We start from the raw sequence: 115,343 nt of genomic DNA, 5'->3' as shown, positions 1-115,343 counted from the left end.
GGTGGCAGGAAAATAGTCAAGCCTGGACTGAGCAGTTAATAGCTTTGATGATTGAACATCGTAATATTGGTCATAACTGGCATTTCAGTGATAGACAAGCTAAACTACTACAGCAGTATTATAATAGTAACAAGCTCTTGGTAAACTGCTTAAACAGTGATTGTAATATTAGCGATAAAGTTAGACAAGGAATTGAGCATAACTTGCTGTTACCAATCAGTAAATTAGAAACGGAAAATAACACAGAGATTTTCTAATTTTGCATTTTAAACTTTTTTCCACATTTTCTGATGAAAGGGAGTATGCAAGTAAGTAAATAAGAAACCATCCGTTATTTTATGATAACGGATATCTGGCAACCAGTCACTATGCTCATTCCGCAGAGACGATACTATCCAAAACTTGCTGAAATTCTGCTGTGGAAGGAATTGCGATCGCACTTTTGAAAAGCATTTTTAGTACAGATCGTTCTTCTATCCTATTGATAACTTCGACAATAGGGCTTGGCACTTCTCCAAACCGCGTTTCTAGAACTGTAATGATGCTTTCTCTCGCATTTTCAACAATTCCTTCTTCTTTTGCTAGCCTTTCAATACTAGTTACGTACCGCATTCTATCTGCCTCCTCGTAACTTCTAACTTCTGTTTTAAAACTAAGTGCCAACTCTTTTGGCAAAACCATTATCCAGTCGATAAACCGAAATAATTCTCGAATATCTTCCCGGCTATATCCCCGTTCATACAGCCGTCTGACTAGGCTTAGTTTCCACTGTAGCCGATTTTCTGGGTTTCGTTGGGTTGCCTTGGTCTTGAGATGCGCCATCACAATTACACCAAAGGGATTGATGGTTTGCTCTAGGGTTTCCCACCCTTGCTCATAGTCCAACAGTTTCGCCACAGGAAACTCTAAGCTGACGCGACATCCCCCCAGTTGATAGCTGTAGCTGGAAGGTCGCCAATTCGCTTGTTCATCTGCTAAAACTGCTAAACTAATGACTCGCTTCTTATGGCGGTCAAACAATCGGTAATTATATGTGTACATCCGTTCCGCAAATTGGCTGTCATATTGCTCTTGGACTTCTACATGAACCAATACCCAAGCTTCTTCTCCATCCAGTAGCCAAACTTTTGCGACTTTATCGACCAAACGCCGCCCAATTTCTGCATTCGGTTCTAGCTGTTGGAGTTCTGTGTCCAGAAATTCATAAGGTCGCGTCCAGTCGATTTCGGCATAAGCTTGGGTGAAAAAGAATTCCAGAAAGCGGGGAAAATATAGCTCAATGACTTCTTTCCAAGGACTATCGTAATCAGTAAGTTGCTCGGTCATGAATTAAAACAAAAAGTACCTCTGTGCCATTGGTAAAACTGTCGCAGGTTCACAAATCAGCAACTCTCCATCAGCCCTAACTTGATATGTTTCTGGATCTACTTCAATGTGGGGTAGTGCATCATTCAGCTTCATATCCCGCTTACTCAATTGGCGTGTCCCAGAAACTGCAACTACTGACTTTTGTAAACCTAGCTGGCTGGGAATTTCTTTCTCTAAAGCTGCTTGGGAAACAAAAGTTAATGATGTGGCATGACGCGCACCTGCAAAACTACCAAACATCGATCGCATATACACTGGTTGAGGTGTAGGAATACTGGCGTTAGCATCGCCCATTTGCGCCCATGCAATCATTCCGCCTTTAATCACTATCTCTGGTTTCACGCCAAAAAATGCGGGACGCCACAAACATAAATCTGCTAATTTTCCCTCTTCCACTGAACCCACATATTGAGCAATTCCGTGAGCGATCGCAGGGTTAATTGTATACTTAGCAACATATCTTTTTGCACGAAAATTGTCTGCTTTTTGCTCAGTTCCTTGTGGGTTAAGAGTTCCCCGTTGCACCTTCATTTTGTGAGATGTCTGCCAGGTGCGAATTATCACTTCGCCCACTCTTCCCATCGCCTGGGAGTCGGAAGAAATCATGCTAAATGCGCCTAAGTCGTGCAAAATGTCTTCGGCGGCAATGGTTTCTCGACGAATGCGAGATTCGGCAAAAGCGACATCTTCAGCGATCGCAGGATCAAGGTGATGGCATACCATCAACATATCCAGGTGTTCATCTAAGGTGTTGAGGGTATAAGGACGTGTGGGATTGGTGGAAGATGGTAGAACGTTGGCTTGTCCGCAAACTTTGATGATATCTGGCGCGTGTCCGCCACCTGCGCCTTCGGTGTGGTAGGTGTGGATGACACGATTCTTGAAAGCTGCGATCGTATCTTCGACAAATCCGGCTTCATTTAGAGTATCAGTATGAATTGCTACTTGCACATCATATTCATCGGCAACACTGAGGCAAGTATCAATTGCTGCGGGTGTGGTTCCCCAATCTTCATGAAGTTTTAACCCCATTGCACCAGCATTTACTTGTTCTACAAGTCCTTGGGGTTTGCTGGCGTTACCTTTGCCCATAAATCCTAAGTTGACGGGAAAAGCATCAGCAGCTTGCAGCATCCGGTAAATATTCCAAGGGCCTGGGGTGCAGGTAGTGGCATTTGTACCTGTAGCTGGGCCAGTACCGCCGCCGAGCATGGTGGTAATCCCGGAAGCGATCGCAACTTCAATCTGTTGGGGGCAAATAAAATGAATATGGGCATCAATACCGCCAGCAGTGAGAATCATTCCTTCACCGGCTAAGGCTTCAGTTCCGGGGCCAATAATAATATCTACATTGTCTTGAATATAAGGATTTCCGGCTTTACCAATTTTGAAAATCTTGCCATCTTTAATGCCGATATCTGCTTTGACAATACCCCACCAATCGAGAATTAAGGCATTAGTAATGACTAAATCTACAGCACCATCGGCGTTAGAAATGGGGGATTGTCCCATTCCATCTCTAATAACTTTTCCGCCGCCAAATTTTACTTCATCGCCGTAGGTGGTAAAGTCTTGTTCAACTTCAATAAATAATTCTGTATCTGCAAGTCGGATGCGATCGCCTACTGTTGGCCCGTAAGTTTCGGCATAAGCGCGGCGATCCATTCTGTAACTCATAACTGTTCCTCACAAACTGCGAATTTGGAATTTTTCAAACCTCATCTGGAAACCATTCCCTTCAGGCGAGGCACACATCACACCGACACTTAATGTTTCCACTGGAGTCAAATAAGCAAGCCGCAGCATTGTATATTCAGTTCCATTCAAAGAGTATTCCACCTCTATTGCTGTGCCGCGTCGAGTTACACGCACCCAAATTGCAGATGGATTTTGCGGCATTGGAATAACAGACCAATCCGAGAAATTGCGTGTCACTACTGCGCTAATTTGTTGTACGCCGTTGACAAATTCAATACCACATTTCAACCAATCCAATTCATCTGAACGTACCATCAAGCCAGCTTGATCGTATAAATCTTGATACTGTCCACTGACTTTAACCTCGGCAATAAAGTCACCTTGAATCTTTTGATAAAAAAAGTGGCCATTATCTCTAATAAAACCGTAGTGAGTTTCCCGCCAGAAATCTGTTTTTGTGCCAGAAGTGATAGCGATCGCTTCATCTTTCACTTCCCAAACAGGCGGTTCATTGTACCATTCCATTTTCATAGCTACAGAGAACCGTTAATTTTGGCGTTGAAACCGTAGACTTGGCGAGTACCAACTAAAGAAACTAATATAATTTCTTTTTCATCGCCTGGTTCAAAGCGAACTGCGGTTCCGGCGGGGATATCGAGGCGCATTCCTCGCGCTTGTTCTCTGTCAAAATTTAAGGCGGCGTTGACTTCATAAAAGTGATAATGGGAACCGACTTGTATGGGGCGATCGCCTGTATTTGACACTTGTAATTTTATAGTTGGACGACCAACATTTAGTTCAATTTCACCTGCTGGTGTGATAATTTCCCCAGGAATCATAATAAATTAAAAATTAAAAATTTAACGAATTGGATTATGTACTGTTACTAACTTTGTGCCATCAGGAAAAGTTGCTTCTACCTGTACATCATGCACCATTTCAGGTATTCCTTCCATGACATCATTCCGCGTCAATAGAGTTGTACCATAACTCATTAATTCAGCTACAGTTTGCCCATCCCTTGCACCTTCTAAAATAGCAGCAGAAAGATAAGCGATCGCTTCAGGATAATTCAGTTTTAAACCCCTTCCTTTACGTCTTTCTGCTAATAAAGCAGCAGTAAAAATTAATAGCTTATCTTTTTCCTGCGGCGTAAGTTGCATTCGTATTTCCTCCTCGCTGATTAGCTCAAACCTGCCATACTCTTGGTATACAATTACCACGATTCAAAAAAGAAACTCGCAGCAATTGCCAAACATCAATAAACCAGTTTCTCACCTCAGATGTAGAAGCACCGCGATATCGACACAATAATCCATGTTGTAATCGGCTAACACCCGCTTCTCCTACCCCATTCCATAAATTTCGCGCTTTTTCAACAATTTCTGCTGAAACGGCACTACCAACCCAAACTAGACTACCTACGATTGGTTTTCCAGCCAAAGCGTGGGGACTGTAGAAAATGTCTTCGCTACCGGGTAAGTATTGGCGATCAATCCATAAAGGAACACCTTGCTGCCAAATTTCCGTGTGCGATCGCCATTCTCCTTGCAAGAATTTCTCTCCTCTAGCACTGCGACCAAATCGGGTAATTTCCCAGCCTAACCAACTGCCCCCGGTTGCTAATTCTACCCGTAAATCTTGCCGATAAATCGCGTTGTTAAATAAAATTGTCTCTTGCGGCAACCATTCTAAACAAGCATCAGCGTCAACCTGCATCTGTATGGTTTGTCTAGCTTGTAAGCCATTACTGCGGTATATTTTGCTTGCAGCCGCCGTGGTGATTAAGGTTTGCGCTTGGGGTTGGAGGTGAATATTAGAGGATAAGCGATCGCCTCCCACCATTCCCCCAGCCGTGTGTAAAATTACGCTATGACAAACTTTTTCCCCTTCTGGGTAAAATGGGCGCTGTACTTTCAGGGGCGCTTGGTGGTGACTGTAAATTAATTTGGTTGTGTTGTGGCGATCGGCATAAACTAAATTAAGTTTGCCATGCCAACCTTCTGCTATTTGCGGATTGCAGGTCATTTATCAATTCAAGATTGGTTATAAACAATTGCCTTGAGCTTAACTTTGCTCATTCTTTTTAGGTGAAGAGAATATAACTAGCAAGAAGCTAAGAACGCGAATCAGAGGAACAATTAAGAATGTGAAGATTAAAAGTGTGTGATCGCGTGGTTTCTCAGGATGTATAATTTCTTGTTTAATAACTCCATTGATGTATCGGCGCTCTATTTTAGTCATGACACATTTATATTGATACTCAACTTCAAATCTTTCATTTATCTCGTGGTCATTTAACCAATTTTCCTCACATATATATCTATAAAAACCTTCCAATTTGTAGCTAGATATCATACGACGTAAAATTTTGCTTTGAAAGTAACTGGTTGATTCTTTTATATTTCCTTTCGAGTCTATAATTCGAGTTTCTAAAATTATATTATCTGGATGATACTTAGTCATAAGCTGAGAGCCATCAGGATTATTAATTACTTCAAATCTAGATTCTCCAATATAATTTAATTCCGGTTCATACTTTTGTAAGATTATTTTTGCTAGTTTCTTGTCTTGTTCCAAACGACCGCTTTCATCTATGTAATAAGCATTTGTTTCATAGCACTCTGCTATACACTGTATCATATTAGTTAAATTGGTATACCGGATATCATCACTAAGATAAGTATTAAGTACAGGCGAACTTTCTGTATTTTTTTCAGCACCTATAACAGCAAAACCTTCCTTTTCAAAATCAAAGATAGGAAACCACCCAAATGGCAATGATAAACCAAAATTTTCTGATACTACTTTCTCTACCTGTAATGCTTCTTCTAATGGAAGAAATCGGTAATAAGAGAAAAACTCACTATCGTCATCAATCATGCCATTCCGCCATTGGTAAAGTTCATAAACTTCTGTTGGCAACCGAAAGGGCAAGTTTTTAACTTTTTCTTCAATTTCTTCATAAGCTAATCCTGGTTGCAGAGAAGAAGCATAAGAGGGTTTATTTTGCTGCAACCAATTTAGAATTATGTCTAAAGCATCTGTTAACAGTGACATAGATGTGGAGATTTTTACTTCTATAAATAGTTGCTTCTAGATTAACTTGTCTTTCTACTTAGGGTGCAATTAAAATAAAAACAACCGTTCCATAAAACAGCAGCTTTCACAATTTGATTAAGCTTATTAATGCTGCTCTAACCAAGCGACCAAATCAGCAATTTCGGAAAAATCAAGCAGTTCCTCTCCCAAATTTTCTAACTGTTCAGCAGATAAATTCCTAACCTGCTCAATTAATGATCCATCAATATCACCAAAACGCCGCTTAAGTAGACGACTAATCAATTTAAACGCTTCCTTTTGAACGATATCTTGATAAATTACAGATTCTTTCATAATATCCTCCCGCAAAAATTGCCGAACTAAATCTTTGTCAAACCGCAAACCCGCCAGAATTTCTACACAACCCGCGATATTTTGTCGCTCCTCCCTATCTGGAATTGTAGCGACTTGTTCAGGCACTTGTGCCAGTAAAGTTTGCGGCGAGTCAGTTCGCGTCAAACTTGCTAAAGGTAACAGCGCCGGATTAACTAAAAATAGTGTTGAATCTTGCTCCCAAAGACGAACAACCTGATATTGGTGAATCGTCGTATTGTCCCGATATTCTTTAGTAAAAGCCATTTCGTTAGTAGTTTCTTGCAAAAAGATTAGTACTTGCACTACAGGACAACGGTATTGACGCTTCAACCTTACAGAATAATCGAGCATTCGGAAATTAAGCGCCGGATTAGATTTTGCCAAAGTTTGAAATTCAATGTGCAAAATTTGGTTAGCTGCTTGCAAAAATGTCACAGAATCCGCGCGAATTGGTTCAAGTGTGAGTTCCGTTTTTAAGACTTCAATTTGTTGCACCTCTACCCCAAGTAACCAACGCACAAACTCGGCTGGGTACTGTTCAGCTAAATATTTACAAGCGTTGTCGTAACTCACCCTCTTCCTCTTCTTTTGACACAAAAAAACAGCCGCCTCCACAAGGGAAGCAGCCGTTTTAACAAATTATCTAACTACGTATTAGTAATCGAAGTCGCCGCCACCAGCACCAGCGCCAGCAGGAGCGCCATCTTTAGGTTCAGGCTTGTCAACTATAATACATTCGGTTGTCAACACCATGCCAGCGATCGAAGCAGCGTTTTGCAGAGCAGAACGAGTCACTTTCGCAGGGTCAACAATACCAGCAGCTAACAAATCGACGAATTCGTTTGTTGCAGCATTGTAACCAACATTGAATTCTTTCTCTTTCACGCGTTCAGCGATCACAGCACCATTCTGACCGGCGTTTTCAGCAATCCGCTTCAGAGGTGCAGGTAAGGCACGAACGACAATCAAAGCGCCAATCAACTCTTCATCTTTAAGATTGCTCTTTGCCCAAACTTCCAATTCAGGAGCAAGGTGAGCCAGAGTTGTACCACCGCCGGGAACGATACCTTCTTCCACAGCAGCTTTGGTAGCGTTGATAGCGTCTTCTAGGCGCAGCTTCTTGTCTTTCATTTCGGTTTCGGTCGCTGCACCAACTTTCACTACAGCAACACCACCGGAGAGTTTAGCAAGACGCTCTTGTAATTTCTCTTTGTCGTAAGAAGATTCGGTTTCATCGATTTGACGACGAATCTGTTCGACACGAGCCTTAACAGCAGCTTCGTTACCTTCGGCAACAATTGTGGTGCTGTCCTTGGTGATGGTGATCCGGCGAGCTTTACCCAGGCTATCTAGCTTGGTGTTATCTAGCTTCAAACCAGCATCTTCGGTAATTAGTTGACCACCAGTTAAAACAGCAATGTCTTCTAGTAGTGCTTTGCGGCGATCGCCAAAGCCAGGAGCCTTAACAGCAGCTACGTTGAGTACACCGCGCAAACGGTTTACAACCAAAGTTGCCAAAGCTTCTTTTTCAATATCTTCGGCGATAATCACCAAAGGACGACCAGCACGAGCTACTTGCTCTAACACTGGTACAAGGTCTTGTACCAAAGCGATTTTCTTATCGGTCAGCAGGATGAAAGGCTCATCAAAAACCGCTTCCATCCGCTCAGGGTCAGTAGCGAAATAAGGAGAGATGTAGCCTTTGTCAAAGCGCATCCCTTCAGTGATTTCCAACTCGGTGAACATAGATTTCCCTTCTTCTAGGGAAATTACGCCTTCCTTGCCCACCTTGTCCATTGCTTGGGCAATCATTTGACCAACTTCTTCGTCATTACCAGCCGAGATCGCACCAACTTGGGCAATGGCTTTGGAATCTTCCACTGGACGGGCGTGTTCTTTGATTTTGTCTACTAAAAAGGCAGTAGCTTTATCAATACCACGCTTCAGGGAAATTGCGTTAGCACCAGCTGCAACGTTGCGCAAGCCTTCTTTGACGATCGCATGAGCTAAAACGGTAGCAGTGGTAGTTCCATCGCCCGCAGCATCATTGGTCTTAGAAGCAGCTTGACGAATCAGAGCTACACCAGTGTTTTCAATATGGTCTTCTAATTCGATTTCTTTGGCGATCGTTACACCATCATTAACAATTTGCGGTGCGCCAAATTTCTTTTCTAGGACTACGTTACGACCTTTGGGGCCAAGGGTAACAGCTACAGCCTCAGCCAGGATGTCAATGCCTCGTTCCAAGGCGCGACGGGCGTTTTCGTTGTAGATAATGCGCTTTGCCATAGGTGTCTAAATTCCGGGAGTAAGTCAATTTTTTCTTGAATTGGGCATTGGGTATTGGGCATTGGGCATTGTCTTTGACATTCCCTATTGCTTATTCCCCATTACCCACTAGATAACAACTGCTAAAATATCTTTTTCAGAAAGCAGTACATATTCTTCGGTACCGAGCTTGATGTCAGTGCCGGCGTACTTAGAGTACAGCACCTTATCGCCGACTTTAATTTCCAATTCCTGACGGTTTCCATCGTCATTACGCTTGCCAGGACCAAGGGCAACTACTTCCCCTACCTGGGGCTTTTCCTTGGCGGTATCGGGCAAATACAGACCACCTGCGGTCTTTTCCTCAGAGGCGCTCACTTTTACGAAAACGCGATCGCCTAAAGGTTTAACTGTAGAAACGCTTAGAGATAAAGCAGCCATAATTTATTTTCTCCAGAGTTTAGCACTCTCAACTCCTGAGTGCTAATCTACCTAAAAGTGGCGTCCAATGGCAAGAATGCCTTGAGTACGGGTTCCCGAACTAGAGAGTCATAGATGTACTTAAGTATAAATGCTTAATTATTTCTACCTTTCAGGTTTTGTTCTGTAAGTTACGAAGAGAGTAGGGAGTAGGGAGTTAGGAGTAGGGAGTTAAGAGTATATGAGAATTCTTCCCCATTCCTCATTTCCCATTCCCTGTTCCCCACTCCCCAGTCAACTTTATTTGCAAAGCTTGCAAATTGTTATAGAACTGTAATCAGGGAGCCGCTCGATGAGTAACAATACAGTGACAGTGATCCAGTCCAGGCATCAAATCCCCAAAACTACTAAGTCTCTGGAACATAAGACCCTGAGTAATTATGTAGAAAGTTTAGGACTTGCAAAAATTCAGCGGCACATTTTTATTTGCACTGACCAGACAATTGCTGCTCAAAACGAGCTAGTCTGGAATTCTGGGATTACTTAAAAAAGCGATTTAGAGAGTTAAAACTTGATGAGCCGCAAGAAAGTTATCCCATTTGTGTCTATAAAACTAAAGCCAACTGCTTGCGTGTTTCTTGTTCTAGACCCATAATGGTGGTTTACTATGATGGTGTCTGGTATCGCCAAGCAAACCCGGAAGTTACCCTGCGGATCATCCGAGAACACTAAATAGGCATAATGGCGTTTGAAAAATATGCATTTTCAACCCATCCTTTGCCAGAAACTTCCCTAGTTTCTTGTGAACACCTCATAGAGGCTTAACAACCAAAAGATATGGTATAGCAGTAAGCTTTAAGAAAGTGCGGGTTGGTTTTGAGGTAGGGTCATCTTTAAGCCAGTACTTACTTGTGAGTCCGAAAGATTATTATTTAATCAGTGTTTTTTACCCCGCCCCTTTCAAAGCGATATATAATAGCGCATTATAGATACTACTGCTATACGTATCCTTGCTGGACTTTTGCTATCTAGCTACTAGTCTATTGAAAGTGCTCGGCATTTTTAAGACTTCGAGACAGCAAAGGCAAGTTAAGTAGGAAAAAGGACAACATCTCGAATAACCCACCATAGAGGATAAATATTCAAGACTTTGATGGACCGAAGCGCGACAAGTGCCACTGCTATGAAAGAGCCCAGCATGAAAGATCACAAACGACTTCTATTGATTGATGATGACCCTAACCTCATCTTGCTGGTGAAGGATTACTTGGAATTCCGGGGATATGAAGTCATCACCGCTGAAAATGGACGTGAAGCTCTGGAAATTTTAGAGCAAGATGTTCCAGACATGATCATCTGCGATGTGATGATGCCGGAAATGGACGGATATACTTTTGTGGAACAAGTCCGGCAAAACGAACGCACCAGCTGGATTCCGGTTCTTTTCCTTTCAGCTAAGGGACAAAGTGCAGACCGAGTTAAGGGTCTGAATAAAGGTGCTGATGTTTATATGGTCAAGCCCTTTGAACCAGAAGAACTCGTAGCGCAAGTTGAATCCTCGCTGAAACAAACTATCCGTTGGAAAGAACACCAAGCAAAAGGAGGCGAAAACGGCTCCCGTATCCAGGTTCCCTTCGATGTGCAATTAACCCCAACTGAACTGAAAGTAGTTCAGTTTGTTGCTAGGGGTTTAGCTAACCGGGAAATTGCTGAAGAACTAAATGTTAGTCAGCGCACGGTTGAAAGCCATGTGTCCAATATGTTGGGCAAAACCAATCTCCATAACCGCACTGAACTAGCGCGGTGGGCGATTGAAAATCAAATGGCCTAAACTCAGTACCGAGTGCTGAGTGCTGAGTGCTGAGTGTTTTTGACTCAGCACTCGTAACTCAGGACTTAGCACTCAATTTACCAACCATCTTCTTCAGGGCTGGATTGGTGCAAAACTTCTAAATCTAGTTCATCCAGGTAAGTTAGGGCACTTTCAATCTGAGAAACAGTACCTCGCAGTTCCAGATCGAAGCAGCTATATTGTGGCACGTTTGCGCTTACTTGAGCATCAGCAATAATGACTGTAATGCCATAATGAGAAACCAGTCGTGAAATGACTGGTTCCTCATGCAAGTCTTTAGGAATGAGAACTTGGATACGAGTTTGGGTGCGTCTATTATCTAAAATATCTGTATTAGATTTTACTTGTTTATTTGGAATTGCCATTCTAGCTTCCTACTCGACTTCTGGGATTAGGGTTTTACTTTGTACAATTCTTTTAACACTAGCGTCACTTATCCCACGCAGGCAAGCAAGCAAGTATTTGCCTTGGCAAACCATTAATCTAGATGTAGTAAATGTGAAGAATTGCTCATAATTCGGTAGTTATGAGCTTCATTGTTATTCTATAGTGGTTTTCAAGTAAATTGAATATAGCGATCTGTAGGGTTACAACAATTGTTGTAACCCTAATTTATTGTTTATGAAATTTAATACTGAAGAGAGTAATGCTATATATGTTACTTTGGCAAAGTTTTAGGGAACTCTATTAATAGAAACTTATAGATTTAGCCGTCTGTTTAGATATGGATAAAAATCGATTTTTTAGGATATTTATCCCTCTTCTGTCACTTTCAGGATTAAGCATCAAAACTCTTAATTTTAATTAATAGTTTTAGAAAATACGTGGCTATACAAATAAAACCCGCGTTCGCGGGTTTCAAAGTTTTTATTAATCCGCGCAGACACACTTGGTTTGTGTAGGCGCGATTTTTAATCATCTGAGTTTCAAATTCTCAAACTAAAACTCAGCACTTTGGGGTGTACGCGGAAACGGAATCACATCACGAATATTTCCCATACCAGTCATAAATTGCACGAGTCGTTCAAAACCCAACCCAAAACCCGCATGAGGAACAGTACCATAACGACGCAAATCAAGATACCACCACAAGTCTTCTGGGTTTAATCCTTGCGCTAACACACGGCGTTCTAAAACTTCTAAACGTTCTTCCCTCTGGGAACCGCCGACAATTTCGCCAATTTTGGGTGCGAGAATATCCATTGCGCGGACGGTTTTTTCATCGTCGTTCAAACGCATATAAAACGCTTTGATTTGTGCTGGATAATCTGTGACGATCGCAGGCTTTTTAAATAATTGTTCAGCCAAATACCGTTCGTGTTCTGATTGTAAATCTAAACCCCAACTTACTGGATATTCAAATTTAACATCAGCTTTTTCTAAAAGTTTGATGGCTTCTGTGTAAGTTAACCGTTCAAACTGATTATTAATAATATTTTCGGCTGTTGCCAACACAGATTTATCAATGCGTTCATTGAAAAATTCCATATCTTCTGAGCAAGTTTCCAACACATATTTAAAAATGTGTTTGAGAAACGCCTCAGCTAAATCCATATCGCCTTCTAAGTCACAAAAAGCCATTTCTGGCTCAACCATCCAAAATTCTGCTAGGTGGCGGGAGGTGTTGGAATTTTCTGCACGGAAGGTAGGGCCGAAGGTGTAGACGTTGCTAAACGCCATCGCCATCACTTCCGCTTCCAACTGGCCGCTAACTGTTAAATATGTGGGTTTAGCAAAAAAGTCTTGGCTGTAATCTACTGCTTGGTTTTCTGTGCGGGGAATATTCTTTAAATCTAAACTGGTAACGCTAAACAGTTCACCTGCGCCTTCGCAGTCGCTAGCGGTAATTATAGGTGTGTGTACCCACAAAAAGCCTCTTTGTTGGAAGAATTGGTGAATTGCTGCCGAACAAGCATTTCTGACGCGGAAGACTGCGCCAAAAGAATTAGTGCGCGATCGCAAATGTCCAATCGTTCGCAGAAACTCAAAGGAATGGCGTTTCTTTTGCAGGGGATATGTATCGGGATCAGCTTCGCCGTAAACTTTCACAGAGTCGGCTTTCAACTCAATCCGTTGTCCTTTACCCAGAGAAGCCACCAGTACCCCTGTAGCCTCAACAGCAGCACCTGTATTCAGTTTTTTCAAGATAGCTTCATAATCTGGCAAATCCTGATTAATGACGACTTGCAAATTAGCTAGTGATGAGCCGTCATTGACTTCAATAAAAGCAAACCCTTTGGATTCACGCTTCGTCCGCACCCAGCCTTGCACTTGGAGGGACTCATCAGGTTGGCCACTTCGCAATATTTCTGCAATTCGTCGATTTACCATATTTACCCAGCATAAGACTTTAATATCCAGCCTATGATAACGCCCATTCCACCAAAGCGGACGACTTGCCAGAAAGGTTTTTTGAGGCTACGCCAAGAAAATAACTGGCTTTCTAAGTTTAGTTCTAGCCTTTCCAACTGCTGTTGAATGTGCCGTAACTCTGCTTTGATTTCTGGTGTCTGAGATTTATTGTGCTTTAGTTGATCGCGGCGCTGTTGCCATTGTGCCTGTTGTTGGCGATCGCGTTGCACTTGATCGTAACGTTCTTTTAAGGATAGGAGCGATCGCTCTACTTCCTCTAATTCTTGTTCAAAATCTGGTTCTGGATTTTCTGCTGACGGCTGTGATTGTTTTGGCGGCTTCATTTACAAGTAGTAAACTAAGATTAAATCTTAACCAATTGTCATTAGTCATTTGTCATTTGTCATTGGTAATTTTTCAAAGGACGAAGGACAAAGGACGAAGAACAAAAGACAAAGGACTTATAATTATGTCTCAATCTACCCAGCTGTCTCAAACCAGTCAACTGAATGAACTTAGTACTCTGGAACTAGCTCAAGCCCTGATGGAAAGACTGAGTATTTCCCCTAACGATTGGCATCGCCTCAAGTCTAACCGCAATTCCCGCGCTAATGAACAAGTGGCAGCAGCTATTGTGTATCTTTTAAAGAATCAGCCACAAGAAGCTCAAGCTAGATTAGAACAAGCAGTTGGTTGGTTAGATCGCTCTATTTCTGCGCCTCCCTGTCCAACTCACGGAAAAAGTTAAAAGTTAGGAGTGAGGAGTTAAAAGTTTTAAATTCTTAACTCCTAACTCCTAACCCCTAACTCCAAAATACCTTACCGTCGCAGAGATAATCCGCGGCGATTTTCCATTTGTTTACAAAGCCTCAATTCTGTGCCTTTGCGGTTCCACTCTACCTGATCAAAAATTTGATGCAGAAGACATAAACCACGACCATTTTCTGACTCATCTGGTGGAAGATAGTCTGTTGGTTCTTCATTACTTGTAGATGAGGGAGTAAAGCCACTACCCTGGTCTGATATTATCCACCAATATTGATTATCTATTAAGGAAAAACGAACTACAACTGTTTTACTTGGATCAAGATTATTTCCATGTTTAGCTGCATTTACTAGGGCTTCTTGAAGTCCTAACCGCAGTTCTGCTTGCAATTTTGCTGGAATTTCTGCCAGCAATAAATCTAATATGGGACAAAGGTAGAGGGTTGAGGCAAAACTAATAGTGCCCCAATAACGTCCAACTGGACGGAGTGAAATAGTAATCACAAGAGAAACCCCATAGCTTTCAGTTAGCTAGACATCAGTTTGCTATTACAGGCACCCTGATAAAACTTGAGGTGGTCATGCTGCCTTCAAACTTGCGTCTTTAAAACTAAATTTTGAAAATGCTAGGGAGCATTGGCTCTGTAGTATGAGTTGGGATTATTCAGATATATGGCGGCTGGAATAACTTTGATAATGAAGTCAGCAAACTAAAAAGATGCTGTTAGGTTTAAAGAGCATTTGTATACTCTAGCTAGTTGCCAGTTTTTCATTTACACAATCCACTTCATATTTTTAAGAACCTATGCAACTTGAATTTATTTAAACAAAATGATTTTTTATTTTTGAATTAATTCAATTCTAGCATCTTTGGTATGCACTAAACTACAAATTTCAAATTTCAGTTTTTTTAAAGGAATTACTACCCTGGTCTAAATGTGAGAGTACAAGAAAGGCAGCAGCTTCAACATGAGCCGTTTGAGGAAAAAAATCGGCAGGTTGCACCCGTGTGATAGTATATAGCCCGTCTTGACAAAGTAATTTCAGGTCACGGGCGAGGGTGGCTACTTTACAGCTGACGTAAACAATCCGAGATGGTTTCAATTGCCGTAAAGTGTCTATGACAGCGCGATCGCACCCTTTACGTGGCGGATCGAGTATTACTACTTCTGGTATTGTGCCCATTTTTGGAAGCAATTTCTCTACTGCTCCGACTTGGAATGTCACATTATCAATTCCGTTGTGGTGGGCATTCAAAATAGCTTGTTCTACTGCTGCTGATTGCACTTCTAATCCTGTAGCAATACGCACTTTTTTGGCGAGGGGTAAAGTTAAAGTCCCAATACCACAGTAGGCATCAACTAGCAACTCATGCCCTTGAAGATTGAGTTCTGATTGAATTACCTGCAATAGTGCCTCTGCTGTTTCTGTGTACACTTGGAAAAATGTATCTGGGCGTACTTGAAATTCCAGTCCAGCAAAATTCTCACGCAGGTGGGGGACTCCAGCGATGCAACGGGTTTCTGATCCAAAGATAGCATTTGTGCGATCGCCATTGCGGTTGAGCGACACTCCCACTAACTGCGGATAGCGCTTTAACCATTCCTGGGCTTGGGTTTCAATTCCTGATAAATTCCAGTCCTTCACCACCAAAGTCAGCAACATTTCTCCAGTGTGTCGCCCAATGCGTAAACTGAGATGGCGAATTTTTCCCTGGTGGCGCCGTTCGTCATAAATTTGCCAGCCTTGCTGTTGAATATCCTGCTTAACTTCGGCAAGTAAGGGATTTAATCGCGCGTCTTGGACTGGGCATTGATTTAAGTTAATTAATTGGTGACTACCTTTTTGATAGTAACCAGCCTGAACCTGTCCTGTTGCCGATGTGCCTAGAGGATATGTAGATTTGTTACGGTAGCCCAAAGCAGAAGGAGCAGCGAGTACCGGATCTACTGGTGGTTGGATAAAACCGCCAATGCGCTCCATTGCTTGGATAACTTGATTTTGCTTGGCTACTAGCTGGTAATTGTAATTAATATGCTGCCACTGGCAACCACCGCATTTGTCAGCCACAATACAGCTAGGTCTGATCCGGTGGGGGGATGGTTCCAATAGCTGCTGGAGCTTTCCGTGGCCGTATTTGGGTTTAACATGTACTAAGCGGACGATGGCGCGATCGCCTGGGACGGTATCTGGGACAAACACTACACGCTCATCAGCACGTCCCACACCATCGCCTGTATCACTCAGATTAGCGATCGTCACTTCAATTAATTCACCCTGTTGCCAAATTATTTTTGTCATTGGTCATTTGTCATTGGTCATTGGTCATTTGTCATTTGTCATTGGGCATTGGGCATTGTCCCCAGTTCCTAGTCCCCATTCCCCATTCCCCAGTCCCCACACCCCTAAATAGATAAATTCAATACATAACTAGCTCCGATCCCTTCACTTGTGTACCTCCAACTCGCTAAACTAACAGATAATATTTCAGGTGATTTCAATCATCATGACTGTAATTAGCCAAGTTATTCTCAAAGCCGACGACGAACTGCGTTATCCCAGCAGTGGCGAACTGAAAAATATCAAAGACTTTTTGCAAACCGGCGTACAACGGACGCGGATTGCGGCTACCTTAGCCGAAAATGAAAAAAAGATAGTTCAGGAAGCAACCAAACAACTTTGGCAGAACCGTCCTGAGTTTATCTCCCCTGGTGGCAATGCTTACGGAGAACGCCAACGCTCTCTATGTATCCGTGATTTTGGCTGGTACTTACGCCTAATTACCTATGGTGTGCTTGCCGGTGATAAAGAGCCAATTGAAAAAATCGGTTTGATTGGTGTGCGGGAAATGTACAATTCATTGGGCGTTCCCGTGCCTGGAATGGTGACAGCGATCAATTGCCTCAAAACAGCCTCCCTTAGCTTACTAAGTGCGGAAGACGCTGCTCAAGCAGCACCCTACTTTGATTACATCATTCAAGCGATGTCTTAATGCAAAGTGTGTGCTGGTTCTAGGAATATACTTCCGGTCTACTAGAGTGAGTGCAAGATATTAGCACTCGATAGGCATAAGATCCCCAATTTGATCATACCTTCCCCACATTTGGTAGTGGCTGTGGCAAAATCTCTGTCAAGTTACCAATCAACTGTGGGGAAATTTTATGGATATGGGCATGGGGCATGGGGCATTTTATTAATGACCAATGACCAATGACCAATGACCAATGACAAATACAAAAAACCGACAGTCCTTGATTAAGGCTGTCGGCAATTTAAGTGTGTTCCCTATTAATGACTCGGCTAGAGTTCAGTTGTCATTAATTATGCTTAGTTAGCGATCGCAAAGAGACGATCAGAATCATCGATATGTGTGATTCTCGTCACTTGATTGTTACATCTAAACTGCATATACCCGAATAATCTCTGATTGACAGCAGATTTATGCAAGTTCAAGAGCTAGAAATTTCACTGAGATGACAAAATCAAGTTATCTTTAAAGATTAAAGCATTTGGTGTAAGACGGATATCCGTGTATAAAAGCTTCAATTATTGTTTACCTGGAAGCCCTCACTCAGCGCGATAAGCTAGAGTTAGCAGCAGAACTGATTCACAATGTCTTGCAACATACTTAGCTTGGGGTAACGATGGCAACAGAACAAAAGCACAGCAATTATTTATCAGAAGCAGAAAGCCATTTGCGTCAGCTTTCTCCTGAAAAGTTGCGAATAGTAGTTGCAATTATTGCTTATTTACAAAAAACAGAAGAAAGCGAAGCTACTGAAAAACTATTAAATATTCCTGATTTTGCCGAATATTTCCGCGAATTTGAACAGAATGACGATAAATTAGAAAATATTGCCTCAGATGAAGAAGTACTCCACGCTTACTTAGAAGTTGAAAAAAAATGGGAGGAGGTTTTCCGCCGCCTTGCAGACTCCTAAATTCCTGGCTATTTCTCAAGTCTTAGATATTCACCTACGCCAAATTCAAAGATTTGGTGGAACATCAGGTGTTAGAGACGAAGGTTTACTAGATTCAGCACTGGCACAACCTCAAGCTACTTTTGGCGGTGAACTTCTCCATCCAACAATTTACGAGCAAGCAACAGCGTACCTGTACCATTTAGCAATGAACCATCCGTTTATTGATGGCAACAAGCGCACCGCTTTCGGTGTTATGCTCACTTTTTTGAACTTAAATGGCTATACTCTCAACCTATCCCAAGAGCAAGCTTACAACTTGGTGATTCAAGTAGTTCAGAAAGAAATATCCAAAGAAGAATTATCTACATTTCTGGAACTGCACTTACAGCGCAAGTAAATCGATAGAATAATGCTCTGTCCCCCAGAGTGCATTACTTCCATGACTGCAACCTCAAAACCAGCCTTTTCCCCCCAAGAAATTGCTGCTGAAGGTCTTAAACCAGAAGAATACGCAGAAATTGTCCGTCGGCTAGGCCGTCATCCCAACAAAGCTGAATTAGGAATGTTTGGCGTGATGTGGTCTGAGCATTGCTGTTATAAAAATTCTCGACCTCTACTCAAACAATTTCCCACCGAGGGTCCCCGCATCCTGGTGGGGCCTGGTGAAAATGCTGGTGTTGTAGATTTGGGTGACGGACTCCAACTAGCTTTTAAGATTGAATCCCACAACCATCCCTCAGCGGTCGAACCCTTTCAGGGAGCTGCAACGGGAGTCGGAGGTATTCTCAGAGATATTTTTACAATGGGTGCGCGTCCCATTGCCCTATTAAACTCGCTGCGCTTTGGTTCCTTAGAAGATGCCAAAACCCAACGGCTATTTAGCGGTGTGGTGGCAGGAATCTCTCATTATGGTAACTGTGTGGGAGTACCCACGGTTGGCGGTGAAGTTTACTTTGACTCTGCTTACTCTGGTAATCCTCTGGTGAACGTTATGGCACTGGGGTTGATGGAAACATCAGAAATCGTCAAATCTGGAGCATCTGGCTTAGGCAACCCTGTGCTGTATGTTGGTTCCACCACTGGGCGCGACGGTATGGGAGGCGCGAGTTTTGCTAGTGCAGAATTGAGTGATCAATCCATAGACGATCGCCCTGCTGTGCAAGTGGGCGATCCCTTTTTAGAAAAGTCGTTAATTGAAGCTTGTCTGGAGGCGTTTAAGACGGGTGCAGTTGTCGCCGCCCAAGATATGGGAGCAGCGGGAATCACCTGTTCTACCTCAGAAATGGCGGCAAAAGGCGGTGTGGGAATTGAACTAGATTTAGATAAGATTCCTGTCAGAGAAACGGGGATGGTTCCTTATGAATATCTGCTTTCGGAATCTCAAGAACGAATGCTGTTTGTTGCTCATCAAGGGCGTGAGCAGGAATTAATCGATATTTTCCACCGCTGGGGACTTCAAGCCGTTGTGGCTGGTACAGTCATCGCTGAACCCATTGTGCGGATACTCTTTCAGGGTGAAGTAGCAGCAGAAATTCCCGCTGAGGCTTTGGCGGAGAATACCCCACTGTATAACCGAGAGTTGTTGGCAGAAGCACCAGAATATGCGCGTCAAGCTTGGGAATGGACTACTGATTCCCTACCTCCTTCCACAACTGCTGGAATAGAACTTCCAGGAGGACTACAAAGTTGGAATGATATTCTCTTAACTTTGCTCGATACACCCACGATCGCTTCTAAAAATTGGGTATATCGTCAGTATGACCATCAAGTACAAAATAATACGGTAACACTGCCAGGTGGTGCAGATGCTGCTGTTATCCGTTTGCGCCCCCTGGTAGAGGATAGGGAGCGGGGGAGCAGAGGAGCAGAGGAGCAGAGAAAAATTCCCAATGTCCAACCCGGTGTTGCTGCCACGGTAGATTGCAATCCTCGTTATGTTTATCTTGACCCCTACGAGGGAGCTAAGGCAGTGGTGGCAGAGGCTGCACGCAATCTTAGCTGTGTGGGTGCAGAACCTCTGGCTGTGACGGATAATCTAAATTTTGGCTCTCCAGAAAAACCCGTTGGTTATTGGCAATTGGCAGAAGCTTGCCGTGGTTTGGCGGAAGGTTGCCGAGAATTAGCTACACCTGTCACGGGTGGAAACGTCTCTTTGTACAATGAAACCCTAGATTCTGAAGGCATCCCACAACCCATTTATCCCACTCCTGTTGTGGGTATGGTGGGCTTAATTCCCGATATCACCAAAATTTGTGGTCAAGGTTGGCAAGCATCCGGCGATGTGATTTATCTTCTCGGATTGTCTCTGGCATCCCAAATCAGTTTGGGAGCATCTGAATATTTAGCCATTATCCACGATACTGTTGCCGGAAAACCGCCACGGGTAGATTTTGACTTGGAACGCCGTGTGCAGAAAGTTTGTCGTGAAGGAATTCGTAATGGTTGGGTACGTTCAGCCCATGATTCTGCTGAGGGAGGAGTGGCGATCGCATTAGCCGAATGTTGTATTGCTGCAAACCTTGGTGCCGAAATCAATTTAGAAATAGCACCAACGCAATTAAACCGCTTGGATGAAGTGCTGTTTGCCGAAGGTGGTGCCAGGATTTTAGTTTCTGTAGCATCAGCACAACAAGAAATTTGGGAATCATACTTACAGGAACATCTGGGTAAAGATTGGCAAAAACTGGGTACAGTTGGTAATTTTGAGGCGGGTTTGGGGGTTTTCACCACTGATAACCAAACCTTAATCAAAGTTAGTATCGAAGATATGAACGATCGCTATTCCCATGCGATCGCCAGACGTATCGCCATCCACACTACTACCCCTAGTTAAAAAAGTGAGGAGTTGAAAGTGAGAGTTAGGAGTTAGGAATAAAAAGCATAACTTCTTACTCTTTTATTAGCGTCTCTGAGCATAATTACGGTACTGTTTTAATGGATGGTTAAAGATTTGTTAAGAACTCCGCAACCATTTATATAATCCCAGTGACTTGACCCCCCCACCAGGAGCAAAGCTAGCATGATTTCTATTCATTCTGTCACTTCGGATGAATACCCCGACCAGCCCAACAACCCAATCAATAGTCATGAAAATCAGTCTGACAAGCCAGAAGAAGCTTGCGGTGTTTTTGGCATCTACGCCCCAGGAGAAAACGTTGCTAAACTGACCTACTTTGGATTGTATGCCCTCCAGCATCGGGGTCAAGAATCAGCTGGTATTGCCACCTTTGAGGGTACACAAGTACATCTCCACAAAGATATGGGCTTGGTGTCTCAAGTTTTCAATGAATCTGTTTTGGATCAATTGCCTGGTAGCCTTGCTGTTGGTCACACTCGTTATTCCACAACAGGTTCGAGCCGCAAAGTTAATGCCCAACCCGCAGTATTAGAAACCCGTTTAGGCTCATTAGCTCTTGCACACAATGGTAATTTAGTCAATACCGTGCAACTACGTCAAGAGTTGCTTGAGAATAAATGTAACTTAGTCACCACAACAGACTCAGAAATGATCGCTTTTGCGATCGCAGAAGCCATAGATACGGGTGCTGATTGGCTAGGAGGTGCTATTCAGGCATTTCACCGTTGTCAAGGAGCCTTTAGTTTAGTTATTGGTACTCCCATCGGTGTTATGGGTGCCCGCGATCCTAATGGCATTCGACCCTTGGTAATTGGCACTTTAGCTGGTGATCCAGTTCGTTACGTTTTGGCTTCCGAGACTTGTGGTTTAGACATCATTGGAGCCGAATATCTGCGAGACGTAGAACCAGGTGAATTAGTTTGGATTACTGAAGAAGGTTTGGCTTCTTATCATTGGAGTCAAAAATCTGAGCGGAAATTGTGCATCTTTGAAATGATTTACTTTGCCCGTCCTGATAGCGTCATGCACAACGAGAGTTTGTACAGCTATCGAATGCGATTAGGACACCAATTAGCTAAAGAATCTGTTGTAGATGCCGATATTGTCTTTGGTGTTCCTGATTCTGGTATACCTGCTGCTATTGGATTTTCCCAAGCGTCTGGTGTTGCTTACGGCGAAGGACTGATTAAAAATCGCTATGTTGGGCGAACCTTCATTCAACCAACCCAAACCATGCGGGAATCGGGTCTGCGGATGAAACTCAACCCCCTCAAAGATGTGCTGGCAGGGAAACGAGTAATCATTGTAGATGACTCGATTGTTCGCGGTACTACCAGCCGTAAACTAGTCAAAACCTTGCGTGAAGCAGGTGCAATAGAGGTACACATGCGAATTTCTTCTCCGCCTGTAACTCATCCCTGCTTCTATGGCATCGATACTGATTCTCAGGATCAACTCATTGCTGCTACCAAGTCAGTAGCGGAAATTGCCAAGCAACTCGAAGTAGATAGCCTTGCCTATCTTAGTTGGGAGGGAATGTTAGAAGCGACACGAGAAGACACCAATAGTTTCTGTTCTGCCTGCTTCACTGGAGATTATCCTGTGGCGATTCCTGATCAAGTGAAGCGTTCTAAGCTGATCTTAGAAAAAGTAGTGGTCTAGGGATTTGGGGGATTAGGGACATGAAAAGCAATACCCAGTCCCCAATCCCCCAATCTCCAATCCCCAGACTTAATCTGGGGATGATTCTGATTTTTCTGGCTTGAGTAAGGGGAAGGCGATCGCATCCCGAATACTGGCACAATCAGTTAATAACATCACCAAGCGATCGATGCCAATCCCTAAACCACCAGTAGGCGGCATCCCATATTCCAAAGCGGTGAGAAAGTCTTCATCTACACCTTGGGCTTCTAAGTCACCAGCAGCTTTTCGTGCAGCTTGGGCTTCTAAGCGTTCTCTTTGATCGATAGGATCGGTAAGTTCTGAGAAGCTATTCCCAGTTTCTCGCCCGACTATAAATAACTCAAATCGTTCTACTAAACCAGGCACAGAACGGTGAGGTTTTGCTAGGGGCGAAATTTCTACAGGGTAATCAATTACAAAAGTAGGTTGAATTAAATTAGTTTCTACCTTCTCTTCAAAGGCTAAATTTAGTAACTTACCAATTGATTGGGCTTCATCTATACCAGGAATAGCAGCATTTTTACTTGCTGTTTTTGCTGCTTCCAAACTTTGGAAAGAATTAAAATCCAAACCCGTAAATTCTTTAACTAAATCGTGCATTGTCACCCGCCGCCAAGGTGGTGTTAAATCTATAGGTTCCCCTTGGTAGGTGATTTGCAATGTGCCGAGTACCTCTTGGGCTACAGTGGTAATAATCCCTTCAGTCAACGCCATCATATCGTTGTAATCGGCGTAGGCTTGGTAAACTTCAATCGTCGTAAATTCGGGATTGTGTCGAGTTGAAATTCCCTCATTGCGGAAAACTCGCCCCAATTCAAACACCTTTTCAAAACCACCCACAATCAACCGTTTGAGATGGAGTTCTGTGGCAATTCGCAGATACAATTCCATTTCTAAAGTGTTGTGATAAGTAATAAATGGACGTGCATCTGCACCCCCAGTTTCACTTTGCAAAACCGGTGTTTCAATTTCCAGAAAATCCCGCTGTTCTAAATAGCGGCGAATACCAGCAGTAATTTGAGCGCGACGGCGGAAAGTTTGTCGCACTTCCGGGTTAACAATCAAGTCAACGTAGCGCTGACGGTAACGCTTGGCAACATCCGTTAATCCATGCCACTTGTCGGGTAGGGGCAACAGGGATTTAGTGAGGATAGTATATTGTTTAACGTAGACAGATAACTCGCCCTTTTCAGTCCGTTTAATAGTACCTTTGGCTCCTAGAATGTCGCCTGCATCCGTAAGTTGCTTCAAGTGATTGAAGGCATCGGCATCAATATCTGCCATACCTTCTTGGATGCGATTTTTATCTAGATAAAGCTGAATTGTACCGGTTTCATCTTGCAAGGTGAAGAAAGCTAATTTACCAAAAACGCGACGTGCCATAATACGTCCGGCTATGGCAACTTCTAAATCAACTTCTTCACCACTGACTAAATCGGCAAACTTTTCTTGCAACTGCGCTGCATGATGGGTAGATTCCCAACGATAGGCATAAGGGTTAGTCCCTAGCTGCTTGAGTTGTTCTACTTTCTCCAGCCTGGCGGCTCGGATATCTTCTTCCGACATGGTAACGAACTAAATAGGGCAAGATTAATTATAGATGCTGTCAAAGTTGAGAGTAAGAGAGAATCGCCTAAAAATGATGTGCGTAGGCGTAGCCCACCGCAGGAAATATACAATGACACAAACTAGAGTGCGCTTGTGGACTGTAAACGAATATCATCGGACGCTAGAAACAGATCGTAAACAAAAAGCGCCTCTTTATGCTAGAGCAGGAATTGCTGACTACTGGATTTTGGATGTGAATCAGCGTCAGGTTTATATTTTCCGCGAACCGGGGTTAGAAGGCTACAATCTTGAATTTATTTTGCAGGAGGATGCAACGTTATCCTTGATTGCTTTTCCAAAAGTTGAAGTCCCGATTAATCAACTGTTTCCATAAGTTTAGCGATCGCCAACTATCCAGAGATTTACGCTTTAGCATTAGTTTGCGAAGGCGGACTTTGTTTGTGTAGACGCGATTTTCAGTCGCTAGGGTATAAGAATGATGTAAATGAAAATTTCCTATTTTCTAAACCACAGCAAAAGAAAGCGCTACACAAAATGATTGCTTTTGCTCTTACTTCTGTCCTATTTTTAGCAAATGCCTAGATGAAATAACTTTCATTTTCAAGTTAGTAAATTGCACGATCGCCTTTACCAACTCTTGCTGCTCTAGTTGCAAATTCAATTTTTCCAACGCTTGATTGAGATTATTACCAGCCCGGAGATTGTGATTAAGTTGGGCACGTTGGGATGAGTTTAACACTGCCTCAATTTCTCTGTTTCTTCTCTGACGCACAGCCTGGAGTTCTTGGCTTTGTAAGGGAGTCAGGTCAATCTCTGATGAGGTGGAGTAGCTTGCAGTTTTGGCCACCTGGGCGAAAATAACACCATAAGTCGTATTGATTTGAACGGGTGCGGCTAAGGCAATTCCCGGCATGAAGAGGACAAGAGCAAGAATATTAGCGAACACAGATAGCCGTTTTGTCAAGTAAATTGCCATATTGTCATATTTAGAAATGCCTAGTACAGTATGGCGGAAGTTTGCCTACCTTTCACAAGTTGCTTAGAGCAACTTGTCTGGTTAATTAACCTCCAAAACCAGAAATTAAACGCTTGAGGGCACGACTTGCAACGTCGCCATAGCGCAGTTCTCCACACATAATCTTACCCATGATTTGGGGAGCAGAGGGGTGCTTAACACCAACTTTGTAGCCAATATTGGAAAATCGATAAAACGCTCCAGCTAACTTTTGCGCCCAAGCCATCTCAGCACCCAACTCTTCATTAATGGCTTCGCTATATCTTTCTAAACCGTTAGTGTCATTAGAAAGTGCTTCATTAATGGTTGCGGCTGCCAGCAAACCACTAACAATTGAGGGGCGAATGCCTTCTGCGGTCATGGGATCAACTACACAAGCAGCTTCCCCAGCCAAAACCGCATTTTGGGTGTGCAGCTTTTGATTACCATCCCAAATACATAGGGGATGTCCATATTGTTTGCTGGTTTTGAGGTCTACATTCAATGATTTGGCGTACTCATCCAAAATCTTTTTGAAGTCCTGGGGTTGACGACCAATAAACGTCCCGACACCGATGGAATAGCCATCAGCTTTGGGAAAGTTCCAGAGATAGCCATTTTTGACCAAGCCAAACTCAAAATGAATTATGGGTTGGTTTTCTATAATTCCAGGGATTTCTGCCTCTAAAGCCCCTGTGAGGTAACGTTTGCGTTCTTTGAAACCTAGCCATTTTGCCATCGGCCCTTTAGCGCCATCAGCCGCGATTAAGTAGCGACCTGTAACTGGACTATTGGCTGTGTTAACTTGCCAATAGTCACTTTTAAATTCAATACCCGTTACTTCCGTATTATCTCGTAGTTCAGCCCCTTGCTTCTGTCCTTGCTGTACTAGGAAATGATCAAAAATATCTCGTCGCACCATCCAGACTGGTTCTTTAGTGGCAATTTTTGCTTCCACAGGGTCGCCCAATTTCCAGGTAAAGCGAAGGGAGTCGGCTTTCAAAGAAATCGCTGGGCTAAAATCAAAGTCAAACCATTGAGCGATCGCTGGAGATACACCACCACCACAAGGCTTATATCTTGGCAGGGATTCTTTTTCTAACACTAATACTGAGCGGCCTTGTTTGGCTAAATGATATGCAGCTGTTCCACCAGCTGGCCCAGCGCCGACGATGATGCAGTCGTACATAAGGCTGATTTTTTGCTCCTTAATTAGTTTATTTTCTATTGAGTAGGCGCAATTCATGTAGACGCTTTGCGACTTCCCGCAGGGTATTGCCCCTACTTGATTAATTTTTGTAAATGCCTAATAAATGATAAAGGCTGAAGAATTTATCCATCATCCTTCAGCCTTTATGCTTTAGACTTTAACGCTTCGCGCAAGTCCCCATCTTCTCTGCGTTCGTGCAGCGTGTTGCAGACAAACGCTAACACGAGCAAGGTACTTTTAAGACGGGGATTGTGAGCGGGGGATGAGGATTAATCCAGAATTTGTTTTTACCAAGTAAAAACAAATTCGCTTATGGATGACGAATCCCCAGTATTTTCTGGTAAGACATCCAATTTATTGACCATCAATGCCATAAGCGAAAACCAAACTAGTAGGTATATGTTGCAAGAAAAAGATTTGGGTCTTGGGAACCAGGACTCTTGCCCTTGGAGGGAATGTAAGACCAAAAAAACTACGGAGTAATTGATGGCTGTTCCCGATGAATTGGGAAGCTCAGACTTTAGCCGTAGCCAAGTCTGAGTAGTTCACACAGTCGTAATGTCTTTTTCTTTTTCTGCCAGCAATTCGTCTATTCGGGCAGTGTACTTGTTTGTTAGTTTTTGCAATTTATCTTGCTGATCTCGTGCTTCATCTTCAGGAATTTCGGCGTTTTTTTCCTGCTTGCGAATGGCATCGATGGCATCACGGCGGATGTTGCGAATAGCAACACGACCCTCTTCAGCATACTTAGATGCTATTTTGACGAGTTCTTTACGGCGATCGCTTGTCAAGGGCGGAATATTCAGCCGAATCACGGAACCGTCGTTGCTGGGGGTTAAACCGACATCTGACAAAGAAATCGCTTTTTCGACTATATTTAAACTGCTGCGATCGTAGGGTTGAATTAAGATCGTCGTAGCATCTGGCGTGCTAATGTTTGCCAGTGATTTCAAGGAAGTGGGCGAACCGTAATAATCCACCAATACCTTATCTAATAGACTCGCATTGGCCCGACCAGTGCGAATCGAGTTAAAAGATCGTTGAGTCGCCTCAACGGTTTTTTGCATCGTACTCTCAGCTTCAGCTAATTTCACAAGAACCTCCCACAAGGGTGCCGATGGATTCTCCCAAGACTGCTCGGTGGATGTTACCTCGCACCGTTAGGTCAAATACCAGAATTGGGATATTATTTTCTTTACACAAGGCGATCGCAGTACTATCCATCACCCGCAAATCTTTGGCTAAAACGTGCGCGTAGGTGAGGCTATTGTAACGCTTGGCGTCGGGATAAATATGAGGATCTGCATCATATACTCCGTCTACTTTGGTGGCTTTAAAAATCACCTCAGCATCAATTTCTGCGGCTCTTAATGCCGCAGTGGTGTCTGTAGTAAAAAAGGGATTTCCAGAACCAGCACCAAAAATTACCACCCGCCCTTTTTCAAGATGACGGATGGCACGACGACGGATATACGGTTCTGCTAATTCTTGCATAGCGATCGCAGTTTGCACCCGCGTTTGTACTCCTATGCGTTCCAGAGAATCTTGTAGCGTCATGGCGTTCATTACCGTGGCAATCATCCCGATATAGTCAGCGGTTGCCCTGTCCATCCCCGCCGACGCTGCTTTGACGCCACGAAAAATATTGCCGCCGCCAACAACTATGGCGATTTGAGTGCCAGTGGCTATCACCTCTGCTAATTCTTGTGCTATTCCTTTGACCACTTCTGGATCAATGCCATAGCCCATGTTGCCCATTAAGGCTTCACCGCTCAGTTTGAGTAAAACCCGTCGGTAATTCGTTCCCATGAAGTTCCGCTTTATCAAAAAAGTTGCAATTGCCTCCAATTTAAGATAGCAGTTACAGGGACTATCTATGTCTAGTTACGCCAAATCAATGTAGTACCTATTGGTTCTGTTTGTGGTATATCTATTTCTTGACCTTTAAACAGAGAAGCGATCGCAGTTCTCAAATAATCCTCTCCCATCGATGATGGGTCTTGGCGATGATTGTCAATTCTACCTTTGTAGCGGACTATACCATTAGTATCTATTAAAAAAGCCATTGGTGTTTTTGTCGCACCAAAACTGCGGGTCACATCTTGCGTAGAGTCCCACAGGTAGGGGAAGTTCAAGTGGTGACGCAGGGCAAAGGCTTTCATATTTTCAAAGCTTGACCGAGTTTCGCGATCGCCATCACTACCATTCATCCCAATTAGTGTGAAGCCTTTTGGGGCAAATTCGGCTTGAATGTTTCTGAGCTTGCTTAGATACCACTCTACATAAGGACAGTGGTTACACATGGAAATGACACCGACTGCTCGGAACTTCTCAAGATAACGCCTGAGATGATGTACTTGACCATCAATTCCTGGCAGTTCAAAATCTGGTGCGTAGCTCCCAACGGGAGTATCAATTGTTTCTAGTAGATTCATGATTTCTGGCCCGCAGAACTAGGAACAAGAAAAATATTGTTAAATTCAGCGTCAGTTTCCAGTTGCAAACCACCCCTTAGCCGATGCCTCATATTCGCCAATCTTATAGACTTATATTGGCTATCGTAAATTGTGAAACTACTGAATCTATCACTGATGCTAATTCGCCGACATATCTAAACAGCGAAAATATTACTCACATTACAAAAGTTCTGATTTCTAATACTGACATAATAAATATAAGTTGTGAGTAAATTACCTCTATCAACAAGATGAAAACTCTATTTCACTAGATAAAACTATCAGCTTGATGCTAGTGTTATCAGCCTAGTAGTTCGCCAAGGAAACTTGGCGGGGTAAAGGGGCAAGGGGAAAGGGAAAAAGTGTTATTCTTTTACCCTTTAACCTTTACCCTTTTCCCAGCCCTCACCTAACAATTTTGGTTTGGCAGACTACTAGGAGCTTTCGTGGTATAGGTATAGGCTATCACTAGAGCAAAAGATTTATTTTGAAAATCTGATAAATTTTCTTCAAATTCAAAACAATTTCACTGGCGCTTTGCTACTGAAAGGCTTTTACCCTTGTTTTTATTCAAATTCTCATGACAACCTCAACTTCAAACACAGCACTTACCTCTACAAAAACCTGGATTTGGCAAGATTTTCCAATTTGCTATCAAACCCAAGGAACCACTGGGCCAGCTGTTGTCCTCGTGCATGGATTTGGCGCTTCTTGGTGGCACTGGCGGAAAAATATTCCCGTATTAGCGGAAAGTTGCCGTGTTTATGCGATTGATTTGATTGGTTTTGGCGCTTCTGCAAAACCTCAACCTGGTGAACAAATTGCCTACACATTAGAAACCTGGGGACAGCAAGTAGCAGATTTTTGCCGCGAAGTTGTCGGTGAGCCAGCTTTTTTAGTCGGAAATTCTATTGGCTGTATTGTAGCCATGCAAGCAGCAGTAAGCAATCCAGATATTGCCTTGGGAGTTGCTTTGCTCAACTGTTCTTTACGGCTGTTGCACGATCGCAAACGGGTAACTTTACCTTTATCTCGTCGTTACGGAGCGCCTCTACTGCAACGCCTGTTATCTATTAAACCAATTGGCGAGTTCTTTTTCAATCAACTCGCCAAACCAAAAACAGTGCGGAAAATTCTGCTGCAAGCATACTCGAATGCTGAGATGGTGACAGATGAGTTGGTAGATATTCTCACTTCGCCAGCAAGCGATGTGGGGGCTGGTGCTGTGTTTCTAGCTTTTACTTCTTATTCTACAGGCCCTTTACCAGAAGACCTTTTACCACTGTTATCCTGTCCGGCGATTATCTTGTGGGGAACGGCTGATCCGTGGGAACCAATTAAGTTAGGAAGAGAATTAGCTAACTTTCCTCAAGTACAAAAGTTTATTCCTTTAGAGGGAGTGGGGCATTGTCCGCAGGATGAAGCACCGGAGTTAGTCAATCCAATTTTACTCGATTGGATTTTGGAGCGATCGCTCTTAAAAGACTCGGCATTAGAAGCATAATTCGTATCCAGCCACTCTCAAAATGTTCAGAATTTTACTATGACTTCTTCTCCCCACTATATTCCCCAATCTGATCCGCCACTTCCTCCTTGGGAAACTCTACCAACAATGTATGATTTACCAAGTGACAACCCAGAGGAACCAGGTTTGCCAGACGATTTTCACTTTTTACAAACCTTACTTTTATATTTAACTTTTCAGCCAATTAACTGGAATCCAGAACTAGTTTATAGTGCGGCTGACCTTAATCTCTACTATGATCTCCAGCATCCTTTGTGGTATAAACGCCCAGATTGGTTTGGTGTGGTAGGCGTAGGAAAATTATACAAAGGGGAGGATTTACGGTTAAGTTATGTAACTTGGCAAGAACCAGCAAATCCCTTCGTGGTTGTTGAGTTATTATCTCCAGGTACGGAAGATGAAGATTTAGGCACAAGAAGAGAAAGTGCAGCAGATAAACCTCCTAGTAAATAGGAAGTTTATGAACGAGTTTTGCGGATTCCCTACTATGTTGTTTTTAGTCGCTATACTAATGAACTTCGGGCTTTCCAGTTAGTCGGTGGTCACTATGAACCGATGAACTTGACTGATGGATATCTACTGATGCCAGAGATAGATTTAAGTTTAGGCTTATGGCAGGGTTCATTTCAAAATATTGAAAGGTTGTGGTTAAGGTGGTTCACTTTGGCGGGAGAATTAATTCCCGTACCCACAGAAGAAGCCGCTGCTGCGACTGAACGAGCGATCATTGCAGAACAAGAAGCTACAGAAGCTAAACAAGAAACTGCTCAAGCTAAACGAAAAGCAGAACAATTAGCAGAACGTTTGCGTCAGTTAGGTGTGAATCCTGATGAACTAGATGAATTATTGTAGCTTCGGGAGTCTTTTATGATACAAAGTATATTTTTTGCTTTTGAGAAATCACCTGTACTGAAACCTTGATACCGGATTCTGAAACAGCTATCTCATAATGAGATTGGCTCTCAGAAAGATTAATTTTTGAGAGCGATCGCATATTTAGCACTTGAAATACGTATAATATTTTCTTCAGGAAGTCTATAGCAACCTCAGTTTTTCAGAAAAACCATTATGTTGCGCTATATCCTTAACTATTCCTAAACTCAATGTCAATTGGGTTACTAGGCGTATAGATAAGGTTCAGCAGCAAATCCAAAAAGCGACGCCCTGAACATTCGCAGATATTACCGCAGACACTGGCTATGTTGCGGCTGCTAAAATACCTAAGTATGAGTAGCATGATTAAACTACTCAGGTAAAAATTGTCTATTTGGTCACACAAGACCATCGAAAGATTGTAGAAAAGTGTATTTCCTTGTTTTGATAGTGGTGCTAACCTCAATTTGAAGGATGTTATCAGCCTTTATCTGCTAGAGTTTCTGACTTTCAGCAAACTAAATAATCTATCAACAATAAAATCGCTAGGAGTGCGATGAGATGTCACAGTTTCATATCACAAGGCCAGAAATAGCTGCTGGAACTCTAATCGATAACCGCTATATTATCCAAAAACTTCTAGGACAGGGAGGATTAGGACGAACTTACTTAGCTTTTGACACTCGTCGGTTTGATGAACCTTGTGTTCTCAAAGAATTTGCACCCATCGGCACAGGGGAGAGTGGACTGGAACAATATCGCAACTTATTTAAAAGAGAGGCAAAAATTCTTCATCAATTGCAACATCCTCAAATTCCCAAGTTTTTGGCTTGCTTTGAAGGAGATGGTCGGCTATTCCTAGTACAAGAGTATGTTGATGGTAAAACATATTCGAGATTGTTAGGAGAACTTCAACGTCAAGGAAGAAATTTCTCTGAAGACGAAGTTATCCAGTGGCTAAAAAATCTGCTACCTGTTTTGGAATATGTCCACCAGCACAACATTATCCATCGAGATATTTCTCCTGATAACATTATGTTACCCACTGGCAAGGATCTGCCAGTACTGATTGATTTTGGTGTCGGTAAGCAAATTGCTGATGTGAACGAGGGGAGAAGTTCTAACCACCAGGTAACCTTTGTTGGCAAAATGTCCCTCGTCGGTAAAGTGGGATACGCTCCCCGAGAACAGATTAGCTTAGGTTTATGTTCCCCCTCTAGTGACCTCTATGCTTTGGGCGTAACAGCTATTGTGCTACTCACAGGTAGAGATCCATCTTTACTAATGGATCAATATTCACTTGAGTGGAACTGGCGTTATTATACCTATGTTACTGATAGTTTTGCTCAAGTACTCGATCAGATGCTGGCAGATAGGCCTAACAAGCGATACCAAACAGCCAGGGAAGTTATCACAGATTTACAGCGTATTGGAGAACCAAAAGTGGCAATGTCTCCTGCAATCATGTTTGATGATTTACCTGCCACGGTATTTAATCCGGAATTTCAGGCTATGTCGGCAATATCGCAGTCATACAACCAACCTGGAGAAACGATTTTTAGTTCACTTAGTTCACCTACTAGTCCGCAAACTGGGCGAATTGAACAACAACAACCTTCCCTCCAACCAGAATTTATCAAAAGTTGTCACCAAGGATTAGCCTACCACATCGGCCCAATGGCAAATGTGATTATAGAAGAAATATTAGATGAAAATCCTTACATTTCACCTGAACAGTTTATTGAACTTATAGCTAGGCAAATTCCTGACTTTCAAGCAGCTATTGAATTCAGGAAAAGCCTATTTTCATAGAGATTTAAAGAGGATAATATTTAATTTTGGATTGTTTAGTCTCCTGTACTTCCCTGAGTGCGTTTGATTCTTTTCATTGCCATTTCTAAACTTAACTGCATCCGTTTAAAGGCTTTAGCTAAATTACCGATTTCATCATTAGACATCTGCTCAAATTCAACTTCCATATGTCCGGTACTAACCTCTTCGGCAATGCGAGTCATGCGTTTGAGAGGCATAACAACTTGTCGATTCAAGAATAAGTTGACTAATAGGATAGTCAGTATAAATATAGTTGATACAATTAGGATAATTAGTAAAGAAGACTGATTTGCTTTGTTGATGACATTATTTGCAGGTACTGATATAATCTGAGCGCCAACAATCTCATTAAGCTTCCACCCAAATCCATTAGCTGCACCATAAAGATTAATCATACTTTGAGGTGCAGCTTCGGGTACACTATGACAGACCAGACAACTTTGTTCAGAAACTGGTAAGGGACGAGCAATATAAAAGATGTCCCCACCAGGAATTGAGCGAAATCCACTCACTTCTTTAAGGTCTGATTTATTTCTGAACCTTTCTACAATTTCCGCCTCAAAACCGTCAGCCTTATCTCGAAGATTAGTGGGATTGAGAGTTGCTTCTTTGTAAAAGAACTCACGGTAGTCTTTTGTTTTTCGTAAAATTTCAAAGACCTCTCTTGCTGAGTATGCAGGAACACTTTGCGGCAAAAACTCAGTAGCCAATTTATCGGCTAGCTCTGGATTCACTTGAGTACTAGTGTATTTACGAACAGAACTCATAGTTTCCATGAGCATGAGACCTGTTGAGCTAATATCTTGTTTAGCATTCTCCCTAAGTAGAGAAGACAGAGCAAATCCACTCAAGCTCAGACCGAATGTCAAAATTATCAGTAGCAGAATTGTAAACTTTTGTTTCAGATTTAGATTTTTTAGCATAATTTTGTATTACTTACAAGTCAAATTATTATGAACAAATATGACTACACTCATCATTTACTTTAATATGAGCAATTAACTTTCATATTTTGGTGTAAAGGCATAGTTTAGCGAAAACTATTAGGGTATATACAACTTTATACTATTAGTAATTATTGAGGTTAATGAAAATGTTCTCTAAGTAACTAAGCTCCAAAAAACTACAACAGCAATTCAAATGGAATTCCTAAAAATTCGTGTTGGCTGTTCTGATCCCGTGCCAAAATAAATACCAGCAATTGTCAAATATTACTAATGGTGTGGAATGCAGGAAAGTCTTTATTCGGGGGACGCTACATTATCGAAAGCCAACTAGGTGAAGGCGGAATTGGCATTACTTATCTTGCCAGAAATCAACGGAATCAACAGCGAGTGATTAAAACCCTCAAAGAAGAAATCCTGAATCACCCCGCCTGGATACTCCACCGAAACAAGTTACGGCAAGACTTTCGTGATGAAGCAGTTCGGCTGGCTGTGTGTCACCATCCTCATATAGTACAGATAGAAACCATCTTTGATGAGGGAAATTTGCCCTGCATGGTGATGGATTACATTGAAGGCGAAGACTTAGGACAGCGCTTGAAGCGGATAGGGGTGCTATCAGAAGCAGAAGCGCTGTTGTACATCCGGCAAATTGGCGACGCTTTGACTCTAATCCATTCTAAAGGACTGTTGCATCGGGATCTCAAACCACGCAACATCATGATCCGCATTGATAAATCAGAAGCAGTGCTGATAGATTTTGGCATCGCTAGAGAATTTATTCCTAATATGATCCAAAGGCATACAGTGTATCGTACCCCTGGTTTTGCCCCACCTGAACAGTATGAATCAGAAGCGCCACGAGGAGAATACATTGACATCTATGCCCTAGCCGCTACTTTGTATAATTTACTTACCGCAGTTGTACCAACAAGTGCAGATGATAGACGTCACAATATCAATTTAGAACCACCACAATATTTTAATCCCAACATCAGCAACAGGGTAAATCAGGCTATTATGTGCGGCATGGATTTGGAGTCAACCTATCGTCCCCAGTCTGTGCAGGAGTGGTTGGATTTATTAGACCCGGATAAAGGGGAAGATGTAACCGCAACATCATCTACCTTAGTGATAACGCCTAGACTTAAATTACCTCCACCTGTTTTACCACTTGTTGTATTAGATCAGCAGAACTGGCAATGTATACAGACCCTCAAAGGTCATTCTAGTATGGTTCATGCGATCGCCATTAGTCCAGATGGGCAATTTATTGCTAGTGGCAGTAATGACAAGACGATCAAACTTTGGCAAGTGGGTACTGGTAAGCTAGTCCGTCAACTAGGTCGTTGGTCTTCTAGTCATTCCAATATGGTTAATTCCGTCGCCTTTAGCCCAATCTCTTCAAACCTTTCTTTTCAAGGGGATTCCGGTAAATCTGCGGGAGTTGTAGACCTGAACCGAAGAATTTTAGCTAGCGGTAGTTGGGATAACACCATCAAATTGTGGGATGTCAACACAGGCAAAGAAATTCGTACTCTCATTGGTCATGCTAATTGGGTGAATTCCGTTGCCTTTAGTCCAGATGGTAAGTTTCTGGCTAGCGGTAGTGCTGATTGTACAATCAAACTGTGGCAGGTACACACAGGCATAGAAACCCAAAGTTTCAGAGGTCATTCTGACTCAGTTTCGTCAGTTGCTTACTCTCCGAAAACGCCTGCAACCAATAGCAAGGATAGACAGCTGGTGGCCAGTGGTAGTAATGATTACACGATTAAACTGTGGCAACTATACACAGGCAGAAATATTTGCACATTATTAGGTCATTCCTTTTTCGTCAACTGTATTGCTTTCAGCAAAGACGGAGAAATTATTGCTAGTGGCAGTGGTGACAATACGATTAAACTGTGGCACGTAAATACAGGCAGAGAAATTCGTACTCTCATTGGTCATTCTGATTCAGTTTGGTCAGTTGCCTTTAGCCAGGATGGGCAATTTCTCGCTAGTGGCAGTTGGGACAACACTATCAAACTGTGGCACGTACACAGTGGCAGAGAAATCAGCACACTTACAGGGCATTCCAACTATGTTAGATGTGTTGCCTTCAGTCCCGATGGCCAAACCCTAGTTAGTGGTGGTGATGACGACACTATTAAGATTTGGCGAAGAGGGTAGTAAATAATTCGTAATTCGTAATTCGTAATTCGTAATTCGTAATGATGTTCTCTACGAGAGGTTGCGCGTAGATTGCTTCCCTGTAGGGGTGCGCGGACTCGCTAACATAATTTTGAATTTACATATCTCTGTGCTGAGTGTAGTTCGATACTTTTAAATCTACAGATAGAATTGCGATCGCCCCAAATTTGCGACAATAATGACGGCAACCGTGATTATTGAACAATAAATTATATATATGGGTTTTGGTATTGGTGATTTATTCTGGATTTTCCTGCTTCTGACTTCTTTGCAACCCCTTTGGCAAAAACGTCAAATAGAATATCGGCGCTTGCGTGCTTTACAAGAATTCCAGCAGGAACGCGAAAGTCGGGTAATTTTGCTGATTCACCGCCAAGAGTCCATTAGCTTTCTGGGAATTCCCATATCTCGCTACATTACTATCGAAGACTCAGAACAAATATTGCGAGCAATTCGCCTCACACCCGCAGATGTGCCGATTGACTTAATTTTGCACACTCCTGGTGGTTTGGTTTTGGCTACAGAACAAATCGCCAGAGCATTAATTCGCCATCAAGCAAAAGTCACAGTTTTTGTACCCCACTACGCCATGAGTGGCGGTACTATGCTTGCCCTTGCCTCTGATGAAATTATTATGGATGCTAACGCTGTCTTAGGTCCAGTTGATCCCCAATTGGGTAATTACCCCGCAGCAAGTATCCTGAAAGTAATTGAAGATAAACCCATCAGTGAGATTGATGACCAAACTCTAATTATGGCCGACCTCTCACGCAAAGCAATACAACAAGTACAGCGGTTTGTACGAACTCTACTGAAAGACAGTATACCCAAACAAAAAGTTTTGCCAGAAAATATCGAACCGATTATCGAAGCCTTAACAACTGGGCGCGTTACCCACGACTATCCCATCACTATTGAAGAAGCAACAGAAATGGGGCTGCCCGTAACCGTCGGACTGCCCCATTCCATTTATAATCTCATGGATCTGTACCCACAGTCACAGGGAGGACGACCCAGTGTGCAGTACATTCCTATGCCTTACAATGACCGCCGTTCAATTCTACCTACACCCAAAGGCAGACCCTTAGAAGAACCAAATCAGATGACTTGAGTCTTTAAAATAGGAATTTTTTCTGATGACTAAGGTGTAGATGTCGGTGTCGCTGTCGGTGTCGTTGTTGGTGTAGCTGTCGGTGTCGCTGTTGGTGTCGCTGTTGGTGTCGCTGTTGGTGTCGCTGTTGGTGTCGCTGTTGGTGTCGCTGTCGGTGTCGCTGTCGGTTTAGCTGTTGGTTTAGCTGTTGGTTTAGCTGTCGGTGTCGCTGTCGGTTTAGCTGTCGGTGTCGCTGTCGGTTTAGCTGTCGGTTTAGCTGTTGGCTGACCCAAAAGTGTCTTGGCTTCTTGATCGAGCTTTTGCCGGAGTGCTAAATTAGCAATTCCGGTTTCTTCCAACTGATTTTTCTTCTGGTATTCCTTCACCGCTGCTTCCATTTGGGGACCATAAAAATGATCGCGCGGTAAGGGAGGATTTGGCTTCAACACTGCATTCAAATTTGATTGCAGAATTTGAACGATGTTGGCAGCAAAATCTTGGGTTTTTGGCCCTGCTATCCCATCAACAGGCTTTAGCTTATAACCTGTCTGAAATTCACGAATTGCCTTTTTAGTTTCCTCATCCGTCAAAGCAGTATTTGTTACCTTGACGTTATAGCCTAATCCGCGCAATACAGAACGGAATTGCTGAGGCGTATAGCTACGTTGAGGGGCTGCGAAACCTGTGTCTACAACTAAACTAGCAGTTATCAGGCAAGTAACAGCAAAGGTTGCGCTTGATTTTCCAAACCCACACCACATATTTAAAACTCCTTTGGATTAAATCAGCAGGATTATAAATGTTAACAGCTGCATTTTAAGTTTGTTTAATAACTTTTTTTGCGATTATTTAATGATTTTTGAACAATTTTTGATTTATTTTTGTCAATTTTAACTAGAACTACAGAAACTAGTTTGTGTCATCCATCGAAAGAAGTATCTTTGATTAGCAGAGATACAGCAATTATCATTTGAATCGAATACACCCTTTGAACAGTAAATTACAGTAGGGGCGCAAAGATATTCCCCCCTACTGGGGTTTAATCAACTGAAAATTACTGTAATTGATTGGAAAGAACCGAAAATTCTTGAAGAAGAATTCTGACTCCTGACTCCTGAATTCTGTTCGATAAATGAAAGAGCTTAGAGTATTCCAACAAACAAAAAACGTATAATATATGACAAAAAATGAAAAATATAAAATCTTCTAAGCAGCGAAATCTTTGGTTTGAAAGATTTATGGCAATTGCTGCCACCGTAAATTTAGGTTTAGTTTTGTTTGATTTAAGTTACGTACCTTGGCGGGATTTCTACTTGCGAAAAATTCCCCAAATTATTCAGATTTATGATCCAGTAAAGGGTATTGAACCCTATCGAGACACGAAAAATTATTTAGAAACAGTCAAGGCATTAGAAGAACAAGTCAGCCAAACAGGGTTAGAGTCATCTGAGGTAAAGAGCAAGCTAGAAGAAATAAGGCGTCTGAGCAACGAGATGATCGACACTAACCCGTTCGCGGGAGTGAATAAGAGTGGTACTCTGGAAAAAATCAAAAATCGGATGCGCGATCGCATCGGTAACGAATCTGCAAAACAATCCTTCGCCACTTTTTGGAGTCAGCCGTATTTATCACAAAATGGCTGGATTCAAGAAATTAATTTTTTTAACGATAGAATCAGCCCTTTGATTGCTACTAACTATTACCGCCAAATCGGTGAAAATGGCGATTTTGTTGATAATTTCTGGATTCTTGACTTACCCTTTGTGATTTTATTTGGCGTAGAATTGCTGGGGCGTACCTTCTTAATCAGACGCCAACATCCCGGTTTGAACTGGTTTGAAGCACTATTGTGGCGTTGGTACGACCTATTTTTACTACTGCCATTTTGGCGATGGTTGAGAGTCTTACCTGTATTAGTCCGCCTAGATCAAGCGCAATTATTGGATCTCCATCCAGTGCGAAAACAAATTCATCAAGGAATTGTCGCCAACTTTGCCGAAGAACTCACAGAAGTTGTAGTGGTGAGGGTAATTAATCAAGTTCAGGGTTCAATTCAGCGGGGTGAGGTAACAAGTTGGCTCTCGCAACAAGAAAATTTACGTCCCTACATAGATATTAATAATGTGAATGAAGTAGAAGCGATCGCAGGTCTTTTGGTAAAAACAATTGTTTACCAAGTGCTACCCGAAATTCAACCTGCGATCGTTGCCATTTTGCGCCACAACATTGAAACCGTCTTCCATCAAGTCCCCGTCTACCGAAACCTCCAGAACCTCCCTGGCGTGGGACAGGCTCAAACCCAATTAAGCGAACAAATGGCGACTCAAATCACAACTAATCTTTACAAAACTTTAGTTAGCGCAGTTGAAGATCCAGTTGGCGCAAAACTCACCAGTCAACTCGTACAAAGCTTCAGTGATGCCTTGGGATCTGAAATGAAGGAAAAACACGTACTTTCAGAAATTCAGAGTTTACTTTTTGACTTCTTAGAGGAAATAAAAATCAACTACGTCCAGCGTTTGTCTCAAGAAGACATAGACCAAATTATCGAGCAAACCAGGCAGCTAAGAACACAAGTATCAGTTCCAGCAGTAGTTGATAAAGGCACTACTTTCCCCAAAATACGAGAAGGGTAGAGGGTGAGATAAGGGAGATAAGGGAGATGAGGGAGATAAGGGGGATGAGAGGACAAAGGGAAAAGGATAAAGAAACAAACCCTTTCCCCCTTCCCCTTTACCCTTTTTCATAATCCCCCATGCCCAATGCCCAATGCCCGACTATCCCATAAATGCGCTAAACTCGATTTAGGCGAATCATCATTGGTTCGTCACAAGACTTCTTGGAAGATATACCTATCGCAGGAAGTGGGTCGAAGCCCACTTTTTTTATTGAATTCTCTCATGGCTCATCCTTTAGTTCCACAAATTATTGATTTGGCGACACCAGTGGCAGAAGAACTGGGATTGGAAGTGGTTGGCGTGGTTTTTCACACCAACCAAAGTCCACCAGTATTGCGGGTAGACATTCGCAATCCTGAGCAAGACACTGGGTTGAACGATTGTGAGAGGATGAGCCGTGCTTTAGAAGCCTCCTTAGATGCTGCGGAAATCGTTCCAGATACATACGTCTTGGAAGTGTCTAGTCCTGGTATTTCGCGGCAACTGGTAACAGACAGGGAGTTTATTTCCTTTAAAGGATTTCCTGTCATCATCTCCACTTCGCCACCCTACGACGGACAACAAGAGTGGATTGGTCAGTTGATTCGCCGGGATGAGACAGCACTTTACTTAAACCAAAAAGGTCGTGTAGTCGAAATTCCCCGCTCCCTAATTACTAAGGTGCAGCTAGAGGAGCGCCGATAAACAAGTGATTAGAGGCTAGGGACTAGGGACGAGGGACTAGGGATTGCAGGAGCAGAGGAGCAGAGGAGCAGAGGAGCAGAGGGTAAGTTGCTGCAAGTCTTTTGCCTTTGCACCCAATGCCCCATGCCCCATGCCCAATGCCCAATGCCCAGGCCCTAGTTCCTAATTTTTAAAGGAGATTGCTTATGTCAATGGTTACTTTACCTGGATTAAAAGAATTAATTGAAAGTATAAGTCGCGAGCGGAATTTACCCCGGCTTGCAGTTCAATCAGCTATTAGAGAAGCACTACTCAAAGGCTATGAACGTTATCGTCGTGCCCAAAATTTAGAGCGCAAACAGTTTGACGAAGATTATTTTGAAAATTTTGAAGTAGAACTCGATATTGAAGGAGAAGGATTTCGCGTTCTTTCTACCAAAACCATTGTTGAAGAAGTAGATAACACAGACCACCAAATTTCCCTAGATGAAGTTCAACAAGTCGCTCCCGAAGCACAGTTAGGGGACTCTGTGGTGCTGGATGTTACCCCCGACCAAGGAGAATTTGGTCGGATGGCGGCAATGCAAACTAAGCAGGTATTGGCGCAAAAATTACGGGATCAACAGCGCCAGATGGTGCAAGAAGAGTTCCAAGATTTAGAAGGAACTGTCCTGCAAGCAAGAGTCCTGCGGTTTGAGCGGCAATCTGTAGTTTTGGCAGTCAGCAGTAATTTTGGTCAGCCAGAAGTAGAAGCCGAATTACCGAAGCGGGAACAGTTGCCCAACGATAATTATCGGGCAAATGCCACCTTCAAGGTATATCTCAAAAAAGTTTCCCAAGGTCAGCAACGAGGACCGCAATTGCTTGTGTCTCGTGCGGATGCTGGTTTGGTAGTTTATCTTTTTGCCAACGAAGTCCCAGAAATCGAAGATGAAGTGGTACGGATTGTTGCCGTAGCTAGGGAGGCAAATCCCCCCTCTCGTTATGTCGGTCCCCGGACTAAAATAGCAGTAGATACTCTTGATCGCGATGTAGACCCAGTTGGTGCTTGTATTGGAGCCAGGGGATCGCGAATTCAAGTGGTAGTCAACGAATTACGCGGTGAAAAAATAGATGTCATTCGCTGGTCGCCAGATCCAGCAACATATATCGCCAATGCCTTAAGTCCAGCACGGGTAGATGAAGTACGCCTAATGGACCCTGAATCCCGACAAACTCACGTACTAGTCGCTGAAGATCAATTGAGTTTGGCCATTGGGAAAGAAGGGCAAAACGTCCGTTTGGCAGCCCGCCTGACTGGTTGGAAAATAGACATCAAAGACAAAGCTAAGTATGACTTCGCAGGAGAAGATGCCAAATTTGCAGCTGTCAGAACAAAATATCAATCAGAGGAATCTGAGGAAGATGATCTCGACTATGAAGAAGAATTAGAGGATGAAAATCAGGACGAATTAGAAGAGGAGGATAGTTTTGACAATAACGATGATGAATAATTGATTAATTTTGTAAAGTTTTGATACTGTAGATTGTAGTCTCAGTCTCAAGGATTATTCTCTCAAAAGCTACTTGGTATAAGTAAAAAATAGTAATAATAAACTTCTTTTTACATCCAAAATCCTGGACTGAGATCATCAAAAAACCGATGAAACCAAATTATCGGCGCTGTATTAGTTGCCGCAAAGTAGGCTCAAAAGATGAGTTTTGGCGGATTGTCCGCGTCTTTCCATCGGGAAAGGTACAATTAGATCAGGGCATGGGGCGTTCCGCCTACATTTGTCCAGAAACAAGTTGCCTACAAGCAGCTCAAAAAAAAAATCGACTAGGGCGATCGCTACATGCATCAGTGCCAGAAACACTGTACCAAAGCTTGTCGCAACGTCTAGCCCGCAGTAATACCCAAAACCAAAACCAAATTTAATTGGAACAACTTTGTGACCTAATCTCCAGAAGAATTGTGTCGAAAGCTCAAGTCGTGCTTTCATCACACCCTCTGTTGATCGTCAAGGTTAGTGCCAAAATAGTAAATGGGTGTAAAAGGCATTCGCCTCTTCAATAACAAGAGGGGCGAGGCAAGATTCCCCCAGAATCAAGATGTAATCGATTGTGTTGTGGAAGACTCAGAATCAACAAAACAAGAAACTACAAAATGGCAACCTGGTAGCGCTCAGGCGCAGTTCGGCGTCAAGGGTTCCTATAAAAATCTTTTATTTAAGAAATTTTTATGGGTATCCCTCAACCATCATTCCTGGTGGGGATGCCACTATTAAACCGAAACATCTCTCTTTCCTGATTGGAGGCACCGGCAAAAACTGAACGGCAACCTAAAAACAGTAATCCAAGGATGGAGATGTCGCAAACCAGGCAACCATCCGCTAAAACTGTAAATTAAAGGGGAAGAGTGGATGAACAACGGCAAAGTTAGAATCTATGAATTATCAAAGGAATTGAATTTGGATAACAAAGAGCTATTAGCAATTTGCGAGCAGCTCAGCATCTCGGTCAAAAGCCATAGCAGCACGATTTCAGAATCCGAGGCAGAAAACATCCGGGCGGCAGCAGAAAAGCTTGCAGCTACGAATGTGTCAGCCAAAAAGGAACTAGGTACAACCAGCCATAAGCCAAATTCACCACCCAACGGCGGACGTAACCGACCTGCTGCACCCCACAAACAGCAAATTTTGGAAATACGCAAACCCAAAATATTGAGAAATACTACTTCCAACGCCCCAGAGGCGTCACTTGCTACCAATACCCAAGCTGCCTTGTCTGAAGCTAATCCTCCCTCTCCTCCACGGCCTTTCGCTACACCGGTCTCACCCATGAAGCCGACGGTACCAACTCGACCTGTACCCCGGACTCAATCTGAGACTCAAGAGCAACCCACGATCGCTGACCTGGAACAAACGCCTAATTCAAATCAGGCTCCGGAAAAAATAGCATCCCCAAAACCGGAAAAAATAGTTCCACCCAGACCGAAGTCAGAAAAACCGATCAAACCGCAACTAGTTGCTCCTCCAGCCAGACCTGCGGCAGAAGAAGCCCAGGTAGCAGATGAGCCAGTCTCTCAGGCAGATAAACCAATCCTTAAACGCGACCAACGGCTGCGGCCAGTGGAAGGCGGCGATCGCGAGCAAATTAAGCCGAGAGTTGCTAAACTGCCAACTGACCAGTCTCCAGTCGGTGCGCCACAAAGAACAAGTCGTCCTACCCCTTCACCCACCAGACCAGAGCAGAGGGGCAATAGACCATCTGCACCATCACAACTGGGAGAAGGGCAACGACCCAGGCCAGCGCGTCCAGGTGAAGGTGTAGCAGCCGCAATGCCCATCGCTACTCCACCCAGACAGATGTCAGGAATAGCGGGCAAATCTCAAGGTTCTGGTGATGAACCAGTCACACCTGATCTCCTCGATTTAAAACGCCCAAGTCCGCCTCGCCCGACCAAAGGTGGCAAAAAGTGGGTAGAAGAGGAAATAATTGACGAAGTTAAAGAGAAGGCTAAAGCCGGCGTCAAAGGCAAGCGGATCAAACCCATACTTGATGATGAGTTTGAAGAAGATTTGCTAGATGATGACGATATTGACTCACCAGCCACAGTCCAAGTTAGCCTTTCCATCGCTCGTCCTCCCAAACCCAAAGCGACTCGACCTGTACAGATGCCAGGTGCAACTCTTGCTAGCGCCCCAACTGCAAGAGCGAGAAAGCCTGGTTCTAAATCTGGTTCCAAGTCTGGTTCTGGCCGCGACCATCACCAAAACCGTCGCCAAGAAGCCGAGACCAAACGTGACCGTCCAGAAAAAGTGGTGATCACAGGGCCGTTGACTGTGCAAGAACTGTCTGACGTTTTAGCCGTCCCTGATACAGAGATTGTCAAAATCCTGTTCCTCAAAGGCATGGCGGTGAGTATCACCCAAAATCTGGACATTCCCACAATTACCCTGGTAGGAAAAGAACTAGAAATAGAAGTCGAAACCGCCGAGCGAGAAGCAGAAGCTCGGAAAATTACAGAAATGGTCGGTGCAGAAGACCTAGAATATCTCCACCGCCGTCCGCCTGTTGTGACAATTATGGGTCACGTAGACCACGGTAAAACAACCCTGCTCGACTCAATCCGCAAAACAAAAGTGGCTGCTGGCGAAGCTGGTGGGATCACTCAACACATCGGTGCATACCATGTGGATGTGGAACATGAGGGTAAACCCCAGCAGATAGTCTTCCTGGATACTCCTGGTCACGAAGCATTTACCGCTATGCGGGCCCGAGGAGCGCGGGTAACAGACATTGCCGTATTGGTAGTGGCTGCTGATGATGGCGTGCGTCCGCAAACCATTGAAGCCATTAGCCACGCCCAAGCTGCGGGAGTGCCAATTGTCGTTGCAATCAACAAAATTGACAAAGAAGGGGCACAGCCAGAACGCGTTAAACAAGAACTGACCCAGTATGGTCTGACCTCAGAAGACTGGGGTGGTGAGACGATCATGGTTCCCGTGAGCGCCATCAGGGGTGAAAACCTAGATACGCTCTTAGAGATGATTCTCTTAGTAGCAGAGGTTGGAGAACTATCTGCCAACCCAGATCGTACCGCCAAAGGAACTGTAATTGAAGCACATTTGGATAAGGCTAAGGGAGCAGTTGCTACCCTGCTAATTCAGAATGGCACCCTGCATGTGGGAGATATCTTGGTAGCTGGCTCGGCTTTCGGTAAAGTCAGGGCAATGGTGGATGACAGAGGCAAGAGAGTAGACATTGCTTCTCCTTCCTTTGCTGTCGAGGTACTAGGTTTAAGTGATGTGCCAGCAGCAGGTGACGAGTTCGAGGTCTTCCAGAACGAAAAAGAAGCCAGAGCACTCGCTAGCGATCGCGCCGATAGACAACGCCTATCCCGCCTGTTACAAGGTCGTGTTACCCTTACAACCCTGTCGGCTCAAGCACAAGAAGGCGAGTTGAAAGAACTCAACTTAATCTTGAAGGGAGACGTACAAGGTTCAGTGGAAGCCATTGTGGGAGCGCTCAAGCAAATCCCACAAAACGAAGTCCAAATTCGGATGCTGTTGGCTACTGCTGGGGAAATCACCGAGACAGATATCGACTTAGCAGCTGCCAGTAACGCTGTAATTATTGGCTTCAACACCACCTTCGCTAGTGGCGCCAGACAAGCCGCTGATGAAGCAGGTGTAGATGTCCGGGAATACAACGTCATCTACAAACTCCTAGAAGATATCCAAGATGCCTTGGAAGGTCTTTTGGAACCAGAGTTGGTGGAAGAACCCTTGGGCCAAACCGAAGTCCGTGCCGTCTTCCCAGTCGGTCGTGGTGCAGTTGCCGGTTGCTACGTTCAATCTGGCAAGCTAGTTCGCAACTGCAAAGTCAGGGTGCGACGTGGCGGTAAGGTGATCTTTGAGGGCGTCCTTGACTCCTTAAAACGGATGAAAGAAGATGCCCGTGAGGTCAACGCCGGTTATGAATGCGGTGTCGGCATGGATAAATTCAATGATTGGGTTGAAGGTGACATCATCGAATCCTATCAGATGGTTACGAAGCGCCGCACTCTCACCTTAACGAGATAGTGTTGAGGGTAAAATGGTTAGAAGTTAGGAGTGATAAATTAGGAGTTAGGAGTTAAAGGCTGCTAATTTCTAACTCCTAACTCTTAACTCACAATTTTTTATAATATGCATTCATTTCGCTCTGAACCTATTTTGTGGATTCACGTCGCTGGATTGGCGACGTTGCCTATTTTTTTAGTACTCTGCTTATTCTTCCTGTCTGTAGGCGAGCCGTTTTTACCCGTCTGGATGGAACTATTTTTGGTTGCCGCCATTGGTGTTCTCCCCCTCTTATGGATGCAGTTGCGTCGCCCCTTTTATATATTTGCTCTTTTAGGAATAGCCCTAAAGCCAGAAAATCTGACTGAACGGCAGCGGAAAATTCTCTGTTTAATTAATACAAAGTTAAATCGTATTCTGGCATTAGTAGCAGCAGTATTGTCAGTTTTTGTATTGTGGCATCTCTATCAAATTGCCCCATTAGTAGCAAATTCAGCTAAATTTCTCCCACAATGGCGCAGTCTTGCACTAGTGCTTGCGGGATTAGCTTTTTTAGGCAGCAATCTATTTTTACAAATACCTGTGAGTGTAATGCGAGTTTTGGTGACTAATGACACAGAATTCGCTGGCATAGAACCATTATCTTTAGAAAAGATTAAGCAAGACTTTACCATTTTAGGGGTGCGGGTTAATCAAATCGTCCCCCGATTGTTGCAATCCTTGTTTAGGATTAATACAGATTCATAGCAGCCCCAAAAGTAATTATTTCACTTTAAAGGGCTACAAGTGAGGAGTGGGGGGAGAAGAATTAATAACCAATGCCCAATGCCCCATGCCCTATTCCCAATACCCAGTTACCGTTGAAGTTAAAATAAAGGAATGAGGAACTATGGCTCAAATTCCAGCTTCTAGCGATCGCCAATTTTCTGCTGATACTGAAATTTGGTATAGCCTCAAATGCGCGATATCCACTAGTTCCGGTTTTCAACGCTGGCAACTAGAACGTGATGCTCAGTTACAGGGAATTCGCTTAGAACAGCAGGTACAGCGGTATTTAAGGGAAACTTTAGAAACTTTAGCTTACTAAAAATTAAGTAAATCTTGTAGGCTTGTTTGCAAGCGACGAAGTTGACGGTATGCACTCTCCAAGCGATCACCATCAACTTCAACTTCATTTGTGGGATAATTCTTAATAATTTCAATCAGCGACACTTGCCCGTCTTGACTCGCAGAAAGTATCAATGCGGCTCGTAAAGCCTGTCGATCTGCTTTCCGAGATGGTGTAGAAATAACTTGACTAATTTTATCCAAAATAATATTACCAATCTGGCTATTTAGCACTCTATCTAGAAAAACAGGGTTTATCTTTACTGGTTCCGTTAAATACTGACGAATGGCTTTGGGATCTTGTCGCGCCAAAGCTAAATTGACTCTTAATGAACGTGAGAGTTCACCTGTTTGGGCAAAGGTGGATAGTTCCTCTACAGAAAGTGATTCACGGAAGACGCCATACTTCAGCACTATTTGTTCCGCAGCAAAGGCAGGAGTGGACAAAAAGAGAAGATAGATACTGCCTACTAAAACTAAAATGCGACGCAGCCCCAAAACATTAAAATGCATTTCTCCCTATTTCCAATAGGTTTGCTTTTATTGTGATGATATTCCAGCAACATTATTTGCAGCATCTAGCTTTAGGAAACACAATAAATAAATCAGCCAAAGCAGGATGAGCGCTTAGAAAAGGCAGCGAGAGACTTGTTAATAGAACATCACCTCATCCCAAAAGCCTCTAGTAGAGCTTGGCAAAAATCCTTCTATCATCTCAATTAACAAGGTTTGGGGCCTACCCTGAATAATTTGCTCAAGCAAATTGTTAAGGATAGACAAACTTCGGCTACAGTGTACTAGTAGAATTCTCTGAATAAAAGAATATAACTAATGTATAAGTTCTGTGATCTATCTAAGGAATTTAGCTGAATCAGCGCTAATCATCCAGTATAGTTTTGCATAGATTTTACAGCAGCTACAAGGCTGCTACCTTCAATCTTGTTCGACACACGATAATTCAGCACATCACAGACGGAAAAAATGAAATACCGGGGTTTTCACATTTCTCTAGCGAAAAATTTTCGCCTTCTTTCTAGCAGTCATCTCAGATATACTTTGCGCGTAGGAGCGGGACTAACAGCTTTGCTAGTTGTTTCCGGCGGGTCAATACTACTACCTGGTGAAGTTAATGCTGGTGCTACTCAAGAAGGTATTGCTCCAATTCTGACAGCGCAAGCTCCTGCAACAGCCGCAGTGATTTACGTTAATCCCGCAACTGGTGCAGATAGTGCTGGTGCTGGTGCAACCTCAGCAGCACCCTACAAGAGCATCAGTTTCGCTCTGAGTCAAGCTCAACCAGGTGCAGTTATTCAACTAGCACCTGGGAACTATAACCAAGAAAGTGGCGAAACCTTCCCGCTTTTGCTTAAACCAGGGGTGACGCTGCGGGGTGATGAAGCTACTAAAGGTCAGGCAATATTAATTACAGGTGGAGGTTTCTACACTAGTCGCACCTTTGCCAGACAGGACATTACCATCCTTGCCGAGCAAGATGCCACGATCGCTGGTGTCAGCGTTACCAACCCAAATAGCCGAGGTACAGCGGTGTGGGTGGAGTCAACTAATCCCACTATCAAAAACAGTACTTTTACTAACAGTGTCAGAGAGGGTGTTTTTGTCACAGGTACAGGCAATCCCAAAATCGAAGGCAACCTCTTTGTGCAAAATAAAGGCAATGGGATTTCAATTGCTAGAGCTGCTCAAGGAGAAATTCGGAGCAACTTATTTCAGGATACTGGTTTTGGTTTAGCGATCGGTGGCACTTCCACACCTCTAGTTGTGGAAAATCAAATTGTCGAAAATCAAGACGGTCTTTTTATCTCAGAGTCAGCAAAGCCTGTATTGCGTAAGAATGTCATTCAGAACAATAAGCGAGATGGCTTAGTAGCAACTGTCAGCGCTCTACCCGACCTTGGCACGAACGAAAATCCTGGTGGCAATCTTATTCGCAATAACACTCGTTATGATGTGAACAACGCCACCAAAACCAGTACAATTCTTGCTGTTGGCAACGATATCGATCAGAAAAAGATTTTTGGCTCAGTAGATTTTGTTGCGGCAAGTGTTGATATACCACCTGGAGGGCCTGTCGCCTTTAAGGATGTGCCAGCAAATTACTGGGCAAAAACCTACATCGAAGCTTTAGCCTCCCAAAATATTATTGCTGGCTTTCCTGATGGCAGCTTTAAACCAAATGAACCTGTAACCCGCGCTCAATTCGCCACTATTATCACTAAAGCCTTAACACCACCAGTCAAACGCGCAGGCATTCAGTTTAAAGATGTAGCAAGTAATTTCTGGGCTTATGCTGCAATTCAATCTGCTTACCAAAGTCAATTTGTTTCTGGTTATCCCGATGGCACTTTTAAGCCACAGCAGCAAATTCCGAGAGTACAAGCATTAGTAGCTTTAGCTAATGGTTTAGGCTTAACTGCGAATAATCAGAATGTCCTTTCCTTTTACACCGACGCTGCCCAGATTCCTAGTTATGCGATCGCTCCTGTTGCTGCGGCAACTGCACGGCAACTAGTAATTAACTATCCCACAGCCAAGCAACTTAATCCTAATCGTCAGGCGACTAGAGCCGAAGTTGCTGCCTTTGTTTACCAGGCACTCGTCAATGCTGGACGTGCTCAACCAATTCCTTCATCCTATTTGGTAACAGTTCAGTAAATACCTAATTAGCAAATTGGAAGCGCCAAACTAATAATTTTTTAGTTTGGCGCTTCCAATTAATGTGAGTTTTTTATTCTAGGGTTTTTTAAACATAAAATTTGGGGTCTTTAAATATAGTTAACCCCATTTGAATGTTATTTGGTTTATGGTCAGGGTCTTTATATTGGCTGACCCCGTTTCAACGATTTCTAGTTTCTCAGAAATTTTTGCTTTTTGGAATTTCCTAATAATTTTTTTATTTTTTCTCTGTTGATATTTTATTCTTCATAACATTATTAATAAATTTGAAGAATATAAAGATATGCAAAAGGAAAGCAGTAAAAAATTAACAGCTAAATTTCTCGCTTCAGGAATTAGGATTTTTACCCGACTGGGGGCTTGCTTGCCGCCGCTGTTCCCAGCGCCAGAGGAACACCATTAGAGCAACTATTCCTAGTTGGAGAGCTAAACTAGGCAAAGCGCTCTCAACATTGCGCCCGGCAAGCACTTGGAAGAAAAAGACGAATGCACCGAGTGAGCCAGAAGCAGCGAAAGCGATGTAGAAAAATTGTCGTAAGCCGCGATAAGGAGCGGCTATTTCTGCTTTGAGGCTGGCATATTGTTCAGAGTTAAGACGATTTTTGGGGTTTTGGTTTATCATGACTAAATCATGTTATACTCTTAGATTGTGTACGCCGATGTGGCTCAGTGGTAGAGCAGCTGATTCGTAATCAGCAGGCCGTGGGTTCAAATCCCATCATCGGCTTTGATAAAAGGATTGCTCAATAGTCAAGTTTGACATAAATCATGTTGTACAGTGACTAATTATTCCTCGTCGGTGACAGATTAATGTCGTAGTGACAAATTATTGTCATCAAACCTAGATTATTACTGATGATAGTGATTATGTGACAGTGCCAGGAATTCAGGTATTTACTACTAATTCGGGAGCGTAGGCGAAGCCCGTCGCAGACATCGCCGCATCTAAAAATCAAATCAAACTGATAACTAAATAAGCATTGTCCTAATCAACTGCGAGAAATTACACAGCAGTTACTCGCATCTGCACATCTTGCACCTAGCCCTAGCGATTTCTAATCGCGGCTATACAAACGAAGTCCGCCTGCGCGGACTAATAGAAAATCAAGGGTTTTGCCTGTGTAGCCGAGACTTCCAGTCGCCTGGTGCAAGATATAAGCATCTTCAAAACCCATTGCGTATGGCGCGTTGGCATATCCTCTCGTAGAGAAGGGAAGCCTACCGTACCCTTTGGGGAAGAATGTTGGCGACAAAAAGATCCCCGACTTTTTAGAAAAGTCGGGGATCTGATTTCTTGTTTAAGTAGGGCTTGCTGAAAAAGTCTGATGGCTGGGGTAGGCAATAGGGAATAGGCAACAGGCAATAGTTTCATCCTGATTTTTGGTGTTTTTTTGTGACCTAATCCATGAGAAATGCAAGATTTTTCAGCCTGATACCCCAATTTACTTGCACCTGTTTCTACAAAAATAGCCCCAAAGCATTGATAAATCAACGTTTTATCATTATTCAGCAGACCCTAAGTAGGTGTGGATTATTGCAGTAAAGGAGTTGTGCTATTACCGTTAGTTGACGCATTCGCAATTGCAGCTTGAGTAGGTTGAGTAGTAAGAACCGCTACAAGTGGAGTATCTTTTGAACTAGATTGTTTACTTCGTTTTCGATTGGAGCCGCCAGCCTTGGAATACTCCATACTGTTTCTGCCGTAGACAGTTGCAACTCCACTTAGCATTCGTTCAGACATTTCAGAGAGAGCTTTATTCATCTGGGTTGCTGTTTTACGCGATTCTTCCAGATTGGAAACCAGCATATTATTAGCTTCTAGCACAGCACGGGTAGTGTTGATTCAGTGAGTGTAAGCTTCAATGGTTAACCCATGTCCTAAGTCCAGATTTTTATCAATAGATTTAAGCAAGGCGAGACGAAGTTGGGCTTTGTCAACAGCAGCAGATCCACGAGTTTTTAAAGACATAGCACATCCTTTTTTAATAATTCCTTTTTCAACATTGTGGAGTATCCTTTTGCCTGAGATGGGTAGTTTTGTGGATTTATTTCCTTAAAACTTCAACGAAATAATTACGAGTTTGCCTGTGTTTTTACTCATTTTTCATATAGATTTATTGTTTGAGAATAAGTACAATCAGCAACAGTAATCACAAAATCAATAAATGCATACCCCGAAATAACAAATGCGAACCCCAAAATAGCAATTGCGAACCCCGAAATAACAAATGCGTAACCCGAAATAACAAATGCGAACTCCGAAATAACAAATGCGAACTCCGAAATAACAAATGCGAACTCCGAAATAGCAATTGCGATCGCCAAATCGATAAATGCGTTGGCGTAGCCCGCACTTCTTTACGAGGGGCTGCGCGTAGCTTGCTTCCCCGTAAGTTTTTATCTCTAATACTGAGGGTATTGGGATATTATGCAGGATAATAGAGATGGTTCAATTAGCGTGTCTAAATTTTCATGCAGTTTGAGTGGGATGAGGCGAAAAATTTAGAGAATCTTCGCAAACATGAGATTGATTTCGCCGATGTTCCTGAGATGTTTGAAAGTCCAATGCTAATTGAGTTAGATGATCGTTTTGATTACGGAGAAGACCGTTGGTTCGGTATAGGTTTTCTCGGCAACGGTGTAGCCGTTGTAGTTTGGACAGAACGCAAAAATAATGTGATTCGGATCATTTCAGCACGAAGGGCAAATCGGTATGAGCGACAAAAACTTGAGAAATACCTCTCGTACTAACTGGACAGCATTGGAGTCAATGAATGATGAAGAAATTGACTACTCTGATATTCCACCATTGACAGAAGATTTTTTTCAGAAAGCTACTCTCCGAGTTCCCGCACCTCAAGCACAGCAATTGGTAAAGATTGAGCCAGATATACTAGAGTGGTTTCAAGCTCAAAGCGGAGAATATAAAACCTTAATCAACTCTGTTTTACGTCGTTACATCGAAAACTGCGACGAACAGAGTGCAGTGTAACAATTTAAAATTCAATATTACACCAGAACTTCCCCCCCCAATTAGATGACAATTTATATTGGGTGGGTGTTGCTTAATGTTTCCTCAAAAGCGCGATCGCTAAATCTATAAATGCGTTGGCGTAGCCCAACCCAGGCATCGCGGAATTGTTGATTCGGGCGATCGCATCTGTTACCTGAAACTGCTACTCAATCGGGTGACAAAGTGGTTCATCTAGGCGATCGCGTGCATCAAAAATTAAGGGACAATCTTAAAAATTATCGTAAATAAGTAGTAAGGTGGTTGGGATGGAGTGCCTTTCTGGGTTCCAATTATCCGATTTCCAGATGGTAACTACGCCTTTTCTGTAAATGAAAGCTAATTTAAATTTCTTCAAATACCCTAGATAAACAACTTTTGAGCAGTTACCATTTAACAAATCGGCACGGTTAGCGATCGCCTTCGTCGTAGAGACAAGCAAAAACTATAATGAATGCATAAAGCAACCAATATAAGCAAGGTTAAGAGAATCTAAACAATGCAGGCTCATAGCAGTTCAGAGCAAAGGCTACTTGAAAAAATTCAAAAACTACTAAAAAGCGTCCAGCAGTAGTTGTGAGTTCTAATAGCTATCAACGCGGTCGTTCGGATTTGATATTGATAGCGATTACCAGTCAAGCAAATCCAGCAACTTCTTTTGGTGAAATCACAATTAATGGATGGCGAGTAGCTGGTCTTCTCAAGCCCTCAATTATCAAACCAGTTTTGACTACCATAGATAAAGGGCTAGTGATTAAAAAGTGAGGACGACTTGAGGAACCAGACCTTCAGACTTTGCAAAACCTCTTTCTGGCTATTTTGGGTTGATATGCGAGATCGCTCCTTAAAATCAAAGCCTCTGATTATCACTCAAACTCAGTTTCGCAGAAAGCTTTTAATAAATCGATACAATTAGCGATCGCTCCTAAATGAGCAATTTCATAACCGTGGGTATTTTGGGTAGGAAACGCTAAACACGCAGCACGTCCAACATGACCAAATTTCATTGCAATTGAAGCATCGCTACCAAATCCGCTGAGAGTTGTGAATTGTATTGGCATATCGAGTTGCTTTGCACTATGGCGCAATTGACTATTTAACCCCTCATCATATATTCCATAGGCATCTTGAGATAAAAGTACAGGACTTTCCCCATCTTTAACGGGATATTCCTCAGATAATGGACAAATTTCTAAAGCAATTAAGGCATCCAAACGCTGATTTTGGGTGAAAAATAGCGCCCCAATTGCTCCCACTTCTTCTTTAGCTGATGCTACTAAATAAACATCAACAGCAGGCTGTTTCAGGTTTTCAGCCAAGGCTAGCAAAATGGCAACAGAAGCTTTGTTATCCAAGGTGTAACCGGCAATATGATTCTTTAACCGAATTGGACGCTTGCGATGTTTGCCGATTACCATTCTAGTTCCAGGTCGAATGCCAGCTGCTTCTAATTCCGCAGATGTCAGCTTCGTTTCAATCCAGGCATTTTCCCACTTAACTGTTGTATCTTCCTGCTGCACTTTTTGGGGCGATTCGTGGGAAACATGGCGGGAACCAAAGCTGAGAATACCGCTAATAGTTTCGTTATCTCCCAGTAAATCGACAACGCCTTCGCCATAAACCCACGGGAAAGAACCGCCAAGTTTGCGGACTTCCACACGACCTTCATCACCAAGACTCTTGACAATCGCACCAATCTCGTCTTTATGTGCGGTGATAGCGATCGCTCGGTCTGGATTTTTCCCTGGAATCTTGGCAATAATATTATCGGCGCGATCGCACCAGACTTCTATACCCAGCGCCGCAAATCGTTCCATCAACAACTGATTAATCTCAGCTTCTACACCACTCGGAGAATGGTGCATCACCAATTCTTCAATAATTTCAAATAAGCGATCGTAATCCCACATCAATACAGTTAGTTTAGTTTTCAACTGTTGTATGAGACAATTGTGCATCAACAACCCGCACTTCTGATACAACTGCTGCTCTTTTTTGTTGACGCTTCAGCATTCCTAGCGCACCAAAAGCACCAAGAGCTAAAATTCCCAAGTTTATCGCAGGTTCCGGGACAGACTTAGCATCAATCGCCGCCAGTGCAGTTTCTGCTACTAACTTATGAACGCCTGTCGTTGGATGCACAGAGTCAAAAAATAAATAATCGTTTGGTTGAGAACATACACTTGTGATTGTCTGTAAAGTCCCTATTATGCAAGGGGTAGCCACATCTTTAAACCCAAAATCCCCTGGATTTGCTTGTACTTGATTAAATAGGGAAAACACATCCACAGAAATCAGATTCAAGTCAGAGTTATTGCTAAATTTGTCTATTTCTTCAGCTAATCTCGTGTTATGGTCAGTTGTCAATCCAGTCAAGTTGCTAGATAAACCTGTCGCAAATGCAAATGGAATTTTGCCCAAATCAGGCAAGTTAAAGACTAAAATATTTTTTGCACCAGATGAGGCAAGCAACCCTACTGCATCTGATAAATTCTGGACTGTTTGAGCCGCATTGGTAGCTTGACCAAACACATAATCATTTGCACCTCCCCACACAGCATAAAGGGCATTTGGATCAAGCTTCTGATTAGCTTGTAGGATTGGTTGCGTCAACAAGCCGACTTGCTCTAGTACTCCCGGTAACGGCGCACTAGGAACAACAGCATTACCCTGACCAGAACTAGCACCGCCCACAGCAAAGTTAATACCTTGATTGGGAATAGTAGTATTTAAGGTAATGTATGGAGAGGGTTTTAATCCTAGCTGATCTCCAAGGTAGTCTACCCACACGCGATCATTAGAAAAACGCCCTTGAAAATATGGTGGATCTTGGGGAATGGCTGTTGTCGGAGCGATTAAACCACCAGTAGCAGCGAAAACATTGCCAGTATCAGAAAGACTGTCGCCAAATACATAAAACTTGGAAAAACTCGCAGCACTCGCCTTTAGCGGCAACATGAAAGATAAAAGAACAAATCCTGCCGCTACAGCTTGTTTTTTCATATTTGTTTTACCCGTAGTATTTGTTAGTTTTAGTTAATTTACGTTGTTTTACCTAACTATGCCTCAAAATTTCATCAAACACGGGTAAAAACGCTGAAAATACTTAGATTTACATTCTCTTGATAAAAAACAGGTCTATTACAAAAAAATGGCCAAATTTATACAATAAATGGTAAAAATTGCACACTTTTATGCTATTGGATGGACTAACTACAACATAATCGGGTAAACCTTTGTAGATATTGCTTTAACTTCGCTTTAATTTCAAAGCCTCAGTAGCCGATACACCCTCACCCTGAGTACCGAAATACCACAAAGCTGTAGCAGCCTCAGCGCGAGTTACTGGTTTTTTGGGTTGAAACAGAGTCGTATAGCCAAACACCCGCCGAATATTTGATTGTTCACCATTTTGGTAATCAGCCAACACTGCTCTTAAAGCCTTGGGGTCAATTCGCGCTGCATCTTGGAAACCCCAGGTTTGTTTAACTGCATCTAAGTTAGCAGAGGGTAAAGCTTGGCGAGTATCTAGAGGTAATTTCCACAGTAGTAACTGTTCCCGCGTTAGGGGTGCATCAGGACGAAATAAAACTACTGTAGAATCTCCAGACAACGGACTAGGAATTAACCCAGCTTCAGCTAATCCCTGAATTGCTGGAAAATCAGGGTCTTTTGTCGAAACATCACTAAAAGCTGGTTGAGTAGTTTCTGATGCCAAGCGAATTTGTTTAGCTGGATTGCTGATATGCATAGCATTATTAGCAGCAATTAGCCAACGAGCATATTCCCGATGTGTAACGATTTTACTGGGTTCAAACTGCTTAGTTGTGGTAGTAGAGTTACTCTTAATTGTCTTTGGCTCTAAAGACAAAACACCTAATGCAGCCAAGTCTTGGATATATTGCCGCCATTCTTGCGGTGCTTTGTTCAGATCGTTAAATTCCTGAGATTCTGGTGTCGCTGTAGGAGTTGTTTGATTATTAGCCGTGCTTGGTGGCTGTGTTGCCAAGTTTGCGGGTGGTGTCGGGCCAATAAACTGTGGATCTACTGTTTGAGGAACGGCGTTAGTAGTTTCGTTAGGATTTGCAGTTGGGGTAGATTGTGCCGTTGCAGTACTATTAGGTGTGTATTCAATCAGTAATTCGGTTGCTGTTTGGGGTTGATTAGGTGTGGCGTTAGTAACTGATTTAGGCTGAATGGAAACCTTCAACAGCAAATCGTTACGACGTGCCTCAAAAGCACCTCCCGCATCATCTGTTGGCTGTTGTAAAATCTGCCAGTTATTTGTTTGAAACTGGGTACGATAAAAGCTAGCAATAAAGTTACTGGGGTCAGAACTCAACCAACGAGTTGAGACTCTATTTTCTGAACCGTTAGCAGGTGTAACTTCCTCCAGTTTGGCATTGGAGTATAGGGGGATATCTTTGGGAAAATCAACTGGTAACTGAACTGTTGATTCGTTTGGCTGTGCTTGCGGTTGATTAGTCTGAGATTCTCCAAAGACAGCTGGATTGCTTTGCAGCTTCGGATCTGCCGCCAAAGATTGCTCAAGGTTTTTGGCGACTGGACTGTTAGCACAGGCTGTTAAGGAAGTGAGTAGAACAGCCCAAATTAGAAATACAGCTGGACGTTTGCAGGGAAGCACAGGAAATCACAAATTGAGTTTCAATTCCTACCCTAGCGCAGACTGTTCATTAAATGGGAATAGGACATTGGGCATGGTTTTCTCTTTTTCCCCTTATATCCCTTGTATCCCTGCTTTTTCTGCTCTCTGACTATTTGTATCACCAAAACGACACTACCGACTCACGGCATCTTCTTCGTAAATGTCTCTGTTGGTGATGATATCTCCAAAAATGAGTAAACGGTAGCAAAAGCTACCGTATTGTCTTCGTTTTACAGCCATTAGGTTTTGATAATTCCCATGCTTATTTATAGAATTCCCTAAAATTCTGGCAAACTAACATTTTTGAAAAAAAAACATAAATAAATCTGGAATGCTTACTAGATAAGAGTTTTGTCATTTGGGTAATCTAATCTAGTACTCCAGCACAAGAATTATCACAAATTTTTAGATAGTTTTGGAAATATTCGATTGTGAGAGCGGATAACTGATTGATAACTAGCTAAACCCTTCTTTAGCTAGTAAAAGCTTTAATCTTCTTCCAGATACACTAGCTTAATATGATCGCCAAGCAACTGAAGTGATAGACTAGGATGAAAGTCCCTCTTAGCCTCACCCAAGGAGGGGAATAGATAAAGTTCGCTAACACTAGCTTACAATCGATTTTGGCAATTATTCATCTGACGATGGTAAGCTGAGTAAGGCAATAGCTGGAAAATGCCAGTTTTAAGCAATTCCAGGAATTTAGCGTAAGTTCGTTATTCTTGGCGACTGAGGTTATAGGTAAAACAGTCAAGTGTCGCAGCAGTTTCCCTAGTATCTCTAAATTGATTTTCTGGGGGAAGTGCGACTTGTGCTGTGGTCAAGAGTTTCTTGGCAGCCTCGAAAGCAGTGAGTGCTTACTCTAGAAGTGCGTAGTTTACCGCCGTAGGCATCGCCTCTATGTTATCCAAAGCTTTCTCTTTGGCAACCCATCCCCTGTTCATCTGGGATAGGGCAGCGGTTCTTTTAGAAAAGCTGGGCACAGGATGCGCTTCGCAAGTTATAGAGGCAGTGCATATTAGCTATGGCTGTTTTCACAATCATTAGTAGGATTGAGTAGAGGCAAAGAAGACACTTCATCCAATGCACTGGCGGTTGAGAAAACCCTCTACAAACTTGGTCTGAACAGTTAACAGCTTCCTGATAAATTAGATACAATTAGCATCTGCGTTTGTTTGGGGATCGCTTGTTCAAAGCGAGTACTCGAATTGACAAGCTGCTGCACTAACCGATTTGACATAGTAATAACGTTTTCAGCTGATAACTCTGGCGAAAATTTTTAATTCAGGGCAAATTAAGACTTATATTCAAGGGGCTTGGGTGTTTCTTGGAGATGAAGTTAGCTAAAAGGGGGCAAAAGGCTGAAAAAGATATATCTAATGTCAAAAACGCAGATCGGATAGGAATATGAAAATCTAAAATAGATATTAAGAAGAAAAACAACGACCATCGACAACCGTCAGTCCATTTTACTTTCTGTAAAGCGTCACCGGGTTGTTACCAGTGCTGAAACACGATTACATGCAAGTTTCCCAGGATCAGCCTATTTATTCTGAGGCTCCCCTCCAGCTGTTACTGTTTGTCGATGGACGCCCCAAGTCCCGCCAACAAGTGCAGCGAATACGTGCTTACTTAAAAGAGTTGCAGGCTGAGTATAGTTTTGAACTTCAAACTATCGATGTTGGACAACAACCTTACTTAGCAGAACACTTTAAATTGGTAGCAACACCAGCTTTAATCAAAATTCATCCCGAACCACGGCAGGTTCTAGCTGGGAGTAATATCATAGCGCAATTGAAAAATTGGTGGCCTCGGTGGCAAGCTGCTGTAGACGCCTACTTAAAATTACAGGAAGACTTACAAGAACGGATAGACGACAATGTTAGGGTTACATCACCCAAATCCACTATCCGTTCAGTTGCTGTTTCTGCTGAACTAATCCGACTCTCAGACGAAATTTTTCGCTTGAAACAGGAAAAAGATAACCTCCAAGAGCAGCTACAGTTTAAAGATCGGGTGATTGCGATGCTGGCGCACGATCTCCGCAATCCCCTAACTGCCGCCGCGATCGCCATAGAAACTCTCCAATCTAATTACAATTTAGAGACAGGCCAATTCCAGCGTCTCAAACCATCCTTGACGGCGCATCTATTAAAACAAGCCCGTAATCAAACTAAAGTCATTGATCGGATGATTGCCGACCTTCTACAGGTGGGTCGTGGAAAAGATACAGAATTTCCTATCTTACCACAAAAAGTACAGCTAGGTAAACTATGTTTAGATGTACTGGAAGAATTGTGCGATCGCTACACCGCCAAATCCCAAGAAGTAGAAACGGATATTCCCAATGACTTGCCCTATGTATATGCTGACCCAGAACGCATCCGGCAAGTGCTAGTGAATCTGTTGGATAATGCCATCAAATACACCCCAGAAGGTGGCAAAATTAGCGTCGCCGGATTGCACCGCACTACGCAAAAAGTTCAGTTTAGTATTGGCGATACTGGGCCTGGTATTCCTGTAGAAAATCGCGATCGCATCTTTGAAAATCACTTCCGACTGCAACGGGATGAAGGCACAGAAGGTTACGGCATTGGTCTTTGTCTATGCCAACGCATCGTCCTAGCACATTATGGTCAAATTTGGGTGGACTCTGCTCCCAATAATGGAGCATGGTTTCACTTCACACTGCCAGTTTATCCTTCTTAGATAAAGGGTATTGACAAATGACCAATGACTAATGACAAATGACAATTAAGAACTTGAGATAAAGCGATCGCGCCCCCCAGCCTTTGCTTGATAAAGTGCCTTATCTGCCATCACGATCAAATCTGAAGGTGAGGATTCCCAATTAGGAACAACAGTCGCCACGCCCATACTAAGAGTGACATACTTACTCACAGCAGACTCGTCATGAACAATTTGCAAATCTTTAACTCCGGCTTGTATCACAGAGGCAACATGAACTGCACCAGAGGCAGGGGTGTGTGGCATAATCACAGCAAATTCTTCGCCACCATAACGCGCTACTAAATCCTGATGTTTTTGTACCTTAAGGCTTAAGACAGCACCCACTTTTTGTAAACAGACATCCCCAGCCGGATGACCATATCTATCGTTATAAAATTTAAAAAAATCGATATCACACAAAATCATTGACAAAGGAGATCCCTCTTGTGCGAGGTTAATCCACTGAGTATTAAGATAATCGTCAAAGCGGCGACGATTAGCCAACTCAGTTAAGCCATCTACATTGGCAAGGTGATGCAAAGCTTGGTTTGCCGCTTCTAATTGTTTGTATACTTGCGCTTGTTGTAGCAGTCGGCGCAATCGCTGGCGCAATACAGGCCAGTGAATTGGCTTAGTTACATAATCAGTCGCACCAGCGTCAAAAGCACGGTTTACAGATTCCTCATCATCCAAGCATGTGATCATCAAGATGGGAGTGCGCTCCCATATCTTGGATATAACCGTATTTTTAAGGGTCGAGTTAGTATCAAAGTTCGCAAGGGCTGATATTAAATTATTCCTGGCAATTTGGAGCAAGTGCTTACAGCAGGTAAAGCCATCCATCACAGGCATAACAGCATCTAGCAAAACTATATCTGGTTTGATAGCCTCGTAAGCATCTAAACATTGCTTACCATCATTGACTTCGACCACTCGATAACCTTCTTGTTCCATAGCTTTACGCAACAACACTCGGATGGTCTTGTCATCATCAGCCACTAGAATCAGTGGCGGTTGCTTTGTAGAAAGAGGAAATGGGCTTATGCCTGACATGAGTTGCCTTCCACTTGCGGGACTATGCTGAAAAAGGCTGTGCAACTCGATCGCATGGAGGCGATCGCTATTTTCCTCAATGCCGGGATTTGCGACAAAGGTGTGTCTGGCCTCAAAATCAACTGTTTTTTGACAATGGACTGCTCAATGTTCTTGAGCCAAGCAAGCGGTAGATAACTAAGTTGCATAGACAATCTATAATTGGAGCACGAAGGCAATTGTTACCTTTTTGTTCAGCTATGGTTATGAGAGGAAATTGTTACTTTTATATTTCCCCATTGTTAAAGTCAAATTACAATTTTTTTGAGAATTGCAAATACATACCTAAATTATGTAGTTCTGTAGTTAGTTTAGAAACTTAGTAAGGCAGAGCAATGCAATTGCCAAAATCCGCTTAGAAGATAGCTAATAGTAAATTATTAATAATACCTGACTTAAATTTATTTAGTCTATTCGGCAAGGCTTGCTGAGATTTAGTATAATTACATAAGGATCAGATAAAGCTTAGTGCAAAGCTTCATTATCTAGTGAATCTAGGTTAGCAAATTAAGTAAAAATTCTTATTTAATTCGATTCAGTATATCTAGTAATACTTGGCATAGATCCACCTAAAATCTCAATTAACTAGAGATGTTACTCAAGCAACTTTTTAAAGATAGGCAAATTTCTACTACAATATATTAGTCAAGTCAAAAATCGGTTGTTTATTATGAAATTAATAAATTAAAATTAATAAATACTTCAAAATCAACACATCAAACCGCCATCTTTTAGACTATACAAACAACCGGAAAATCTTACAAAAAATCTAACACTATTTACATTCACCAAATTTTTAAAATGCCAGACTCATTAATGTATCAGCAGGATAACTTTGTTGTTCTAGAAACAAATCAACCAGAACAATTTCTGACACTATCAGAGTTATTAGACAAGCTCAAAACAACTCTCCAACAACTCATAATTCAAGATTTGTCGCCTGACTTGCAAAAGTTTGATACTGTGGAGGCTCAAGCACAATATTTACTCGACACTAGCTGCGAATTAGATATTGGCCCTGGAAAATATTTACAGTGGTATGCAGTTCGTTTAGAAAAGTAACTTTTTGGACAGTGGTTAAGAGGTTGTTTGAAAAGTCTAATTTATTACTCGCCGGGCGACTAGAAGTCGCGGCTACACAGACAAAACCCGCCTGCGCGGGTTAAAAACCTTCATTAAATAATTGAAAATCCATAAATATATGGAGTTTGGGTAACAATAATTTTTGTTCTTGAGAGGATGTTTTAAAAGTGGTCGGATGTAATTTTAGTCACTTCTAGATCCTCTCTGACCTCTTGAAAAAAAGGGTAACCAGAATAAAAGTCCCCCTTAACAAGGGAGACTTTGGGGGATCTATAACGCAATACAGTTCAAATAAGCCCAAAACACTTGTAGAGACGGCGATTCATCGCGTCTTCTGAACCGTATTGATCTATAACGTTTTACTCCCGATAAAAGGACTTTTAAAACATCCTCTGACTATTGACTGCTGACTAGTGACTCTTTTTGAGTATTGATCAACGCTAGCTCAATTGTATTTTCAGATGGCTGTGTTATTTGAATCTCCAATCCAGGTCCAAAATAGTTGGTCATTTTTTCTTGCTTTTTTTGCCACGCATCAAATGGTATTAGCGGTGAATCAAATTCTAAAATTAGGGCATAGTTCCCATTAACTTCTGTTTCTCGCAACCCTGTTACTGTTGGCCGCTCCTGGTCTGTAGGACTTAAACCTAGAAAAGAAAGTGTTGTATCTAAATGAGCATCTTGACCGTAGCAATATCGGGTGATGTCTTTGCGAATTTTATTTTGAGTATCAGTTGCTTGCTGCTGGCGTAGTATTAATGCTGAAGGTGACGTAGTTTGGCTAAAGGGTACTGGCTTAAGTTCATTAGCTTTCAGCGCTAGTCCTCCCAACAAGAGAGGAATCCCGTAAAAAAATCCGACAAGATTGAGTGTGGCATTATTATCAGCATAGGCGACGAAGCCAATGACCGTTAATATACCGCCGATAGTTAAACCGAGTGTTCCCAAAGAGATTTGGCGTAGCATGAGCTTAAATTAGTATAAATTCTGAATACGTCAGTTTTATTATCATCGGCTATGAGTAACAAATTAGGGAAGAACATCGTTCCCAGTTAAAAGGGCGTATAGTGTCCCAGAAGGTAGGATTTTGAGTTAACTTTAAACTTAAAGGTAGTGAAAGATAGGAAAAAAATAATGGATCTACAGACTATAAAAGAGCGAATTGTCGCAGTTCAAAATAAACGCGAGTACCTGTTAAGCCTACTGGAGCAACCAAACCTGGGAACTTTGAGAGTTGACGTAAATCAGGCTTTGGAAGAACTGGATGAATTAATTGATGAATTTAGACGCACCATTCCGGTAGAGTAGAAATCATTAAAAATAGCGTCGGTTTAACCCTTAAAAGGCTATACCGACGCTCCTCACTATTATCATGCGCTCAAACCCCCAGAATTGAACTAAGCCTGAGTTGACGAAACAATATTGCTGTATCATTTATCCTGCAAATGAACCATCTCCTGCACGCTGACCTAACTGCCTAACTAAGGCAACAAGTTCGTTTGTAGGCACATCTTTCTTGCAAACATCATCAAAGCTAGACATTGCCTTTGTCCCCTGAAAGTTTACGTCTTCTACTGAGGAGTAAGCAAGAATCTGGGTGTTCGGAGATATAGCTTTAATGTGACTAGACGCACTCCAGCCATCCATGACAGGCATTTGTAAATCTAGAACAATTACGTCAGGATGGCAACGTTTAACCATTTCTATCGCTTCTTCACCATTGCTGGCTAAACCTACTACTTGAATATTTTCCTGGCAAGAGAAAACCAATTGCAAGGTTAAACGAGTCAGTTCGTGGTCGTCAACTACTAGAACACGCAAGGTAGAAAGCTCACAGGATAACATTAACATTGAGGGGAAAGACGAAATTATTCAAAATAACCCCTCTAGTTTATGGGAACAAGTGCCAGCCCTGACTCTATCCTATGGTTGAATAACTTGTGTGAACCCATGAAAAACAACTTAGACAATTGCTCAGAAAATTAAAGTTTTCTAAAAAAAACTAAGTTGAGCTAGTTGTCAAGGTATAAGTAACTTATTTTTTAATCAATCAGGTTTGAGGCTACACCAGTTGAGCGTAATGCCATGTTCATAAGAATTTTTTGGGAATTTGCTTCTGGAGAATCATCATAAGGACGACGTTGAATATAAGTGCCATCGGCTTGTAATTCCCAAGCTTGACGATTATCTGCGAGCATAATTCCCATAATTTCTTGCAAATCTTTGGCAATATCAGGGTCTTTGACTGGGGTAATTACTTCGACTCGGCGATCTAGGTTCCGGCGCATCCAGTCGGCACTGCCGATATAGATTTCCTCCTGTGTATTGTTATGAAAATAATAAATCCGAGAGTGTTCTAAAAAGCGACCGACAATGCTGATTATGCGAATATTTTCACTAATGTCTTTGAGTCCTGGGCGCAAACAGCAAACGCCCCTAATAATTAAGTCAATTTGCACTCCGGCGCGGGAAGCTTCATATAGTGTGGCGATAATTTGTGGATCGACTAGGGAATTCATTTTGGCAACAATGCGCCCAGAAAACCCGTTTTGAACATTTTCGATTTCGCGGTGAATTAGTGACAAAAAGCGATCGCGCATATTCACAGGCGCAACCAGCAACTCTCGATAAGATTTTTGTAAAGAGTAGCCTGTCAAGAAATTAAATAAATCTGTGATGTCAGCACCCAATTCTTCACGGCAACTAAACAATCCCAAATCTGTGTACAGTCGTGCGGTTTTGGGGTTATAGTTACCAGTCCCAATATGCACGTAGCGACGTATCCGGTCTTTTTCGCGCCGTACTACCATAACCGTTTTACTATGGGTTTTCAGCCCCACTAAACCATAGACTACGTGAACTCCAACTCTTTCTAGTCGTCTTGCCCAGTAAATGTTATTCTCCTCATCAAACCGCGCCTTTAATTCCACCAGTACAGATACCTGCTTGCCATTTTCGGCAGCGGCAATTAAGGCGTTGACGATGGGTGAGTCACCAGAAGTCCGGTAAAGGGTCATCTTGATGGCTAACACATTTGAATCGTAGGCGGCATGGGTGATAAAGCGCACGACTGTTTCTGAAAAGGATTGATAAGGATGGTGTACTAGTAAATCCTTTTCCCGAATCACAGCAAAAAAGTCTTTTCCTTCGTCCGTTTCCAGGACATCTGGATCTAAACTCGGTTCTCTCAGTCTTTGTAGGCGTATTGGTACAACAGATTGGCGTGGTGGATCTTTGAGTTCTGGCAGTGGCAAGGACATAAAATACATCAAATCCCGCAGTCCCAAAAGTCCGTCTACTTCGTAGAGATCGCTTTCTGTTAATTCCAAATCTTGCAATAATCGCGATCGCACTATGTCAGGAGTCTGAGACTGAATTTCTAGCCGGACTGGACTCCCACCTAGTCGCCGTTTTCGCAATTCCTGTTCGATCGCTAACAATAAATCATCTGCTTCATCTTCTTCTAAGACCAAATCGGCATCACGGGTAATCCGGAACGGATGATATTCTTGAATATTCATCCCTGGAAATAGAGATTCCAAGTTATGAGCGATCGCTTGTTCTAAAGGTACTCCAGTCCAGTGGGCAGGTTTTTCGCTACTCTGATCTCCCAACTCAGGCGGTATTGGTAAAAAGCGTGGTAGAACACTGGGGACTTTGACTCTGGCAAAGAATTCTTCTTCGGTGTCTGGATTTTTGACCACAACAGCCAGATTCAGACTGAGATTAGAAATAAAAGGAAAGGGATGACTAGGATCAACAGCCAGGGGAGTCAAAACTGGAAAAACTTGTTCCTCAAAATAACTGTCGAGATGAGTCCGCTGTTTTTGATTCAAATCTATGTAATTCAGGATATGGATGCCATGATTTGCTAGTAACGGACGAAGTACTTCTTCAAAATGTTGATGCTCTTTCTTGACGTGGGGAATGAGCGTAGACCTAATATCGTCTAACTGTTGTTGTGGTGTCCGACCATCGGGAGTTAACAGGCTGACTTTTGCTTCTACTTGTTGCTTTAAACCAGCAACCCGCACCATGAAAAACTCATCCAAATTAGAGTTGAATATTCCCAAAAACTTCAGGCGTTCCAGAAGTGGGGTGCGATCGTCACAGGCTTCATGTAACACTCTGCCATTAAATTCTAACCAGCTTAACTCTCGGTTAAGATAATATTGTGGATCGCTGAGATTGATGGGGGTAGAGCTTTTCTTAGATTTTGCCATAATGACCTAAGCGTAGGCAGATGTAGCCCATTGAACTGGGGGACAATAAACATAGTAAGTTAAATGGTGCTTGAGCATAACGCTGAGGTAATTTTTGGCTATATTGATTCTCTACCTCACTACTGGTGTGAGATAGATATAATCTTTAAATCAAAAATCTATTTCTATTTAAATAATTTCAGTTAAAGACTAAAAAACTTGTGTAGGCACGAAAGCTAAGGGACTTCCAAATAAAAAATATCCAATTAACTCCTGTGGGGTGGGCGTCTCGCCCGCCCAGTTTATATGGTGGGCAAGATGCCACTGGTGTCAACTTAACGCGAAACCACACGTCCGCCAGGGATTGTAAATCCCTGTCTCATAGCTAAAGTCCTCTGAAGAGGACTTCATAGCGCAAAAATTTTCAGTCTACTTCAGTAGACTTAAGCAATTAGTCAGGGATTTACAATCCCTGGCGGGTGAACTGGCGGGTGAACAACACCCAATCAGTACGCTATTTTTGGCTTAAGTTGACACCAGTGGCTTTTCGACCCACCCCACAATATTAGATAATTTATTTCTTGGATTTCCCTAACATTACCAAGGAATTTTAGGTTTTTGCCATCAGATCGCTTCTGGTGGGTACTTTGTGCGATCGCATAGCCCTTTATTTCAGAGAATCACCCTACCCAACCTATAACTAGATTTTATAGCCGTTTTCAATTGTGTGGAATATGGTGGGGGCTTACAGTTGTGCGCCTTTACAAAATATTGTGCATCCATACGAGAATCGCAATCAGTCTGGAGATTCAAATCGTTGCCCACAGCATATTACACATGAAGATGCACTTAAGATTTGGCAAAGATACGACATGGGTATGGCTCAAAATGTCTCACTAATTATTAAGCTGAGTTTACAGAGAATTATGATGCTGGAAGCAGTCTAAAGCCTTACTTCTAGTGCTTTTGGGATTTGATTATCCAAAATCCGAACTTGGTAAGCATTGCCACAATTTTTATCACAGTATTAAGTAAATACAAGCCTTGCAGAATCTAAGTTTTTATAGGTATTTGGCTGCTATTGCTCAGGTCTGCACTAACAATTCTTCTATTAGATTTTTTAATTTATCACCTTTGATATTTTGAATAATTTCAGTGTTGTTACTGAAATGTTCCTCCGAACTCAAGGTTATATTGAAAACGCAAAGATGAAAACACAAGGAGCTTGTGAATCATGAAACTATCTACAGTTATCAAAGGCAGTGTTTGCGTATTAGGTTTGGTTGGTGTTAGCAATTTCTTTGCTGCACCTGCAAAAGCAGATCAAGCTGCTGCTCGTGGTGCGGTTACAATCGTTAGACCATCAGGTTCTTCTATCAGCGTTAGTGGTGAAATAGTTGCACCTAGTGGTATGCAATTCCCCGGCCCATTAACTGTCACACCTGGAGTTACTGACGCAGGTCTAAACACTGAAAGTGTAACAGATATCCAAATAGATCCAGGTACACTTGAAGAATCTGTGGTAACTAGCGGCACAACAATCGAAGCAGCGATCGCAGCAGCGATTACTGCCGGTGGTTTTACTGATGTTGTAGACATCGCAACCCTGGTCAGAGCAGCTAGCGCTGGCGGTTTAGAATAGACTGATTATTATCTGACAGAAAATCACAATGGTGTAAAAAACTGTCGGCTTTTAGTCTAGATGTTTTCACACCTTGCGTTGATTTGCAATGTTTTCTTGAGTTTAGTTTGAAAATGTGTTGTTAGTAGTTGACATAAAACAACTGTGACATACACACACTAGACATTTGCATCAAAGTATTTGGTAATTCCCTAATTAACTCTCTAACTTACTTTCCTTCATCCATATCTAGTGTTTATGGAGAATAAAGTAGGTAGCAAGTGAGAGGTAACAAATTTGAAGAGATAATACGGCTCCTTGAGTGTAGTTGAGGAGCAGTATTTTCAGAAATCTGTACTATATTACCATAATAAACCCGGTTTCTTATAGAAACCGGGTTTTTGATCTTTGGTTAAATATATTCAAAACGGCTTAATCATTTGATTCTGTAGGTAGGGGTAAAGCACATTGCTCATTGGTGTCAACTTAAGCTAGAAATAGCTTCGCTGCGGGCTTCATAACCTGCCAGAGAATGAATTCTCTGGCTCATAGCTAAAGTCTACTGAAGTAGACTGAATATCTTTGGGAATATCTAGTCATCTTCAGATGACTTTCGCTATGATTCTTGGAACTGAAGTTCCTTGCGGGACATAGTTTTTGCGTTAAGTTGACACCAATGGCGAGACGCCCACCCCACAGGAGTTAATTGAATATTTTTTATTTGGAAGTCCCTAAGACCAAAACACCTGTAGAGACGGCGATTTATCGCGTCTCGAAAACCCACAATTTTGTACAATTAGCCCTTAACCCAAGCGTATTGGGTTATGAGTAAATCGGCAAAAAAATTTAATGTATGTGAAGACATATAAATTAGTAGGGTGCGTTACGCCGTAAGCTAACGTAATGTTCGACTTAAAAAGAAAAAGGCTTTAAATTTTCTTCTTTCCCTGATAAGCAAGGAAGGCAGAGGGCTAAGTTAGAGTAAAGGTTGTACACGACGTTAAGCTATTCATAAAGTAGCCAAGCTGCTGAATGAATATAAAATTAAAACTTATTAAGAAAAGTTAATGAAAGCTGGACACATTGATACAGAAGCAGCGAGGTTAGAAGCCCTCCGCCAGTATCAAATTCTTGACACCGAACCCGAAGCAGCTTATGACAATCTTGCTCAGTTAGCGGCATTTATTTGTGGCACTCCCATCTCTTTGGTAAATTTCATTGATGAAAATCGTCAATGGTTTAAGGCAAAAGTAGGTTTAAATGTATCAGAAATGCCCCGGAGTGTTGGGTTGTCTTATCTTTGCCAAGAGCAGCGTAATCTTGTTGTAGTTCCTGATACGCTAGCTGATGAGAAGTTGGCAAATAATCCAGTAGTGACTGGCTACCCATATATACGGTTTTATGCAGGTGTACCATTAATTACTCCGAAGGGAGATATGCTGGGAACTCTGTGTGCAATTGACCAAGTTCCACGGCAACTAAGCCAAAAACAAGTGGAGGCGTTTGTAGGTTTAAGTCGCTTGGTAATCGACCAATTAGAACTCAGACGTCATGTAACTGAAGTATCTCAAATTACTGAGAAACTGATGGCACATGAGCAAGCAGCCCGCGCCCAATCTGAAGCTGCGAGAGCTCGGATCACCAATCTTCTGGAAAGCATCACTGATGGTTTTTTTGCCTTGGATAAAAAGTGGCGATTTACTTATATTAATGGTCAAGCAGAACGGCTGTTACAAAAAACCCAGAATGAGCTTTTGGGTAAAAACATCTGGGAGGCGTTTCCAGAAATTATCGGCACAACATTCTATCGTGAGTATCACAGGGCAATCTTAGAACAGGTTAGCGTAGAATTTGAGGAGTTTTATCCGCTACTAAACTGCTGGCTTCAAGTCCACGCCTATCCGGCAAAAGACGGCTTGTCTGTTTATTTCCAAGATATTACTGAACGACGGCGAACAGCAGAAGCACTACGGGAAAGTGAAGAACGTTGGCAATTAGCATTACATGGTAATAATGATGGTATTTGGGATTGGAACCTCAAGACTAATGAAGTGTTCTTCTCAACTCGATGGAAGGAAATGCTCGGCTATAAAGACCACGAAGTTTCCCACCGTTGGGATGAATGGACAAAACGAATCCATCCCGATGAGCGAGATTGGGTACTTCAAGCTTTCCAAGACCACTTTGCCCAGAAAACACCGTTTTACGTCTGTGAATATCGAGTCCAGTGCCAAGACGGCAGCTATAAATGGATTCTAGATCGAGGACAGGCACTTTGGGACGCATTGGGTGATATTGTACGGATGGTGGGTTCTTATACAGATATCACAGATCGCAAGCAGGCAGATGAAGAATTAAAGCGGCAAAATCTGCGATCGCAATTATTTGCCGAAATCACCCTAAAAATTCGAGAATCTTTACAAATAGACGAAATTCTTAAAACCACGGTGACAGAGGTACAAAAGTTACTCCAAGCTGACCGTGCGTTGATTTTTCGGCTGGAAACTGACGGTTCGGGAACAGTGGTACAAGAGGCAGTGCTACCTGGTTGGCCGGTAATTTTAGGAGAAAATATTTTTGACCCCTGCTTTAAAGAAGAATATATAGAAAGATATCGCCAGGGAAGAGTAAGTGCGATTGAAGACATTGAAGCTGCTCATATTCAACCATGCCATCGAGAATTTCTTCAGCAGTTTGCTGTCAGGGCTAACCTGGTAGTGCCGATTCTCGTCAGGGATGGCATTTGGGGCTTGTTGCTGGCTCATCAGTGTGCCGCACCTCGACAGTGGAATAACTTTGAGATGGAGTTGTTACAGCAATTAGCTAACCAAATTGGGATTGCTTTATCTCAAGCGCAACTATTAGCAAAAGAAACCCAGCAAAGTCAAGAACTTGCGCGTTCCAATGCAGAATTAGAACAGTTTGCATATATCGCTTCCCATGACTTGCAAGAGCCGTTGCGGATGGTAACCAGTTATTTACAGCTATTAGAGCGAAGATACAAACATCAATTGGATGCCAATGCCGATCAGTTTATCACTTACGCAGTAGATGGGGCCCGCCGGATGCAGACCTTAATCAACGATTTGTTGAACTATTCTCGCGTCAGCACCCGTGGACAGCCCTTTATGCCAGTTGATTGTAGTGTTGTTTTAGAGCAGGCGATCGCTAATCTCCAAATTGCGATCGCAGATAGTAGAGCCATTGTCACTTATGATACTTTACCTCAAGTGATGGCTGATCCTACCCAATTGACACAAGTATTTCAAAACCTCATCGCCAATGCGATCAAATTTTGCCAAAATCAGCAGCCACAAATTCATATCGGCTTCACGATAGCAGATGGGGGAGCAGAGGAGGCAGGGGAGCAGGGGAGCAGGGGAGCAGAGGAAGAAAATACTACCTCATCTTCCTTATCCCCTCCAATCCCCAGTCCCCAATCCCCAGTCCCCAATCCCCAATCCCCAATCCCCAATTCCCAGTCCCCAGTCCCCAGTCCCCAATCCCCAATCCCCAGTCCCCACGAATATTTGTTCTCGGTGCGCGATAATGGAATTGGTTTGGAATCCCAGTATGCTGAACGTATTTTTATAATTTTTCAGCGCTTGCACGGTAGAGACAAGTATCCCGGTACTGGCATTGGTCTGGCAATTTGTAAGAAAATTATAGAACGCCACGGCGGCCGGATCTGGGTTGAGTCGAAACCGGGTCAAGGCTCGACTTTCTACTTCACAATTCCAGATATAGCAGGTAAGCAATGGTGAGAACCATAACAGCGATTATGCCTATTGAGGTTTTGTTGGTAGAGGATAATCCTGGCGATGCCCAACTCACACGCATCGCCCTGGAAGATAGCAAAATCTCGATTCACTTAAATGTGGTCGAAGATGGTGTAGAGGCAATGGCATTCTTGCGAAAACAGGATCAATATGCTAAAGCAGCCCATCCAGATATTATACTGCTGGATTTAAACCTCCCTAAAAAAGATGGGCGGGAGGTACTGGCAGAAATTAAAGGAGATGAAAACCTCAAACGAATTCCTGTAGTCGTCCTGACCACTTCTCAAGCTGAAGAAGATATCCTCAAAGCCTATAATCTTTCTGCCAACTGTTATATAACTAAGCCAGTAGATTTCGATCAATTCGTTAAAATTGTACAATCAATAGAAAATTTTTGGTTTGCGATCGTAAAACTGCCACCGGAGTAGTGGAAATGGCAGGTAAAAATATTAAAGTCTTGTTAGTAGAAGATAACCCTGGTGATGTCTTTTTATTACAGGAGTTGTTAAAGGAAGTTAGCACAGTTGTAGTTGAGTTGATGCCCGTTGAGCGGCTTTCCGAAGCCCTCAACTACTTAGGAAAGGAAGTTTTTGATGTAATTCTGTTAGACCTCTCGCTGCCAGATAGCCAGGGATTGGAAACCTTTGTCATGGCTCACGTTCAGGCAAAAGCTACTCCAATAATTGTGCTGACAGGTATAGATGATGAAACCCTAGCAACTAGGGCAATGCAGCAAGGAGCACAGGATTATTTAGTAAAAGGGCAAGTAACTGGCGACTTGCTGGTGCGTTCTATGCGTTATGCCATTGAGCGTCAACGGGCAGACGATGCACTGCGCCATAGTGAGGAGCGATTTCGGGTTGCCCTGAAAAACTCTCCAATCTTTGTCTACAACCAAGATAAGGAGTTACGCTACACCTGGGTTTACAATCCTCCATCTGGAGTGACTGTTGAAGAAATATTGGGCAAACAAGACTTAGATATCATCCCACTAGAAGATGCTCAACGTCTCATCACAATTAAACGTGGGGTGCTAACCACGGGCATAGGAACGCGAGAGGAAGTGTCAATAACCATCAAAGATACAACTCGATATTATGATTTAACTGTCGAGCCATTGCGAAATGAGGCGCAAGAAGTTGTTGGCGTGACTTGCGCCAGTATTGATATTAGCGAACGCCAAGCTGCAATGCGCGATCGCAAATTGGCAGAAGAAAAAATCCGCGAACAAGCAGCATTACTAGATGTCACCACAGATGCCATTTGCGTCCGAGATTTAAACAATCAAATTATTTTCTGGAACCAAGGTGCAGAAACACTTTACGGCTGGAAAGCGACAGAGGCTTGGGGCAAAAATGCTAGTGAGCTTTTGTATGACGAACCTTCACCAGAAATCGAAGCGGCTCTGTTGCAAACTCTTAGTAAAGGTAAATGGCAGGGTGAGTTAACTAAACTTACTAAAATGGACAAGGAAATTCTCGTTGCTAGTCGCTGGAGTCTGGTGTGCGATGAACAGGGCAAACCTAAATCAATTCTCACCGTTGACACAGATATTACCGATAAAAAACACTTAGAAGCCCAATTGTTTCGCGCTCAACGCCTGGAAAGTATTGGCACTTTAGCTAGTGGTATTGCTCATGACCTCAATAATATCCTGACACCGATTCTAGCAGGAGCGCAACTGCTACCGCTGAAATTTCCCGATGCAGATCAGCGAACTCGCCATCTACTGGAAATTCTGGAAATCAACGCTAGACGCGGCGCTGATTTAGTCAAACAGGTGCTGTCCTTTGCGCGGGGTGTAGAAGGGAAGCGCATCACTTTGCAACTCAGACACATAATTGTGGAAGTTGGCAAGATTCTGAAAGAGACGTTTCCTAAATCTATAGAAATCAGCACCGATATACCGCAGGATTTGTGGATGGTTTCTGGAGATAGCACCCAACTGCATCAAGTACTAATGAACCTCTGCGTTAACGCCCGCGATGCGATGGCCAATGGCGGTAATTTGAGTATCTCTGCCGAAAATCTGTTGATTGACGAAAATTATGCCCGGATGAACCTGGAAGCCAAAGAGGGGCCTTACACAGTGATTACTGTCTCCGATACTGGAGTTGGGATTCCTAGAGAAATATTAGATAGAATTTTTGAGCCATTCTTCACCACAAAAGATGTGGGACAAGGCACTGGTTTAGGACTTTCCACAGTACTGGGTATTATTAAAAGCCACGGAGGTTTTGTGAACGTGTACAGTGAACCTGGAAGTGGCACTAGCTTTAAGGTTTACTTACCAGCAGTGGGGGGAATGGAAACACTCAGCCCCGAAAATTTGCCACCACAGACAGGACATGGAGAATTGATTTTGGTTGTGGATGATGAAGTTGCCATTCAAGAGATTACGAAAACATCATTGGAAACTCACAACTACAAAACCTTAATTGCCAGTGATGGCATTGAGGCGATCGCGTTATACGCTAAAAATAGGGACAAAATTAGTGTTGTACTGATGGATATGATGCTGCCCTCGTTAGATGGTTTAACTGCCATCCGTACCCTGCAAAAAATCAATCCCCAAGTCAGAATTATTGCCAGTAGTGGACTTATGTCTGACAATAAGCTCAGTGCAGCAGCTGCCATTGGTATTAATACGTTTTTGTCGAAGCCTTATACTGTCAACGAATTATTGCTTTCTTTACAGAAAGTATTATCTTGAGTCTATACCGTAGCCTTGCCAAGACGGGACTTATTATCTTTATCTTAATCCGGCATTAGTATAATTACTTAAATGACTCCATAGCTGTGAGTACAAAAGGCTGCTTTATTGAATGGTGCGATCGCCTGGATTTGATATGATTGAGCATCGGCTAACACACATCTCTTACCGATACTCAGAGCTTCGCTAAATCAATATGCCTCGATTTCTTAGGTTAATTATAAATATAGTAATCTTGAGTGCATTGTTACTCATATCCCAGCAAGTTGGGGCGCAAGATTGGCGTCCGGTTCGCGGTGGTATCCCTTTCGGCATCAGTGGTATGGCTTTGATAGAGCAGCAAAGCAATACGCTCGATTTTCTGATTGTCCATGACAACAAACAAAAAAATCAAGGTCGTGTAGCAATCATCAGCATTAAGGGTAAAAACCAACCTGAATATTTCCCCTTGAACTGGCCAAATAATACAGAGTTTCCCATCGACTTAGAAGCTTTAACATCTGTTCCAGACAAAACAAAATCCTCTTTTATCGCTATCAGTAGTTCTGGAAAAGCTTATTACATCAAGTTAGAGCCTGCCAATAAGACCATTTCAGTTCTCAAGGAATTCAATCTTCCAGGAATTATTCCAGGAAATAATTTTGAAGCATTTGGATTGCAAAATATAGATGGCAAATTAGTTGCTATTTGGGGACATCGAGGTGAAGGAGAACAACCAGCAACTATTTTTTGGGGAATGTTTGACTTAGTTAAATATCAAATTACTCTTGAAGGTTCTGCCAATCTGAAAGTACCGTTTCCATCTGGCAATGTTCGTCATATTTCAGATATTAAGATAGATCCCGTAGGAATTGTGTACATCACCTCAGCAAGTGATGCCGGAGATGATGGCCCATTTCAGTCTGCGGTGTATGTCGCTGGTTATTTAGGATTGGATGGTAACAAAATTGCATGGCGACAAAATTCTCAACTTGTTCCCCTCTACCGCTTTGATTACCACAAAATTGAAGGTATGGAACTTGTTCCTGGTGCAAAAGGCGGTGTGATTGTTGGTACAGATGATGAGAATTTGGGTTCCTATGTATACGTCTTGGGTGGAAGTAGCTACTAGATTTTGAGGATTGCTGGTTTATTTGCGATCGCTAGCAAGTTACGATACATATATCGAATATTTTGTCAATACTTACAAGTGTGATGTCTAAGGCGGGCAAAGCCTACGCAACTTGGTGTGGGTTGACCATTATCTGATTGATAACGGTCACTGATTAATTACCCCCTACACATTAAATCGGAACAACATTACATCCCCTTCCTGCACAACATACTCTTTCCCTTCACTGCGAACCAGCCCTTTCTCCTTTGCAGCATTCATCGAACCAGTTGTTACCAAATCTTTATAAGCAACAGTTTCAGCGCGAATAAATCCCCGCTCAAAATCACTATGGATTACACCAGCAGCTTGAGGTGCAGACATTCCAGCATTAATTGTCCAAGCACGGGTTTCTTTAGGGCCACAAGTGAAATATGTCCGTAAGCCTAAAAGCGTGTAAGTTGCCCGAATCAATGATTTCAAACCGCCTTCTTCCACACCCAAAGACGCAAGAAAATCAGCTTTATCTTCTTCTGGTAATTCCACTAATTCAGCTTCAACTTGAGCCGAAACTATCACAACTTGGGCATTTTCAGTTGCTGCAATTTGCCGTACTGTTTCCACAAAATGATTACCAGTCGCCAACTCATCCTCAGATACATTGGCGGCGTAGATAATCGGTTTATAAGTGAGCAGTTCTAATCCTTTAATAATTTCTGTTTCTTCTTCATTTAAGCTCACCTGACGCACCGATTTACCTTCATTTAAAGCCGCAGCTAATTTTTCTAAGACTGTGATTTCAAACTGTGCATCTTTGCTGGTACGAGCTAGTTTACGAGTACGATCAATTCGCCGCTCAATTTGTGCTAAATCTGATAAACCCAGTTCTATATTAATGATTTCAATATCTCGCGCTGGATCGACAGAACCAGCAACGTGGATAATATCGTCATTTTCAAAACAACGTACCACATGGACGATCGCATCAACTTCCCGGATGTGGGAAAGGAATTGATTCCCTAATCCCTCACCCTGACTTGCACCCTTAACTAAACCGGCAATATCTACAAATTCAACCCGCGCCGGGATAATTTGTACCGAACTGGCAATCTTAGCAAGAACATTTAACCGTTCATCCGGTACTGCGACAACGCCGACATTCGGTTCAATCGTGCAAAAAGGGAAGTTAGCTGCTTCTGCCTTGGCATTAGCAACTACAGCATTAAATAAAGTAGATTTTCCGACGTTGGGAAGTCCGACAATTCCGGCTCTTAGCATTTTGGATTTTAGATTTGAGATTTTGGATTACATTACCAAGGTAATCTAAACAGGTTCCGGTATGGTTTGGGGAATTGGTGCTGGAACTGTTTGAGGAATTGGCCCTGGAACTGGCACAGGTATAGGAGTAGGTACTGGTTCTGGTACAGGCCCCGGTAAGGGTTGGGGAATCCCTGGACTTGGTACTGGTTCGGGACTAGGTAGCGGGTTCGGTTCGGGATTGGGAATACGTGGTTCGGGTATAGAAATCGCAGTAGGATTAAGCATGGTAAGTCTAAATTAAATTATTCAACCTTCCCAAGGTAGATGACAACCTCAGTTGTTGACATCTCCCCAAATGGCTATACCCAGCGACACTTCCTTTAACTTGAGCATCAGGCATTAGAAATTGCTTATTAATTATTCTTCCCCGCCCCTCTGCTCCTCTGCTCCTCTGCCCCTCTGCTCCACCACCACCTCTGGTACTGGGTCGTAACCACCTGGATGAAACGGATGACAGCGCAAAATCCGTAGGGTTGCCATCCAGCTACCACGCAATACTCCAAATCGTTCAATAGCTTGAATAGCATACATCGAACAAGTTGGTTGAAAGCGACAAGTCGGGAGAAACAACGGCGAGATAAACATTCGGTAGCCCTGAATCAGCCAAATCAATAATAGTTTCATTGCAGTTACCTAAATCTTATAAATTAGTAACAGAGGTAAAAATTTCATCTTGTCGCATCTTTGTTAATTACATTTTCTGATTTCACCTCAATTCCGGTTTTATGGCTGCAAATTGCGTTGGCTGCAATTTGGGTGTTACTCATTCTCCTAATTGCATGGGTGGTAAACCGCTTTGCCGACAAGCCAGAAATCGTGCGGAAGATAGTTCATATTGGCACTGGTAATGTGATTTTAATCGCTTGGTGGCTCGATATTCCCGCTAGAGTCGGGATTACAGCTTCTATTTTAGCCAGTGCAATCACCTTATTATCCTATCGATTGCCCATTCTTCCTGGTATTAATAGCGTTGGACGCCAAAGTTTAGGGACATTCTTTTACTCTGTCAGTTTCGGTATTTTAGTCGCCTGGTTCTGGTACTTGCAACAACCCCAGTACGCAGCATTAGGAATCTTGATTATGACTTGGGGAGATGGACTAGCAGCCTTAATTGGGCAACGCTTTGGTACACACAAGTATAAAGTTTTTGGGACAGAAAAAAGTTGGGAAGGCTCCCTGACTATGATGCTCGTTAGCTATCTTGTCAGTAGTTTGATTTTAGTTGGAACTCAAGGAAACAGTTGGCCAACTTGGGTTGTATCACTTTTAGTAGCAGTTATGGCTACAGCTTTAGAAGCTGTTTCATTTTTGGGTATTGACAATTTGACAGTTCCTTTAGGTAGTGCAGCCCTTGCCTACTTTTTAAGTCAGTTATTCATGATGTGAAAAGTCAGATTGACCCATACCATCATGTACAGCTTGTGGTTGTAGGTATTCAAAATATGTGAATATATGTTCATTTACAGTAAATACCTTCAAAAACACCAAATATTGACTATACCTGCTCTAGCGCATTGATATATCTAAAACAAATACAGGATTTTATATCTATCTTGAGAAACAAAAATGCAATTTTGTTTTATGTCTCCAGGTTTATGAAATCCTGACAAACAATGCCTATAGTTGGGTCTTAGGTGGACACACACCTAATTTCGTAAGTGAGGCTAACAATCATGTCACATCAAATAATTACATCTGAGTTGCTTAACGAGTTATCTGACGAGCAACAACAGATGCTAGTCGGTGGTGCCGACTTTGAGTTGAGCGGCAGCAATTTCGGTAACAGACGGAATATTTTATTTGGAAAAACCAGTTCCGGCCCCCACGGTAGCAAGGCCGCTTCCGCAGGCATTAGTAATACCGTCAATACTGCTGCACAAGACTTCTTGGGCTTGGGTGGAAATATTCCTACAGGAATTGGAGCCTTGGGTACGTCACCAGTTGGTGGTGATCAAGCCAACGGTACTGAGAACGGTACTGAGAACGGACTGGAGAACGGTACTGAGAACGGACTGGAGAACGGTCTTGAAAATGGCGACGCATAGATGGCTTGAAAGAATCAGCTGTCACACCAAAGCACTTCACAAATTTAGGTAGTGAATAGTAAGTGGGTTCTCAAACAGTCAAAAGTGAAGAATAAATCAAGTTTTTTATGAGACTCGTTCTGGGTTCCTACTCCCCTACCTAAAATGTGCAATTTTGAACAAAATAGCTGATATTGCAAGAGTCACCTTATTCAATTTCCAAAACAATACCGCAAACTTCGCTATCGTGATAGTGCTGAGTAATATGGTTGCTCAAGGCTTTCTCTCCTTGGGTGCTTGAACCAGCCCTAGATTCCAGAGCTTTCCTGTAATTTTCCTTTTTGTACAACCTAATGATTTAGCTAAATACCTTAAGGAAAACTCCATCAGCGAGTTAGGCTCTGGAATCTTTTATAAAAGAGGTACGTAAGTGAGGCTAACCAATGATGTCATATCAAATAATGACATCGATTTGGGTGGATCTGTTTCCACGGAAATTACAGGTTTACTCGCCGTCTCTTTCCTTTAACTATTTCCACAAGTTACCTGCAAAAGTTGTCACATCAGAGCGCTTCACAAATTTAAGCAGAAAATGGTGAGTATGGGTTTTCAAATAGTTAAGAATGGCGATTTGTTTAGTCAGATAGCGAAGTTGACTGTGCTATCTAGGTGGTGTTGAACAATTTCGCCACTCAAGGTTTCTTCTCATTGATTTGTAGAAGCGATCGCAGATTTTGAAAATATCCTGTCTACAGATGTTCTGGCTTTATATATAACCCAAATATCTAAAATCAAGACTTTCCGCAAAACTACATCCACCAATCAATCTCTGTAATGGTGATTTTTCATTAGGATTATGCTAGTGAGGCTAACAATAATGCCACACTAAATTGTCGCATTTTTGGGAATAAAAGGGGGATGAAGGAGACTATTATGACTCGCTCAACGTAAGTGAGGACTTTGAGGGAGTTTGAGCATTCTCCTACATTTTTTTAACGCGTTGCACACGTTAGAAATTTGAGGAAGGTGATTCTGGCGCGTCGCGCATACCTTTCTCTTCCCCCCTTTTCGATTATAGAACATTGTAAAGCATGATGTTTGTCACTGTTAGCAGCATCTGTTAGCGTTTCAATTTTTTAGCAAAGTATTTTTAGCAGGTAAGCCGTAAACACCTTATTTAGAGGGATTTATCAATGCTTTTGTGTCAACGCAACAGGCTTGACTTTTAGATCACCTGATTTTTTCATGTATCCATTCACAACAAAAGGTGCAATGCCGTGAAATCTTTACGCACAGTGGAGGACTCTTCTTGGAATAGGTTTAATGAACCTAATCCAGACCAACTTCATTTAGTTGAAGTTAACGAGTTTCTCCCTCATCTCGGTAAATGGACAAACTTTGGAGGAGGAATTCTGCTAACTATTTTTGTGGCAGGAGTTAGTCTTACATCAGTTCTGAATTACAACGTCACGGTTAAAGTCCCTGCAAGTATTCGACCTGTTGGAGAACAGCGAATTGTTCAGTCTGCGATGAATGGAACCATTCAAAAGATAGATGTTCAAGAAAATCAGGTGGTAACTAAAGGACAAGCTATTGCTTACGTTGATGATTCTCAACTCCAAACCCAAAAAAGTCAATTAGAAAGCAGTATTCAGCAGAGTCAATTGCAACTAAATCAAATTGATGCTCAACTCGGTGAAATGAATGTCCAGATTGCGGCTCAGACAAACTTAATTAACCGCACAATTATGGCTGCACAAGCTGAGTTAGGTGGTATTCAACGCAACTATCAAGATCAGCAAATTAAAGCTACAGCTGATATGACAAAAGCAGAATCAGCCTTGACCTTAGCGAAGGTGCAAAAAGAGCGATTGCTGCGAGAAAAAGTCTTAATAGCAACGGTTCAAGAGGCGGAAGCAGCTTTGAAATTAACTCGGCTACAAAGAGAGCGATTGCAGCCGATAGTAGCATCGGGAGCAGTTCCTCGTAATCTGTTTGAGGAAAAAGAACAAGCCGTTAAGTCTGCTGAGGCGAAGCTAGAAGAAGCTAAAGCTAACGCTAAAAATCTCATGGAGGAAAAAGAATACGCTTTTAAGGTGGCACAAACGGACTTACAAAAGGCTAGAACCGCGATCAATCCTAGTAATGCTGTTGTAACGGTGGCATCTGAACGGATTAAGCAGGAACAAGCAAAAGGTGAAGCGACCTTAGCCGCTTTGAACAAAGAAAGAGAGACTCTTTTACAGCAGCGCCTTGAATTGCAAAAGCAACTCGATCGCAGTGGTCAAGAACTACAACAAGTAAAAACCGATCTAAATAAGAGTGTAATTCGATCGCCAATCGCCGGAACCCTGCTGCAATTGAATCTTCGCAATCCAGGACAGGTAGTGCAACCCAGTGAAGCGATCGCTCAGATTGCTCCCCTCAAAGCTCCTTTGTTAATTAAAACTCGCGTGCAGGCTCAAGATATTGACAAGGTAAAAGCGGGTCAAAAAGTCCAAATGCAAGTTTCCGCTTGTCCCTATCCAGACTATGGAACTCTCCAAGGAACCGTCGAAACAGTTGCACCTGATGCTCTACCAACTTTAAAAAACAACGTAGATCAGAATGTGGCGCAGGTACTCGCTTATCAGGTAACTATTCAACCGCAAAAACCATATTTGGGTAGAGGCGATCGCCAGTGTCATCTAAAGTCGGGGATGGAAGGTAGAGCAGATATTATTTCCCGCCAAGAAACGGTACTTCATTTCATTCTCAGAAAAGCTCGATTAATTACAGATTTTTAATTCAAAATTGCTCTGCTGACTTTGTGTACCAATTTTAAAGGTCGGTAAATATGTTTGGTCTATTTAAATTCCGTAAAAATTATCAGTGTGTTTCCCAGTTGAGTGAAGAAGACTGTGGAGCAGCTTGTCTAGCTTCGATTTCCAAACATTACGGGCATTTTTTAAGCATCAATCGCAGCCGAGAAGCGGTAGGAACTGGACAGCTAGGAACTACTTTGCTGGGTCTAAAACGTGGATCTGAGAATCTGGGTTTCAATGCTAGAGCAGTTAAAGCTTCGCCTGCGATCGCAGACAGAATCACAGAACTAAACTTACCAGCAATTATTCATTGGCAAGGCCATCACTGGGTTGTTTTATACGACAAGCGGGGTAGAAAATACGTTATTGCCGATCCAGGCGTGGGTATCCGTTATATCACCAAAGAAGAGTTAACAGCAGCTTGGAATGGGGTGATGCTCTTACTAGAGCCAGATCCGGATCGCTTTTTTAAGCAACCCAAAGAGAAAGCACAAGGTGGCTTAGGGCGCTTTTTAATGCGGATATTGCCTTATCGGGGATTACTGAGTCAAGTTTTGATGATCAATATTGTCCTGGGTGTGATGGCTCTCAGTACCCCAATCCTCATCCAACTGCTGACAGATGATGTTCTTGTGCGCGGCGATACCCAGTTACTCAATGTTGTGGTTTTAGCCGTTATCGTCATGAGCTTGTTCAGCAGTGGTCTGCAAGTATTGCAATCCATCATGATTGCCCATTTTGGTCAACGGCTACAATTAGGGCTAGTCTTGGAGTTTGGACGAAAAATTCTCCAATTGCCCTTGAATTACTACGAATCTCGCCGCAGTGGCGAAATCATCAGCCGACTGCGAGATATCAACGAAATCAACCAATTGGTATCGCAGATCGTAGTTCTTTTACCTAGTCAGTTTTTCATTGCAGTAGTTTCGTTCAGCTTCATGCTGTTTTATAGCTGGCGGTTGACATTAGTAGTCATCTTCATTGTCTTATTAATGACCATATCTAGCTTGCCTTTCTTACCCATCCTCCAGCAAAAGACCCGCAGTCTCTTGGTCTTAGGGTCAGAAAATCAAGGTGTTTTAGTTGAAACCTTTAAGGGAGCGCAGGTAGTCAAAACCACAAACGCTGCTCCCCAATTCTGGGATGAATTACAAAGTCGTTTTGGTCGCCTTGCTAATCTCACTTTTGGGACTATCCAAATCGGAATTATCAACAGTACTGTTGCTAGGCTTATTTCCACCATTGGCGGCATCATTCTCCTTGGACTAGGAAGCATCCTGGTGATTCAGGGGGAATTAAGCATAGGTCAAATGCTGGCTTTTAATGTCCTACAGGTTAACGTTCTAGCTTTAATTAACTCGTTAGTTGGATTAATGGATGAATATGTTCACTCTCAAGCAGCAATCTCTCGCCTTTTAGAAGTTATCGATGCTACACCAGAAGTGGTCGGGACTGGTCAAAAGCCGACTGCACAAATCTCTGATGATGCAGATATTCGTTGTTCCCATCTTCAATTTCACCACGCTGGCAGAGTTGACTTAATAGAAAATTTTTCTCTCAAGTTACCTGGTGGGAAGGTGATTGCTTTAATTGGTGAGTCTGGTTGCGGTAAAAGTACTTTGGCAAAATTGATCGCAGGTTTATATCAACCAAACTCTGGTAATATTCGCATTGGTTTTTTTAACATCCAAGACCTTTCGCTGGATTGCTTGCGACAACAAGTAATTTATGTACCTCAAGAGCCTCACTTTTGGAGTCGCTCGATTTTAGATAATTTCCGCTTAGGAACGCCTTATATTTCCTTTGAAGAAATTGTTAAAGCTTGCCAGATTGCTGATGCAGACGGCTTTATCAGTCAACTTCCTAATAATTATCAAACTGTTTTAGGGGAATTTGGGGCAAATCTCTCTGGTGGACAAAGACAACGATTAGCGATCGCTAGGGGCATCCTTACTAATCCACCTGTACTGATTTTAGACGAAGCAACTGCGGGACTTGATCCGGTAAGCGAATCCCACGTGCTAGATCGGCTCTTGGAATATCGAGAAGGCAAAACTACGATTTTGATTACTCATCGTCCCAGTGTAATGAATCGCGCTGATTGGATTGTACTACTAGATAAAGGTGAGGTGAAACTACAAGGGACTATAGAGACTTTTCTATCTCAACAAGGAGACCACTTAAAGTTTTTATCTCTGTAAAAATTAGGCTCTAATGAGCAAATACAACTATGTCTCAAAATCCCAAATCCCAAAATCCTGAATGGTTCAGGTATTTGTCTGAAAAAGAACAGGAAACCCTAGTTGCTGGGCAAATTACGAATATACCAGATGAAGGTATGCCAGTTGAAAGTAGTTTTTTTCTCCAACAGAATAACATTCAAACTATGGCAGACAATACATTAAATTTTGCAAATGGTGATGTATATTCTCAAAAAACTAGATATATTTCGTCACAATTTACACTAGGATTTACTATAAAAATTCCATTCCCAAATTTCCCTTTATTTCTAAACAAAGCAACCAATTTTATGAGAAATTAAATCCTTTGTTTAGTTAAAAGTTAATTTTTTGTATTGAATTGCTTCAAATATATCATTTCATTAATGATGCATTTGAAGCAATTTCCACTTTCACAATATTTATCTATTTAGAAAAACATCAAAATTATTCAAAAATAAAATATACCCAAGCCAATTATTGATTAATTCATTAGTTATGCTATTAGCTTGCTTTGGATTTTCATGAACCAAAAGAAGTAAATGTTCCTGAATATTTTATAACTTTAGAGTAATTTATTCTCTTGGCAAATAGTTAATAATAAAAATATAGGTGATTAGCACCTATATCAGTAAGTGAGGTAAATAATTTATGTCAACTCAAATGATGTCTGATTTGCTTGTGGATCTATCCACAGAACAACAACAGCTTCTAGCTGGGGGACAAAGAACAAGTGAACCCGATGAAGATGAAACAGATGATAATGGACTTTCCGATTCTGGTACTCGGAGTCGTCGCCCCCGATACTTCATTCGTGGCATTGTTAGGCTAGAAAGAGTTCGTTAAACTTTGCAATTAGCGAGGGACAGAGAAGCTAATTTAACTCACTCAAGATAAATTAAATTTTGAGAAAGAGTTTGATTTGTCTCTTATTTTCCCTTAAGGCATGAAATAATCAGCCTAGAGATAATAAAGGTAGATGCTAAGAAAGCAACTACCTTTCTTCTAGCTCATTGTTTCAGATAAAAGTTTCGACTAATTAATGAGTACAGCTTTTGCTTGATAACTCAAGGCACTGGGCATTCTTTTGCACTGTACAAAAGTGAAGCAAACAATTATGTCAGATCAAATTATCACGTCTGATTTACTTGTGGAGTTATCCACAGATGAACAGCAGCTTCTATCTGGAGGAAGAGAATACGCTATTGAGGATCTCGAAAGGTTTGTTATTTATCGTGACAAAAGGCGTCCTGTCAAACTTAGCGGTACTATTGATCTACCCAAACCCAACAAGTAAACTTTGCAATTAGTGAGTAGGGGGAGGAGAAAACTTGTATAAGCTGCTCAATATCAATCAGATTTTGAGATAGTTTGACAGTCTCTTATGTTTTGTTAAGGCGCTAAATTAGCAGACCAGAGACAAGCAAGGAAACTGCTAAGATCAGTGTTTACCTTTCTGTTACCGTATTGCTCCAGATGCAAGTAGTTTTGACTAATTAACGAGTAATTTTTCCGGGAAAACTCAAGACAAGGCTTTAGCCCTGATTTTGCATCCATGAAGATATTGTGTCATCATGGATGCCTACCTATTTTTAACAATAGCCATAATTAATCATTACGCACTCAAAATATATCCCGCTTGTTTAATAAATTAGGGATCTCCGATTTGTAATTATCATAAATCAAATAAAATTGCTAGAAAAATGTAGTTTATTAATTTATAACTTTTGGATAGTTGAATCTTTAAAAAAATATGTAGAAGTAAAAGCATAAGTATTACTCACCTAAATTGTTTAGATATAGGTGTGTAAAACCTATAGCTAAAAGTGAGGCAAACAATCATGTCAAATCAAATCATCACATCCGATTTACTTGTAGAGTTATCCACAGAGAAACAGCAGCTTCTATCTGGGGGAGTATACAGCTTATTAATTTATAACTTTAGGATAGTTTAATCTTTCAAAAGAATATATATAAGTAAAAGCACAAGTATTACTCACCTGAGTTTTTCGTAATCATGTGCGTAAGACTTATGTACAAAAGTGAGGCTATGTACAAAAGTGAGGCAAACAATTATGTCAGATCAAATTATCATATCTGATTTGCTTGTAGAGTTATCGACAGAGGAACAGCAGCTTCTATCTGGGGGGGTATACGGTTATTATGGACGCCCTTATGGACGCCCCTATTATGGACGCCCCTATTATGGACGACCCTATTATGGACGCCCCTACTGTTGATACTAAGTTAGCAAAGCCTAAGCAGTGAGTAATCTCTGAATTTAACCTTTGCCATTAGTGAGGAAAGTAGAAGACTTAGATAACTCGCTCAACATAAATTAAGTTATGAGAGAGTTTGAGCCGTCTTTTATCTTTTCTTAATGCATAACATCAACAGATGAGATTCAAGAAAGATAGATGCTAAAAATAGCATCTATCTTTCTACTGTCCTTTAACTTATTGCAGCAAAATAATCAATTTCCAAAATGCCTTCTGAAAATTTTTGGGTTAGCTGGATGCAAATTATGCCTCCAATTTTGTCGAGTCTATTAACAGCGATCGCTCCAAATTCAATCGAGTAAAATCGGATTGACTAACTCCGGCGCTTCATCCTGGGGATAATCCCTAATACCCAGCCCCTAATACCCAGACTGGCTATTGGTTACTCATCTTCATCGGGTTCTAAATCCTCTGCTGTCAGTTCTTGATGGGGAATTGCAGCGATAATTGCATCTATTACTTTAGATACTGGTAATATCTCAATATTCAAGTCGGGAAATTTTGTTCCTTTGGGCACGATCGCTCTTTTAAATCCCAACTTAGCAGCTTCTTTCAATCGCAGTTCCATTTGGGAAACCGATCGCACTTGTCCGCCTAACCCAACTTCCCCAATTAATACTGTACCAGGATCGACGATGCGATCGCGGAAACTGGCAACGATCGCGATCGCAATTCCCAAATCTACCGCCGGTTCTTCCACATTCAACCCACCCGCAGAAGCAACGTAGGAATCTAACTTGGACATGGGAATTCCCACCCGTTTTTCTAAGACGGCGAGAATTTGCACCAGACGGTTGTAATCTATACCAGTGGCAGCGCGACGAGGGGAAGGGTAACTGGTGGGACTAACCAAAGCTTGCAATTCCACAACGATGGGGCGAGTGCCTTCACAAGCAACAACAATGGCAGTACCAGGAGCAGGATCGTCACGGTTGCCTAAAAATAGCTCTGAGGGATTGGAGACTTCCCGCAATCCATCTGTAACCATTTCAAAAATGCCGATTTCGTGAGTTGCGCCGAAGCGGTTTTTAACCGTGCGTAATAATCTATGAGAGGCAAAGCGATCGCCTTCAAAATACAATACTGTATCTACTAAATGTTCTAAAACTTTTGGCCCAGCGATCGCTCCTTCTTTAGTGACGTGCCCCACAATGAGCATGGTGACATCTTCATGCTTCGCCACCTTCATCAATGCTGCTGTACATTCCCGTACCTGAGCCACCGAACCTGGTGCAGAAGTCAGCGCCGGAAAGAATACCGTTTGAATACTATCAATCACCGCCACGTTTGGCTTAAGAGAATCTATTTCCCGTAAAATTTCTTCTAAATCTGTTTCCGGCAGTACATATAAATCTGCACCTATACTGTCAGGGTCTATGGGAAGACTAGTATCTACTACTACTTCAGTCTTATCCTCATTAACCACGCTTAGAGTTTTTGATACTCCCAAACGGGAAGCTCGTAATTTTACCTGCTGTCCAGATTCTTCACCAGTTACGTAAAGGATGCGATATTTCTGTGCTAATTGATTAGAGACTTGCAGCAATAAAGTCGATTTACCAATACCCGGATCGCCACCAATTAGCACCATAGAGCCAGGGACAACCCCACCTCCAAGCACCCGATCTAATTCTCCATAACCAGACTCCCAGCGGGCGATTTGGCGATCGGTAATTTGATCGAATGTTAAAGAGGCTCGCGCTTTAGCTGGTTTATTATGAGATTTGCCATTGCCTTGAGCGGATTGCCAACTGCTTACTCCCCCCCGACTGGGTACATCTACTGAGGATTGAATAGAAATTTGTTCTTCTAGAGAGTTGTAAGTACCGCAAGCTGGACACTTACCAAACCACTGGGGCGATTCTGCTCCACATTCATTACAAGTGAAAAAGGTTTTTGGCTTTGCCATTCTTAAATCTTATTAAATAATCTTAATATTTACTTAATTCTTGAAAAAAACTAAAAACCAATAATAGTAGTATTTGGAGCTTTTTCCAAATCAATTGATGGAATGATATCTTAATAATATGGTATTAAAAATTAATCATGTAAATTTTTAGTCAAGGAGCGTTGAAAAACTTGGAAAGCCATAAAGAAAAAATCTTGGTGGTAGACGACGAAGCCAGCATTCGCCGGATTTTGGAAACGCGTCTTTCCATGATTGGCTACGATGTAGTGACGGCTGGCGATGGGGAAGAAGCTTTGGAAACTTTTCGCAAAACTGAGCCTGACCTGGTAGTTTTAGATGTAATGATGCCAAAGCTAGACGGCTATGGTGTATGTCAAGAATTACGAAAAGAATCAGATGTCCCCATTATTATGCTAACAGCCTTGGGTGATGTAGCCGATCGGATCACCGGGCTAGAATTGGGTGCTGATGACTACGTAGTTAAACCATTTTCCCCCAAGGAGCTAGAAGCCCGGATTCGCTCAGTGCTGCGGCGGGTAGATAAAAACGGTGCTTCTGGCATTCCCAGTTCTGGGGTAATCCATGTCGCTAATATTAAAATCGATACGAATAAGCGACAAGTCTATAAAGGGGATGAGCGAATTCGATTGACGGGTATGGAGTTCAGCTTGTTAGAGTTGTTAGTCAGTCGCTCTGGAGAAGCTTTTTCTCGTTCGGAAATTTTGCAGGAAGTTTGGGGTTATACACCAGAACGTCATGTGGATACCCGCGTAGTAGATGTGCATATATCCCGTTTGCGGGCAAAGTTAGAAGACGATCCCAGTAACCCCGAATTGATTCTGACAGCGCGAGGTACTGGTTATCTTTTCCAGCGGATTATTGAACCAGGGGAGGAATGAGGAAATGAGGCAGGGGGCAGGAGGGGGAGCAGGGGAAGCAACAAGAGAGGGGAAAAGGTTAAAGGGTAAAGGGTAAAGGATGAAGAAATAAACCCTTTCCCCCTTACCCATTCCCCTTTACCCTTCTTACCCATGCCCAATGCCCAATGCCTAATCTTCAATGACAAATGACAAATGACAAATGACAATCGAGTTTTGCGGCGTCTACCCATTGTTGTGGGTGGGCTAGGCTCTGTGCTTTTGCTGATAAACCGTTTATTGACACCAGAATTAACCCAGTCTCAATCGCGTGGTGATGTGGTGGGCGTGATTTTGAGTGCGGTGTTAATTTTGACGGGCTTAATTTGGCAGCAAGTTCAGCCGCGATCGCCTGATACTGTAGAACTAATTGGAGAAGAAGGTTTTGTATTAGCAGCAGATTTACCAGATACAGTGAAAACAGAGCTAGCGTGGGCATCTCATTTATTGTTAACTAATACAGTCACGCGATCGCTTGTGGTTTTTTATCAAGGTAAAGTTTTGTTGCGTCGCGGTATTCTGGGTACTAAATCTGAAGTTGTACCAGGAGTAATCTTAAAACAGGTACTCGAAAAACAAAAACCGATTTATCTAGTGGCTCTAAAAATATATCCAGGTAGGTTTGAATTTGATTATTTACCAGAGAATACTCAAGGTGTAATTTGTCAACCTATTGGCAATCAAGGTGCGCTAATTTTGGCAGCGAATGCTCCTCGTAGTTACACCAAACAAGATGAAAACTGGATTGCGGGAATTGCTGATAAATTAGCCGTTACTCTTAGCTCAACTTTATAGTGATTCCCAGATACATAAAGTACACATCAAAACCTCACCCTTATAAAGCACAGCATTATAAGGGTGAGGTTAAGCTATACCTCACTATACGAGGAAACACAAACACTTGTAGAGACAACGATTTATCGCGTCTTAAAAACCCACGATTTTGTACAAGTAGCGCTTAACTGAATCGTATTGATATATAAAACTCCTATTTGATTTTTGAAAAAACACCGTACAACTAAAAAAGCCCTCTTGCCTACCCACGCAAGTAAGTTCAAAAATTAAAGCGGATTCCTATAGTTAATTACGAATTACGTTAGCGCAGTGGTAGCTACAAGTCCGCGTTCCTTACTCTTAAGCAAGCTACGCGCAGCGTCTTGTAGAGAGCGTCATTACGAATTACGAATTACGAATTACGAATTATTTAAGTCACCAAGAAGTCAAAAAATTCCACCCTTCCTTTTCTTCTGGTGTCTTTTCTTCTTTTTCTTCTTTTTCTTCTTTTTCTTCCGGTTCTTCGGATGTCTTTAAATTTGTCTGTTGAATTAAATTATTATATTCTCCTGAATCAACCCATTTTAATAACTCGCCAGCTCGCATAACTACCCAGGAAAGACTTGATTCTGTATAGCTTAATATTTTGGTGACTTTATCAACATTATCAAAGCTATTAGATGCAAACTCACGAGCTTGCACAAGAAAATCTTCAATTACAGCAGTAGTCAAGTACTCATCTGGTAAACCTGCGAGTTTCATCAGTGTAGTAGTTGCTACATCAATATCTTGACAAGCCAGTAAAGCAGCACGATCAGCAGTGAACCTAGCCATCATCCGCCAATTATACAAACCCAGTTCCATTCCACCAGCTACCAACCCACCGACTCCCAGTGTGCCACTGCTCAACAAATTTTTTAAAGCTGGCATAACAATTGCCATTTGATGATAAACCATGTGCTGACTCTTGATGCGAGCGATTTCGTGTCCGAAAACGTAAACCAACTCATCAGCGTCAAGCCACTCCATTGCATCTAAATTTATACCGACAAGGGATTTCTCCACCCCAACAATGTAGGTTTCAATATGACCTGTGCCTCGAAACAGATACAATTCAGGAAGTGGAGCAACATCAAGAATTTGGCAGGTTTCTACAAATGCTTGATGTAATTCGGGAAAATTACGGGGCGAAATTCTGATTTCACTACCAAGGCTTTGCAGTCTGAGTAAGCGATCGATGCCGTATTCGTTAACTTTTTTGAGTAGCAAGGAGACACCGGGCATATTTTGCAAAGAAGCCAAGGCTTTCCGATCAAAGGGGTGTTCGTAGGCTTCTGAACTCAGTCCAGTTAATATTTTTCTCGTCATGGGGTTTGAGCTTTTAAATAGCAGTTTAGAAGTATTAGGCAAAGTTGTAACACTATGTACTAAGCATTTGTCGCTATCTTGCCCAGATAGAATATACAGTAGGTGCGTACAGATGTGCGTCCCTACTGGGAAATTTGGAAATTTACAATTGATCTATGCAAATTATTTATTGGTTATTAGTTGCTGTAATGGTTGTGGGTATTATTGGTGCTGTAGTTCCAGCCATTCCCGGTAGCAGCTTAATTTTAATTGCAATTATCGTTTGGGGAATCGTTAGTAGTTCCTTTGCAGCTATCAAGATTCCCCTAATTGTGACAATTGTCGTTTTATTCCTCAGTGTCGGAGTGGATTTTTTAGCTAGCTATGTAGGAGCAAAACAAGCTGGAGCTAGTAAGTGGGGGCAAATTGGCGCAATTGTTGGTTTGGTGGTGGGATTTTTGGGACTGTTACCAACTTTGCCTTTTGGGGGGCCACTATTAGGAATTTTACTAGGCCCACTTTTGGGAGCAATTATTGGTGAGTATCTTTACCGTCGTGAATTTGGGTTGGCGGTTAAAGCAGGTATAGGAATTGTAGTTGGGTCTTTGGTTGGAAATTTGATTCAAGGTTTGTTAGCGATCGCAGCAGTTGTAGTTTTTGTTGTGACAACTTGGCCACAGGTATTTGGCTCTTAGTATTTCCAAGGTCTGACACCTTTGAAAACAGCGGTAATAGTTAGCATTTAGCTAATTGTTACAAATATTCAATTTGAGACAAAGACTATCCATACTAAATAGGACTTACGCAAACAATAGCCAAAACCCTGATTTGACGGTAGGGGCAATTCATGAACATTGGTGTCAACTTAACGCAAAAACTATGTCCCGCAAGGAACTTCAGTTCCAAGAATCATAGCGAAAGTCATCTTCAGATGACTAGATATCCCCAAAGATATTTAGTCTACTTCAGTAGACTTTAGCTATGAGCCAGAGAATGAATTCTCTGGCGGATTATGAAGCTCGCAGCGAAGCTATTTCTAGCTTAATTTGACACCAATGATTCATGAATTGCTCTTACCGTATGTAATTTTGCGTAAGTCCTACTAAATAAATGCAGCGGTTCCTTTCAATTATTCTCCGAGACGAACCGTTTCACGAAAAATTAGTAACTGAAGACAATAGATACATTCCATACTCGATTTATCTAAAAAATAGTTGAGCAATGCTAAGTATCAAAAAGCACTCTAAATTTTATATACGTAAATTGTTTTTCTTCAAGTCAGAGCTATTGCCAATAATTTAAATCTTGTTAAATGAAAGATATACAAAGCACAGATAGATAAGGAATTAAGATTTCATGAAGGATAGTAATGCGTTGAAGATGTGATGAAGACCACTCAGTAAATATTGCAGGCTCTAAGTCTATGTGATTTTATGGAGATAAGAAATGCATTACGCAATTTTTGCTTTCACTGACAGTATTTTTCATAAATTACTGAGATTAAAAGTAAAGACATTACTCTGACTTACGGTTATTACTAGGAGCTTAAAACAACAATGATTGGTTTTAAATCTAAATTACTAAATGCAACTTTAGCTATTACTGCTGCACTACCCTTAGCTACTGCTGGGTTGTTTACCTCTGCTGGGTCTGCACAAGCTGCTGCACTTAGTGGTGAGATTCAGTTTACTGGTGGTTTTACTGCATCTCCCTTCGCTAGTAGCCAAATCACATTTTCTCAAGATGCGCTAACTTTTACTCCTCAGCCAATCACTCCAATTGGAATTGGTTCTGCAACAGGAAACTTTTCAGCGTTTAACTCAGGCAACATAGGTAACATCATCTCATTTTCATCAAAAGTTGCAGATAATCCATTTATTGACTTTGGCTCTCTTACTTATCCTGGTTTCATTTCCCCTGGAGAGGATACTAGTTCAATAACAGATGGATTGAATACTTTTACTTTGACATCTTCTAGCTACAAGCTAAATGAAAGCGGTCTTAATGTTGGTATAGATGTTGCACTTTTCGGATTTTTTACCAGTGCAACTGGGGAAATATCTAATGGAGGAGGAAACTTAACTTTCCAAGTCAACAATACGAGTTTTGCTAGCGTAAATACAATACTCACTGGTGGTGGTTCAATTAGTAATTTAAGTTTTTCTGGTGGTACATTTGCCACTGTTCCTGAACCAGCGGCTTTACTAGGCTTGGGTGCAGTAGGCGGAGTAATGGTTATGTCTCGCCGCCGCAAAAGTTTCGTCAAATAGACCTATCCTCAAATATAAAAAAGTTACTTTTAGTTGCTAAAAGTAACTCTAATTTATCGATTCGATCTGGCTGGAATGCAAAATTTTTCCAACTAGGTCGAAATTTTTTATACTGTAAGACAAATCTATTTAAGGATGAATTTTCTTAACCTTAGATAAACTTAAACTGACTGCAAAGATTGTTTTGCTTCATTGGCGATCGCATCTACTTCATCATTAGCCAAAGTTTCTAAGATAGATTTGGCTTCTGCATTACCCAAACGAGCCAAGGCTTGTACAAGTCTATAACGAATTTGCCAATCTGGATTGGTAGCATAGGGAGCTAAAAGGGGAACTGCTTGTATATCTCCCAAGTCACCCAAAGAACTAATAGCAGCAGTTTGGACTAATTCGTTTTCTGATGAGAGTGCCTCTTTGAGTAGTTCAAAGGCTCGTGGATCGCCTAATTCTCCTAATGTAGCAATAATACTGAATTGTATGAGCCATTCACCGGTTGTATGATAAAGTTGCTGCAAATCTTCAAAAGCTTCACGTAACTTCAGAGCGCCCAAACAGTCTGCGGCTGCTGCTTGTACATCTACTTCGGAATCATTAAGCAAGCGATCGCGCAAGATATCCAAGGATAACTGTAAATCCTGCGTTCCCAGTGTATCCATTTGACTCACTGCTGAGTAACGGACACGGGAATTGCGATCGCCAATCGCACTTTGAATTAATTCAAAGCCAATGGCAGGTTCCAGTTGGCGAATTTGATTTACTGCACGTAAGCGATCGCCTAAATCCTCAGAACTGAGCAATTGCTTAACAGACTCCGGAGTAATACTCATTTAGTTATCCTTGATTTTCAAAGCTGTAAAAAACAGTCAAAAGTCAACAGTTAAGTGTTAAAAACTCTTGACAAATGACCAATGATCAATGACTAATGACTAATGACAACTGACTAATCTTGACTAGCTGCCATAGCCCGAATAATATCACCACGAGTGAGAATACCAATCACTTGACCTGTGCCCTCAAGTACTGGCAAGCGGTGAACGCTGCGATCGTGCATGATTGTAGCTGCTTCTTTTAAAGTTTTATCAGGGGAAATAGCGATCGGGTTTTTACTCATCACCTCCCCAACAGTTTGCCCTAGTGCCTTATGCAAATCACGGTCATAAGTAGCAGGGTTTTTTAAATAGATAACACTATCAAGAAACATAATGTACGCCGGTGGAGTAACACCAGTTTCTTGCCACATCAAATCGGTTTCCGAGATAATACCAACCAATTTCCCGACATCATCCACAACAGGTAGCCCGCTGATGTGGCGTTCTGCGAGAATTTGGATAGCTTCCTTCAGTGGAGTTTCTTCCCGGACAACAATCGGATCGCGGCTCATTACATCGGCAACGGTTTTAGGCATTTATTTACTGATAACTTTAATCAAAGTCCCTGCGCCTATTGTAGAAAATTGCGGGACTCAACCTGATGCAATTAATAGATTGTTACGGGATTCGTCATTAGTCATTGGTCATTAGTCATTGGTCATTGATTATTTTTTGTTCCCCCAGTCCCCAGCCCCTAGTCCCCAGTCCCTTTTAAGACAGCAATAATTTGAGTATTTGCTTTCGGAAAAGTAAACTGCTCCAGTTCTTCCAAAGTTACCCAGCGAATTTCATCGGATTCCAAAGGTTGGGGAACACCTGTAAGATGGCGGCAGTGATGTACTGTGAGGGTAACACGCAAGTTTGTATAACTGTGGTCAATAGTAATCAGATGCTCTCCCACTTCAATTACTATTCCCAGTTCTTCAGAAATTTCCCGTTGAATACATTCTTGGATAGTTTCACCAGGCTCAATTTTACCACCAGGAAATTCCCACAAACCACCCATAGCTCCCTCTGGACGACGGCGATCAATTAAAATTTGCTTTTGGTCATTCCAAATTACTGCAACACCAATGATTTTGTGGGGTGGGAAAGAACTGGTTTCACTCATAGTTGATTGGGTAAATTGGGAGTGGGGAGTAGAGGAAGAATTCCTGAATTTTGACTAATAACAAAACTCGGCAGACTAGTTGTAACTCTGCCGAGTTTAGATTTATTGCGAAGTTAGTCTACTGCTGTTAGTTTATCCACAAATGTATCTTAATCATTTATAAACTCCGCGCTAGGCTCTGCATTCCTACCCTGTAGGAAGGTGTTTATGTAGCGTCTCGTAGAGAAGCACCTATGGTTTAAACTTCAACCTCAATTTGTAACTATTTTGGATAAAAAAATTAGTTGATGCATAATTGGGAATTAGCGGCGAAAATTTCACAGAGGCTTATTTTCAATTCCTATCGCCGCGATTGTGATGAGCTATCAGCCCAATAATATTAAATAAATTTCCCAAATTTTACATTTCTAGTCAATTTCGCTGTTGTTGGTTTCAGCCCCTTGTAGGGCGATTTCAAAATTCATTCTCTGTTCAGCGTTACGTAAGAAATAACCACTAATCATAGCAGAAGCCAGAAGCCGACCTAGACTTTCCCGACTGGTGCTTACGGTGATGCCAAAGTGTTCTGAAGGTAAATTACCCAATAATCCTGTAATATTCCGTTCCATCACCTGAAAGACTTCGGCAGATGTGGGTTTAGATAGCTGGGTAACTGTCTCTGGACTTAACGATTTAACGTACTGCCATAGTAAATCGTTAGTTTCTGATTCGCTATTAAAAAACTCTGAGACACGATTGGATGGGTTACTCATTTTTTAGCTCCTTAACTACCACTACTGGCTACGGTGCTTGTGATTTGAATATTAAATGCCTGTTTTGGATTTGACTTAGTTTTTTGTCTTCCTGTCAACTAATGTAACAGCCTAGCTTGAGAGTGGAAGTAGGTGTAACCGTACCAAAGTCAGCGTATTTTCTCACCCATCGGTCATTAGTGATTGGTCACTCGTCCTTTGTAAATAACTAATAACAAAGGACTAATGACTAATGACTAACTTGCCAAATATTCATCCATGTTGGCTTTAGATTTGCGAAGTTTGGTTAAGGCTTCGCGCTCAATTTGCCTAACTCGTTCTCGGCTGATGTTTAGTATTTCGCCAATCCTAGCCAGAGTCAGCGCTTGCCCATCAGTTAAGCCAAAGCGTAGCGTGATTACTTCCCTTTGTTGTGGCGTCAGATCACCCATCAGGCGGTCTAAGTCATAAGATAGGGAAGATTGCATGACAAACTCTTCGGGAGATGCTCCTGGATCTTCCAGCATTTCTCCAAGTTCGGTGTCGTAGTTATCACCCAGCCGCAAATCCAAGGAAAGGGGCAAACGCGCCTTTTCTAGATACTCTCGGACTTGTTTGGGGGTCAATTCTAATTCTTCAGCTAGCTCACCAGCTGTAGGAGCGCGTCCTAATTTTTGAGACAATTGACGCTGTGCCTTTTTAATCTTATTTAATTTTTCAGTAATATGGATAGGCAGCCGAATGGTGCGGGCTTTTTCGGCAATAGCACGAGTTATAGCTTGCCGAATCCACCAATAGGCATAAGTAGAAAATCTATACCCTTTGGTGGGGTCAAACTTTTCTACGCCCCGTTGCATACCAATACTACCTTCTTGGATCAAGTCCAGTAAATCGACGTTGCGCTTGATGTATTTTTTGGCAACGGACACTACCAGCCGCAAATTGGCTTCTACCATCTTGCGCTTGGCAATTTCGCCATCTGCGATCGCTTCGTTTAATTCTGTTGGTTCTAGGTTTGTCGCTTTGGCCCACTCTTCTAGAGTCGGTTGACGGTCTAGCTGGGTAGCAAGACTTTCCCTTGATTCGTGCAAAGCGCAGGAACGTTGCACTTGTTTCCCATAGAAAATCTCTTCCTCGTGGGTTAAGAGTGGCACACGGCCAATCTCACGCAGGTAAGTCCGCACGAGGTCTGTGGCTGTCTGAGCGGTCTTCATGGCGCTACTCTTTGGTAATGATGGGGTTGGCGGTAGGGTCATTAAGGGATAGATGCTTTATTTATTAGGGTGTTACCCAGTCTGACTGGGAACCCATGCTATGGTTTGCAACTTACGCGCCCGAGAAACTCGGCTGCTCATAATAATCAAATTTAGGCTTCTTAACTGCTAAAACTACAGTTATTTCCTATTTTTCACAAGTATCTACAGTTAGATAAAAGGTCGCTTTTTAAACATTTTTCTATTGGAGTCTTGTTAATAATTGTAACATTTATGAGAAAGTTTTGGCTAGATGGCGACATTAAATTTCCTGGTTGTTCCAGTTCATGCAACGTCGCCCTCTATCTTAAGGCTGACCAAAAGTCAATTTAAGAAATTATCTAGTTAAAATAATTTTCCTCATATTTGTTAAAGTATCTCAATGAGAACTATAGTCATTCTCTTATAACAATTACTTAATTTTCTTGGTAATGGGGACTGGGGACTGGTGATTGGGGACTGGTGATTGGGTATTGGGTACTGAGTATTTGAAAAACTTTGTTCTAGTCCCTAGTCCCCAGTCCTTAGTCCCCAGTCCCTAGTCCCCAATCCCTACTCCCTCACAATCGCGCAGTACTCTTGGATGGTTTGTACGTCCAAAGTCGTATTTTGTAAGGAACGGATGGCGGCGACGGTAGCTTTCGCGCCGGCAATGGTAGTAATAATGGGAATTTTGTAGGCTAAGGCTGTGCGGCGGATTAACCTAGCATCAGTCTGAGCTTCTTCCCCGGAAGGTGTGTTGATAATAAGTTGGATTTTTTGATTTTTGATTGCATCTAAGACGTGGGGACGACCTTCATGGAGTTTTAACACTAATTCAATATTTAACCCCTGTTCCAGAAGAACTCGGCGTGTACCCAGGGTAGCCATCACTGTAAAGCCCAAATCGATAAATTCCTTCACCACACCACTTGCAGCAGCTTTATCGCGATCGCTCATTGATACAAATACAGTTCCCGTCAGTGGTAAACGCTCCCCAGCACCTAATTCCGCTTTGGCAAAGGCCCGGCCAAAGTCGCTATCAATCCCCATCACCTCACCAGTGGATCTCATTTCTGGGCCCAATATTGTATCAGTTCCGGGGAATTTATTAAAGGGTAATACAGCTTCTTTTACTGCAATATGTGTGGGGATGATTTCCTCTGTGAAATTTAGCTCCTCTAAAGTTTTGCCCGACATAATTAAGGATGCTAATTTTGCTAACTGTACGCCCGTTGCTTTAGATACAAAAGGCACTGTGCGTGAGGCACGGGGATTAGCTTCCAGAATGTAAACTTGGGGAGAATAGCTACTTGCGCCGATAACGGCAAATTGGATATTCATCAACCCCACGACTGACAGCGCTTGCGCTAGCTGCACTGTCCACGTGCGAATTTGATTGAGAACTGCTGGTGATAAGGAAATGGAAGGTAAGGAACAAGCGGAATCTCCTGAGTGAATCCCTGCTTGTTCGATGTGTTCCATGATGCCACCAATCACTACCCGTCCTGTGTGATCGGCGATCGCATCAACATCGACTTCAATCGCGTTTTCCAAAAACTTATCAATCAAAATTGGATGTTCTGGTTCCACTAGTACCGCAAAGGTCATGTAGCGTTCCAACTCAGCATCAGAATAAACGATTTCCATCGCCCGTCCCCCCAACACATAGCTGGGACGCACCACCACCGGATAGCCGATGCGTTTAGCAACAATCAGCGCATCTTCGTAACTCCGCGCAATACCATTAGGCGGTTGGGCAATATTCAACTGTTGGAGAATCTTTTCAAACCGTTCCCGGTTTTCCGCCATGTCGATGGAATCTGGCGATGTACCCCAAATTTTAGTCAGGAGTCCAGAAGTGTTATTTGTAAGAAACTCTTGTAATGGGATAGCCAACTTCAGCGGTGTTTGTCCGCCAAACTGGATAATTACCCCAACTGGATTTTCAGTTTCGATGATGTTAAGGACATCTTCTTTTGTTAACGGCTCAAAATAAAGGCGATCGCTAGTATCGTAATCTGTCGAAACTGTCTCTGGGTTAGAGTTGACCATAATCGTCTCATACCCGGCATCCTTCAAGGCATAAGCGGCGTGACAACAACAATAGTCAAACTCAATTCCCTGTCCAATGCGGTTGGGGCCACCACCCAAAATCAAAACTTTGGGCTTAGTTGCGGGCAAAACTTCTGTTTCTTGTTCGTAGGTAGAATAGTAGTAGGGCGTAAAGGCTTCAAACTCAGCCGCGCAGGTATCTACGGTTTTGTAAACTGGGATAATCCCTAGTGACTTGCGGTAAGCGCGAACTTCATCTTCGGTGGTTTTGGTGGCATAAGCAATTTGGCGATCGCTATATCCGTCCCGTTTCACTTCATAGAGTTGCTCTTTTGTCAATTGCTGTAAAGGTGTCCGCTTGAGGAATTTCTCGACATCTAGCAGTTGTTGTAATTTATCCAAGAACCATCGGTCAATACCAGTGAGTTCATAGATTTCCTCAATGGTCATCCCTTGCTGCAAAGCATGACGCACGGCAAAAATGCGATCAGGGTTAGGTGTCCGCAATTGGGCGCGGATTTGTTCACCACTGGGTAACTTTTCGGCTTTGTCACAACCCCAACCAGCGCGTCCTGTTTCGAGCGATCGCAGTGCCTTTTGGAAAGATTCGTTGAAAGTCCGCCCAATAGCCATTGCTTCCCCGACAGACTTCATTTGGGTTGTTAATACTGGGTCGGAACCGGGGAATTTTTCAAAGGCGAAGCGGGGAATTTTTGTCACCACATAGTCAATTGTCGGCTCAAAGGATGCAGGAGTTTTCTTGGTGATGTCATTTTTAATTTCATCCAAGGTGTAGCCCACAGCTAGCTTTGCTGCCATTTTGGCGATAGGGAAACCTGTAGCTTTGGAAGATAAAGCCGAACTGCGAGAAACGCGGGGGTTCATCTCAATTACAACCACATCCCCATTCAGCGGATTGACAGCAAACTGGATATTAGAACCGCCAGTTTCCACACCGATCTCGCGGATGATTTTAATTGCCATATCCCGCAGCCTTTGATATTCTTTATCAGTGAGGGTTTGCGCGGGAGCGACGGTAATTGAGTCCCCGGTGTGAATGCCCATAGGGTCAAGGTTTTCGATGGAACAGATAATCACCACGTTATCTGCCAAGTCACGCATCACTTCAAGTTCATATTCTTTCCAGCCGAGTAAAGACTGGTCAATGAGAATTTGCGAAACAGGGCTGGCATCTATGCCTACCTGTGCCATTTCTTCAAATTCTTCTTGGTTGTAGGCAATACCGCCGCCGCTTCCACCCATTGTGAAGGCTGGACGAATAATTAGGGGGTAACTACCAATTTGGCGGGCAACAGCTTTGGCTTCTTCTAAAGATTCAGCTGTGTCGCTAGGACACACAGCTATCCCGATCCTTGCCATTGCCTCACCAAAAAGTTTTCGATCTTCGGCTTTTTCAATGGCTGGTAGTTTAGCGCCGATTAACTCAACGCCGTATTTTTCCAACACCCCATTTTTGGCTAAAGCAACGGCGAGGTTGAGGGCGGTTTGCCCTCCCATCGTTGGTAGTAAAGCATCGGGGCGTTCTTTCTCGATGACTTTTTCAACCAATTCCGGTGTCAGCGGCTCAATGTAAGTGCGATCGGCCGTTTCCGGGTCGGTCATAATCGTTGCAGGGTTGGAGTTGACCAAAACCACTTCATAGCCTTCTTCTCGGAGCGCTTTGCAGGCTTGAGTGCCAGAGTAGTCAAACTCACAGGCTTGTCCAATCACAATTGGGCCAGAGCCTAACAGTAGAATCTTCCGGAGGTCATCACGGCGGGGCATAGTCGTTGCCTTGGAGTACGAGAATACAAATCCTGATTATTTTAAGGGTCTTTACCCCCTGTCGTGCTTTTTATTATTAAGTTTTCTAAGTTTGATGACAAAGAGGGGAGTAGAGGGAGCAGAGGAGCAGGGGAGCAGAGGAGCAGGGGGGCAGAGGAGCAGGGGGGCAGGGGGGCAGGGGGGCAGAGGAGAATAATTAATAACTAATGCCCAATGCCCAATGCCCAACAATTATTTTATATTTCTAATTTTATTTAATGGTGATGCTCAAATTTTTTAAGCTTTTGCAAATATTTATTATTTAAGCTGATGATAACTTTCAGCAAATGATGATTTATTTTGGCATATATCTATTTGCTTATTCAGCACAAATAGATTACTTAGATAAAAATCTATCTTAACTAGCTAATTGCTAAAGGTTTTCAATATTAAATATTATATAAATATGTTTACTTAGATTAAAAATGGCAGAGAAATAGGGATACCATTCTCTGCCACTTTTAATAATATTTTAAGAGTTGGTGCTGCCAACTTTTTCTTTCAGTCTAGGTAGAAAAATCTAGATTATGAGAGTTTTAGCTTTGAGCAGCTTGGACAAATCCTAAAGTTAAGCTGTCTTTGGCGAGGAAGTGGGACAAATGATATGCACGTTCCTCAGTTTTTAACAAAATCTTTTCGTACAGATAGCGTGTGCCCCGATCGCCTAAACTCTCTGCCTGAGCAGCTTGACGACGAATTACACCAATGATTGCTTGTTCGGCAGCGAGGTCATTTTCCACCATTTGGCGAGAAGAATATACGCCTTCAGATTCTTGTTCAAAACAGGTTAATTCTGCTAGTTTGCTGAAGGTAGCTACTGGCACACCACCCAATCCATCCAAACGTTCTCCAATTTCGTGAACGTGGTCTTGTACTTGGTTGTAGCTTTCGTTAAAAAACTCATGCAGAGAGTAAAATTCTGAGCCTTCAACTACGAAATGATGCTTTTGGTACTGCAAGTACAGTGCTTGAAAACTAGCTAATATAACGTTAAATCCTTCTGTAACTGGAGCAGTTACGCTGTGATCCAGCAACACGGGATTGTCATATACATGACCAAAATTCCGTAACAAAGTTTGCGTTTCAGACATTGTGTTCCTCTCTTTTCAACAGTTATAGATTTTAACTGCTTATTTTTAACATATTAACATTTTAATAATAAGAGCAAGCCAATTTGCCATCAACAGATTTTGTATTTTTACTTACAAAAAGTCTCAATTTTATTGTTTGCTGGATGATGGCACACCCATGAAGTTGCATAAATATCTCATTAATATTGACATCACAGTATAAATATGCATATTTTCCAACAGAAGTGGGGAGTGGTCAAAAGAGGCAGAGGAGCAGGAGGCAGGGAGCAAGGGGGAAAACACCAGACGAGCTTGTACTCCGCCCCAATAAGAGCGCCCTTTATGGCGGGGCTTCATACCCTGCTTTGCTCTGCTCCACGGCAGGGCTTGCTTTCCCTGCTCCCTGCTCTCTGCACCTCTGCCTCTTCCCCCTCTGAATATGGGATAGGTGTAAAAGTTTGATTTTTTTTCCAAAATTAATGAGAATTCTTTGCACTTAAGGTATGCTGGTTTTAAGAGGTTAGACTCCTAAGACTTTCAAAAAGCAGAAAGTTAAATCGCGGTAGTTACTGCAAGTTTGTTGCACTTTGAGGGCAATTTTCTTGAAATCGTTTAGTTCAGAAATAGAAAGCAACCACCTTGTAGAGGTGAATTGGGCAGACCGCTGGCAAGTCTATCAACGCCTAAAGGAGTTAGACATTCCCTGTAGTTGTACGGCTAACCAGCCATTAAAAGTTGAAATTGGCTCTCCTATGACAGCTGTTCAACTTTGGAGTGTGATCCGGCGATTAACAGCTTCCCGTCAAGACCAGATTTGGACTCTTGAGTGCTGCTGGAAAAACCGCTACCAATAGTTCTAATCTTTGGTTGCTGAGAATATCTCGCTTGATAGCTTGTATTAGTTAAAAGGAGGTTAAAAAATGGGTGCATCTCACAATATGGAAATATCACAATTTTGTCTTGAAGGCAGGTTTATAAATTTTGTTATTAAAGATGGCTATAAGCTGAAGGGTTTATTGCTGGGTACTCATGAGGGTGAATGTTACGTTAAACTCGCTAAACATTTACGGGCTGCTTTTGACTTGCGGCTACCAGCAGGTACTTGGCTACAAGTTGTTGGTTATAAAGAATACGATACAAAAAAAGACAAAGTTACACTGAAAGCGGAACGTGTGATGGCGGCGCGTTCTGACATGGCGGCTGTTCAAACCATTGCTGTACCACAAGAACCCCCATCGATTGATCATGTCAAGGTAAAACCAGCTAAGACTAAATCCACGATTTTGGTGTGTCAAAAGTCTGATTGCATGAAACGCGGTGGTAAACAAGTTTGTCAGGCGTTGGAGGCGGCTTTAAGCGATCGCGGTTTAGAAGACCAAGTTACAATCAAGGGCACTGGTTGCATGAAAAACTGCAAAGCTGGGCCTAACTTAGTAATGCCAGATAAAACGCGCCATAGCCGAATTCAAGCTGCACAAATCCCGGCGCTGATGAATAAGCATTTTGGTGATAAGAGTTTGTCAGCGCAGCCTGAGAATTTAAGGGAAGTGGCGATATATAATAGCAAGCTTTGTTGATGTCAGTAGGTAAGGATGAATAAACTTTACTATGCAACAAAATGTAACCTCGCTGAAATCTTGGTGATTGCTTTTCGGCGAAACGCTTACCGTAGCTTGCTTCTTTGCAGAAGTACGTTTTACTCGCAATGACATAGTTGTGGATTTTTCCACCCACCTACTTCGCGAAATCTTGACATTTTAATGAGAAAGCTTAATAATATCTTCTCAAGTGTGTTCCATTAATTAATACTCGGCATTAGACTTTTGCCCAGTATTTGCAAGAGTTTTAAATTAAGCGATCGCCTACGATTTGTCATGAGTAAGACAAAGTAGTAGTTGCGATCGCTTAATATTTGTAGGCAATTGGGTTAAGCGATCGCCTACGGTTTGTCATAAGCAAGACAAAGTAGTAGTAGCGTAGGCGTAGCCCGCCGCAGGCATCGCTTAATGTTTGTAGGCAATTGGATTTAGCCGCCAGTCTCCCGAAGGCAAGTTAGCTCGGATTTTGCGCTTACCCGTTTGTCCGCCAGAGATTGAAATCTCAGGCTCATAGCGCAAGTCTACTCAAGTTGACTGAAACCTTTTTCTAGTTTTGTTTAGAAGACTTTAGGTGTAAGAGAGGGAATTGATTACTGGGCGGTTGTTGGGACTTGTGGATTTTTAGCGGCTAGGTTGGAAATTACGACCTAAGTTAGAGAAGACTGCAATAACTGTCGCATAGATATAGCCTGTACATGGTTAGAGAAGATAGTTAAAAAGTCATTTAGGTCTTGGATAGCTTCACGAATAGATTCTGAGGAAGCACCCTTCGATAAAGCATAGTTATATAACCGCTCTGCTGGTTGAATATATTGAGCAGCTAAATAGTAAAGGGCTAAATTAAAGGTATTAGACCAGTCTTTAGCATCTTTTTCGTAATGCTGTTTAGCAAGCTTGATGGCAAGTGCTAGGTCAGTCCATGCTTTATCTGGTTGGTTAAGGGCTTGGTAGGCTAAAGCACGATTATATAAATACCAATTATCATCAGAATCTAAGTCAAGAGCGCAGTTGAAATCTGCAAGAGCCTCATTATATAGCTTAAGCATCAAGTAAGTTTGACCGCGACTTGCGATCGCCCAGTCAGATTTGGGATTAAGTTCAATCACGCGGTTAAAATCTTGTAGAGCTTCTGAGTAACGCTTCATTGATTGATAAGTTTCACCACGACTTGCGATCGCCCGGTGATATTTGGGGTTAAGTTCAATAGCGCGGTCAAAGTCTTGTAGGGCTTCTGGGTAACGCTTCATTAAGCGGTAAGTTTCACCGCGAAGTGCGATCGCCCAGTGATATTTGGGGTTAAGTTCAATGGCGTGGTCAAAATCTTGTAGGGCTTCTGGGTAATGCTCCATTAAGCGGTAAGTTTCACCGCGAAGTACGATCGCCCAGTCATATTTGGGGTCAAGTTCAATGGCGCGGTCAAAATCTTCTAGAGCTTCTGGGTAACGCTCCATTAAGCGGTAAGTTAAACCGCGATTTGCGATCGCCCAGTCAGATTTGGGGTTAAGTTCAATAGCGCGGTCAAAGTCTTGTAGAGCTTCTGGGTAACACTTCATTGAGCGGTAAGTTTGACCGCGACTTGCGATCGCCCAGTCAGATTTGGGGTTAAGTTCAATGGCACGGTCAAAGTCTTGTAGGGCTTCTGGGTAATGCTCCATTGAGCGGTAAGTAAAACCGCGCAGTACGATCGCCCAGTCAGATTTGGGGTCAAGTTCAATGGCACGGTCAAAGTCTTGTAGGGCTTCTGGGTAACGCTCCATTGAGCGGTAAGTAAAACCGCGAAGTACGATCGCCCAGTCAGATTTGGGGTCAAGTTTAATAGCACAGTCAAAATCTTGTAGTGCTTCTGGGTAACGCTCCATTAAGTGGTAAGTCTCACCGCGATTTGCGATCGCCCAGTCAGATTTGGGGTTAAGTTCAATGGCGCGGTCAAAATCTTGTAGTGCTTCTGGGTAACGCTCCATTAAGCGGTAAGTCTCACCACGATTTGCAATCGCCCAGTCAGATTTGGGGTCAAGTTCAATGGCGCAGTCAAAATCTTGTAGTGCTTCTGGGTAACGTTTTATTGAGCGGTAAGTTTGACCGCGACTTGTGATCGCCCAGTCATATTTGGGGTCAAGTTCAATGGCGCGGTCAAAGTCTTGTAGGGCTTCTGGGTAACGCTTCATTGAGCGGTAAGTAAAACCGCGATTTGCGATCGCCCAGTCAGATTTGGGGTTAAGTTCAATAGCGCGGTCAAAGTCTTGTAGAGCTTCTGGGTAACACTTCATTGAGCGGTAAGTTTGACCGCGACTTGCGATCGCCCAGTCATATTTGGGATCAAGTTCAATAGCGCGGTCAAAGTCTTGTAGGGCTTCTGGGTAAAGCTCCATTAAGCGGTAAGTCTCACCGCGCCAACCTAGAGCAATTGGTTGCCATTTAAGCTCAATCCCAGAATTCTGTAAGATTGCGGTAAACATTTTCAACGTAACTTGATAAACGTCCTCCTCATAAGCTTTTAACCCATTTACTAGTTGCTCACCCCAACGCTGAACTTCAGAGAAATCGACATCTTTACCAGCCTGAAGCATTATTTCTGCATATTGTTGTGCAAATTTGCGTTGATTTTTGAGTGCAGCGAGAAATTCATTGAGAGCTACAGATAAATTCCTTTGCGGTGACTGACATAAGTTGTGATACAACACGTTTAATGTGTGACTTTGCCAGCTAGGATCGCGCTGTTTTTCTTCTTCCTCTAATTGCAGATCGTTCCGCAGGCTGTCATAATATTTTGCCAACTTGCCATGTATGTCAGCCCAACCTTGCGGCGATGAAAGGCGCTTGTGGCGTAACATTTGGGTTTTGACGACATCATGATAAGCCCAGCCGTCGGTACGTTCATTGACAAAAGATGTTTCTTTTAGCCAAGTAAATAACTCGTCAGCTTCTTCTTCTGCTCTCAATTTAGCTATAACATCCCGATTCAAGCACCGAGGAATAGCACCATCAAGCGCCACTTGTCGCCGTTTGGGATCGTCAATCCATTTTAAAAAGCGTTCTACAGCACTGCTGCTAGGCTCAATTACCTGATTGGGGTCATTGGGATGAGTATCTGCTAGCATTCCTACTAGCAGGGGTAAGTTTCCAGAAAGGCGCAAAATCACTTCAATAATGCGATTATCCGTAATGCCTTTCCGAGTTAGATATTGTTGGGCTTCTTCTTCTGTAAAGGGTTCCAGAGGGAAACGAGCTATTAACCCCTCATAAGATGCCCAATGATTTTTATCTAATTCCTGCCGACCGGCAATAGTTATCAATATATTGAGAGATACATCACCGTAGCGATTATCCAAAATTTCCCGTAGCCAGTTATCTAAAAATTCTTCGGTGCGTTCATAAGTATCAAAAAACAAAACAACAGCAGTTTTCTCAGCAATTTTAAAAATATCTTGCAAAAATAACGGCGTCAGAACTTCTTCAGGCTCTTGAACTAATAGCACTTCGTCTTTATTTGTTATTTTCTTTGCAACATAAGAAGCCCATTCTCCGGCTTGGGTAGCAAAAGCATCCTCATCTACAAAGTCAAATACAGCACCGCCAACGGGAACTCGACGCGCTAGACGCACACCAGTTTTTGCCATAGTTTTCCCAACAAAAGCCGAAAAGCCTTGAGGAGCTTCTGGATCGGTTTCTAATTCTTGGCGCTTCTGACGGTAAACTTTGTAGCGTTCTGTAAACTGCGTTAGTTTATGACCTTGCCGTTCTAAATCCTCAGCTAGACGGCCCATGACTTCTGGTATAGTTTTTTCAGCTTCATCGATGTAAGCCGAAATGATTTTTGCTTCGTCAGCAATTTTACGAAACTGTCGCAGCAGGGTACTTTTACCAACTCCGCCTTGACCCCAAACGTTATACACAAAACGACGGCGATCGTCTTCTGGGGGTAATGCTAGATTTTGGCGAAATTGGTTTACTTGGTCTTCACGACCCACAAAACCTGATTGCTGACGTTGCTTAAGAATATCTTGTAGACTCTTGGGTTTGTTTTGTGGGTTCATTACAAGATTCAATTTAGAGATGCTAATGCTTACAGAATAACTACTAAATATACAAGGTGTATTTCGGAATTTACTAAACTTTTCTGGGTAATTTTTATGCGTTGACCTTCTGAGGCTCAATGTTGACCTTCTGAGGCTCGACGTTGACCTTCTGAGGCTCGACGTTGACCTTCTGAGGCTCAATGTTGACCTTCTGAGGCTCAACGTTGACCTTCTGAAGCTCGACGTTGACCTTTTGAGGCTCGACTTTGACCTTCTGAGGCTCGACTTTGACCTTCTGAGGCTCGACTTTGACCTTCTGAGGCTCAATGTTGACCTTCTGAAGCTCGACGTTGACCTTTTGAGGCTCAAAAATGCCCTGGCGACTTGATGAAGTCCAATACAGACCTAACCCCCAGCCCCTTCCCTACAAGGGAAGGGGAGTAAGATTTAAAGCTTCTCCCCTTGTAGGCTAAGGTGTACATACATATTGGTAATGAAACCCAAACCCTGGATTTACCCCCCTTAATCCCCCCTTGCAAAGGGGGGAAATATCCGGTTCTCCCCCTTTGCCAAGGGGGAGTTAGAGGGGGTCAAAAGGACTTGTGTGTACACCGTAGTCCCTTGTAGGTGAGAGGTTTGGAGAAAGGTCAAAGTGTATTTTAGATAAACGAGATGCGCTATAAAAATCGTAACTATACAAACAAAATCTCTCTCGGCGGGTTTAAAAAATCTTTGGATACAAAACGCGAAAAGGGCATAACATTGTTATGCCCGTACAAATAATGTGTATTTTACTAAATTGACAACTGCTATACTTGCCTATTGCAAGCTTTTAGCTAACTGGAACTTCGGATTGCTTTTTCTTAGAACGGCGGTTAAACCTGCGTCCCATCTCATCAATTACTGCATCTAAACCTGTGACATCACCGCTAGCTTTGGCATAGCTATAAACTGCTAATGCTGCTGCATAGGCTTCGCTAGCAGAGGCTATACAGGTATCATCCACTAATTCTTGCAGTTGCGTTAGAGACAAAAGCACTGGATACAAGGCTTCAAACAGTGCCAAATCTCGGCGCATCTCTTCTAAATCAAAAGAACGGGGCAAAAAATTAGGGTTCTGTGTCGCCACTTCTAGGGCTTTGCTGACAAAAGCCCGACTTTTATCTCCCATCTTCAACATTGTTCGCCGTTCTTCGGTGGTCAGATCAACCAAAAACGGTAACTTTTCTCTAATTGTAGCGATCGCTTGCATGACTGCTTCTTTATCTGCTGGGGCTAGGCTGGCACTGATGCGATTTTCTGCCATTTTTAATACTCCTTTAGGTACTTAATTTCAGTATTCCCAAACTTCTAGAGGCGATCGCATTTGTTGAGAGATAATTAACAATGAAACTGAATGCAGAAATCAATGCATAAACAAATCATTGAATATACATCTCCACTAGATGCGCTGATTGACCTTACCAAACAGTTAAATACCTATGAAATAAACTACCAAATGAATTCAGAAGAATTTTTTGCCAAATATAACCAAGGCGAAACTTCTGATGATGAAGTATTTGTCGAATGGGCAGCAAACTACCAACATTATCTAGCTCTACACCAATATATAAAAAGCAAATTTAGAGATGTCGCATAAAGTTATCCAAGCATATTTAGATGAAATTGAACAACTTTTAATCAACTGCCCTAGGATATACGTTTAAGAATACAGTGCAGTCAAATAATGATCGTGTTGACTTGCCCAATCTTCGGGTGCATCAACTGTTCCAGTTAAATCTTCTAATACATCCCATGCATCAGCCACTTTAATTTGAGATAAGTTAATATCCTCAGAAACGATGGTAATCACATAGCGTTTGTTCGGTTCTAAATCAGGTGGAATATCTGGGCGCAAAACAGAACCATCAAATGTAACCGTTAAAATTTTGCTCATTGTTCTATTTCTCTTAACCGCCAATCACCGCGATCGCATCAATTTCTACCAACACATCTTTAGGTAAGCGCGATACCTGCACACAAGCCCGCGCTGGGGCTGTATCTTCCGGGAAATATTTAGCATAAATGGCATTTACTGCCGCGAAATCATTCATATCAGCTAAAAATACAGTTGTCTTCACAACATCTTGGAAAGTCGCACCGGCTGCGGTGAGGATGGCTTCAAGATTAGCTAATACCTGCTCAGTTTGCTTTTTGACATCATCAGTGTAGACGACATCACCAAGGCGGGGATCGATGGCAATTTGTCCAGCGATGAATAGAAATTGACCTGAAGCTGCGATCGCTTGATTATAAGGGCCCACTGGAGCGGGTGCGTTATCAGTATTAATTACTTTACGGGTCATAGATATTACTTTCTCTAACGATGTTTCCTGTTTACCGATTTCCCCTTTAGGAGCGATCGGTTTGTATAGTTCTCCATCTGGCATTATCGCATTAGTCAGGTCAGCATCTTTAAAGCTCATGCCGTAAGTTATTGCACCAATTAAATCTGCTCTTTTCAAGTTTGCTCCATCTAGATTTGCCTTGGTTAAATTTGCTCGTCGCAAGTTGGCTCTTTCTAAATTTGCTCCTTGGAGAAATGCTTTTGTAAGGTTTGTACTTTGAAAGGATGCTGCTGTAAAATCTACGCCAGCCAAATTTATACCTGATAGATCAACTTGGTTTAGATTTGCTCTATGAAGTTTAGCTCCTTGAAGGTTGGCACTTTTCAATATTGCCTCAGTTAAGTTTGCCAGAGTTAAGTCAGATCCAGTTAAGTACGCCTCACCCAAAATTGCCTTAGTTAGATTAGCTTTACTGAGATTAGCTTGAGCTAAAGAAGCCGCAGTCAGATTTGCACTACTAAGGTTTGCTCCACTTAAATTTACTGTATCTAAGTTTGCATTTATTAATTGTGCATTACTTAGGTCTATAGCTGTTAAGTTTGCTTGTTCTAAGTTTGCATGATTTAAATTTGCGCTATTTAGAGTTGACCGACTTAAGTCAGCACCATTGAGGTCTGTCCAAGCAAAAATTGCTGAAGAACCACTCACTGAATTTAACTTTGTATCTGTTAGAGACGCGTTAGTAAAATTTGTACTATTAAGCTTCGCTTTGCTTAAGTTTGCCCCACTTAAATCAACTCCAGTCAAATTTGCACTAGTTAGGTCTATCTCACTGAGTTCTGCACCTTTGAGATTTTCTTGACTCAAATTTACTGAATGAAATTTCCGTTCGCCTGCGGCGTATTTCTCTAAAAGCTCCTCAGCGTCCATAATGCACCTTTAAATACCACTGACACAGTATAATCACAAAAATTTTGTGTCACAGATATTCCTCTCTTTTCTTCCTTTGCGTTCTTCGCGGTTCGTCCCTCTTACCCCAACCTCGGACGTATCCCATAATGCCGATATCGCCAATAATCGCGCAGAATGCGATCGTGGTCAAAACATAAATTACCAGGGACACGCCAAGACTCAAAAATGCCTACACCCTTAGCATCATCACCAGCCTTTGGTTCCCCCGTCGCTGTCGCTAAAAATACAATACTAATGGTATGCTGACGCGGATCGCGATTGGGGTCAGAATACACCAGTAATTGTTCAACTAATTCCACCTGTAAACCCGTTTCTTCTTCAGCTTCTCGCCGCGCCGCCACTTCTACCGCTTCACCATAATCTACAAAACCACCAGGAATAGCCCAACCTAAGGGTAGATTATGTCTTTCAATTAACACTATTGGCCGATGAGGTCGATCTACTAGTTCAATGATGATATCAACTGTCGGTGCAGGATTTCGGTAAGTCATAGTTATTTAGTCATTGGTCATTGGTCATTGGTCATTAGTCATTGGTCATTGGTCATTGGTCATTGGTCATTCACAAATGACAAAGGACAAAGGACAAATAACAAATGACTTTACCTCCAAATACTGTTCCGTGATAAATTCGATGCGATCGCATAGCGTTTCCATCAGACAATTCCTCCTTCACATAATTCAGGTTAAATATGCCTTTTCCTAGATCCAGTGGCATTTTGCTGCATCCTACTTCCTTTCCTAGCCGATTTGGCGTTGGGGATTTAGGCTTAGAAGCCTATCGCTTCATTGATTTCCTTAAAGAGAGCTATCAACAATATTGGCAAGTTTTACCTTTAGGCCCCACTGGATACGGCAATTCCCCGTATATGTGCTACTCGGCAATGGCAGGAAATCCTCTGCTAATTAGCCCAGAAAAACTCTTAGAAGAGGGTTTGCTATCTGAAGAAGACTTTGCTAATTTACCAGGATTTCCAGGAGAAAAGGTAGACTTCGACCAGGTTGTGCCAATTAAGATTGGGCTACTCAAAAAAGCCTGTGAAAATTTTAGAGTGAATGCTACGCCTATCCAACAAAAAGAGTTTGCAGGTTTTTGCGACAGCAAAGCTTACTGGCTAGATAATTACGCTTTATTTATGGCGCTGAAAGATGCTCACAATGGTGCAAGCTGGCATACATGGGAGGCAGAGTTCGTCAAGCGTGAACCAGAAGCATTAGCTCAGGTAGAGCGTCGCCTCAACGGAGATATTTTCTATTACAAGTTCGTCCAATTTGAGTTTTTCCGACAATGGTCAGACCTGAAAAGCTACGCCAATATGCGCGGCATTGACATTATCGGCGATATTCCCATCTACGTAGCTCATGATAGTGCCGACGTGTGGGCGCATCCCGACATCTTTTGCTTAGATGAAGAGACTGGAGAAGCTGCCCAAATGGCAGGAGTCCCACCAGATTACTTTAGCGCCACCGGTCAATTGTGGGGAAACCCAGTTTATAACTGGGAGGAATTGCAAAAACAAGACTTTAAGTGGTGGGTACAACGCTTTGAGGCAATGCTGGATTATGTAGATATAATTCGCATTGACCACTTCCGGGGCTTTGAGGCTTATTGGTCAGTACCCAAAGGCGAAGAAACTGCCATGAATGGCGAATGGGTGGAAGCACCTGGAGATGCTTTTTTTGAAGCGATCAAACAGAAGTTGGGCAAGCTACCCGTCTTAGCAGAAGATTTGGGAGTAATTACACCAGAGGTAGAAGCGCTGCGGGACAAGTATGAATTTCCTGGGATGAAGGTTTTGCAGTTTGCCTTTGGTTCTGATCCCGGTAATCCATTTTTACCATTCAATTACCCGCGAAATGCTGTAGTTTATACCGGCACTCACGATAATGACACAACTGTAGGCTGGTTCAATTCAGCTAATGACAACGAAAAGCATAACCTATGGCTTTATTTAGGTTGTATCAGTTCTGAAGGCATTCAATGGGATTTGATTCGCCTAGCTTTGAGTTCCATAGCTAACCAAGCAATTATTCCTTTGCAAGATGTCTTGGGATTAGGAAACGAAGCGCGAATGAATTTTCCTAGTGTTGCAGAGGGTAATTGGGAGTGGCGCTATCAAGCAGGAGCGTTGACAGACGAATTGCGCGATCGCTTGAAAGTTCTTACAAGACTCAATGGACGCGCCCCGCAAGACCAGTGAAGTGTGGGTGAGTGGGGCATGGGGCATGGGACGAAGGAACAAGGAGAATCACCATGCCCAATGCCCCATGCCCCATGCCCTATATTTCAAAACTTAGGCTTGGCAGCAATCCTAACTTCTTCCTCTTTCCCTGGCTCTCCCATTTCCTTAGCTTTCTCTTGATTGACGCTCATCAAAACACCACCCGCATTATCTGTTTTCACTGTCAGTTGCTCTTGGGCTTTCCAAATTCGGTGAGTTCCCTCTGGGAGAATACCCTCAAACTCGATTTTGCCATCGGCTACAACGCGAATCCAGGATGATGCTTTCAAGGTGACACCAATCTGTAAAGTCTGTCCCTGTTGGATGCTGTTAAGGGTATCGCTGACAGGTTGAACTTTTAATGACTCTTTTTGTTTGGTTGGTTCTGGTTTATCAATAGACTTTTGTTTTAGGTATGGTTCGTTTTGGCTATTACTTGCTTGTAGTACTGCGTTATTTAATAACTGAGATAAGCCATTTACAGAGCATACAATTAGCAATATGTAAAGAAAGTAAAGATGAATCGGACGTAGTTGATCAAGATGTGAAATATTCCTCATACCTTGGGGGTTAAGTTGTGCAGAACTGATCGGAAAAGTGCCAGAAAATTCGACTCCATTCAGTCCTAGTGCATCGGCAAACTGCCTAATCAAACCCTGAATATAGACTGGTTCTGGCAGATCATTTAAATTACCTTCTTCGATCGCCTGCAATAATCGCCGGGGAACCCTGGTTAATACAACCACTTGCTCTAGAGATAAACCCTGTTCTTGCCGCAATGCCCAAAGTTGAGCACCCATTTCTGCCAACTTTTCGGCTCGTTGTTGCTCTAATGAAAGTGATGGCTGGTGATTATTCTTCTTTCTTAGCCATTTCATGCCTACTGACACTCCTTAACTCCACTGAATCAATAATTAGGTTGCGTTATTTGCTCTTGCAAAAAGTGAATCTCATCATCTGTGAGGGAACGATATTTACCCTCTGACAAAAAGGGTGCTTTTAGAGTTTGTAATTGAATTGTGCCGATCGCAGTCCGATGTAGTTGGATTACTGGATATCCTAACTGTTTAGCTATACGGCGAATTTGACGATTTCTTCCCTCCTGCAACACTATTTCTAACAAGCTTTGCTCGGTACGACGTTCTACAAGGTGTACCTTCGCAGTCCTGGTTTTTTTTCCCTCCAACATCACACCCTGACGCCACATTTGTAGAACTGCTTCTGAAGGATGTCCTTTGACCAAAACATGATATGTCTTGGAAATACTGTGGCGGGGATGGGTTAGTCCAAATGTCAGATTTCCGTCATTGGTCAGGATTAATGCTCCTGTAGAGTCTGCATCTAGACGCCCCACTGGGTGAATACCTGAACCCTCTCGTAATTCTTTCGGTAGTAGATCCAGGACTGTTGGTCTGCCATGAGGGTCGTAGCAAGTCGAAACTACGCCTACTGGTTTGTGCAGCAATAGATATATTAAAGCCGGACGC

At 42.4% G+C, this 115,343-nt stretch carries 104 protein-coding genes, 1 tRNA gene and 2 pseudogenes (2 of these 107 only partly in view); 53 read left to right on the top strand and 54 right to left on the bottom strand.

All coding sequences use genetic code 11. From position 1 onward, the window contains the following. Positions 1–257 carry the final stretch of an NACHT C-terminal helical domain 2-containing protein gene (locus ACWATR_RS17040; protein WP_460334695.1) on the top strand. It extends 607 nt beyond the left edge of the window, so the window shows 257 of its 864 coding nt (coding positions 608–864); the start codon falls outside the window, past its left edge; the stop codon is at positions 255–257. Positions 258–372: 115 nt separating this feature from the next. On the opposite strand, the gene ACWATR_RS17035 is transcribed toward ACWATR_RS17040, so the two are convergent. The 10 genes from ACWATR_RS17035 to groES form a co-directional block, all read right to left on the bottom strand. Further along, the gene (locus ACWATR_RS17035; RefSeq protein WP_460334692.1) at positions 373–1,326 is read right to left on the bottom strand and encodes an RpnC/YadD family protein; all 954 of its coding nucleotides are present in this window, start codon (positions 1,324–1,326) and stop codon (positions 373–375) included. Between the two features lie 3 nt (positions 1,327–1,329). After that, positions 1,330–3,045 carry an urease subunit alpha gene (gene ureC / locus ACWATR_RS17030; protein WP_460334689.1) on the bottom strand — a complete coding sequence of 572 codons (1,716 nt, stop codon included), beginning with the start codon at positions 3,043–3,045 and terminating at the stop codon, positions 1,330–1,332. A 9-nt stretch (positions 3,046–3,054) separates the two neighbouring features. Further along, on the bottom strand, positions 3,055–3,591 hold the full coding sequence (locus ACWATR_RS17025) for a DUF1349 domain-containing protein (protein WP_460334686.1): 537 nt from the start codon (positions 3,589–3,591) through the stop codon (positions 3,055–3,057). 8 nt (positions 3,592–3,599) lie between these two features. Next, the gene (locus tag ACWATR_RS17020; RefSeq protein WP_114081111.1) at positions 3,600–3,905 is read right to left on the bottom strand and encodes an urease subunit beta; all 306 of its coding nucleotides are present in this window, start codon (positions 3,903–3,905) and stop codon (positions 3,600–3,602) included. A 21-nt stretch (positions 3,906–3,926) separates the two neighbouring features. Beyond that, complete coding sequence (ureA, locus tag ACWATR_RS17015; RefSeq protein WP_460334683.1) at positions 3,927–4,229, bottom strand: urease subunit gamma; 303 nt, start codon at positions 4,227–4,229, stop codon at positions 3,927–3,929. 25 nt (positions 4,230–4,254) lie between these two features. Next, positions 4,255–5,094 (bottom strand): urease accessory protein UreD, encoded by an 840-nt coding sequence (locus ACWATR_RS17010; protein ID WP_460334679.1) that lies wholly within the window; start codon positions 5,092–5,094, stop codon positions 4,255–4,257. Between the two features lie 39 nt (positions 5,095–5,133). Beyond that, complete coding sequence (locus ACWATR_RS17005) at positions 5,134–6,126, bottom strand: SMI1/KNR4 family protein (RefSeq protein ID WP_460334676.1); 993 nt, start codon at positions 6,124–6,126, stop codon at positions 5,134–5,136. A gap of 126 nt (positions 6,127–6,252) precedes the next feature. After that, entirely contained in the window at positions 6,253–7,056 is an 804-nt protein-coding gene (locus ACWATR_RS17000; RefSeq protein ID WP_460334673.1) for an Rpn family recombination-promoting nuclease/putative transposase, read from the bottom strand. Positions 7,057–7,137: 81 nt separating this feature from the next. Beyond that, positions 7,138–8,772: a chaperonin GroEL gene (gene groL, locus ACWATR_RS16995; RefSeq protein ID WP_012407589.1), complete on the bottom strand. Its 1,635-nt coding sequence runs from the start codon at positions 8,770–8,772 to the stop codon at positions 7,138–7,140. Between the two features lie 108 nt (positions 8,773–8,880). Continuing rightward, the gene (gene groES / locus ACWATR_RS16990) at positions 8,881–9,192 is read right to left on the bottom strand and encodes a co-chaperone GroES (RefSeq protein ID WP_094348596.1); all 312 of its coding nucleotides are present in this window, start codon (positions 9,190–9,192) and stop codon (positions 8,881–8,883) included. A 331-nt stretch (positions 9,193–9,523) separates the two neighbouring features. Between groES and ACWATR_RS16985 the strand changes: the two genes are divergently transcribed. Together ACWATR_RS16985 and ACWATR_RS16980 are read left to right on the top strand one after the other, a co-directional pair. Next, the gene (locus ACWATR_RS16985) at positions 9,524–9,718 is read left to right on the top strand and encodes a hypothetical protein (protein WP_460334668.1); all 195 of its coding nucleotides are present in this window, start codon (positions 9,524–9,526) and stop codon (positions 9,716–9,718) included. A gap of 606 nt (positions 9,719–10,324) precedes the next feature. Beyond that, complete coding sequence (locus tag ACWATR_RS16980) at positions 10,325–11,002, top strand: response regulator transcription factor (protein ID WP_012407592.1); 678 nt, start codon at positions 10,325–10,327, stop codon at positions 11,000–11,002. A gap of 77 nt (positions 11,003–11,079) precedes the next feature. On the opposite strand, the gene ACWATR_RS16975 is transcribed toward ACWATR_RS16980, so the two are convergent. The 3 genes from ACWATR_RS16975 to ACWATR_RS16965 form a co-directional block, all read right to left on the bottom strand. Next, positions 11,080–11,388, bottom strand: coding sequence for an NIL domain-containing protein (locus tag ACWATR_RS16975; protein ID WP_460334665.1), 309 nt, complete (start codon positions 11,386–11,388; stop codon positions 11,080–11,082). A gap of 574 nt (positions 11,389–11,962) precedes the next feature. Further along, positions 11,963–13,354, bottom strand: coding sequence for an asparagine--tRNA ligase (gene asnS, locus ACWATR_RS16970; protein WP_460334662.1), 1,392 nt, complete (start codon positions 13,352–13,354; stop codon positions 11,963–11,965). Positions 13,355–13,356: 2 nt separating this feature from the next. Continuing rightward, positions 13,357–13,719: a sll0565 family protein gene (locus tag ACWATR_RS16965; RefSeq protein ID WP_100898358.1), complete on the bottom strand. Its 363-nt coding sequence runs from the start codon at positions 13,717–13,719 to the stop codon at positions 13,357–13,359. Positions 13,720–13,844: 125 nt separating this feature from the next. Here ACWATR_RS16965 and ACWATR_RS16960 point away from each other — a divergent pair, with 125 nt between their 5' ends. After that, positions 13,845–14,123: a DUF6439 family protein gene (locus tag ACWATR_RS16960; RefSeq protein WP_460334658.1), complete on the top strand. Its 279-nt coding sequence runs from the start codon at positions 13,845–13,847 to the stop codon at positions 14,121–14,123. 71 nt (positions 14,124–14,194) lie between these two features. Here the strand turns inward: ACWATR_RS16960 and ACWATR_RS16955 are convergent, their stop codons facing one another. Together ACWATR_RS16955 and rlmD are read right to left on the bottom strand one after the other, a co-directional pair. Next, positions 14,195–14,644 carry an ATP-binding protein gene (locus ACWATR_RS16955; RefSeq protein WP_181927869.1) on the bottom strand — a complete coding sequence of 150 codons (450 nt, stop codon included), beginning with the start codon at positions 14,642–14,644 and terminating at the stop codon, positions 14,195–14,197. A gap of 390 nt (positions 14,645–15,034) precedes the next feature. Continuing rightward, a complete protein-coding gene (gene rlmD, locus ACWATR_RS16950) occupies positions 15,035–16,441 on the bottom strand; it encodes a 23S rRNA (uracil(1939)-C(5))-methyltransferase RlmD (protein ID WP_460334654.1) in 1,407 nt (468 codons plus the stop codon). 205 nt (positions 16,442–16,646) lie between these two features. On the opposite strand from rlmD, the gene ACWATR_RS16945 reads away from it, so the two are divergent. The 5 genes from ACWATR_RS16945 to purF all read left to right on the top strand — a co-directional run bounded on the left by ACWATR_RS16945 (position 16,647) and on the right by purF (position 22,582). After that, complete coding sequence (locus ACWATR_RS16945; protein ID WP_069074287.1) at positions 16,647–17,132, top strand: allophycocyanin subunit alpha-B; 486 nt, start codon at positions 16,647–16,649, stop codon at positions 17,130–17,132. 652 nt (positions 17,133–17,784) lie between these two features. Beyond that, positions 17,785–18,081, top strand: coding sequence for a hypothetical protein (locus ACWATR_RS16940; RefSeq protein WP_460334651.1), 297 nt, complete (start codon positions 17,785–17,787; stop codon positions 18,079–18,081). Beyond that, on the top strand, positions 18,068–18,460 hold the full coding sequence (locus ACWATR_RS16935) for a type II toxin-antitoxin system death-on-curing family toxin (RefSeq protein ID WP_460334648.1): 393 nt from the start codon (positions 18,068–18,070) through the stop codon (positions 18,458–18,460). The genes ACWATR_RS16940 and ACWATR_RS16935 overlap by 14 nt, the downstream gene beginning before the upstream one ends. 42 nt (positions 18,461–18,502) lie before the next feature. Further along, the gene (gene purL, locus ACWATR_RS16930; RefSeq protein ID WP_460334645.1) at positions 18,503–20,896 is read left to right on the top strand and encodes a phosphoribosylformylglycinamidine synthase subunit PurL; all 2,394 of its coding nucleotides are present in this window, start codon (positions 18,503–18,505) and stop codon (positions 20,894–20,896) included. Positions 20,897–21,082: 186 nt separating this feature from the next. After that, complete coding sequence (purF, locus tag ACWATR_RS16925; protein ID WP_460334642.1) at positions 21,083–22,582, top strand: amidophosphoribosyltransferase; 1,500 nt, start codon at positions 21,083–21,085, stop codon at positions 22,580–22,582. Positions 22,583–22,651: 69 nt separating this feature from the next. Here the strand turns inward: purF and lysS are convergent, their stop codons facing one another. Further along, on the bottom strand, positions 22,652–24,169 hold the full coding sequence (lysS, locus tag ACWATR_RS16920; protein WP_460334639.1) for a lysine--tRNA ligase: 1,518 nt from the start codon (positions 24,167–24,169) through the stop codon (positions 22,652–22,654). Positions 24,170–24,281: 112 nt separating this feature from the next. Between lysS and ACWATR_RS16915 the strand changes: the two genes are divergently transcribed. Next, positions 24,282–24,545, top strand: a complete 264-nt coding sequence (locus tag ACWATR_RS16915) for a Uma2 family endonuclease (RefSeq protein ID WP_460334636.1) — start codon at positions 24,282–24,284, stop codon at positions 24,543–24,545. Positions 24,546–24,722: 177 nt separating this feature from the next. Here ACWATR_RS16915 and ACWATR_RS16910 read toward each other — a convergent pair whose 3' ends face one another. The 5 genes from ACWATR_RS16910 to ACWATR_RS16890 form a co-directional block, all read right to left on the bottom strand. Continuing rightward, a complete protein-coding gene (locus ACWATR_RS16910) occupies positions 24,723–25,148 on the bottom strand; it encodes a hypothetical protein (RefSeq protein WP_460334633.1) in 426 nt (141 codons plus the stop codon). 85 nt (positions 25,149–25,233) lie between these two features. Further along, the gene (locus ACWATR_RS16905; RefSeq protein WP_460334630.1) at positions 25,234–26,355 is read right to left on the bottom strand and encodes a geranylgeranyl reductase family protein; all 1,122 of its coding nucleotides are present in this window, start codon (positions 26,353–26,355) and stop codon (positions 25,234–25,236) included. 566 nt (positions 26,356–26,921) lie between these two features. After that, positions 26,922–27,470, bottom strand: a complete 549-nt coding sequence (frr, locus tag ACWATR_RS16900) for a ribosome recycling factor (protein WP_069074278.1) — start codon at positions 27,468–27,470, stop codon at positions 26,922–26,924. Beyond that, the gene (pyrH, locus tag ACWATR_RS16895; RefSeq protein WP_069074277.1) at positions 27,457–28,185 is read right to left on the bottom strand and encodes a UMP kinase; all 729 of its coding nucleotides are present in this window, start codon (positions 28,183–28,185) and stop codon (positions 27,457–27,459) included. Before pyrH ends, frr begins: the two co-directional genes overlap by 14 nt. Before the next feature lie 71 nt (positions 28,186–28,256). Continuing rightward, complete coding sequence (locus ACWATR_RS16890) at positions 28,257–28,811, bottom strand: thioredoxin family protein (protein ID WP_460334626.1); 555 nt, start codon at positions 28,809–28,811, stop codon at positions 28,257–28,259. A gap of 601 nt (positions 28,812–29,412) precedes the next feature. Here ACWATR_RS16890 and ACWATR_RS16885 point away from each other — a divergent pair. From ACWATR_RS16885 to ACWATR_RS16875, 3 genes and pseudogenes are all read left to right on the top strand, one after another. Further along, a complete protein-coding gene (locus ACWATR_RS16885) occupies positions 29,413–30,336 on the top strand; it encodes an alpha/beta fold hydrolase (RefSeq protein WP_460334623.1) in 924 nt (307 codons plus the stop codon). A gap of 39 nt (positions 30,337–30,375) precedes the next feature. Next, positions 30,376–31,209: pseudogene (locus tag ACWATR_RS16880) on the top strand (Uma2 family endonuclease). A gap of 582 nt (positions 31,210–31,791) precedes the next feature. Next, positions 31,792–33,042 carry a protein kinase domain-containing protein gene (locus ACWATR_RS16875; RefSeq protein WP_460334619.1) on the top strand — a complete coding sequence of 417 codons (1,251 nt, stop codon included), beginning with the start codon at positions 31,792–31,794 and terminating at the stop codon, positions 33,040–33,042. A gap of 35 nt (positions 33,043–33,077) precedes the next feature. Here ACWATR_RS16875 and ACWATR_RS16870 read toward each other — a convergent pair whose 3' ends face one another. Further along, positions 33,078–33,986, bottom strand: a complete 909-nt coding sequence (locus ACWATR_RS16870) for a Tll0287-like domain-containing protein (RefSeq protein WP_460334615.1) — start codon at positions 33,984–33,986, stop codon at positions 33,078–33,080. 294 nt (positions 33,987–34,280) lie between these two features. Here ACWATR_RS16870 and ACWATR_RS16865 point away from each other — a divergent pair, with 294 nt between their 5' ends. Together ACWATR_RS16865 and ACWATR_RS16860 are read left to right on the top strand one after the other, a co-directional pair. Then, positions 34,281–36,182 carry a protein kinase domain-containing protein gene (locus ACWATR_RS16865; protein ID WP_460334612.1) on the top strand — a complete coding sequence of 634 codons (1,902 nt, stop codon included), beginning with the start codon at positions 34,281–34,283 and terminating at the stop codon, positions 36,180–36,182. A 238-nt stretch (positions 36,183–36,420) separates the two neighbouring features. Beyond that, complete coding sequence (locus ACWATR_RS16860) at positions 36,421–37,314, top strand: SDH family Clp fold serine proteinase (protein WP_181927851.1); 894 nt, start codon at positions 36,421–36,423, stop codon at positions 37,312–37,314. A 29-nt stretch (positions 37,315–37,343) separates the two neighbouring features. Here ACWATR_RS16860 and ACWATR_RS16855 read toward each other — a convergent pair whose 3' ends face one another. Continuing rightward, entirely contained in the window at positions 37,344–38,054 is a 711-nt protein-coding gene (locus ACWATR_RS16855) for a peptidoglycan-binding domain-containing protein (protein WP_460334609.1), read from the bottom strand. A gap of 426 nt (positions 38,055–38,480) precedes the next feature. On the opposite strand from ACWATR_RS16855, the gene ACWATR_RS16850 reads away from it, so the two are divergent. The 7 genes from ACWATR_RS16850 (at position 38,481) to ACWATR_RS16820 (ending at position 47,267) form a co-directional block, all read left to right on the top strand. Beyond that, positions 38,481–39,929 carry a hypothetical protein gene (locus tag ACWATR_RS16850; protein WP_460334606.1) on the top strand — a complete coding sequence of 483 codons (1,449 nt, stop codon included), beginning with the start codon at positions 38,481–38,483 and terminating at the stop codon, positions 39,927–39,929. A 264-nt stretch (positions 39,930–40,193) separates the two neighbouring features. Further along, entirely contained in the window at positions 40,194–40,655 is a 462-nt protein-coding gene (gene rimP, locus ACWATR_RS16845; RefSeq protein WP_460334603.1) for a ribosome maturation factor RimP, read from the top strand. A gap of 185 nt (positions 40,656–40,840) precedes the next feature. Beyond that, complete coding sequence (gene nusA, locus ACWATR_RS16840; protein ID WP_460334600.1) at positions 40,841–42,127, top strand: transcription termination factor NusA; 1,287 nt, start codon at positions 40,841–40,843, stop codon at positions 42,125–42,127. A 149-nt stretch (positions 42,128–42,276) separates the two neighbouring features. Next, complete coding sequence (locus ACWATR_RS16835; RefSeq protein WP_181927846.1) at positions 42,277–42,552, top strand: YlxR family protein; 276 nt, start codon at positions 42,277–42,279, stop codon at positions 42,550–42,552. A 484-nt stretch (positions 42,553–43,036) separates the two neighbouring features. Beyond that, entirely contained in the window at positions 43,037–46,201 is a 3,165-nt protein-coding gene (gene infB, locus ACWATR_RS16830) for a translation initiation factor IF-2 (protein WP_460334596.1), read from the top strand. Between the two features lie 105 nt (positions 46,202–46,306). Continuing rightward, on the top strand, positions 46,307–46,927 hold the full coding sequence (locus ACWATR_RS16825; RefSeq protein ID WP_460334593.1) for a low-complexity tail membrane protein: 621 nt from the start codon (positions 46,307–46,309) through the stop codon (positions 46,925–46,927). A 142-nt stretch (positions 46,928–47,069) separates the two neighbouring features. Continuing rightward, positions 47,070–47,267: a hypothetical protein gene (locus tag ACWATR_RS16820; protein ID WP_069073454.1), complete on the top strand. Its 198-nt coding sequence runs from the start codon at positions 47,070–47,072 to the stop codon at positions 47,265–47,267. Here the strand turns inward: ACWATR_RS16820 and ACWATR_RS16815 are convergent. Further along, entirely contained in the window at positions 47,264–47,800 is a 537-nt protein-coding gene (locus ACWATR_RS16815; RefSeq protein ID WP_460334589.1) for an alpha/beta hydrolase, read from the bottom strand. The genes ACWATR_RS16820 and ACWATR_RS16815 overlap by 4 nt on opposite strands. A 468-nt stretch (positions 47,801–48,268) precedes the next feature. Between ACWATR_RS16815 and ACWATR_RS16810 the strand changes: the two genes are divergently transcribed. After that, positions 48,269–49,960: a DUF1565 domain-containing protein gene (locus ACWATR_RS16810; protein WP_460334587.1), complete on the top strand. Its 1,692-nt coding sequence runs from the start codon at positions 48,269–48,271 to the stop codon at positions 49,958–49,960. A gap of 349 nt (positions 49,961–50,309) precedes the next feature. Here ACWATR_RS16810 and ACWATR_RS16805 read toward each other — a convergent pair whose 3' ends face one another. Beyond that, the gene (locus ACWATR_RS16805; protein ID WP_460334584.1) at positions 50,310–50,603 is read right to left on the bottom strand and encodes a DUF3493 domain-containing protein; all 294 of its coding nucleotides are present in this window, start codon (positions 50,601–50,603) and stop codon (positions 50,310–50,312) included. Positions 50,604–50,636: 33 nt separating this feature from the next. Here ACWATR_RS16805 and ACWATR_RS16800 point away from each other — a divergent pair. Then, a tRNA-Thr gene (locus ACWATR_RS16800) sits at positions 50,637–50,708 on the top strand. A 328-nt stretch (positions 50,709–51,036) separates the two neighbouring features. Here ACWATR_RS16800 and ACWATR_RS16795 read toward each other — a convergent pair. The 3 genes from ACWATR_RS16795 to ACWATR_RS16785 all read right to left on the bottom strand — a co-directional run bounded on the left by ACWATR_RS16795 (position 51,037) and on the right by ACWATR_RS16785 (position 51,950). Continuing rightward, entirely contained in the window at positions 51,037–51,234 is a 198-nt protein-coding gene (locus tag ACWATR_RS16795) for a hypothetical protein (protein ID WP_460334581.1), read from the bottom strand. Between the two features lie 278 nt (positions 51,235–51,512). Continuing rightward, on the bottom strand, positions 51,513–51,806 hold the full coding sequence (locus tag ACWATR_RS16790) for a hypothetical protein (protein WP_460334578.1): 294 nt from the start codon (positions 51,804–51,806) through the stop codon (positions 51,513–51,515). An 18-nt stretch (positions 51,807–51,824) separates the two neighbouring features. Next, complete coding sequence (locus ACWATR_RS16785) at positions 51,825–51,950, bottom strand: hypothetical protein (RefSeq protein ID WP_460334574.1); 126 nt, start codon at positions 51,948–51,950, stop codon at positions 51,825–51,827. 503 nt (positions 51,951–52,453) lie between these two features. Between ACWATR_RS16785 and ACWATR_RS16780 the strand changes: the two genes are divergently transcribed. The 3 genes and pseudogenes from ACWATR_RS16780 to ACWATR_RS16770 form a co-directional block, all read left to right on the top strand. Then, positions 52,454–52,732: a BrnT family toxin gene (locus tag ACWATR_RS16780; RefSeq protein ID WP_334765213.1), complete on the top strand. Its 279-nt coding sequence runs from the start codon at positions 52,454–52,456 to the stop codon at positions 52,730–52,732. Beyond that, on the top strand, positions 52,695–52,973 hold the full coding sequence (locus tag ACWATR_RS16775; protein WP_460334570.1) for a BrnA antitoxin family protein: 279 nt from the start codon (positions 52,695–52,697) through the stop codon (positions 52,971–52,973). Before ACWATR_RS16780 ends, ACWATR_RS16775 begins: the two co-directional genes overlap by 38 nt. Before the next feature lie 573 nt (positions 52,974–53,546). After that, positions 53,547–53,756 (top strand): annotated as a pseudogene (locus tag ACWATR_RS16770) (type II toxin-antitoxin system PemK/MazF family toxin); the annotation flags it as partial. Positions 53,757–53,857: 101 nt separating this feature from the next. On the opposite strand, the gene ACWATR_RS16765 reads toward ACWATR_RS16770, so the two are convergent. From ACWATR_RS16765 to ACWATR_RS16755, 3 genes are all read right to left on the bottom strand, one after another. Beyond that, positions 53,858–54,901, bottom strand: coding sequence for a M42 family metallopeptidase (locus ACWATR_RS16765; protein WP_460340466.1), 1,044 nt, complete (start codon positions 54,899–54,901; stop codon positions 53,858–53,860). A gap of 13 nt (positions 54,902–54,914) precedes the next feature. After that, positions 54,915–55,994 carry an SGNH/GDSL hydrolase family protein gene (locus ACWATR_RS16760; RefSeq protein WP_460334567.1) on the bottom strand — a complete coding sequence of 360 codons (1,080 nt, stop codon included), beginning with the start codon at positions 55,992–55,994 and terminating at the stop codon, positions 54,915–54,917. A 247-nt stretch (positions 55,995–56,241) separates the two neighbouring features. Next, on the bottom strand, positions 56,242–57,636 hold the full coding sequence (locus tag ACWATR_RS16755) for an S-layer homology domain-containing protein (RefSeq protein ID WP_460334564.1): 1,395 nt from the start codon (positions 57,634–57,636) through the stop codon (positions 56,242–56,244). Positions 57,637–59,160: 1,524 nt separating this feature from the next. Between ACWATR_RS16755 and ACWATR_RS16750 the strand changes: the two genes are divergently transcribed. Continuing rightward, complete coding sequence (locus ACWATR_RS16750) at positions 59,161–60,366, top strand: histidine kinase (RefSeq protein WP_181927832.1); 1,206 nt, start codon at positions 59,161–59,163, stop codon at positions 60,364–60,366. Between the two features lie 45 nt (positions 60,367–60,411). Here ACWATR_RS16750 and ACWATR_RS16745 read toward each other — a convergent pair whose 3' ends face one another. After that, positions 60,412–61,440: a diguanylate cyclase domain-containing protein gene (locus ACWATR_RS16745; RefSeq protein WP_460334560.1), complete on the bottom strand. Its 1,029-nt coding sequence runs from the start codon at positions 61,438–61,440 to the stop codon at positions 60,412–60,414. Between the two features lie 24 nt (positions 61,441–61,464). On the opposite strand from ACWATR_RS16745, the gene ACWATR_RS16740 reads away from it, so the two are divergent. Together ACWATR_RS16740 and ACWATR_RS16735 are read left to right on the top strand one after the other, a co-directional pair. After that, positions 61,465–61,617 carry a hypothetical protein gene (locus ACWATR_RS16740; RefSeq protein WP_460334557.1) on the top strand — a complete coding sequence of 51 codons (153 nt, stop codon included), beginning with the start codon at positions 61,465–61,467 and terminating at the stop codon, positions 61,615–61,617. Positions 61,618–62,280: 663 nt separating this feature from the next. Then, positions 62,281–62,541 carry a CRR7 family NDH-1 assembly protein gene (locus tag ACWATR_RS16735; protein ID WP_460334554.1) on the top strand — a complete coding sequence of 87 codons (261 nt, stop codon included), beginning with the start codon at positions 62,281–62,283 and terminating at the stop codon, positions 62,539–62,541. Positions 62,542–62,958: 417 nt separating this feature from the next. Here ACWATR_RS16735 and ACWATR_RS16730 read toward each other — a convergent pair whose 3' ends face one another. Next, positions 62,959–63,528: a DUF2854 domain-containing protein gene (locus ACWATR_RS16730; protein ID WP_460334551.1), complete on the bottom strand. Its 570-nt coding sequence runs from the start codon at positions 63,526–63,528 to the stop codon at positions 62,959–62,961. A gap of 168 nt (positions 63,529–63,696) precedes the next feature. Here ACWATR_RS16730 and ACWATR_RS16725 point away from each other — a divergent pair, with 168 nt between their 5' ends. After that, positions 63,697–63,870: a hypothetical protein gene (locus ACWATR_RS16725; protein WP_181927827.1), complete on the top strand. Its 174-nt coding sequence runs from the start codon at positions 63,697–63,699 to the stop codon at positions 63,868–63,870. A 126-nt stretch (positions 63,871–63,996) separates the two neighbouring features. On the opposite strand, the gene ACWATR_RS16720 is transcribed toward ACWATR_RS16725, so the two are convergent. Together ACWATR_RS16720 and ppk1 are read right to left on the bottom strand one after the other, a co-directional pair. Then, positions 63,997–64,413 (bottom strand): response regulator, encoded by a 417-nt coding sequence (locus ACWATR_RS16720; protein WP_460334548.1) that lies wholly within the window; start codon positions 64,411–64,413, stop codon positions 63,997–63,999. Positions 64,414–64,604: 191 nt separating this feature from the next. Next, positions 64,605–66,785: a polyphosphate kinase 1 gene (gene ppk1 / locus ACWATR_RS16715; protein WP_460334545.1), complete on the bottom strand. Its 2,181-nt coding sequence runs from the start codon at positions 66,783–66,785 to the stop codon at positions 64,605–64,607. Positions 66,786–67,498: 713 nt separating this feature from the next. Between ppk1 and ACWATR_RS16710 the strand changes: the two genes are divergently transcribed. The 6 genes from ACWATR_RS16710 (at position 67,499) to ACWATR_RS16685 (ending at position 75,988) form a co-directional block, all read left to right on the top strand. Further along, entirely contained in the window at positions 67,499–67,711 is a 213-nt protein-coding gene (locus tag ACWATR_RS16710; RefSeq protein ID WP_460334542.1) for a hypothetical protein, read from the top strand. Between the two features lie 287 nt (positions 67,712–67,998). Further along, a complete protein-coding gene (locus tag ACWATR_RS16705) occupies positions 67,999–68,406 on the top strand; it encodes a hypothetical protein (RefSeq protein WP_460334539.1) in 408 nt (135 codons plus the stop codon). A gap of 1,046 nt (positions 68,407–69,452) precedes the next feature. Next, positions 69,453–72,149, top strand: coding sequence for a GAF domain-containing protein (locus ACWATR_RS16700; RefSeq protein WP_460334536.1), 2,697 nt, complete (start codon positions 69,453–69,455; stop codon positions 72,147–72,149). Beyond that, the gene (locus tag ACWATR_RS16695) at positions 72,146–72,592 is read left to right on the top strand and encodes a response regulator (protein ID WP_460340462.1); all 447 of its coding nucleotides are present in this window, start codon (positions 72,146–72,148) and stop codon (positions 72,590–72,592) included. The genes ACWATR_RS16700 and ACWATR_RS16695 overlap by 4 nt, the downstream gene beginning before the upstream one ends. A 5-nt stretch (positions 72,593–72,597) precedes the next feature. After that, positions 72,598–74,877 carry a hybrid sensor histidine kinase/response regulator gene (locus ACWATR_RS16690; RefSeq protein WP_460340459.1) on the top strand — a complete coding sequence of 760 codons (2,280 nt, stop codon included), beginning with the start codon at positions 72,598–72,600 and terminating at the stop codon, positions 74,875–74,877. Positions 74,878–75,073: 196 nt separating this feature from the next. Beyond that, entirely contained in the window at positions 75,074–75,988 is a 915-nt protein-coding gene (locus ACWATR_RS16685; protein ID WP_460334533.1) for a hypothetical protein, read from the top strand. Positions 75,989–76,153: 165 nt separating this feature from the next. Here the strand turns inward: ACWATR_RS16685 and ychF are convergent, their stop codons facing one another. The 3 genes from ychF to yidD form a co-directional block, all read right to left on the bottom strand. Continuing rightward, positions 76,154–77,245 carry a redox-regulated ATPase YchF gene (gene ychF / locus ACWATR_RS16680; RefSeq protein WP_323234766.1) on the bottom strand — a complete coding sequence of 364 codons (1,092 nt, stop codon included), beginning with the start codon at positions 77,243–77,245 and terminating at the stop codon, positions 76,154–76,156. Positions 77,246–77,290: 45 nt separating this feature from the next. Continuing rightward, on the bottom strand, positions 77,291–77,512 hold the full coding sequence (locus ACWATR_RS16675; protein WP_460334529.1) for a hypothetical protein: 222 nt from the start codon (positions 77,510–77,512) through the stop codon (positions 77,291–77,293). Between the two features lie 132 nt (positions 77,513–77,644). After that, the gene (gene yidD / locus ACWATR_RS16670; protein WP_460334526.1) at positions 77,645–77,911 is read right to left on the bottom strand and encodes a membrane protein insertion efficiency factor YidD; all 267 of its coding nucleotides are present in this window, start codon (positions 77,909–77,911) and stop codon (positions 77,645–77,647) included. 60 nt (positions 77,912–77,971) lie between these two features. On the opposite strand from yidD, the gene ACWATR_RS16665 reads away from it, so the two are divergent. From ACWATR_RS16665 to ACWATR_RS16630, 8 genes are all read left to right on the top strand, one after another. Next, positions 77,972–78,673 carry a diacylglycerol/polyprenol kinase family protein gene (locus tag ACWATR_RS16665; RefSeq protein ID WP_460334523.1) on the top strand — a complete coding sequence of 234 codons (702 nt, stop codon included), beginning with the start codon at positions 77,972–77,974 and terminating at the stop codon, positions 78,671–78,673. Positions 78,674–78,960: 287 nt separating this feature from the next. Beyond that, positions 78,961–79,332, top strand: coding sequence for a CTB family bacteriocin (locus ACWATR_RS16660; protein ID WP_460334520.1), 372 nt, complete (start codon positions 78,961–78,963; stop codon positions 79,330–79,332). 1,256 nt (positions 79,333–80,588) lie between these two features. Then, complete coding sequence (locus ACWATR_RS16655) at positions 80,589–82,097, top strand: HlyD family secretion protein (protein WP_460334517.1); 1,509 nt, start codon at positions 80,589–80,591, stop codon at positions 82,095–82,097. Between the two features lie 50 nt (positions 82,098–82,147). After that, complete coding sequence (locus tag ACWATR_RS16650; protein WP_460334514.1) at positions 82,148–84,316, top strand: peptidase domain-containing ABC transporter; 2,169 nt, start codon at positions 82,148–82,150, stop codon at positions 84,314–84,316. Between the two features lie 29 nt (positions 84,317–84,345). Further along, positions 84,346–84,657 carry a hypothetical protein gene (locus ACWATR_RS16645; protein WP_460334511.1) on the top strand — a complete coding sequence of 104 codons (312 nt, stop codon included), beginning with the start codon at positions 84,346–84,348 and terminating at the stop codon, positions 84,655–84,657. Between the two features lie 328 nt (positions 84,658–84,985). Continuing rightward, a complete protein-coding gene (locus tag ACWATR_RS16640) occupies positions 84,986–85,180 on the top strand; it encodes a hypothetical protein (RefSeq protein WP_460334508.1) in 195 nt (64 codons plus the stop codon). Positions 85,181–85,451: 271 nt separating this feature from the next. Further along, a complete protein-coding gene (locus ACWATR_RS16635; protein WP_460334505.1) occupies positions 85,452–85,631 on the top strand; it encodes a hypothetical protein in 180 nt (59 codons plus the stop codon). Between the two features lie 778 nt (positions 85,632–86,409). Continuing rightward, positions 86,410–86,574 carry a hypothetical protein gene (locus ACWATR_RS16630; protein WP_460334502.1) on the top strand — a complete coding sequence of 55 codons (165 nt, stop codon included), beginning with the start codon at positions 86,410–86,412 and terminating at the stop codon, positions 86,572–86,574. A gap of 421 nt (positions 86,575–86,995) precedes the next feature. Here the strand turns inward: ACWATR_RS16630 and radA are convergent, their stop codons facing one another. Further along, positions 86,996–88,522, bottom strand: a complete 1,527-nt coding sequence (radA, locus tag ACWATR_RS16625; RefSeq protein ID WP_460334499.1) for a DNA repair protein RadA — start codon at positions 88,520–88,522, stop codon at positions 86,996–86,998. A 170-nt stretch (positions 88,523–88,692) separates the two neighbouring features. Here radA and rpaB point away from each other — a divergent pair, with 170 nt between their 5' ends. After that, a complete protein-coding gene (gene rpaB, locus ACWATR_RS16620; protein ID WP_012412029.1) occupies positions 88,693–89,421 on the top strand; it encodes a response regulator transcription factor RpaB in 729 nt (242 codons plus the stop codon). 174 nt (positions 89,422–89,595) lie between these two features. Continuing rightward, positions 89,596–90,234 carry a cofactor assembly of complex C subunit B gene (locus ACWATR_RS16615; RefSeq protein WP_460334494.1) on the top strand — a complete coding sequence of 213 codons (639 nt, stop codon included), beginning with the start codon at positions 89,596–89,598 and terminating at the stop codon, positions 90,232–90,234. Positions 90,235–90,648: 414 nt separating this feature from the next. Here ACWATR_RS16615 and ACWATR_RS16610 read toward each other — a convergent pair whose 3' ends face one another. Further along, the gene (locus ACWATR_RS16610) at positions 90,649–91,581 is read right to left on the bottom strand and encodes a M48 family metallopeptidase (RefSeq protein WP_460334491.1); all 933 of its coding nucleotides are present in this window, start codon (positions 91,579–91,581) and stop codon (positions 90,649–90,651) included. A gap of 155 nt (positions 91,582–91,736) precedes the next feature. Between ACWATR_RS16610 and ACWATR_RS16605 the strand changes: the two genes are divergently transcribed. Together ACWATR_RS16605 and ACWATR_RS16600 are read left to right on the top strand one after the other, a co-directional pair. Then, a complete protein-coding gene (locus ACWATR_RS16605; RefSeq protein WP_069073423.1) occupies positions 91,737–92,255 on the top strand; it encodes a DUF456 domain-containing protein in 519 nt (172 codons plus the stop codon). A gap of 861 nt (positions 92,256–93,116) precedes the next feature. After that, positions 93,117–93,830, top strand: coding sequence for a PEP-CTERM sorting domain-containing protein (locus tag ACWATR_RS16600; RefSeq protein ID WP_460334488.1), 714 nt, complete (start codon positions 93,117–93,119; stop codon positions 93,828–93,830). A 161-nt stretch (positions 93,831–93,991) separates the two neighbouring features. Here ACWATR_RS16600 and nblB read toward each other — a convergent pair whose 3' ends face one another. The 7 genes from nblB to dpsA form a co-directional block, all read right to left on the bottom strand. Beyond that, positions 93,992–94,657: a phycobilisome degradation protein NblB gene (gene nblB / locus ACWATR_RS16595; protein ID WP_069073421.1), complete on the bottom strand. Its 666-nt coding sequence runs from the start codon at positions 94,655–94,657 to the stop codon at positions 93,992–93,994. A 113-nt stretch (positions 94,658–94,770) separates the two neighbouring features. Continuing rightward, positions 94,771–95,235 (bottom strand): CBS domain-containing protein, encoded by a 465-nt coding sequence (locus tag ACWATR_RS16590; RefSeq protein ID WP_460334484.1) that lies wholly within the window; start codon positions 95,233–95,235, stop codon positions 94,771–94,773. 158 nt (positions 95,236–95,393) lie between these two features. After that, complete coding sequence (gene mutT / locus ACWATR_RS16585) at positions 95,394–95,810, bottom strand: 8-oxo-dGTP diphosphatase MutT (protein WP_069073420.1); 417 nt, start codon at positions 95,808–95,810, stop codon at positions 95,394–95,396. 407 nt (positions 95,811–96,217) lie between these two features. Next, entirely contained in the window at positions 96,218–96,562 is a 345-nt protein-coding gene (locus ACWATR_RS16580) for a DUF760 domain-containing protein (RefSeq protein ID WP_420758129.1), read from the bottom strand. Positions 96,563–96,798: 236 nt separating this feature from the next. Next, the gene (locus ACWATR_RS16575) at positions 96,799–97,755 is read right to left on the bottom strand and encodes an RNA polymerase sigma factor, RpoD/SigA family (RefSeq protein ID WP_069073418.1); all 957 of its coding nucleotides are present in this window, start codon (positions 97,753–97,755) and stop codon (positions 96,799–96,801) included. A 591-nt stretch (positions 97,756–98,346) separates the two neighbouring features. After that, on the bottom strand, positions 98,347–101,613 hold the full coding sequence (gene carB, locus ACWATR_RS16570) for a carbamoyl-phosphate synthase large subunit (RefSeq protein WP_460334479.1): 3,267 nt from the start codon (positions 101,611–101,613) through the stop codon (positions 98,347–98,349). Between the two features lie 575 nt (positions 101,614–102,188). Next, entirely contained in the window at positions 102,189–102,743 is a 555-nt protein-coding gene (gene dpsA / locus ACWATR_RS16565; RefSeq protein WP_292866553.1) for a DNA starvation/stress protection protein DpsA, read from the bottom strand. Between the two features lie 581 nt (positions 102,744–103,324). Here dpsA and ACWATR_RS16560 point away from each other — a divergent pair. Together ACWATR_RS16560 and ACWATR_RS16555 are read left to right on the top strand one after the other, a co-directional pair. Further along, complete coding sequence (locus tag ACWATR_RS16560; protein ID WP_069073415.1) at positions 103,325–103,576, top strand: Asr1405/Asl0597 family protein; 252 nt, start codon at positions 103,325–103,327, stop codon at positions 103,574–103,576. 66 nt (positions 103,577–103,642) lie between these two features. Further along, entirely contained in the window at positions 103,643–104,299 is a 657-nt protein-coding gene (locus ACWATR_RS16555) for a (2Fe-2S) ferredoxin domain-containing protein (RefSeq protein ID WP_460334473.1), read from the top strand. A 668-nt stretch (positions 104,300–104,967) separates the two neighbouring features. Here ACWATR_RS16555 and ACWATR_RS16550 read toward each other — a convergent pair. Both ACWATR_RS16550 and ACWATR_RS16545 read right to left on the bottom strand, forming a co-directional pair. Then, positions 104,968–108,354, bottom strand: coding sequence for a tetratricopeptide repeat protein (locus ACWATR_RS16550; RefSeq protein ID WP_460334471.1), 3,387 nt, complete (start codon positions 108,352–108,354; stop codon positions 104,968–104,970). 814 nt (positions 108,355–109,168) lie between these two features. After that, complete coding sequence (locus ACWATR_RS16545) at positions 109,169–109,642, bottom strand: hypothetical protein (protein ID WP_196511651.1); 474 nt, start codon at positions 109,640–109,642, stop codon at positions 109,169–109,171. Positions 109,643–109,732: 90 nt separating this feature from the next. Between ACWATR_RS16545 and tumA the strand changes: the two genes are divergently transcribed. Then, positions 109,733–109,975 carry an antitoxin TumA gene (gene tumA / locus ACWATR_RS16540; RefSeq protein WP_460334468.1) on the top strand — a complete coding sequence of 81 codons (243 nt, stop codon included), beginning with the start codon at positions 109,733–109,735 and terminating at the stop codon, positions 109,973–109,975. Between the two features lie 63 nt (positions 109,976–110,038). Here the strand turns inward: tumA and ACWATR_RS16535 are convergent, their stop codons facing one another. From ACWATR_RS16535 to ACWATR_RS16525, 3 genes are all read right to left on the bottom strand, one after another. Then, the gene (locus ACWATR_RS16535; protein WP_460334466.1) at positions 110,039–110,272 is read right to left on the bottom strand and encodes a hypothetical protein; all 234 of its coding nucleotides are present in this window, start codon (positions 110,270–110,272) and stop codon (positions 110,039–110,041) included. A gap of 13 nt (positions 110,273–110,285) precedes the next feature. Then, entirely contained in the window at positions 110,286–111,593 is a 1,308-nt protein-coding gene (locus tag ACWATR_RS16530; RefSeq protein WP_460334463.1) for a Rid family detoxifying hydrolase, read from the bottom strand. Between the two features lie 101 nt (positions 111,594–111,694). Then, positions 111,695–112,126, bottom strand: a complete 432-nt coding sequence (locus ACWATR_RS16525) for an NUDIX domain-containing protein (protein ID WP_460334461.1) — start codon at positions 112,124–112,126, stop codon at positions 111,695–111,697. Between the two features lie 200 nt (positions 112,127–112,326). Here ACWATR_RS16525 and malQ point away from each other — a divergent pair, with 200 nt between their 5' ends. After that, on the top strand, positions 112,327–113,835 hold the full coding sequence (malQ, locus tag ACWATR_RS16520; RefSeq protein WP_460334458.1) for a 4-alpha-glucanotransferase: 1,509 nt from the start codon (positions 112,327–112,329) through the stop codon (positions 113,833–113,835). A gap of 86 nt (positions 113,836–113,921) precedes the next feature. On the opposite strand, the gene ACWATR_RS16515 is transcribed toward malQ, so the two are convergent. Both ACWATR_RS16515 and ACWATR_RS16510 read right to left on the bottom strand, forming a co-directional pair. Beyond that, complete coding sequence (locus ACWATR_RS16515) at positions 113,922–114,734, bottom strand: helix-turn-helix domain-containing protein (RefSeq protein ID WP_460334455.1); 813 nt, start codon at positions 114,732–114,734, stop codon at positions 113,922–113,924. 29 nt (positions 114,735–114,763) lie between these two features. Further along, positions 114,764–115,343 carry the 3' portion of a pseudouridine synthase gene (locus tag ACWATR_RS16510; protein ID WP_460334452.1) on the bottom strand. 179 nt of this gene lie beyond the right edge of the window, so only the last 580 of its 759 coding nucleotides appear in the window; its start codon lies beyond the right edge, outside the window; the stop codon is at positions 114,764–114,766.

It is taken from the genome of Nostoc sp. UIC 10890 (assembly GCF_054786515.1).
This window is presented reverse-complemented; position numbering and strand designations above follow the sequence as displayed.

What these genes read in the sequence shown, in the direction of transcription:
- ACWATR_RS17035 (WP_460334692.1), bottom strand. Translation starts at nt 1,326, where the DNA reads ATGACCGAGCAACTTACTGATTACGATAGTCCTTGGAAAGAAGTCATT.
- ureC (WP_460334689.1), bottom strand. Translation starts at nt 3,045, where the DNA reads ATGAGTTACAGAATGGATCGCCGCGCTTATGCCGAAACTTACGGGCCA.
- ACWATR_RS17025 (WP_460334686.1), bottom strand. Translation starts at nt 3,591, where the DNA reads ATGGAATGGTACAATGAACCGCCTGTTTGGGAAGTGAAAGATGAAGCG.
- ACWATR_RS17020 (WP_114081111.1), bottom strand. Translation starts at nt 3,905, where the DNA reads ATGATTCCTGGGGAAATTATCACACCAGCAGGTGAAATTGAACTAAAT.
- ureA (WP_460334683.1), bottom strand. Translation starts at nt 4,229, where the DNA reads ATGCAACTTACGCCGCAGGAAAAAGATAAGCTATTAATTTTTACTGCT.
- ACWATR_RS17010 (WP_460334679.1), bottom strand. Translation starts at nt 5,094, where the DNA reads ATGACCTGCAATCCGCAAATAGCAGAAGGTTGGCATGGCAAACTTAAT.
- ACWATR_RS17005 (WP_460334676.1), bottom strand. Translation starts at nt 6,126, where the DNA reads ATGTCACTGTTAACAGATGCTTTAGACATAATTCTAAATTGGTTGCAG.
- groL (WP_012407589.1), bottom strand. Translation starts at nt 8,772, where the DNA reads ATGGCAAAGCGCATTATCTACAACGAAAACGCCCGTCGCGCCTTGGAA.
- groES (WP_094348596.1), bottom strand. Translation starts at nt 9,192, where the DNA reads ATGGCTGCTTTATCTCTAAGCGTTTCTACAGTTAAACCTTTAGGCGAT.
- ACWATR_RS16985 (WP_460334668.1), top strand. Translation starts at nt 9,524, where the DNA reads ATGAGTAACAATACAGTGACAGTGATCCAGTCCAGGCATCAAATCCCC.
- ACWATR_RS16980 (WP_012407592.1), top strand. Translation starts at nt 10,325, where the DNA reads ATGGACCGAAGCGCGACAAGTGCCACTGCTATGAAAGAGCCCAGCATG.
- ACWATR_RS16975 (WP_460334665.1), bottom strand. Translation starts at nt 11,388, where the DNA reads ATGGCAATTCCAAATAAACAAGTAAAATCTAATACAGATATTTTAGAT.
- asnS (WP_460334662.1), bottom strand. Translation starts at nt 13,354, where the DNA reads ATGGTAAATCGACGAATTGCAGAAATATTGCGAAGTGGCCAACCTGAT.
- ACWATR_RS16965 (WP_100898358.1), bottom strand. Translation starts at nt 13,719, where the DNA reads ATGAAGCCGCCAAAACAATCACAGCCGTCAGCAGAAAATCCAGAACCA.
- ACWATR_RS16960 (WP_460334658.1), top strand. Translation starts at nt 13,845, where the DNA reads ATGTCTCAATCTACCCAGCTGTCTCAAACCAGTCAACTGAATGAACTT.
- rlmD (WP_460334654.1), bottom strand. Translation starts at nt 16,441, where the DNA reads ATGACAAAAATAATTTGGCAACAGGGTGAATTAATTGAAGTGACGATC.
- ACWATR_RS16945 (WP_069074287.1), top strand. Translation starts at nt 16,647, where the DNA reads ATGACTGTAATTAGCCAAGTTATTCTCAAAGCCGACGACGAACTGCGT.
- ACWATR_RS16940 (WP_460334651.1), top strand. Translation starts at nt 17,785, where the DNA reads ATGGCAACAGAACAAAAGCACAGCAATTATTTATCAGAAGCAGAAAGC.
- purL (WP_460334645.1), top strand. Translation starts at nt 18,503, where the DNA reads ATGACTGCAACCTCAAAACCAGCCTTTTCCCCCCAAGAAATTGCTGCT.
- purF (WP_460334642.1), top strand. Translation starts at nt 21,083, where the DNA reads ATGATTTCTATTCATTCTGTCACTTCGGATGAATACCCCGACCAGCCC.
- lysS (WP_460334639.1), bottom strand. Translation starts at nt 24,169, where the DNA reads ATGTCGGAAGAAGATATCCGAGCCGCCAGGCTGGAGAAAGTAGAACAA.
- ACWATR_RS16915 (WP_460334636.1), top strand. Translation starts at nt 24,282, where the DNA reads ATGACACAAACTAGAGTGCGCTTGTGGACTGTAAACGAATATCATCGG.
- ACWATR_RS16910 (WP_460334633.1), bottom strand. Translation starts at nt 25,148, where the DNA reads ATGGCAATTTACTTGACAAAACGGCTATCTGTGTTCGCTAATATTCTT.
- ACWATR_RS16905 (WP_460334630.1), bottom strand. Translation starts at nt 26,355, where the DNA reads ATGTACGACTGCATCATCGTCGGCGCTGGGCCAGCTGGTGGAACAGCT.
- pyrH (WP_069074277.1), bottom strand. Translation starts at nt 28,185, where the DNA reads ATGGGAACGAATTACCGACGGGTTTTACTCAAACTGAGCGGTGAAGCC.
- ACWATR_RS16890 (WP_460334626.1), bottom strand. Translation starts at nt 28,811, where the DNA reads ATGAATCTACTAGAAACAATTGATACTCCCGTTGGGAGCTACGCACCA.
- ACWATR_RS16885 (WP_460334623.1), top strand. Translation starts at nt 29,413, where the DNA reads ATGACAACCTCAACTTCAAACACAGCACTTACCTCTACAAAAACCTGG.
- ACWATR_RS16875 (WP_460334619.1), top strand. Translation starts at nt 31,792, where the DNA reads ATGTCACAGTTTCATATCACAAGGCCAGAAATAGCTGCTGGAACTCTA.
- ACWATR_RS16870 (WP_460334615.1), bottom strand. Translation starts at nt 33,986, where the DNA reads ATGCTAAAAAATCTAAATCTGAAACAAAAGTTTACAATTCTGCTACTG.
- ACWATR_RS16865 (WP_460334612.1), top strand. Translation starts at nt 34,281, where the DNA reads ATGGTGTGGAATGCAGGAAAGTCTTTATTCGGGGGACGCTACATTATC.
- ACWATR_RS16860 (WP_181927851.1), top strand. Translation starts at nt 36,421, where the DNA reads ATGGGTTTTGGTATTGGTGATTTATTCTGGATTTTCCTGCTTCTGACT.
- ACWATR_RS16855 (WP_460334609.1), bottom strand. Translation starts at nt 38,054, where the DNA reads ATGTGGTGTGGGTTTGGAAAATCAAGCGCAACCTTTGCTGTTACTTGC.
- ACWATR_RS16850 (WP_460334606.1), top strand. Translation starts at nt 38,481, where the DNA reads ATGAAAAATATAAAATCTTCTAAGCAGCGAAATCTTTGGTTTGAAAGA.
- rimP (WP_460334603.1), top strand. Translation starts at nt 40,194, where the DNA reads ATGGCTCATCCTTTAGTTCCACAAATTATTGATTTGGCGACACCAGTG.
- nusA (WP_460334600.1), top strand. Translation starts at nt 40,841, where the DNA reads ATGTCAATGGTTACTTTACCTGGATTAAAAGAATTAATTGAAAGTATA.
- ACWATR_RS16835 (WP_181927846.1), top strand. Translation starts at nt 42,277, where the DNA reads ATGAAACCAAATTATCGGCGCTGTATTAGTTGCCGCAAAGTAGGCTCA.
- infB (WP_460334596.1), top strand. Translation starts at nt 43,037, where the DNA reads ATGAACAACGGCAAAGTTAGAATCTATGAATTATCAAAGGAATTGAAT.
- ACWATR_RS16825 (WP_460334593.1), top strand. Translation starts at nt 46,307, where the DNA reads ATGCATTCATTTCGCTCTGAACCTATTTTGTGGATTCACGTCGCTGGA.
- ACWATR_RS16820 (WP_069073454.1), top strand. Translation starts at nt 47,070, where the DNA reads ATGGCTCAAATTCCAGCTTCTAGCGATCGCCAATTTTCTGCTGATACT.
- ACWATR_RS16815 (WP_460334589.1), bottom strand. Translation starts at nt 47,800, where the DNA reads ATGCATTTTAATGTTTTGGGGCTGCGTCGCATTTTAGTTTTAGTAGGC.
- ACWATR_RS16810 (WP_460334587.1), top strand. Translation starts at nt 48,269, where the DNA reads ATGAAATACCGGGGTTTTCACATTTCTCTAGCGAAAAATTTTCGCCTT.
- ACWATR_RS16805 (WP_460334584.1), bottom strand. Translation starts at nt 50,603, where the DNA reads ATGATAAACCAAAACCCCAAAAATCGTCTTAACTCTGAACAATATGCC.
- ACWATR_RS16785 (WP_460334574.1), bottom strand. Translation starts at nt 51,950, where the DNA reads ATGTCTTTAAAAACTCGTGGATCTGCTGCTGTTGACAAAGCCCAACTT.
- ACWATR_RS16780 (WP_334765213.1), top strand. Translation starts at nt 52,454, where the DNA reads ATGCAGTTTGAGTGGGATGAGGCGAAAAATTTAGAGAATCTTCGCAAA.
- ACWATR_RS16775 (WP_460334570.1), top strand. Translation starts at nt 52,695, where the DNA reads ATGAGCGACAAAAACTTGAGAAATACCTCTCGTACTAACTGGACAGCA.
- ACWATR_RS16765 (WP_460340466.1), bottom strand. Translation starts at nt 54,901, where the DNA reads ATGTGGGATTACGATCGCTTATTTGAAATTATTGAAGAATTGGTGATG.
- ACWATR_RS16760 (WP_460334567.1), bottom strand. Translation starts at nt 55,994, where the DNA reads ATGAAAAAACAAGCTGTAGCGGCAGGATTTGTTCTTTTATCTTTCATG.
- ACWATR_RS16745 (WP_460334560.1), bottom strand. Translation starts at nt 61,440, where the DNA reads ATGTCAGGCATAAGCCCATTTCCTCTTTCTACAAAGCAACCGCCACTG.
- ACWATR_RS16740 (WP_460334557.1), top strand. Translation starts at nt 61,465, where the DNA reads ATGCTGAAAAAGGCTGTGCAACTCGATCGCATGGAGGCGATCGCTATT.
- ACWATR_RS16735 (WP_460334554.1), top strand. Translation starts at nt 62,281, where the DNA reads ATGCCAGACTCATTAATGTATCAGCAGGATAACTTTGTTGTTCTAGAA.
- ACWATR_RS16730 (WP_460334551.1), bottom strand. Translation starts at nt 63,528, where the DNA reads ATGCTACGCCAAATCTCTTTGGGAACACTCGGTTTAACTATCGGCGGT.
- ACWATR_RS16725 (WP_181927827.1), top strand. Translation starts at nt 63,697, where the DNA reads ATGGATCTACAGACTATAAAAGAGCGAATTGTCGCAGTTCAAAATAAA.
- ACWATR_RS16720 (WP_460334548.1), bottom strand. Translation starts at nt 64,413, where the DNA reads ATGTTAATGTTATCCTGTGAGCTTTCTACCTTGCGTGTTCTAGTAGTT.
- ppk1 (WP_460334545.1), bottom strand. Translation starts at nt 66,785, where the DNA reads ATGGCAAAATCTAAGAAAAGCTCTACCCCCATCAATCTCAGCGATCCA.
- ACWATR_RS16710 (WP_460334542.1), top strand. Translation starts at nt 67,499, where the DNA reads ATGGTGGGGGCTTACAGTTGTGCGCCTTTACAAAATATTGTGCATCCA.
- ACWATR_RS16705 (WP_460334539.1), top strand. Translation starts at nt 67,999, where the DNA reads ATGAAACTATCTACAGTTATCAAAGGCAGTGTTTGCGTATTAGGTTTG.
- ACWATR_RS16700 (WP_460334536.1), top strand. Translation starts at nt 69,453, where the DNA reads ATGAAAGCTGGACACATTGATACAGAAGCAGCGAGGTTAGAAGCCCTC.
- ACWATR_RS16690 (WP_460340459.1), top strand. Translation starts at nt 72,598, where the DNA reads ATGGCAGGTAAAAATATTAAAGTCTTGTTAGTAGAAGATAACCCTGGT.
- ACWATR_RS16685 (WP_460334533.1), top strand. Translation starts at nt 75,074, where the DNA reads ATGCCTCGATTTCTTAGGTTAATTATAAATATAGTAATCTTGAGTGCA.
- ychF (WP_323234766.1), bottom strand. Translation starts at nt 77,245, where the DNA reads ATGCTAAGAGCCGGAATTGTCGGACTTCCCAACGTCGGAAAATCTACT.
- ACWATR_RS16675 (WP_460334529.1), bottom strand. Translation starts at nt 77,512, where the DNA reads ATGCTTAATCCTACTGCGATTTCTATACCCGAACCACGTATTCCCAAT.
- yidD (WP_460334526.1), bottom strand. Translation starts at nt 77,911, where the DNA reads ATGAAACTATTATTGATTTGGCTGATTCAGGGCTACCGAATGTTTATC.
- ACWATR_RS16660 (WP_460334520.1), top strand. Translation starts at nt 78,961, where the DNA reads ATGTCACATCAAATAATTACATCTGAGTTGCTTAACGAGTTATCTGAC.
- ACWATR_RS16650 (WP_460334514.1), top strand. Translation starts at nt 82,148, where the DNA reads ATGTTTGGTCTATTTAAATTCCGTAAAAATTATCAGTGTGTTTCCCAG.
- ACWATR_RS16645 (WP_460334511.1), top strand. Translation starts at nt 84,346, where the DNA reads ATGTCTCAAAATCCCAAATCCCAAAATCCTGAATGGTTCAGGTATTTG.
- ACWATR_RS16640 (WP_460334508.1), top strand. Translation starts at nt 84,986, where the DNA reads ATGTCAACTCAAATGATGTCTGATTTGCTTGTGGATCTATCCACAGAA.
- ACWATR_RS16635 (WP_460334505.1), top strand. Translation starts at nt 85,452, where the DNA reads ATGTCAGATCAAATTATCACGTCTGATTTACTTGTGGAGTTATCCACA.
- ACWATR_RS16630 (WP_460334502.1), top strand. Translation starts at nt 86,410, where the DNA reads ATGTCAGATCAAATTATCATATCTGATTTGCTTGTAGAGTTATCGACA.
- radA (WP_460334499.1), bottom strand. Translation starts at nt 88,522, where the DNA reads ATGGCAAAGCCAAAAACCTTTTTCACTTGTAATGAATGTGGAGCAGAA.
- ACWATR_RS16615 (WP_460334494.1), top strand. Translation starts at nt 89,596, where the DNA reads ATGACAAATGACAATCGAGTTTTGCGGCGTCTACCCATTGTTGTGGGT.
- ACWATR_RS16610 (WP_460334491.1), bottom strand. Translation starts at nt 91,581, where the DNA reads ATGACGAGAAAAATATTAACTGGACTGAGTTCAGAAGCCTACGAACAC.
- ACWATR_RS16605 (WP_069073423.1), top strand. Translation starts at nt 91,737, where the DNA reads ATGCAAATTATTTATTGGTTATTAGTTGCTGTAATGGTTGTGGGTATT.
- ACWATR_RS16600 (WP_460334488.1), top strand. Translation starts at nt 93,117, where the DNA reads ATGATTGGTTTTAAATCTAAATTACTAAATGCAACTTTAGCTATTACT.
- nblB (WP_069073421.1), bottom strand. Translation starts at nt 94,657, where the DNA reads ATGAGTATTACTCCGGAGTCTGTTAAGCAATTGCTCAGTTCTGAGGAT.
- ACWATR_RS16590 (WP_460334484.1), bottom strand. Translation starts at nt 95,235, where the DNA reads ATGCCTAAAACCGTTGCCGATGTAATGAGCCGCGATCCGATTGTTGTC.
- mutT (WP_069073420.1), bottom strand. Translation starts at nt 95,810, where the DNA reads ATGAGTGAAACCAGTTCTTTCCCACCCCACAAAATCATTGGTGTTGCA.
- ACWATR_RS16580 (WP_420758129.1), bottom strand. Translation starts at nt 96,562, where the DNA reads ATGAGTAACCCATCCAATCGTGTCTCAGAGTTTTTTAATAGCGAATCA.
- ACWATR_RS16575 (WP_069073418.1), bottom strand. Translation starts at nt 97,755, where the DNA reads ATGAAGACCGCTCAGACAGCCACAGACCTCGTGCGGACTTACCTGCGT.
- carB (WP_460334479.1), bottom strand. Translation starts at nt 101,613, where the DNA reads ATGCCCCGCCGTGATGACCTCCGGAAGATTCTACTGTTAGGCTCTGGC.
- dpsA (WP_292866553.1), bottom strand. Translation starts at nt 102,743, where the DNA reads ATGTCTGAAACGCAAACTTTGTTACGGAATTTTGGTCATGTATATGAC.
- ACWATR_RS16555 (WP_460334473.1), top strand. Translation starts at nt 103,643, where the DNA reads ATGGGTGCATCTCACAATATGGAAATATCACAATTTTGTCTTGAAGGC.
- ACWATR_RS16550 (WP_460334471.1), bottom strand. Translation starts at nt 108,354, where the DNA reads ATGAACCCACAAAACAAACCCAAGAGTCTACAAGATATTCTTAAGCAA.
- ACWATR_RS16545 (WP_196511651.1), bottom strand. Translation starts at nt 109,642, where the DNA reads ATGGCAGAAAATCGCATCAGTGCCAGCCTAGCCCCAGCAGATAAAGAA.
- tumA (WP_460334468.1), top strand. Translation starts at nt 109,733, where the DNA reads ATGCAGAAATCAATGCATAAACAAATCATTGAATATACATCTCCACTA.
- ACWATR_RS16535 (WP_460334466.1), bottom strand. Translation starts at nt 110,272, where the DNA reads ATGAGCAAAATTTTAACGGTTACATTTGATGGTTCTGTTTTGCGCCCA.
- ACWATR_RS16530 (WP_460334463.1), bottom strand. Translation starts at nt 111,593, where the DNA reads ATGGACGCTGAGGAGCTTTTAGAGAAATACGCCGCAGGCGAACGGAAA.
- ACWATR_RS16525 (WP_460334461.1), bottom strand. Translation starts at nt 112,126, where the DNA reads ATGACTTACCGAAATCCTGCACCGACAGTTGATATCATCATTGAACTA.
- malQ (WP_460334458.1), top strand. Translation starts at nt 112,327, where the DNA reads ATGCCTTTTCCTAGATCCAGTGGCATTTTGCTGCATCCTACTTCCTTT.
- ACWATR_RS16515 (WP_460334455.1), bottom strand. Translation starts at nt 114,734, where the DNA reads ATGAAATGGCTAAGAAAGAAGAATAATCACCAGCCATCACTTTCATTA.